The following is a 115,343-nucleotide window of genomic DNA, read 5'->3' on the forward strand; positions in this document are numbered from 1 at the left end:
CAGTAAAAATCGGCTAAGCTTTTCATTTCACCATAATATTCTATTCTTCTTTTTCTTCTGCGTCAGGCGGTGGCCAGGCACCGATCAATTTGCGCGCAAATACAACCTGGCCGGCATGATAACTATTGTGATTGATCAGAACCATCAGCAAATCCGCCGAAGTTCTTTTTCTTCCATCGAGACCCTCTTCCAATGAATCTTTTGATGCTTGCTGCGTTGCTCGACCCAAGCTTTTCAAAAACTGGGTTACAGCGTCTGTGTATTCTTTTTCATTCGAAGGAAATGGAGAGCTCGGCCATGATTCGGATAGGTCCTCAGGGCTTTCTGTTTTTTCTTCGTGCATCTCTGCAAGTATAAAATCCTGCCAATAATTCATGTGAAATAAAAGTTCCCACACTGAATGCGGACTGCCCTCAGGCTTTTCTCCCGCCATCTCCCAGCTGAGGCCATTAAACAGCATATCCGTCTGATAGTGGGCGTACTTTCCTTGCAATCCATTCTGTAAATACCGAGTGATCATCATTCATTCCTCCTTCTCCTATTATTAATAAAGATTCAACGAAAAAGTACAAAACCCTTTCTGAAAAAGGTAGAATTGATAAAAACCATCCAGGCATTCCTAAAACTGAAAGATTGTCCAATTCGAACGACAAAGGCGGGGTCTCATGCGAGGATTTTTTTACACCTGTAAACTCGTTGCTTTTTTCCTTTTGTTGAGCAGTCTTGCACACGCTATCTATTTAAAGGAGTGGATCAATAACCGATTCATGGTCGGTCCAAATGACGGGCTGTCACAAATGCTTCCCTTTAAAACACTTCTATACCGGCATTACACCGAAGGGGAGTTTTTCTATTCGTCATTCTTTGGATTGGGCAGCGGCATATACAGTGAACTCTCCTATTATTTTTCCACTTCCATTGTCTTTATTGTGACCACTGCGTTTGTATTTCTGCTCGAATCCGCCGGCTTGATATCAGAACCCGATGAATTATTTTGGGCCCATGCCGCGGTCTTTATCCATATTTTCCGTTTAGCCGCAATACTTTTTATCACTTATCATGTTTTTCATTACTTCGGTTTCAAGCAGGTTGCCGCCTTGCTAGGCGCTGCTGTCTACGGACTTTCAAGTATGTATTTCCGGCATGCTGTCTATTGGGAATTTTTTGCTGATGCCTACTTGTGGCTGCCGCTCCTCGTGTTAGGAGTGGAAAAAGTATTCCGTGAAAATCGCGGAGGCTGCTTTCTTTTCGCCATTGCGGTTTCAATGTTCGATAATTTCTATTTTGCCTATGTGAACATTTTACTTATCTCTTTCTATACTATTATGCGTGTGTATACTCCTTTGACAGCGAATGAAACACCGCGGCAGCTCGCCCTCTGCACTCTTTTTATTTGTGGATTCATGGGGGCTGGGATAAGCGCTATATCGTTCATTCCTGCTGTGTATGCCTTCTTCAATAACCACCGGCCAGCTTATCAGCATGACATCCCTTGGTTTTCCTGGCTGGATAATGTATTGTTCACCAGCAGCTTTATTATCTTGCCTGCCGCATTCGTCGTCCTGCTATTTGTTTTCCCGCTCTTCCGCAACCGTCTGTTTCGCTTTTTTTCCTTGTTTGTTTTAGTGGGAACTGTTTTTCATTACAGTCCGAAAATCGCCAGTGTATTCAACGGCTTTTCCGCTCCTCAGAACCGTTGGGAATACTTCATTTCATTTGCGGCCGGAGGTGCAGTAGCTGCAGGATACAGTAAACTGGCGAGCATTAGAGTTCTGCACCTTCTTCCGGCCGGCATCCTCGCTTTGCTTGTTTATACAATTTTTGCGTTCGTCGATCAAACGATTGGCGTTCCACGGCCTCTGCTTTTCATTTTTCTGGGTATCGCGCTGCTGATCTATATTTTATATGGAATAGCATTACAAAAGAATTCGAAAATCGGACAAGCTCTGGCAATCGGACTGCTCCTTCTTGGGGTGCTGGCAAGTGCAATTCAACTTGGACTCGCTTTGATTACAGAAGGTGCTACGGTTCAATTTCCTTTATACCTTGCTATTATGGGGACGGTTTTGCTCACAGCCATTTTGCTTCTTCGTGCGGTCCAGAGCCAATCGCAAGAAGCTATTGCAGCATTATTCATCATTACTACCTTAATTTTTTCAGTCAATGGATTTCAGTATGTCCTATTAGTAAAGAGTGGAAACACCCAGTTCGTAACAGAACAATTCATTACCGGTTCCGATTATAACGATTCCGAAATCACAGCCTTGCTTAAAGCGATCCGCCTGCAAGAAGGAAATTCCTTTTACCGTGTGGACTGGATGGAAGGCATTCGCAACAATACACCTATGGTCCAGAATTTTAGTGGAGTGAGTGCGTATTCCAGCATATTAAATAAAGAAATTCTGCAGTTCTATTTGTATGATTTGGAAGTTGATATGGGCAGAGAAAGCGTCAGCCGCTATGCAACGCTCGGGAATCGGACAAATCTGCACAGTCTGCTAAGGGCAAATTACATCATTACAGAAAAAGAGGATCCGAACGTGCCAGCAGAATTCGAAGAACTGCTCAGCTCTGTCAATTATGCGGTTTTTGAAAATCAACTGCCCTTGCCGTTTATTAGAGGGGCTTCTAAGATTTATAGCGAAGATTCGCTTGCTGGCGAATCAACCTTGCGGCGTGAACATGCGATGCTGACGGGTGTCATTTTGGAAGATCCGGAAAATGTTTCTCCTTTGCCCCCGGCACTGCCGGAACTGCCGTTTGAAGTCCAAACTGAACAAGCCCATTTTGAACAGGAAATTTTAACCGTTACAGGCGAGTCTGGCGGACTTGATCTTTTGCTGAATACAAATCTTCCTCCTGAAAATGATTTATACGTTTCGTTTCATTTGATAAAACAATCCCCTGACGGTCTCTTCCCATTGACGGTGAATGCGTATGAGACGTCCCGAAAATCAAATCAGTCTGTCTATAAAACTTTCGTAGACGATTTAACGATCCGGATACCTGCTGACGATACTATCCGAATACGTGTGCCCAATGGCCAATACGAACTGACCGAGCTGGCTGTTTACCAAGAGAATTATCAGGTACTCGCTGCAGAAGCAGCAGAAAACCCTGGAAGCTACGGAATCGAGTGGCGCGGCAGCACCCTAGAAGCTGAATATTTAAACGATGCTGACGCAAGCTTCCTAGTGATGCCCATTCCTTATGGAATTGGCTGGCAGGCAAAAGTGAACGATGAAAAGGTTGATGTGCAGAAAGCAAATTATGCTTTTCTTGCAGTACCAGCCGTTCCTGGTAACAATCGAGTAGAACTCATCTATCGACCTCCCTACTTCTATCGTTCTCTCGCTCTTTCCATTGCCTTTTCCCTGTTGTCTATTTTGTACTTACGAAAGAGATCAGGAACTGCCGGCTGATTTGTTTATTGACCTTTTCTATAAAATTCAATTCAACTTTTACTGCATAGCTAAAAGCGGAAAAGCCCTCCACTTCAATGGAGTTCTTTTCCGCTTTTATGACATCTCCGTTTTTGTGCTTGCGTCTCTTTGGTTATAAAGTGAAATACAGCTGTCTCGCTAGATTTCATTGGTCTCGTGTAAAGTGACGCTTTCAATATAGTGAATATAGCGTCTCAGCTCTTTTGCCTGTTCTCTTGTAATGTCTCCTGCCACGTACATTCTATAAATTTCAGATCGCCCCATATCCATGACGATGACCCGCAATTCCTCTTTCTGTAATTCGTATTTTTCGTCGTATAGAGCTTCCGGTTTTTTTAAGCGGCTGATCATCTGCTTATAATCCGAGACGACTGCTTCCACGATTTCTTTCGGTTTGTATTTCCTTGCGTATTCCTCAAGTTTCACCAAAGCGGACTGCAAAGCCTGCAACTGAATTTCACGGCCCGCCTGGAATTCAATCAGACGCGTTTCTTCTTCTTTTAGATTTTGACCTCTGAAGCGCCTCCATGCCCGAATCAGCTTTCCTTGCAAATACAGCATTGTGGAGCGCGCATTATTGGCAAGAACTTCTTCCCGGCGGTCCAGGGACTTTTCAAAAGCTTCATATATTTCTCGATTCAGGTCTTTTTTCCGATAAAGCTCCTGAATGTATCTGCGTTCAAACCGCAGCGCTTTTAAGCGGACTTCCCTCATTTTGCGTTGGTATTTTTTATTGGCCTGTGCTGCTGCATCTTCTTCCGGTTGAATTTGCTGGAAGCGCAATTTGTATTCCTCCATCAATTCATAGGCAGCCGCTTCGTTTTCTTCTGTGATTTCAGATTTTATTTTTCTAATCGAGGCCAGCAAAATTCGTCTCCGTGCTTCCTCCAAATCCATCTTCAACGTATCTTCGCCATCCGCCAGCTGTCCTTTACTGAGCATCGGCAGGAAAATCGTTGCTACGATCAAGGTGAACAGAATTGTTCCAGCTGCTAAAAAAAGAATGAGGGAACGGTTTGGAAAAGCCTCTCCATTGGCCAGCAGAAACGGCAACGATAATACACCGACCATAGTTACTGTCCCACGGACTCCAGTCAAGCTGACGTATAAAGTTAATTTCAGGCTCGGCTTGGCCGCTTCTTCCATTTTGCCGAAATGGTATTCATATACAGAAAAAAAGTATGCCCAGATAAACCGGGTGCCGAGAATCATAATGCCGATAGCAAATACATAAGAAAAAATTAGCCATAGACTGGCATTCGGATTTTCCAAAACTCCGCTCATCGAAGTCGGAATATTTAAACCGAGGAGCAGGAAGACAATTCCATTTAAGATAAAAAGGATAATCGTCCAGATATTTTCAGTTACCACTTGTTCTTCTGCAATAAAAGTCTCAGTCTGTTCCCTTACCAGTGAATGCACAATTCCTGCGACTACTACAGCAATGACGCCGGACGCATGAAGAATGTCTTCTGTAATGATGAAAATCAAGAAAGGTGTCATGATTTGCAGCAAAGTATGAAAAGTTACATCATTGATGCCTTGTTTCCGCAAAATCAATCGAATGCCGATGACCAGCAAGCCTAAGGTCAGGCCAAGTAAGGCACCAGCCACAAATTTATAGGAAAAATCCAATACTGCTTCTGACAAAGAAAAATAGCCTGTAACTACGGCAGCAACAGCGTAGTTAAACGCCACAAGGCCCGATGCATCATTTATCAGCGATTCCCCTCTCACCAGACTCAACACTTTCTGGGGAATTCGGATTCGCTGTGCAATGCCATTGACCGCTACCGGATCCGTCGGCGACAAAATTGCGGCTAATGCAAAAGCCGCTGCAAGAGGAATTTCATCTATCAACCAATGAATAAAATAGCCGCCCACAACTGTTGTCAAAAGCACTAAAATGATGGCATTGCCCAGAATTGGCCCTTTCATGCGCCACAATTCTTCCCTTGGAAAACGACTGCCATCGTTGAATAACAATGGTGCTATGAACAGCAGCAAAAACCATTCGGTTTCAATATCGAAGGAAATATCCTCATAAACCAGCACCAGAATGATGCCCAACGTCACTTGAACCAATGCGGTCGGAATAAAAGGGATGTAATGGCTTACAACATTTGAAATCAGCAGGCAAATCAATAAAAGAAAAATGGTAAGCAATAAGTCCATAGCGGTTCTCCATTCTGCTTTAAGTACGAATAATTTCGATATGAGTAATTTATATATACCCAAAATAAACGGCAGCATACGCTCTTTGTCATTGTTTTCTAGAAGAACTCAGAAAAAATCACAATTCTTTTTATATACTGCGCTTTTTCCTGCAACACAATGCGGTTCATTCCGAAGATTCGGGTATACATTTTTTAACTGAACGATTGGGAGGTGCTTTGATGTTCTACTTAAGTTTGGCATTTATTATCGGTTTTATGCTTATTCATATTTTCACGAACTATATTAAGTTTCTCGACCGAAAGCGTAAAAATAGGTTAATGTCATTTGTTTCCGGCGGATCGATCGCTTATGTATTTTTACATTTAGTGCCAGAATTAACGCATTACCAGGAAGTTGCTGAAGAAGCGCAATTGACGGGATGGCTTGAGAGCTTGGACTTTGTTACTTATTTAGCTACTCTCATCGGTATTGCTTTTTTCTATGGCATCAGCCAACTAAATGATAAATCACAACAAAGAAATGAAAAAGAAAATGACCTCACGAGACCGAGCAAACCGGTATTCGCACTTGAAATTGTTTCGTTCTCTTTATACAACATGCTGATCGGATACTTGTTGATTGATTTGAGCGGTGATAATCTCGCCGATTACTTCATTTACTTTATTGTCTTTTCTTTTCACTTTATCGCCAATAATCGCGTACTGCACCTGACCCACGAAGACTTATATACAAACATTGGACGTTGGGTATTGGCTGCTGCAGTGTTGGCAGGCTGGCTGCTCTATAATTTCACTGAGACTAGTGAGCTGAATATTGCTTTCTTTTCCGCATTCCTCACGGGAGGCGTCATCTTAAATATTTTAAATGATGAACTGCCCGTTGAAAAAAACAGCAGCTACCCTTCTTTTGTTGCGGGTCTAGTCATGATTACTGTATTGCTGCAAATTATTCTGTAAAGAATTGTACAAGAATTTAATTCAAGACCTCAACAGATGCCCAACTGCCTTTTACAATTCCTGTTGGCGCCTCCCTTTATGTTTATTTTTCAGGTGAAAGTGGTACAAAAGATATATAATTTATTCTGAAATTTCCGATATTAATTAGAGGTATCACTTGAGTTGGTAGAGAAATAATTGAGAACAGACAAATTGCTGGAATGGGGGAATTTTTGATGAAAATTATTGTAGCTGGTGGAGACGGATTTTGCGGCTGGCCTACCGCCTTGTACTTATCTCAAAAAGGTCATGACATTTCAATTATCGACAGCATGGTCAGAAGGCATATTGATGAAGAACTGGGTTCGAATTCAATTACACCGATTGCCAGTCTCGAAGAGCGAGTAGCCAAATGGCAGGAACTGACCGGCAAAAAAATACCTACATATGAGGGCGATCTGCAGGATTTCGACTTCTTGAAAAGCGTTCTTGAAAAAGAACAGCCTGAGGCATTTGTCCATTTCGCAGAGCAGCGATCTGCCCCGTATTCCATGATTGACCGAGAGCATGCAGTTTATACACAGGTCAATAATGTGGTCGGAACACTTAATGTGCTCTATGGCATAAAAGATATTGTTCCGGATTGCCATTTGATCAAACTTGGAACCATGGGCGAATATGGAACTCCTAATATACCGATTGAAGAAGGTTATTTGGATATCGAACATAAAGGCCGGAAAGACCGGTTGCCATTTCCTAAGCAGCCTGGGTCGTACTATCATCTTTCCAAAGTTCACGACAGCCACAATATCATGTTTGCTTGCAGGATTTGGGGAATTCGGGCAACCGATTTGAATCAAGGCGTAGTGTACGGCCTTTCAACAAAAGAAACTGAACTGGATCCGATCCTGGCCAATCGCTTGGATTATGATTCTGTATTCGGAACTGCGTTGAATCGTTTTATTATCCAGTCTGCAATTGGGCATGACTTGACTGTTTATGGAAAAGGCGGTCAGACACGCGGCTTCTTGAATATCGAAGACACTGTGCGGTGCATTGAAATTGCGGCTGAACATCCTGCCGATGCCGGGGAGTTTCGGGTGTTCAATCAGTTTACCGAAGAGTTTTCGGTATTAGAACTGGCCCAAATGGTTCAAAAAGTAGCTGCAGAAGAGGGATTCACTGCGGCACTTACCCACTTGGAAAATCCTCGAGTGGAAAAGGAAGAACATTTCTATGAGGCAGTCAACACAAGTTTACTGGACCTTGGATTAAAGCCGCATCTATTGACGGACGATGTCATCCGTGAAATTTTAAAAACAGTTATCAAACACAAAGATCGTGTCATCAAAGAAAACGTTCTGCCAACCGTTACATGGAAGTAATCAGCGGTTGACACAGTGAACTTTAACGTTGGGAGCTGTTTCTATGAAGATCATGATCGTCACTGAGACTTTTTTGCCTTCTACCGACGGCATCGTTACAAGACTGACAGCCTGTATTCGCTGGCTTCACCAGGATGGGCACGAAATTCAAATCATTGCCCCAGACCTTGGAGTAAAAGAGTTTGACGGAGCCATCGTAAGGGGCGTACCCGCTTATGCGTTTCCTTTTTACCGCTCCAAAAAATTTGCTTTTCCGAATCGCATTGTCAAAAAATATATGGCAGAATTTGATCCGGATATCGTTCATGTCGTGAATCCAGCTGTTGTCGGATATTCCGGTGTTAATTATGCTAAAAACTTGGATATTCCCTTAATTGCCTCTTACCACACCAACATCCCTCAATATATGGCCTATTACAAGCTTGGTAAATTGGACTGGCTGATGTGGTGGTTCATGAAAAAGATGCACAACAAAGCGGATCTTAATCTATGCACATCCCATACAGTTTTGGAAGAGTTGAAGGACAAAGGTTTTGAACGGATGCAGGTCTGGAAGCGAGGAGTTGACACAGAGCGATTTAATCCTCGTCATTACACAAGGGATATGCGCTTGAAATTAGCTGGAGGGCAAGAAGATAAAATCCTTCTTCTCTATGTCGGCCGTTTGTCTGCTGAAAAAGAAATCGAAAAAATACGGGATGTCTTAACAGTTTCAGACCGGTACTGTCTTGCCATTGTCGGAGACGGACCTCACCGAAAAGAGCTTGAAAATCACTTTAGCGGTACACGGACAGTGTTTACCGGTTTCATTCATGGCGATGAACTTGCTTCGGCTTTTGCTTCAGCAGATGCATTTGTCTTCCCCTCCACTACCGAAACTCTAGGCTTGGTTATCATGGAAGCGATGGCTTCCGGGTTGCCGGTAGTAGCAGCAGAAAGTGGACCCACTAAGGAACAGGTTACAGATCGAAGAAACGGTCTGCTCTACGATTCAACAGATCCGGAGAGTTTTAAAAAAATCATCCGTCTGCTGGAAGACTCAAGTTTTCGCAACCAATTGGCCAAGCAGGCTGTTGCTGATGTAGCTGAATTGGGCTGGGCTGCCGCCGCTGAACAAATCCGGGATCTATACAGCCAGATTGTTGAAGCAAAAGCAGTCAATCCCTACCAGGCTGCGGAATAAGAAAAACCGGAATTCCCGGAGAACAGAGGGATGCTATGGAGAACAGCGAAAAGCGTCGGACTCCTATCCAAACCCTTCAATTTACAGTAATCGGCATCTCCAACGCTGCTGTTGACATTGGCTCGCTTAATTTGCTGCTGCTGTTACATCCGACTAACCACGGTGTTACTTTAACGCTTTTTAACACCTTTGCTTATGGTTTGGCAGTAAGCAACAGTTATATTTGGAATTCCATGATTACGTTTCGCCATGCGGCCAAAGGCAGCACGAAACAGCGCTTAGGCTTTTTTCTGCAGGGGTTGTTCAGTCTGCTGATCAATAATATCGTTTTCCTTGCTTTTAATTTACTGTTTCAATCCATAGGCATGCCTGTCTGGATTCGCCATAACCTGTCAAAAGGCTTGGCTATGTTCGCTTCTTTTTCAGCCAGTTTTTTTATGATCAAATATCTGGTTTTTAAAGATCGGCCACAAAAAAAGCAGCCCCTATAATACTTTTAGAAAACCCGCTTATCGGTTTCATGCCGATAAGCGGGTTTTCTTTTTTTGTCGTAACAGCAATGCTCGCTATTCTGTTCTAGCATCACTTCCAAAGGTATTGTTCTAAAACTCAAGAGCAAAATAGTTTTAAAAAAGAGCTTCGCCTATCTAGTTAAAATGACATAACCGTAGTAATCTATAAGTAGCAGATGCTTTAGCTTTTACAATGCTTAAACTAACAGCAAGCAATATTTATCTGATGTATATAGAAAATATTCAGGATTCACTAAACACAAGGAGTGATACTAGTGAACCCCAGTCCAAAGTCCATTTTTCTACTTTTAGCTGCAGCCGTTCTTTTGCTTACTGGATGCACCATCGACAATGTTACAGTCGCTGAAGAACAGCCCCTTGCCCTCTACGAAGATCGAAAACTTCCTGTTGCTACATCTCCTTTGGAATTGACCATGACCCATTCAGCGTCAGTGTCTGCTGTTGGAGACATTTTGATCCATGATCGTGTATATAGAGATGCGCAAGTTTCAACTGGCTACGATTTTGATCCCATGTTAAAAAACGTAATGCCATTTTTGGAAAGTGCAGATATCACTATCGCTAATTCCGAAAGCCTAATTGGCGGAAGCGAAATCGGCCTCTCTTCCTATCCAAACTTCAACAGCCCTTATGAAGTAGGCGATGCGCTGAAAAATGCGGGTGTAGATGTGGTGTCATTAGCAAATAATCATACGTTGGACCGAGGCCTGATAGCCGTAGAAAATGCCATACGCTACTGGAACCGGATAGAAATGGTCCATACCGGCTCTTATTTATCTGCCGAAGATCGTGCAGAAGTAACTTTAATGACCCGGAATGGGATCACCTTTTCTTTTTTGTCCTATACGTACGGAACAAACGGTATACAAACACCGGCCGGAAAAGACTACTTGGTTAACCGCATCGATCCTTTACTTATTCAGCAGGATTTAAAGCGTGCCAAAGAATTATCCGACGTGGTCGTATTGAGCCTCCATTTCGGAGAAGAATACAAAAAGATGCCGAACGCAGAACAGATTGAACTTGCCCGTTTTTCTGCTGAGAATGGCGCTGATATCATCTTAGGCCATCACCCCCATGTGCTGCAGCCGCCTGAATGGATTGAGACGGCAGATGGCCGTAAAGCATTCGTCATTTATTCACTTGGAAATTTCCTTTCCGGACAAAACGAATTGGATCGCCAAATTGGCGCAATCCTTCATTTGGATATCGAAAAAGAGGTGACAGCCGATTCGAGTACCATAACCCTAAAGAATCCAGCTTTTACAACAACATTTGTTAACAGTTCGAATAACGCAGAGTACCGCGTAAATTTACTGAAGGACATAGATTCTGCTTTAAATGCTGCCACTAAAGCACACCTCTCTACTTGGATAAGTGATCTCCAGTTCATCGAGTAAAATGTTCCAGCAGGAAAGGTTTAGCCCCCTCTTCTATTCGGGTAATTGATATTATCCTTAAAGAAGGTGAAGGTGGAATGAATATGCGAATCTCCTGCATGGGCAGCCTGCTTATTTCAATCATTCTCTCGATTGTCTTAACGATTCTGTTGAATCTGTTGTTTTTCTAGATAATAAGACACACCCGCTATACTAAGCAGCTAGCAGGTGTGTCTTATTCAATCCCGTCGAATTTCTTCCGCCAACTCCCTAAGTCCTTCTTGGAAAACGTGTTCGTTTCCTGCAAGTTGCTTCACTGTTGCACTTGGCATGTTTTCCATGTATTTTTCCAGATGGCTGAAAGGCACGATTTCATCTTTGATGCTATGAAAAAGGACAACCTCTGGCAAAAGCGAGTTTCGGGAAACAAAATCATCCGCCAACGCAAAATCCTCTTTTTCCCAATCTGCATCAATGCCCCAAAAAGGTGCCGCAATCGTGATGACTTTGGCAAACGACTTTCCCAGCTCTTCTTCTGATAGGAACTTCAATAAAGCCGAACCTCCAATGGAATGACCAACCAATACGGCTCCATCTTCCAAAGAAGCAACCTCTTTTTTCAATACTTTTTTCCATTCTGCATATTGTGGATTTTTCGGATCCGGCATTTTTGGAGCAATCACCTGGTAAGCATTTCCTAATTCATCTTGCAGGTACTGCTGCAATCCCGTACTACCCTGATTTTCCTCTTGAGGACCGGCACTGTGAATGAACAACACTTGCTGCATTGCAGCCGCCTCCTTTTAATCTATCCTAAGTCTGTTTGCTGAAGCCAGAAACAGAATATCGATAAAAACATTTTCACTTACTATTTCTCCGTTATTTTGATTTTCAAACATACTCTTTCTGTGACAATGCTGATAAACTATTCGTAACTGAGCTGATCGACAACAAAGAAGGCTGGGTTTACACATTAACTTGTCTTAAGGCCTACCTGGAATGTGGAGCTAATATAAGTACAGCACTCGTCAAGTAAGAGGAGGGAATCTAATGGAGAAAAAAACAAATGGCATTGAGCCAGATTTCCCCAAAAACATCGGCAAGCCTGCACAACGTGCACTATTGTCTGCGGGCTACCACCAGCTCCAGGATCTGACGTCAGCCACTGAAAAGGAGTTGCTTGACTTGCATGGTTTCGGACCAAAAGCGTTGGGAATTCTGCGAAAGGCTCTTGCTGAGCAAGGATTGCATTTTAAAGTTTAGGAACCGCCTCCCCAAATCAGCTTCAGGGAGGCTTTTATGATTAGCCCGAACAATCTGTCCAGAAAAAAAGGAGTGCATTTCTCTAAAATCGCATCCTGCTATCTACAACATAGGACCTATGGAAATTTTCGAAATTTCTTTTTATTCCTGATTCATTTATACTGAGAATACAGTAAGGTTTTTTCAATTCCGTTTGTGAAATTTTAAAAGTGATAAACACTGGGAGGAGAGATTGGAATGTCCCGCCAGTCCTATCGGAAAGAAAAAAATCAATTGGTTTATACGCAGCAGCATCTCGCTAATGAACGTACTTATCTGGCGTGGATCCGTACTGTCATTTCAATTGTCGGAGTCGGCTTTCTGGCAACCAGTCTCCATTTTACGATGGGCGTTACCCGCAATCCATTTGTGGATGTCTTTACTGTTGCACTTGGTATTTTTGCCTGTATTTTTGGGCTTACTGTCATTTTTTCGGCAACACAAAACTACAAAAAGAAGAGACAGCAAATTATAAATGAAACATTTACTCCATCCAATATGCACATCACATTAATTTCCTCGATGCTGGCAGTCATGATCATCATGGTCATCATTTACTTTTTTATGATTATGTAATGCTCCCATCCCTCAATAGATTTACTACAAAGGAGTACACGCTATGGATCCGTTAGATATTCTTGAAAACTTACATAATGTAAAACCTGCTTTTCAACCGATCATCAGTGCGGTCAAGCATAACGTCATCGGCTATGAAGTTTTGGGACGCTTCCGCTCCGAAGGTGATTGGATCAGTTTGGGCGATTTTTTTCATGACAACGATGTTCCTGATGAATACAAAGTCGAAGTCGATCAGCATTTGCTGAAACTGGCCATACGCCAAATGCTTGATTCAGGTAATGGCGGCCTACTGTTCATTAATCGTAATGCCAAGCAATTGCTGATCAACAGCGGAGAAGATTTTTTGGAAACCTTGAAGATCTTTTCGGAACAAGGTTTCTCTATGAACCGGATTGTCTTGGAAATTACTGAACACGACTTTGATGAAGATTTCGATGTTCTGCAGCATTTGCTGCTCTACTATAAAACTTATGGCCTTCAGATAGCCGTAGATCATGTAGGTGCAAAAAGCTCCAATATTGATCGCATTCGCCAACTTCGGCCTCATATTTTAAAAATAGATACCAGTTTTGTTCGAAATGCCAATCCTGAGGTATTTCAGGATGTCATCCAAACCGTTTCCGTGCTGGCAAGAAGGATTGGTGCTAAGCTTTCCTATGAAAATATTGAAGACAATTACCAATTGTATTTTGCTTGGAAGCATGGGGGCCATTATTATCAAGGGTATTACTTGGCAAAACCCGGATTCGAGCTGCCGCTAGATGATTGTATTCCGATTGATGTGGGCGAAAAAATCAACATCTTTGTTCAACGTGAAAAATTAAGGGTAGAGGCCCGTTTTGCTTTTACAGCCGCTCGGGAAGAAAAAGTGAAGAAATTGATTTCCAAATGGCATGGTCCTGAGACAGCTGACCAATTTATCGAAGCTGTGGCTGAGTCGTTTTCGGACGAGAGTTTCCGCTTATATATTTGCAATAGCGATGGGCAGCAAGTCTCCTCCAACTTCAGAAAACATGGCAGCCATTGGGTGATAGAATCGGATCAAATTGGTTCTCATTGGGCATTCCGTCCCTTTTTCCTTGAAAACACCATGCAAATGAAAACTTGGCATAAAGGGATTTTATCAGATAGCTATTCAGACATCGAAACAGGTGAAATGATCCGTACATTCAGCTATCCATTATCAGAGGATTGTTACTTGTTTATCGATATCAGCGGTGATTTTATTTCTGAAACGGATTACCTTCTGTTCCAGTAAACGCTGCCCCATTCAAGGTTTAGCTAGAGTTGAGTCATTATGAAAAATTGCTCAGCAGTTTGTTAACTTTTAAGAAAGAAGGAGAAAAGATATGGCACAGTCTTTACAGAATTCACTGGAGCTGCAAATATTTTTTGACACTAATAGTAAAGATTTTGAAGAAAGCCTGTTGAATGAGGCGGTTAATGTTAAAGACAAGATCGAAGAAATTCTATCAATCGGCAACATCGATTTAGTGACAAATGCACACAAGCTTGTCATTTATATTATTGACGGACAAGAGAAAGAATTGAAGCTGTTTGCGAAGCAAGAAGGAATGGCATGGGCCACACATTCTATTGAACTTACATTTAAACTTGAATGGGTACAGGCCATTCGCCGTACATTTTGGAAATACCTCGAAAAGTTCTGTGAATCCGTTTCACGGGATAAAGCCATGAATTTTTTTCGCTTGGAGAAAGAAGTCAACACACGGATCGATTTATTTTTAAATGCTTTTTTTCTCAGCTACTCTACATATAAGGATTCCTTGCTCAAGGCGCATCAGCAATTGGTGGAAAATCTTTCGGTCCCTATTATTCCAATCAATAACTCTGTCTGTATTTTGCCATTGATTGGTGCTGTCGATGATCAAAGGTCTTCTATTATTGAAGAGAAAGTATTGACCGAAATTGGCAATACCCATATACAGACGCTAATTATTGACTTATCGGGAATCGCCTCCATGGAGCCCGAAGTCATCCAGCATTTAATGAAAATCAGTGAAGGTACAGCCTTAATGGGATGCAGCACAGTCATTACAGGTTTGCGCGCAGAAGTCGTCCGCCAGATGATTCACTCCAACATGCATTTTGATGAAAAAACAAAAACTTTGGGTACGTTGCAGCAAGCATTGAAAGAATACTTAAAGTACTAACCCGCCGTAGACGAACGGCACGAAAAAATTTTTATCACCACAAAAAAACCACTTCTTTTGAAAGCGATGCTCTCAAAAGAAGTGGTTTTTATTAGACCGGATTTTTCATGAAGTTATCATCTTTCCTGAAATTCCCCATGACTTCCATGGTTTCACTGATGCTGACAAAAGCATTCGGGTCGATGTTTTTTATTAGAGGACGGACAAATGCCAGCTCGTGGCGGCTGATTACGCTATATAAAACTTTTACTTTGGCAGCTGAATAAGCACCTTCGCCATCCACCACGGTAATACCACGGTAGAGTTTATCAAGCAATTCATTTTTGACTGCATCGCCTTGATTGGTTACCACCATCAAGCTAAGTTTAATGTGACGCGTATGGACCCGGTCAATTACCAATCCACTGATATAGATGGAAGCCATCGTATACATCGCCAATTCCCATGAAAAGATAAAACCGGATACAAAGACTACCGCACTGTTGAGCGCAAATACAAGTGCCCCCAACGGAATATCCCGTTTCCTAGACAACAAAAGGCCAATGACATCAAATCCTCCGGTCGAACTATAAAAGCGGATGATGATGCCGATTGCCGCTCCTGAAATCACTCCACCAAACACCGAAGAAAGAAGCGCGTCTTCCGTCAACTTGACGACGGGAATATACAGCATCGAAATCGATGTAACGACGACAGAAAAAAGGCTATTGGCAATGAAGGTCTTGCCCAGTTTCATCCAGCCGAGAATAAGAATCGGGATATTGAGGATAATCATCCAAAGCCCCGCATTCAAAGGGGTCACCAATCCGAGCATCATCGCAATACCGGTCACTCCGCCCGCCAATACTTCGTGGGGCAATAAAAACATATTAAACGCAAATCCCAAAACAATCGAAGAAACAAAAACAAGAATTAATCTCGTCCATTTATTCATAACCAAACTCCAATCTTAAGGCTAACCCTTAATCACTTATTTTGTTCAAGCCACAAAAAAAGGCCGTGCAGATGCACGTCACCTTAAGAGCATTTATTTTTGTGTAATTTTACTTTTAATAATAACTACAGGAAAAAGATAAATTGTTCTTTTTATAGTGAACCAATGTTTCATATTATAGTGGCTTGAGGCAAGAAAAAGCAAGTGTTTCTTCTTAAGTTCACAGCGTGTTCGCAAATAGAAAAAGAGACCCGGAATCGTTATTTCCGGAATCTCCTGGTCCTCATTCTTCTTCCAAACGGCGAATTGCTTCTTCTAGCTCTTCTTTTTCTTCCCCTGTAATTTCCGGATATTGCGGATCGATCTGCTGCAGCGTTTTGAGCATTACTTCCGATACAATGTAACGTGAGTACCATTCGTCATCAGCAGGAAGCGCATACCACGGTGCATATTCTGTTGATGTGTTATTTAGTATATCTTCAAAGATTTCTTGGTAGCCATCCCAATGCTGGCGCTCTTTTACGTCATTAAAGGAAAATTCCCAGTTTTTCTCCGGATTTTTCATTCGTTCAAGCAACCGGCTGCGCTGTTCATCAAACGACATATTGAAAAAAAACTTCACTATTGGAAACCCGTTTTCCGCCATATAGCGTTCAAAATCATTGATTTGGCGATAACGTACATTCCAAATATCGCCGTTGATCAATTCATCTGGAAGGGGTGTCTCTCCAAGTAAGTCGTGGACTCGAGGGGCAATCACTTCTTCATAATAAGAGCGATTCAAAATTCCGATTTGTCCTCTGGCAGGCAGACCTTCCTTGAATCGCCATAAATAATCATGAGCAAGATCCGTTTCAGATGGTTTCTTAAACGAAGTCACCTTGAGTCCCTGTGCTGTTAAATTCGAGAAGATGTACGTGATGGCTTCATCTTTTCCGGCTGCATCCATGGCCTGCAATACGACGATAATCCCTTTCTCTTCTTGAGCATGCAGCTTCATATGCAGCTCTTTCAGCTTTTTGACGCTTTCAGGAATCAATGTGTCTTTCAGTTCTTGTTCACTGTATTTGTCATTCTCGGTCGAGGGATAATTGGAAAGTTTTATTTTTTCATTTTTCTTAACTAAGTATTTGTCGGTATCCATGTTCATCCTCCTTCGTACATTTCAACAACGTAAATCGCGTGTTCTACTCTTTTACATACCCAGCAAGAGCGAAAACCTAACAGGCTAATGAAAAACCGCGATTCCCGTGAGATCGCGGTTTTTCAGCAAGCTATTTCGTTTCATCTTCAACTGAAATTTGCCAATCGATTCCGAATTTGTCGGTTAAGTTGCCGTACAGTGGACTCCAGAAAGTTTTTTGCAGCTCCATGATGACTTTGCCGCCTTCAGAAAGCTTATTGAAAATGCCTCTCGCTTCTTCAATGTCATCGTACAGCACAGTTATTGAGACATTATTGCCTTTTTGAAACGGCATCCCCATTCCTGGAGGAACATCCGAAATCATCAAGGTATTGCCGTTATTAAAATTGATTTGCGCGTTCATCACCATATCTTTCGCTTCTTCCGGCATTTCTCCTCCACCCATATCAGGTGCTTCCCCATAAGTCGCTATTCCAACTAGATCACCACCCAGCACATCGGTGTAAAAATGCGTCGCTTCCTGGCCATTCCCATCAAAATTCAAATACGGAAACATTTTTGTAATCATCATTGCCCTTCTTTCCGGTAATGTATTTTCATTTACCTTGCTGAAGTTCTGTCAGATAGGCCTCCAGTCGGTCATAAGTTTGAGCCATTCCTTCAACAGCCTGCATATCAATTACTTTCTGGAGCTCCTCCTCAGAATCGAATTTCGTTGAGGAAACGACTTTACAGCCTGTTCCTTCGGATGAAAATTCTGTCGTAATCAGCATTGTGGGCATCTCCTCGACTTCATTTTCATCCTCATCGGAAAAAGAATCCGTGTATACAAGGCGATCGGGTGGATCAACTTCATGGTAAATAGATTTCCCCCAGGATTCCTGACCTTCAGGCGAACGCATGCAATAATGCCAAACTCCGTTGGGTTTTACTTCCATTCTTTTTACAGACGTATCCCAGCCGGTTGGGCCCCACCAATGCACAATATGTTCGGGTTCTGTGTACGTTGAAAAGACCAGCTCTTTAGGCGCGTCAAACGACCGTTCCATGAACAGTTCCAAACCCTCAACTTTCGAAGTGATTTTATTCGCAGACATCATACATCCTCTCCACTCTTTATAAAATGCAACCGGCTAGAAGCTAGAAACAAATGCTGTTTTCTCCTTTCCATTTAATAATTCCGCTTTTCTAGAACTTTATGATGATTCGTGAAGAATCGCCTTTTGCCAATATATCGAACCCTTTATTTACTTCATCCAAGGTGATGAAGTCTGTAATCAATTTATCTACAGGAAGGCGGTCTTCTTGAAACAGATTCATGTAACGTGGAATATCCCGGCTTGGGACGCAGCTTCCCAGATACGAGCCTTTGATTGTTCGTTCTTCGGCAGTCAACGATAAGTAGGGAAATGAAAATTGGTGTTCCGGATGTGGCAAGCCGGTAGTAACTGTGGTTCCACCGCGCTTGGTAATGCCATAAGCAACCTCCATTGCGGGCACAACACCTGCAGTTTCAAAAGCATAATCCAGGCCGCCGTCTGTCGCTTTGCGAATCTGCTCCACCACGTCCGAATCTTTGGAATTGAAAACATCCGTAGCCCCTAATTCCTTCGCCTGCTTCAATTTGTTTTCATTGATATCCACTGCCACGATACGGCTGGCACCAGCCGCAATGGCGCCGAGCAAAGCACTAAGGCCCACTCCGCCAAGTCCTACAATTGCAACCGTACTGCCGAGTTTGATTCCGGCCGTATTAACGACAGCCCCAACCCCTGTGATAACTGCACAGCCAAACAGTGCTGCTTTTTCAAAAGGGATGTCTTTATTCACTTTGACGACTGAATTTCTGGAGACCACGGCGTAATCTGAAAAAGCGGAGACTCCTACATGATGATTGACGGTTTCCGTTTCTGTATGAAGACGATTTCCGCCACCCAGTAAGGTACCAGCCGTATTAGAGGCAGCTCCCGGTTCGCATAGAGCTGGACGCCCTTCCCGGCACGGACCGCATTGTCCGCAGCTTGGAACAAACACACAGGCGATGTGGTCGCCCGGCTCCAAATCGGTCACCCCTTCGCCCACTTCCATGATTATGCCGGCAGCCTCATGACCCAGAGCCATAGGTAAAGGCCGCGGCCGGCTGCCATTCATTACCGATAAATCGGAATGGCATAGACTCGCTGCTTTTATCTGGATCAATACTTCCCCTTTTTCCGGCGAATCCAACTCCAATGTTTCAACTTGAATCGGCTGGCTTTCTTCGTAAGGAGTTGCAGCCCCAATTTCACGTAATACCGCTGATCTCACTTGCATATTCCCACCCTCTCCTCAAATCAAATTTTCAAAACTCAATGCAATTTGATGCCTATAAATTTCACATCCGTCATTTCTTCAATGGCATAGGTAACGCCTTCTTTTCCAGTGCCGCTGCTTTTCACCCCGCCATAAGGTATGTGATCATAACGACGGACCGATACTTCGTTAATCCAGACACCTCCTGTTTCAAGTGCATCCGCCATCCGCATGGCCCGGTTGATATCAGCTGTGAAAACACCTGCCTGCAAGCCGAAATCTGAATTATTGGCATGATCCACTGCTTCTTCTTCCGTAGTGAACGGCATGACACTGACTATAGGCGCAAACACCTCCGCACAAACCACCTTCATGTCAGGTGTCACATCACTGATAATTGTAGGCTCCATTAAAGTTCCCTGACGATTTCCGCCAGCTGATAAAGTTGCACCTTGTTCGATTGCTTCTTTGACCCACGACTCTGCCCGTTTGGCTGCTTCCTGTGTAATCATTGGTCCCATATCGGTTGCTTCGTCGAGTGGATCACCTGTTTTAAGCGCTTTCACTTTCGCAGTCAGCTTTTCAAGAAAAGCTTGATAGACCGTTTCCTGGACGTAAATCCGCTGAGCGGAAACACAGGCTTGGCCAGCATACGTAAAGCCGCCGATTACAATGGCATTGACTGCAACATCCAGATCAGCGTCTTCAAAGATGATATTCGGTGCGTTAGAGCCTAACTCCAATGTAACTTTTTTCCGTTTAGCCATCTCTTGTATTTTCCATCCCACAGCGCTGCTGCCGGTAAACGTTACCCGTTTAACTTTGGGATGGGTCACCAAGGTTTCCACCAGTTCTTGTCCAGGACCCATAACAATGTTGAACACCCCTTTTGGCAATCCGGCTTTCTCAAAAATTCGGTAAAGAAGGACCGGTGTAAGCGGCGTCTTCTCCGCCGGCTTTAAAACGACGGTGTTGCCTGCTGCAATCGCCGGAGCAATTTTATGAAGAACCAGGTTCAAGGGGAAATTAAAAGGTGTGATGGCTGCCACCACGCCAAGAGAAACACGTTTTGACATGCCGATTTGATTTTCTCCACCGATGGCGCTGTCCAATGGAATCAATTCTCCATAGATCGATTTGGCGCCTTCTGAAGCAAACCGCAATACTTGGACTGCCCGCGCAACTTCTACACGGCTTTCCTTTATTGGCTTACCCGCTTCCAAAGACAATAGATGTGCAAATTCATCAGCTTCAATTTCCAGCAGGTCGGCTGTTTTCCGTAAAATTTCAGCACGCTTATGCGCCGGCATCTTCTTCATGGTTTTTGTATAGACACGATGTGCACTGGCCACTGCTTCTGCTGCATCTTCCGGTGTCGCACATGAAATTTTGCCAATGACTTCATTTGTGAAGGGATTGTGCACTTCAATTTCATCGCGACCTTCTTTAGATAGCTCTTTGCCATCAATAATAGAAACGAAATGGTATTTTCCGATTTCAATCATTCCAGGTGCTCCTCCTTTTTTCGATTTAGAAACCCGTTCTCCCTAAAATTCTTTGCATTCTTTTAAAGCTTCATTACTTAATATAGTATGCCCTTTTGAATAATTGTCAATATTCTGTCAATAACAAACTAAAAAGGACAGTAAAAAAACCTTTCTTCGGCTGCCCAAAGAAAGGTTCTTCTGTACGATTGGTTGAAAAGTTAGTCAAGCTGCTTCAAAATTGGCGAGACGCCATCGTCTGTCATCAAAAAACCATGGCAGTCCAACAGCACTTTCTTTAATGAAGCGGAAACACGCGGTGCATCATAAGCGCAAACCGAAATTGCTTTTGTTTGTGGAATAAGCTTGTTTATTGCGCTTTCATATTCCTGGATATCATTGGTGATTTTCAGTTCATCTCGCCATTCGATATGGCCCCACGTACGAAAGTTCAATTCTTCTTCCATAAAAGGTGTTACCAAATCGGAGAAATAAGCCAGAATAGTTGGTGGATGGAAGTTTCCGTTCCGCCAGTAAAATGTAAAATTATTTACATAATGGATATTTTGCAGCCGGTCTTCTGAAACCAGTTCTTTCACACGCTGCAGAATTTTTGGATAAAGACGCTCGCTCTCAACAAAAAGAACTTGATCGCCCTTCTCGATGCCCGAAACGATATACGCAACAGCGTTATCAATATAGCGATCCATTTCGCTCACATAATAACAGATATGGGCACCTTTAGTTGTCTCTAAAATTTCTTGAATGTCCATGATTTCTTTTTCCAAATCATTTATCCCCTTTAACCAGAAAGTTGTTCGCCATTCAAAATGTCTTTTTCACTTTATCTACTATACACAAAAATCCGGTTAAAAGATAATGCAAAGCTTCCTTATCCCTTCGACAGCGTAACTGCCGCTTCACCTCATGACACTGCCGCCTGAAATTTTAACCGACTCGCCCACAATATTCCCGGCAGCATCCGTCAGTAAAAATGCGATTGTATTTGCCACTTCCTTAGCTGTCGATAAACGGCCTGAAGGAATATCCTGTTCGGCTTTCACCAATTCTTCTTCGAAACTGGTATGGTTTCTTTGTGCTTTGTTTCGAAGGCTGTTTCTTGCCATTTCCGTATCTACATAACCCGGACATACTGCGTTGACCCGGATACCATGCTCAATAGCTTCCACTGCCATCGACTGTGTCCACCCAACAACCGCAAACTTGCTTGCAGAGTAAGCCGTATTGCCATAGGTTCCACGCAAACCTGACAAAGAAGCCAAATTAACAATATCACCTTCTTCGTGTTCCAGCATTTTTCGGTATACTTCTTGAGTCAGCAGGAAGGTAGACATGAAATTGAGGTTCATCATTTCATTAATGAACGACTCATCAAGCTCCTCGACCAACTTGCCTCCTGAAACTCCGGCCGAATTTACTAATCCGTTAATAAAACCCAGTTTACTTTCAGCACGTTCAATTAACCGATTTCGATCATCTGCTTTTGTCAGATCCGCTTCTTGCACACAGAGTCTGTCTGCTGGTAGCTGGTCAAGCAGCTCTGCCTTTAATTTTTCCAACTTCTTCTTATTGCGCCCGGTAATGGTGATTCGCGCTCCCATATCAGCCAGGATACGAGCGGTCTCAATACCGATACCTCCCGTAGCACCGGTGATCAGGACGTGCTTATGCGCTAATGCCTCTTTTGAAAAAACAGTCATTTCAACGGCCTCCTTTTAAATATGCCTACTCTTTTCCCTTTTGATCCTGCTGGATAAACCTTGCTTGCCCTATCTTTCTATCAGAAGAATTTTGTACAGGTCCCGGATATGGCAGACATGCAAATCGATGCTTTTCCTGTATATAATACAAGTAGTCAGTTCAACATGAGCAAGGGGTGGCAGTGTATGGAAAAATCAATTCGACAATTGACTTCAGATGATCTTCATCATTTAGAAAAAATGGAAACTGGCATAGAAGATGATTATATTCTCCGAGTATACAATCGGATATCCACTGGAACCAGCCGTATGTATGGCTTATTCCTCGATGAGCGTCTTGCCAGCGTCGGCGGCTACACAATTTTTGCTAAACAATACATTATGCTCGGCAGAATGCGCAGTGACCTTCGCTTCCGTGGAAACAATTTGTCCACCCAATTGATGGCCTATATCATGGAGCAGGCTTTCAGGCTGCCTGCTATTCAATGGATTGGTGCGAATACACAGCAGGAAAATGCATCCGCAAGGCGCGTTATGGACAAACTGGGTCTTGAAGAAGTATCTACCCTCTACAGCGCTATCACATCTGATGCTTCTTTGCTCCAAACCGGCGGCGCCATTTGGCAGGAAGTGACTGAACTGTCCCATAAAAAGAGATGGCTCGATCGGCTGTATATCAAAACCGGATCCGTTTTTCCTTATGAATGCTATTACACTTTTCCAGCTTCTGAACAATTATTCGCCGAAGGCAAGCTGGCACAATGGGCATTTTTCGAAAATGCAGAACAAGACCGTGTGTTGATTACGAAAAAAGATTATAAACGTGATTATTATTTGCATGCCGTCTACCCATGGGATGATCTCATGGAACAGCCTGGACTATGGGAAACCATTTCCATGGCACAGCACCGATTAAGTGAAAAAGTGAAAACCGATGCCTTGCTGTGGATGGACTTGAGCCCTGAACAGGTACGGGAATTACCCGCCCACCATTCTTTTGACCTGCCTTCACCATGGCTGTTATATGGCACTTGCCGTGAGAAGCGCAAACAGATTAATGAATTCTCCAGTTAACTCAAAAAAGCAAGTCAACTTCTTATCCATCTGGTAGAAGTTGACTCGCTTTTCCTTTTATTTGAGAAACGAAATTAGACGCCTTCCGTCAATTCTTTTTCCCGATCGATTCTTTGCTGCTTCACTTTCAACTGCTCCATTTCATCTTTTGTCAAAAATTGAACTTTATAGCCTACCATCGCCATGACGATGCCAATAATTGGTACGGTATAATTAAGCACCGCATACGGAGCATACGCAAATGGATGAACCGCCAAAGTCGCCAGAATAAAGACACCGCAAGTATTCCAGGGAATAAAAGGAGAAGTCAGCGTACCACCATCTTCAAGGGCACGTGACAAGTTTTTAGAATGCAGCCCTTTATCCTGATAAGCTGTTGCGTACATGCGTCCGGGCAGCAGAATTGAAATGTATTGTTCAGATGCCGTAGCATTCGTGAAAAATGCTGATGCAATAGTCGCCACAATCAGACTGCCCGCAGATTTTGCTACTTTGAGAATCTGTTGGACGATAGCCTTCAACATGCCAGTGTGTTCCAATATTCCGCCAAAAACCATGGCGAAAATGGTCAAAGACACAGTGAACATCATCGAAGCGATTCCACCTCGGTTAAACAATTCATCGACCATTTCGTTGTTGGAAGCAATTGCAAATCCATCGTGAAGCGTATTAACTGCTTCCCCAACATTGCCGCCTTGCACAAAAATCTGACATATGAAGCCAAGAAAGACACCAACTACCAATGCAGGCAGAGCGGGTATTTTCAACGCTACTAATACGACAATGATGGCAGGTACCAAAAGCAGCCAAGGTGAAATAACAAAATTGCTGTTCAACGCCGTCAAAATTCCCTCGATATTCCCTTCATCAACTGCCGCTCCGCTAAATTGGCGGCCAAGAAAGAAATACACAACCAACGCGATGATCAATCCTGGAATGGTGGTATACATCATGTGCTTGATATGTTCGAATAAATTTGTACCGGTAATGCCGGCCGCCAGGTTTGTAGTATCTGACAATGGAGACATCTTATCCCCAAAATAGGAGCCGGAAATAACCGCTCCCGCTACCATGGCAGCAGGGATGCCCATGCTCAAACCGATTCCCATGCCAGCTACACCGATTGTCCCCATTGTTGACCAGGAGCTGCCGATGGCGAGCGCGACGATTCCGCAAATCAGACAGATTGTCATTAAAAATAAGGATGGCGTAATGATTTGTAAGCCGTAATAGATCATTGTTGCAATGATGCCGCCGCCAATCCAGGAAGCAATGATCATGCCGACAACAATGATGATCACAATGGCCGGAAGAGCAAGGCGGATTCCTCTATACGCCCCTTCTTCAATCGTCTCCCATTTATAGCCGAGACGCCAAGCAATAATTCCCGCAACTACTGCACCGAGTGCCAAAGGTACATGCGGACTGCCTTCAAAGACAATGATAGTGACAGCCATGGCTACAATCATGACGAGAAATGGAATAAGTGCTAATAGAAAAGGCGTTTCGATCTCTTGCTGCTTCGTTTTCATTCTATGTAACCCCTTACTTTTATGTATTACTTACATATTACAGCAAAACTTAAAATAATCTATCAATTTTTAATACGACGATTTTACGGGGAATACGACTGTTGATCCATATCCGATAGAGCTGCAGGCAAACTAAAACAGCCCTCTCTGAAGAGGGCTGCCACTATATTGCCATAAGCAGCTTTTTCACTTTAGGATTTTTTATTTAATGCCAAATAAATTTCAGCTTCGAAAAACTTTCGGCGGTGGTCCGCTGATTTTCTTCTAGACAATTTGCCATTTTCAAAAACCCGACTGCATAAGTAAAATGGCGCTTCTTCATTTTCCACAACTTGCCATGTTCCGTGAAGAGCCTGCTGACTGCCGAAGTCCATAATGAAATTCTGTCCGACAGGCAGCACCGGATATTTACATCCGACTTTAACTGATGCCGTTTTTTCCGGTCCTTTTGTAAATCGGTCCATACTCAACCCCCCCCTATAATGACTATTCAACAATAAAATTAGCCTATATTTAAGTCTTTTCTATTAAATACCCGAATTCCAGAAAGTTTCAAACTCAAGCAGTCTAGCAGTGTTCGACACAATACCGACAAGTCCCCAGGTTTCTTGCAGTCAGATAAGTGGTATTTAAAAAGAACAGCGTCGTTTTGCAGCAAAAGAAAAATAGTCCACACATATGTGTTCATTTAAATTGATTGGCAAAGCGGCATATTTTGTGCGGAGGTGCATCATGAAATTCCTGGAGTATTGGATTTACCTGGTACTATCCATTTCTAAAATATATCTGTTCAGCGTGTATGCCGGAACAGAATTTCAGTTCAGCTTTTTTATCCTCAATCTCGCTTCAATCATTGTTTTATCCAGTTGGACACTGTTATTGAGCTACAACAAACGGCGATGGATTCTATTGACTTTGCTGTTTTTGCATAGCACCTTACTGATTTCGGACCTATGGTATTATCGCTATTTTAACGACTTGCTATCCATCACCCTACTTTCTGACGTAACGCAGATGAGTGACGTCGGCGGTGGATTCTTGACTTTGATCGAAACGAAAGATTTCCTCTTTTTCGCCGATCTGTTGATTTTCTCCTTCGTCCTGTTTGCCACCCGAAAAAATCAGGAGGCAGTAGCCCGAAAAACAAAAAGGCTCGTTGCCGGAGCCGGATTCGCTCTTGGCGTTCTGATTGTAGCAGTCCCATTACTCGTCAGCTATGCTAATGAAGAGAAATGGCTGGTCGATGAGCCGATCGCGAATATGCGCGAGTATTACCAGCTCGGATTTTGGGGTTATCACGGTTTAGACTTTGCCCAGGGCGTCGGCTCCTTTTTTAAAGACGACAGCGCAACTGCTGAAGAAGTATCACGGATTCAGCAGTTGGACCCTGATACACCATCAGCTGTATCGGATTCTGAAAAACCGAATATCATTATGGTTCAATTAGAATCATTTCAAACTTCCGTAATTGAACAGCAGGTAAACGGACAGGAACTGACTCCTCATTTGAATGCATTGAAAGAAGAAGCCTTGTTCTTTCCGTCTTTTTATCATCAAACTCATGAAGGCCGGACTTCAGACGCTGAATTCATTACATTAACCTCCCTGCAGCCATTGAAATCAGGATCTGTTTACACGCAATATGCCGATAATGAATTCGAGGGATTGCCTGAGTTGTTGAGAAATGCCGGCTATGACACAGCAGCGATGCATGCTTTCGAAAAGGATTTCTGGAATCGGGATGGTTTCTATGAGAATATCGGCTTTAATCATTTTTTCAGTCAAACAGATTTTCCGGATAACCAAGATATCGGCATGGCTTTGAACGATGAAGATTTTCTGACCACTTCCATTGAACTGGCCGGACAGCTGAGAGAACCTTATTTTGCTTTTCTGGTTGCCTTGTCGAGTCATACACCTTATGAGATTCCTAAGGAATTGGAACAGCTGGATCTGACTGGTTACGAAGATCCATTGCTGAAAGGCTATTACGAAACCATCCATTATGTTGATGGAGCAGTCGGCGTGATGATTGAAGAATTGAAACAGAAAGACATGTGGGATGACTCCCTTATCATTTTCTATGGAGATCATGATAGCGGACTGACACAGGCCGACAGCGAAATGGCACAGGAACTGGGAACTGAAACTGAAGTGCAGTTGTTTGAACTTGATCAACAGGTTCCGCTCTTTATAAAGGAACCCAATATGGAAAAAGGCAGTATTGTTGAAAGCGTAGGTGGGCAAATTGACATCGCTCCGACCATTTTGGATATAGTGAATGTCAATCGTCCATTCATGCTTGGCCAATCCTTGTTAGATAAAAACAGTAACTTGACCGTGTTTCGTGATGGCGCCTTCCGTTTTGAAGAATTGTATTTTAAACCTGATTTAACTCTGCCTGGCGACAGCGGCACTTGCTTTGAAGTTGATACCGGTGAAGAAGTTGCCATTGAACAATGTGGTTCATATATTGAAACAGCAGCTGAACAGCTCCGGGTATCGGATCTCGTCATCCAGAAGAATGCCCTTCGTGAAATGAACAATTCCGAAAAATAACAATTACCCTCTTCGCGAAAAAGTGAAGAGGGTTTTGTATAAGTACCGAGTTGATTCGATGTCTTTTATTTGATTTCCTCTATATGATGAAGTTATAAGAAACTGCAACTTCACAGCAAAGGATGATAGCAATGAGCGGACTGAAAAAAATCATACTGTTGCTCGCCCTTCTCGTCTTATTGAGTGCCTGCAATGCCAATTCACAGGACAGTGGGGCAAACGCGGGCCAATTGAACGACGGCAATCCGGCACCTTCTTTTGAATTGATGGATTTGGAAGGAAACCAGCATAATCTCGCCGATTATGCCGGCCAAAAAGTTTATGTGAAATTTTGGGCATCCTGGTGTTCAATTTGTCTGTCTGGCATGGAAGAGCTGAATACTTTGGCTGCTGAAGAGACCGACTTTAAAGTATTGACCATTGTGTCACCCAGCTCCAATGCTGAAAAAAGCACCAAGTCATTCACTAAATGGTTTTCGGGTTTCCCTAAGGCTGAAAACATCACTGTATTATTGGATGAAGGCGGCACCTTCTTTGAAGAATACGGCATCATCGGCTATCCAACTTCCGTCTATATCGGATCGGATGGAACACTTGTCAAAAGCCTCACTGGGCATGTCAGCAATGAAGCAATCAAAGACAGTTTTGACGCTATAAAATGATAATGAGCTTGTAGATAAAAGAATAATCACTTTTCTGAGAGAATAAAAATACAGGCAGCTAGGTAGCGCATCCTTCGCTCCAGACGGACGCTTTCCGCGGGCTCGCGCCGAACTAACTCGGACTGGCGCCCGAGTGGATTTCGGCACTTCGCTGTCCCGCAGGAGTCGCCGTCTTGCGCTCCGGATTCCGAAAAAGCTGTGATATCCTGTGTCTTGCTCCATCGTTTTCTACAGGGAAGCAGTTTTTAAAACCAGTTCCCTCTACAAGAAGGATTCCCAATCAGACTGGCCACGAAGACTCCTGTTGGAAACAGCGCAGCGACGAAAGCTGAAGACCCTGCAGGAAAGGCATTGACTGAAGCCGAGTCCACGGAAAGCGAAGTAGCCAGACCGTTTGGATTATATCTCCTATTCATTTTGATATGACTTTGTCTACAGTCTGATGATAATCTGTGTTTCTCGACGCCAAGGGGCGACGGGAAACACCTTTTTTATTGATGGAATGCATGTTTCAGCACTTTTGGTGCTTTATGGTCGGTCGTTGGGATTTGTGGTCGTTCGCAGAGTTTTGAAAGCGTTCAACAAGAACCCACCACGCCCCTCATTTCAACATAAATAGAAAACAAACCGCAGACGAATAGCATCATCGTTTGCCGCTTGTTTTATTAGGAACCTATACGGTTAAACCTTCGTTATATCTTTAAAGATTTTAATTATAGAAGGTGGATGTTTTCATGTATACGTACAGCTCATTCGAAGATTCCGGTACGTTCATCTTGCTGCGGCCCATCCTTTTTCTGCTGCTTGCTGTCGCTTTTCTTTTGTTCCTGGCGATACTGATTTCTAGGATCAGAAACAGTATGCTTAATGCCTTCGCCGTCGTCAGTCTATCTGTTGTGACAGTGTTTGTGGCGCTGCAGGTGGGTTATTACCACGCCATAATTGTCGATGAGATCGGATTAGGCGGAGATCCTGTCTCCTTCTATCTGTTCTTTACCATTGCTGCTTTCAGCCTGATGAACCCTATCCTTTACCTTCTCACTAGTCAAAAGCGAAATATAGTTCAATAAACCAGCCCTTACAATAAATAAAATCCGATGCCCATGATCAAGTATGCAGCAAGCAAAGTCAAGCCTTCAAACCAGTTCGATTCCCCGTCGTTCATAACATTGATCGCCAGGAAGACGGCCGTAATCATGGCCACCAGTTCGGAAACGGTGAAGACCAGAGGCATCTGCTGCGGCATGAAAAGCGAAATCAGCACCAGGATTGGCGCAACGAACATGGCAATTTGCAATGTAGAACCAATCGCAATCTCAACAGCAACATCCATTTTGTTCTTCATCGCCATAATGAGCGCGGAAGCATGCTCTGCCGCATTACCAACTATTGCAACGATGATAACCCCGATAAACAACTCGGACCAGCCAAATTGCTCTCCGACTTCTTCAAAGGTGTGGACCAGGTTTTCTGAGACGTACGCCACCACTAAAGTCGCAGCGAGCAGGATGATGAGTGCTTTCTTCTTCGGCCATTCCGGCTCTTCATGTTCAGTATCCTGCGCCACATCCGCGTGGCTGTAAACACCGCGGTGTGTGACCAGCTTGAAGAACAGTCCCGCTAAGTACAAAAGGATCAGGATGATTGAGATTCCGACACTCAATTGGATGGTCTCGGTTTCATTCATGGTCATCGAAAAAATTTCAGGTATGACAAACGCTACGACGACCGCAAAGATTAATAGCCCTGAATTATGTGTGGCATCATGGACATTGAACATTTGCCGTTTGAATTTGATGCCGCCAAGGAAAAATGATAATCCTCCCACCAGCAGCAAATTTCCTAATACCGAGCCGGTCAAAGACGCCAATACCACGCCAATTAATCCTGCCTGCAACGCGAAAATGGAGATGATCAATTCCACGGCATTTCCGAAAGTTGCATTCAGCAGGCCTCCAATACGAGGTCCGCTGACAATAGCCAGACTTTCTGTGGATCTTCCCATGAAGCTTGATAATGCCACTACGCTTACCGAACAAATAAAGAACATGGCGATGCTCGGCCAATCCATAAAAGAGCCAATCACTGTTAAAGGCACGCCCACTGCCACCAAAATCCCAAATATTCGATTCATAAAATCCCTTCTTTGCTTTTGATAATAATGGATACCCATTTTTTAAAATTCCCTAAACCTAAAAAAAACACGCGTTGCCGATGAAGGCAGCACGCGTTTTCAAATCATATCTTCAGGAAATCTTCATTCATAAATGCAGGATTTGGGTAACAGTAAAATCCTTCGCCTGTTTCCCTTCCCAGCTTTCCTTTATCCAGGTATTCCGTCTTCAGCATATGTGCCAATTCCACAAACTTGGGCTTTCCACTAGATTCTGCTTTACCCTGAACGATATTGTAAGCTGTATTGATTCCGACGACATCCAAAATAGCGAAAGGCCCTAGAGGTGCTCCGGTTGCAATCATCCAGGTCTTATCAATCGTTTGGATATCTGCGACTTCTTTTACAAGCAGCAATTCAGCGGCTTCTAGAAAAGGCACTAACAATGAATTCAGAATATAACCTGGCTGCTCTTTATATAAAGGCAAGGCGACCATTCCAATGGCTTCGGCAAACTCGATCATGTCATTAAAAACGCTGTCAGCAGTTCCCGGATGCTTCATAATTTCTGCTGTATTGTTGATGCGGATCGTATTGGCAAAATGCAATGCCAGGAATTTTTCCGGACGGCCTGTCGCTTCTGCAAACTGGCTTGGCAGCAGAGTTGATGAATTGGTGGCAAACACTGTTTTTTCAGGAGCGGCTTTGCCCAGTTCCGTATAGAAAGCTGTTTTGATATCAGCCACCTCAGGAATTGCTTCAATTACCAAATCGGCATCGGCTACCGCTTCTGCCAAATCGGTATGAAAGGTCAAACGGTCATACGCAGCGTCCACTTCCGCTTCGCTGGAACCGAAATCATTGCGGTAGTTTTTCATCAGCTTGGCCAGCCTTCTTTTCGAACTTTCAACGGCGGCTTCATTGATATCATAAATCGTCACATCGAATCCTTTGAATGCTGTCTGGTAAGCAATTTGGCTCCCCAAGACGCCACTCCCTGCCACTGTGATTTTTTTATAATCCATTATTCTCCTCCTCAGCAATTCTTTGTATACCGAGTAAAGAAAATCTTTGTGTAAACCTCGGCAAGGAAGCTTCCTTCAAAATCGCCTCTGTTCTTAATCGTAGTGTTCCAATGCATAATAACGTTATTTCGAAAAAAAAGGAATTTTCGTTCGTATCTTTTTATATAATGGTTCCAACAATTTTCGCAATGCATGGACAGGCGGCACTGGGCTCCTGCTATGCCATTGAATCCACTCTAATGCGATCAGACTCAATATCAGCCAAATCGAACCGGCGATGTAACCTGCCAGAACATCACTGGGAAAATGAGCACCCAAGTAGATTCGGCTAATGCCGATCATCATAATCAAAATACTCAAAACAACCGCTGTCAGTCCTTTAATCCAGCTTCGTTGATGCGCCCGGATAACCAAGTAAATTATAAACCCATAAAAAATCAGTGATCCCATGGAATGTCCACTGGGGAAACTGTAGCCGATTGCATCAATTTCTTCGTTAATGCTTGGGCGTTCTCTGAGGTACAGATGCTTCAGCAGCAACGTCAGTAAAGAGCCGCCACCCACTGCAATAATAAAAAACAAAATGCCCCATTTATCTTTCATTCTGAATCCCAGTACTGCTAAAACAAGAATTGACAAAGTGGTCAAAAACCATACTGAACCCATTTCAGTAAAGATGAACATGATGCTGTCCATCGTTTTTCCGGCTCCTGCTTCCATCAAGGTGATGATGAAACTATCAAATAGACCAAATTCCTGTCCCATCACTTCTTCCGCCAATTCAGTAAACAGCACAATAAACAGCGCTGCTATGCCAAGTCCGCCAAGCAACAGCAAGAAAGCCAGACCAGCCATTTTTTCGTTTTTCTCCATCTTATCGCTCCCACCTATTACAGATAATATTCCTTTACCCTTTTCTGACTGGGGATATGTAAAATCAACATCGCAGATTCAACTATTTGTTCGAAATGCTGTCTCATGGTATTTTTATCAGAAGAAGTAAATTATCTCAGGAGTTGATTGTTTGGAACAGTTAACCGGAAAAACAGCTATTATCACAGGAGCCAATAGCGGCATCGGGCTGGAAGCTGCTAAAGTGTTTGCTGATCGCGGTGCTAAGATTATTATGGCCGTAAGAGATACTGCAAAAGGCGAGGCTGCCCGCGATTTGATTCTTAGCACCAAGCAGGAAGCTTTCATTACCGTGATGAAACTGGATTTAGCAGATCTGGCGAACGTCCGGAAATTTGCAGAGAGCTTTAAGGACAAATACGATTCACTGGACTTGCTGATCAATAATGCCGGCGTCATGACGCCGCCTTATTCCAAAACAAAAGATGGATTCGAGTTGCAATTTGGCAGCAACCATCTTGGCCATTTTGCATTGACCGGTCTTTTGCTGCCGTTGCTGAAGAAAACACCAGGTTCACGTGTGGTTTCCCTCAGCAGTCTTGCCCATAAAGGAGCGGCCATCAATTTTGATAATCTCGACGGAACAAAAGGCTATAAGCCAATGAAGTTCTACAGCCAGAGCAAGCTCGCGAATCTGCTGTTTGCCCAGGAACTGGACAAGCGTTTTAAGGAGAACGGACTGCAGTCACTGAGTTTGGCTTGCCATCCGGGGATTTCCGCAACCAATCTGTTTAAGTTTGGAAAACGGGATGCCCCTGAATTCTTGAAATCATTGATGCACAACTTTCTCCAGCCGCCTGATATGGGTGCTTTGCCGACCATCTACGCGGCCACTGAACCGCAGCTGAAAGGCGGCGAATATATCGGCCCCGACGGCAAAGGCCAGCGCAAAGGCTATCCGGCGTTGGATACACCTCACGCATCCGCTGGAGATAAAGCCGTATCGCAAAAGCTCTGGGCAGTTTCAGAAAAACTGACTGGAGTAACATTTGATTTTAGTTAAGAACATCCTTAACATGCGAAAAGCCACTTTCATTTTTTAGATGAAAGTGGCTTTTCCTGTTGAGGTTGTATAATCAAAATTTGTACATGACATGACTTCATTTTGGCAGCATCACTGGATTATACTTTTTTAGAAACTCCTCGATTACTACCCGGTGGCTCCCCACCATCTTATCCGGCAAATCATGAACTGAAAAAAAGTTGAAACTCAAGGATTCTTTTTGATCAACGACTAAATTGCCGTGGTATTTAGTCGAATAATAGGCGGTCGTCACTACATAAAATTCATCGCCATTTTCAGCTATTACAAAATGATTGGGTCCGGAGTAGACATTGATCAGGTGCACTTCTTCAATGACTAACCCCGTCTCCTCAAAAACTTCCCGTTTGGCTGTATCTTCTGTCGATTCGCCAAGTTCCATCAGCCCTCCCGGAAGGCCCCACAGGTTTTTCGGAAATTTCCGCTCTTCCAGCAGCAAACGGCCAAACTCATCGACAATCACTACCACGGCACCGACTAATATTAATGGCCGGTGACCGACGACTGCCCGCAATTCTTCTACATAACCCATCTATTCAAAACTCCTCGTCTTTTTTAAATAATGCAGTTCCAAATTTTAACCCCGCATCTTCTTCTTGAATCCCCATACTGCAATACCGAATATAACCATTGTGTAAGCGGCCACCCACAGCATAGGTGCAGCAATAACTGCATAATCGCCGGCAAAAGCAGCCCGTGAAGCATCAACGGCGTGCGCGAACGGCAGCAAGTAAGCAACCTTCTCAAAAGTTCCGCCGATCATATCAAGTTCAAACCAGGTGCCGCTCAACCAAGTGGTGATGTTGACAAAAATTGCAAACATCGCTCCGACTTGCCGGTCAGTAAAAAAGGTGCCAAAAAACAAACCGAAACCGATATAAAGCAGCGAAATGACAAGCACTACCGCACAGCCAAGAATTGCATCAACCGTGACCGGCATTCCCAACAATACCGCAGTGCCATAGCACGCAGCTATTTGAAGGACCGCTACCGGCAGCAGCGGAACGGCATAACCAATCAAGTAATCAGTCGCCGTCATTGGTGATGCAAAAATTCTCATAAGAAATGAACTGCTTTTATCTCGGCCGATGAGCATGCCCGAAAATAAAGTGATGAAGGAAAAACTGAATACAATGATAGCAGGTGCTAACTGATCGAGTGTAAAAAGATCAAACGGCATATTTTCAGCCATCATGGAAAACAGCCACAACATCAAAAGCGGCAGAATCATTCCGAAGAGCAAGGTCATCGGATCACGTAAAATTTCTTTGCGGTTACGCTGTGCGAATGTCAAAGCTCTCATCAACTTTCCTCCTCTGCCGTCAGCTGAAGAAAAATGTCCTGCAACTTAGCTTGTCCGGTCTGCTCTCTTAATTCGTCCAGTGTCCCAAGCGCGTGCAGCCTGCCTTTATGCATAATGCCAATTCGATCGGCCAGCGCTTCCACTTCTTCCAAATAATGCGTTGTTAAAATAATGGTGATTTGCCCTTTCAACCCGCGCAAAATCTCCCACAAATCCAATCGTGCCCGGACATCCAACCCTACTGTCGGCTCATCCAAAAAAATAATTTCAGGACCGGAAATCAAGGCCATCGCAATGCTTAACCGGCGCTCCAGTCCTCCAGATAAGGTACGTCCTTTGGCTTTTGAACGATCGGCCAAACCGAACTTATCCATAAGTTCGGTGGCTTTTTGTTCAGCTTCTTTCTTATCGCTGCCATAAATCTTGGCGATAAACTCCAGGTTTTCTTTTACGGAAAGATTGCGGGCAACTGCTGTTTCCTGCGGAGAAATGTTCAGTTTCTTTTTTACTGCCTGTGGTTCCTTAACGATGCTGTTGCCCAGCATGACAGCATCACCACTCGTGGGTTCCATCAGACAGCTCAATAATTTGATAGTCGTGGTTTTACCTGCCCCATTTTCGCCAAGCAACGCAAAAAATTCACCTTGTCCAATCGTCAGCGAAAGATGATCTACGGCTACACGATCCTCGAATGTTTTGGTTAACTCCTTAATTTTAATATCCATGGATTCCCATCGCCTCCTTTTCTTCATTTTAACGATAAGTGCTTACAATGAATAATAAAGCGATAATCTCATTAACGTCATTTCAAAAAAGTTTAAAAAATATTCATAATATTGTGGTAATTATTTGTCATTAGTAATATAATTTAACCATAAACAATGAACTGGAATTGCATGCGGCCGCATAAAAGAGTTCATTTATAGATTAGCTGGATTTGTCTGTGCCTTTTTAAGTTGTTAGGTCTTACACAAATCTATCAATCAAAAGGAGAAAAAGAAGATGAAAAAGCTGATAATGATCTTGTTTGCTGTTGTTCTTGTATTCGGTTTTGCCTCAACATCCATGGCAAGCGGCGGTAAAGATGATAGCCATACAACAAAAACGGTAACCTTTGAAAAAGGCGTCACGACCATCGTTACTACAACAGTTGATGTGAGCCATGACAAAAAAGTAGAAGTGAAGAAACATACGGATACCTCCGTTGTTAAGAAATCCAAAAAAGATGTTTCCACAAAAGTGGATGTGGTAATGACCAAAGAAAAACATCCAAAAAACCATAAATTATATCGAGATGTAAAAACTGCAACCACTTACAAAATAGTGAAAGTCACGAAATGGGACGAAGTAACAAAAACAACAAAAATCAAAACAACGACGACTCCTGTCAAAATCATCAAAACGACTGTCAATACATTGAAACACCGAGGAGCCCCAGGCAGCAACGGTAAAGTAATCAGTGATGAGACTAAAGTCGATACAGAGAAAAAATATGGTGAGCCGAAAGTGGATGTAAAGACTAAAAAAGAAGTCACCAAAGAAAATATCAAAACCTCTAAAACTAAAAAAGTCATTGATGTAAAAGTGACCTACAGTGACTGGAAAAAATATCATTGATAATAACTAGCATGAAAAAGCTGCATCAGACAACTGATGCGGCTTTTTTTGTCTGTAAAGGTTTTCAAATAAAGCAAAGAACCGATAAAATAAGAGAAAGCAACTCCAGTCTGACTGGAAACATGAAGGAAGTGATTGTTTGCTTACAGGAAAAACAGCCATCATCACAGGCGGCAATAGCGGCATCGGGTTTGAAACAGCGAAAGGGCTTTTGGCGATGGGCGCAAAAATTATCTTAGCCGTGCGCAATACCGAAAAAGGGGAGATGGCGCGGGCCGCTTTATTGGAACTTTATGCAACGGAACAAATTGAAATCATGCAATTGGATCTGGCGGATTTGCAAAGCATTCAATCTTTTGCGGAAAAGTTCCAAAATTCCTCCGATCAGCTCGACTTATTGATTAACAACGCCGGCATCATGGCGCCCCCTTATGCCAAAACAAAAGATGGCTTTGAAATGCAGTTCGGCAGCAATCACCTTGGTCATTTTGCGTTGACCGGCCTGCTCTTGCCTGTATTGGCGAAGACCCAAAATTCACGTGTCATAACCGTCAGCAGCCGCGCACACAGCCGGGGAACGATTGACTTCGACAACCTCGATGGCTCAAAAGGCTACCAGGCGAAAAAATTTTATAACCAAAGCAAATTGGCTAATCTGTATTTCGCATTAGAGCTGGACAAGCGCTTGAAAGAACACAAGCTCCAAACAATCAGTGTAGCTTGCCACCCTGGCGTTTCTGCCACCAATATTCTGAAGCTTGGCCGTTGGGAAATCCCTTTCCTTTTCAAGAATATCGCCAACCTTTTCCTTCAGCCGCCCAGTATGGGTGCATTGTCAACGATTTATGCTGCCACGGAACCGGAATTGATTGGCGGAGAATATATCGGCCCTCTCGGACAGTTTCAGCGTAAAGGCTATCCGGCAAAGGGAGTGCCTCATTTCAATGCAACAGATCAGGAAGTCTCCCGCAAGCTTTGGGAGCTGTCGGAAAAGCTGACGGCTGTTGCCCATCCTTTCGATGCACTCAAGTGATGAAGCATTACCGCTGGTTTTTAATGGCTATTAAGGCACCCAATCCAATCACCCTCCGCTCTGCAAGAAATTTAGAGCCCCAGACATATTGTCTGAACTTAAGGGAATACTGAAAGAATAAGTCACCCTATTAGATCAACCCAACTTTCACTTTAATGGAGGAATTTAACTCATGAGCATCAAACGCATCGTTGTTGGCGGCATAGAACTGGAATGGAATTTGGAAACTGGTGAAGTACTTTTTGAAGGCGGAGATGTCGTGCTCTTTTGGACAAGCGCCATGGAGACTTTTTTTGACACCATCAGAGAAATTTCCGGCACCGAAGCGACTCAACTCGTATTGGAAACGACAGGATTCCGCCAAGGCGTCATTGTTGGCGAAGGCTTTAAAGACATGAAGCAAATCGACACTTCAAATATCGTGGAATGGATTTCCAATACATACGCTCCTGCCGGCTGGGGCAAAGTCGAAATTGTCGAAATGGATATTGACAAAAATACCTTTACAATGCAAATCCAAAATGACTGGGAATACAAAATGAATCTGTTGAAAAATAAAAATACCGAAGGCATATTCGTCCCTTCCCACTACGCCGGGGTGTTGACCGGTATATTCGGCATCAATTTCTGGTACAAGACTCTCCAGTATCAAAGAGAAGGCAATCCGTACAGCCTTGTAGAATATTTTCCTTCTGACGTCACTGTCCAGCAAAACATCCGCGAGCTATCCAGAAAACAGGAAGATGATCAAATCCGCAAATTGGAAGCTTTAGTCGATGAACACACCAAGTCTCTTCAGAGTTTAGTAAAAGAACTTTCTTCTCCTATCATTCCTGTGCTTGAAGGCATTATTGTGGTTCCGATGATTGGCAGTTATGACGAACAGCGCACAGAGGACTTGATCTTTAAAACTTTGAGCGAGCTTCCTAAGCATAAAGCCAATTACTTATTGGTGGACTTGACCGGCCTGAATCAGCATATAACGGAGCACACGGCTTCTTTGATTGACAAGCTTGGTGCTTCAGCCAGACTTCTGGGAACAGAAGTCATTTTGGTCGGCATCTCGCCTGAACTGGCGATCATGATTGCACAATCGCAAAACGGTCTGAAGACTTTCGAATCGCTGCAAAGCCTTCAACACGGAATCTACTATGCACTTGGACGAAGCGGACGGAAAATCGTTTAAGAGGCCTAATAGACGGTCTGGTGAATACCTCCTCTTCCTAGAGACATTTCCTTCTGAAAAGAATATACTAGTTTCTGTCTGTTTTATTTTTGCGGATAGGATAGCCATTGGATGGATCAATGGTTAATGGAGGAGATCATTTGAACGCAAAAGCTTTTTCATTGGCATTATTTTCTGTATTGATATGGGGCTCTTCTTTCGCGGCTATTCGAGTTGGTCTTCAAGGCGGCTATGATGCAGGACAGAACGTACTCGTCAGATTCCTGATCGCTTCAGCACTTTTCTTAATTTACGCTCTATGGCCGGGAACGAAATTCCGCCTTCCTCAAAAACGTGACATCATTCGCCTTCTTTTACTGGGATGGATTGGCATCAGTGTCTATCACATTTTCGTTACCTTCGGCATGGAGACGATTTCTGCCGGTACTGCCGGTATGCTGGTCGGTTCCGGCCCGATCTTTACAGCACTGATTGCTGCATTTGTCTTAAAAGAACGGTTGACCGGTATGGGATGGATCGGCCTTGGCATCGGTTTTGTCGGAATTCTTTTCATCGCTTTTGGATCTGCCGGAGCATCTCTGACACTGACAAATGGTGCTCTGCTCGTATTAATTGCGGCGTTTGCGTCAGCTATTTTCTTTGTTTTTCAAAAGCCGCTGCTTACCCGTTACTCAGCGATTGAATTGACTGCTTATTTTACATGGGCCGGCACCTTACCGTTTCTCATCTTCTCGCCTGGCTTGTTAACTGCGGTGCAAGGAGCCACTTTAGAAGCGCATTTGGCTACACTGTATGTCGGGGTCTTTCCAGCCGCGATTGCTTATGTGACATGGGCAACCGCCTTGTCTCTGGCCAATGCCAGCTCTGTCTCAAGTTTAATTTACCTCGAACCGGCAGTGGCGATAGTCGTTGCCTGGATATGGCTGCATGAACTGCCGACTCCGTTGTCGCTCATTGGCGGCGCCATCGCCATTGCTGGGGTCATGATTGTCAATTTAATGGGCAGAAAACAACGTGTGCTTTCCGGAAAGACCGTGGAATCCACGTAGCCAAATAAAACAGCGCATCCCGGGTTAATTCCTGGAATGCGCTGTTTTATTGTCTGTTATTCCTCTATCCGGAACCAACCTGGTGCATTCGTAACCATATTCCACAAGTTTTCAGGAATATCCAACTGTTCTTTTTTGCTCAGATGAATTGCCTGGAAGATCTCTTCATCACGGCTCTTTCTGACTTTCTCCAGCCAGTCGGGATCCATGATCAAGGCATGACCAAGTGAGACCAGTGGAGTGACTTCCAATGCTTCCTTCACTTGTTGCAATGTCTGCAGTCCACCGACACCAATGACAGGTACCCGGCTGCCGATATGCTCTTGGATCAGTTGCACTCGTGACCGATTATCTTCTTCACGGATCGATCCACCAAAAAATCTACCGACCGACGCGTGGATATAATCGATGCCCTGGTCTGCAATAGCGGTCAAAAACTGCAACGTATCTTCCATCGTAATGCCCGGTTCTTCGCGTTCTTCTGGACTGATCCGGTAACCGACCACAAATGGCTTATCTGCATGCTTAGCGACTGCTTCCTGGATCGATTCGATGACCGCGAGCGGAAAAGCCATGCGAGCCTTAACATCACCTCCCCACTTATCTGTCCGGACATTGGAATGCGGAGAGAAAAATTGCTGAATCAAATACGTATTGGCCCCGTGGATTTCCACACCGTCAAAACCAGCTTCAATGGCACGCCTCGTTGCTTCCCCGAACGCCGATATGGTAGCGTCAATTTCTTCTGGTGTCATTTCACGCGGTGTTGCCGCATTAGGACGAGGTGCCGAAACTGCACTTGGAGAAACCGGCTGTTCACCTTTCAATAACTCTTCGTTTGACATGCGTCCTGCATGATAAAGCTGCAGAATCGCTTTTGCACCGCCTTCTTGAATGGACGATGCCAGCCGGGTCAAGCTGCGGGTCCGTTCATCGCTGTCTGCACCAAATGGATTGGCAAATCCTACACCGAGTGGTTCTACGTGCGCACAGGCCGTAATGACGGCTCCCAACCCACTTTCAGCACGCCGCTTGTAATACATCAATTCGTCATCAGTGACATCACCATTCACGTCTGAAGATGAAGTCGTCATGGGTGCCATCAGGATCCGGTTCTTAATGGTCAAGCCGGATGTGAAAGTAAACGGTTCGAATATATTTTGTGTCGTAATGGCCATATAAATTCCTCCTTGACTATTTCTTTACCCCAATGGAGGTGCCAGCAAGCCTGACGCCTCCGTCATTATTCATCGTAACCGATGTCCGGCACAGCATGAGGCACAAATGCTTGGCCGCGGGGAAATTTCAGTCTTTTGACTGACATAAAAAACCGCCCTCCAGTTATTGAAGGGCGGTTGATTTGTTTCTCTAATCATTTGACAATACTGTAATAGACTCTTGAAGTGAGGCGGTAAATTAGCCAGTAAATCCCCGCAAATGCAATGACCACTGCAACAAATGATAGCAGCCAGGTGACTTCATTCGTGACACCGAATATCAGCAGCAGCTTCCGGACAATCGGATAAGCAAAGATGACGTGTATAGTGGCGATGACAATCGGCAGCAGGAACATCCAGATAATTTGTGAGCGTGTGGATTCCCGAATCATTTCCTTATCCAGACCAACCTTTTGCATGATCTGGAATTTTTCCCGGTCATCAAAACCTTCAGATACCTGTTTAAAGTAGGTGATCAACACTGTGCCAATAGTGAACAGCAGACCAAGGAATATACCCAGGAACAAGAAGCCGCCGTTCATGCTGTACCATTCCTCGCGCTGAAGAAGCCGGGAATCGTAAAGACTGCCCCTGCTCGCTTCCCAGCCATATTCGCTGTTCAACTGCTTCGCCAAAGCTTCCTTCTGCTCTTCAGTCCCCGATGTATCCCATCCGAGTTCAGCATCGATAGCTAAGTAATTCGTATGCGGAAACTGTTCTTTAAAATTCTCTTGGATTTCTAGTAGATGGGAGATGTTTGGCACTACGATTGCCATAGATTCTGTTAAATCCAGATCTTTATTGAATTCATTCTCAATTTCAGCCACCCGGTAGGTCTTTTCGCCGACTGTCAGTTCACTTTCTTGATAGGTGTCTGTGGAATGATAGTATAGCGCTGCATCGTCTTCTAAAGTATAAGATTTACCCGTCATCCGATTAAAATCCTCAAGCGGCAAGATCATCAGCATGATTGATTTATCCGGTTCTGCAAGATTTTCATCAAAGACGAATTCACTTCCTTGAAGACTGCCGAATAAGGTTTCATAGCGATAACTCTCGCTTTCAACCACTTCCAGATTTGCAGCTTCCACTGTATTTTGAACGCTGTCCTGAAGCTCGAAAAAACGTGTGTTCATTTCATCGACATTAGCAGGATCACCGAAAAGCGTCATATTATTTTCGTAAGGATAGCGGTTCTCCAAAGTCTCTTCTGACCCGACAAAAATCGTCATCGTCGTTGACACCGAAATAATGACCATGGAGGCTAAAATGCTGATATTTGCGAGGCCTACCGCATTCTGTTTCATGCGGTACAACATGCCCGAAATGGAAATAAAAGCGCCCGGCCGGTAATAAACCCTTTTATTTCGCTTCAATGCTTTCAATATGAAAATTGATCCCGAGACGAACAGCAGATAGGTGCCGATGATGACCAGCAGCACAGCCAGGAAGAATCTCGTTATGGCGGCGAGCGGATCCGGAATTGTCACAGAAATTCCATAGCCCCAGGCAAGAAAAACAAGGGACAGGATAAATAGGAGAATCGAGCCTTTGGGTTCTTTTTCACCTTCCTGTTTTCCTTTCAACAATTTTATCGGATTGGCGAAAGTGAACTGGCTGACGTTGGAGAGAAACATCAAGCTGAAGATGCCGATAAATAAAGTGACGGTTGCCAACATTGTCAATCCGGATGTCGAATAAGAAATCGCCGATGGCAGTCTCAACATATAATTCAAAAGCATGAAGAACAGCCGCCCAAATACCAAGCCACCCACCAATCCTGCAGCGATGCTTAAAAAACTGGTAAATAGAGTTTCGAAAAACAAGATTTTTGCGACATGTTTTTTCTCCAACCCTAAAATACCGTAAAGGCCGATTTCCTTTTTTCTTCTTTTAATAAGAAAGCTATTGGTGTAGAGGATGAAAATAACTGAAAATATTCCGATCACTACTGTTCCAATCATAAACAGCGTGGCCAGTGAACTGGAACGTTCCTGTACGAATTTATTGGTCAACAGGGACGCCATCAAATAAAACATCATGATGATCGTAGTCGAAGACAATAAATAGGGGATATACAATTGTTTATTCGATTTGATATTGCGCAGCGCCAGTGTAGAGAAAAAACGGTTATTCATCCTGCTCACCCCGGCTGGACAGTACTTTCAATGACTTCGAAATGCGATCCATGAATTGTTCCGCAGGTGCATCGCCGCGGTAAATTTCGTGGTAAACTGCTCCGTCGCGAATAAACAAGATCCGGTCTGAAAAACTGGCGGCCCGTGCACTGTGTGTCACCATAAGGATCGTCTGGCCGGCATCATTGATGCCTTTAAGAATTTCCATCAAGTTTTGGGAAGCCTTTGAATCAAGTGCACCAGTCGGTTCATCCGCCAGAATGATTTTGGGCTGTGTAATCAATGCTCGTGCCACAGCAACACGCTGTTTCTGTCCGCCAGATACTTCATAAGGATATTTATCGATATGCGAGTCAATCCCCAGATTTCGCACAATCGGCGCTAGCCGTGCTTCCATTTCATCAATTGGCGTTTTCGAAAGCACCAGTGGCAACAAAATATTATCGCGAATCGAAAAGTTGTCTAATAGATTGAAATCTTGAAAAACAAACCCAAGTGTATTTCTGCGAAAAGCCGAAATTTCCTTGTCCTTGATTTTTGATAATGGATGGCCATCCAAAAAAACTTCTCCAGATGTCGCATCGTCCAACGTGGAGATGATATTTAACAAAGTCGTTTTTCCTGAGCCTGATTCCCCCATGATAGAGACGAATTCGCCTTTCTCGACTGAAAAATTGACGGTCGTTAGCGCTTCTGTCTGCTGATTTGAAAACCTTGCCGTATATACTTTCTTCAAATTCCTGATTTCTAATAAGGTCATTTCCAACCCCTCCTTGCTTATAAGCATACGGCAGGATAAACAAGACTGCCTGTACCTATTCTTACAATCAGATAGGCAATCTTACGGTATCGTAAGATTGCCAAAGAAATACGGAAAGTGTGACGTGAACCGCCTTCAACCGTCTAGTATCAATCAAAGACGTTTAATTCTTCACGTACCAAATTGATGGCGACACGGGTTCCCTCGCCTGGCTGCGAATCGATCGCCAGCTGATGGCCAAGGCGCTGGCAAATTTTCTTGCTGAGAAACAAGCCGAGACCCGTGGATTTCTCGTGAAGGCGGCCATTCATGCCAGAATAGCCTTTATTGAAAATTTTCGGCAGGTCTTCGGAACGTATGCCAATGCCGGTGTCTTCGATGACCATAGTTTCAGGGTTCTCTGAATCCTGATAAATGGAAATCGTGCCTGCTGGCGTATATTTCAGGCTGTTCGACAAAATCTGCTCCAGCAGGTTCTGCAGCCATTTGCCGTCGGACAGCACCTGCATATCAAGAGGCTGATAATCGAGCTTAATGCCTTTGTAGATAAACAGAATGGAATATTTCTTGATTACTTTTTTGATAAGTTCGTCCACATCGACCATAGACAAATCCAACTCCGCACCAGGTTCTTCAAGCTTGATGTAATTGAGAGCCATATGCGTATAATCCTCGAGCCTCACCAATTCCTGAGAAACCTGTTTTGCTTCTTTTGCCTGAGAACTTTGGGTCAGCAGGCTGATAGCGGAAATCGGCGTCTTGATTTGATGCAGCCACAGAGTAAAGTAATCCAACTGATCGGTTTGCCGCTCAGCATGGAAATTCTCCGATTCCCGCAGCTGTTCGAGCAATGCTTTCATTTTTTCTATGTACAGCTGGTCAGCGGGATCGGCAGTTTGCTGAACCTCTTCCAGGTTTGATGCATTCACCAGCTGCAAGTTATTGATCAGCTTGTAGCGCTTAGCATAATAAAAGTAATGAATAAGCAAATAAATCAATAGCAAGAATGCCGATATTTGCAGACTGTAGAAAAATAAAGTCAGCGGCAATCTGTTCAGTACGTATACCGTGCCAAAAATGACAACTATGCCCAGAAACACAATCAACTGCGGCCGAACAGACAACAGAAAACTTTTCAGCAGAGCGCCGGTGGATTCCTTATGCATGAGCAGCCTCCTTATTCAATGCATAGCCAACGTTCTTCTTTGTCATGATAAAATCTGCCAGTCCGGCTTTCGCCAGTTTCTTGCGCAGCCTTGCAATATTGACAGCTAAGGTATTGTCGTCAATGAACGACTCGTCTTCCCATAACTTGACCATTATTTCTTCCCTCGTCACGTAGTCGCCTTTTTGAAGAAACAGAAGTTCCATAATTCTCAGCTCCGTACGCGTCAAATCGACTTCCTGATCGTCTGTATACATTTTCGATTCGCCCGGTTTTAACAGCGCCCGGTTAAAACTCAGAAAATTATCCGATTCTTTAAAGTCATAAGTTCTTCTGAGAAGAGCCTGTGTTTTTGCGACTGCGACGGTCAAATCGAAGGGCTTGGGAATAAAATCGTCCGCCCCCATTTGAATAGCCATGACGATGTCCATATTTTCATTGCGTGAGGAAATGAAAATGATTGGCACCTGTGAAACTTTGCGGATTTCCTGGCACCAGTAGTAACCATTGAAGGACGGCAACTGAATATCCAGCAACACCAATTGAGGTACTTTGGTTTTGAATTCTTCCAGCACAAGACTAAAATCATCGACTAAAAAAGCTTCGTAATTCCACTTTTCCAGCTCTTCTTTCAATACGCCAGCAATCGTTAAGTCGTCTTCCACGATCATGATTTTGAACATGTGATCATTCCAATCTTAATAATGTGTAGTGTACGGATAAGATCATCAATCGATCCTAAAGTGGCTGAATTCAGTAAATTCAGCTTACTAAAGAAATCTGCCCTTCTTCTATCTCTTCCCAGTTTAGCGAAATTTCTTCCAGTCCACCATCAAAAACAAACCACCTCTGATTGTGGGTACAGTCACACAATCAGAGGTGGTTAACTAAAGTGGATTTATTTTTGGGCTTTCATGTATTCATGATAACCTTGCTTGAAAAACCCGTACCACTCGTCAATTTCATCCTGTGGCGCCGCACTCAAAGCTTCCAGTACTTCTTTTCCGAACTCCAGAAATGCCGTACCGTTGGCAGTGATGATTTGTCCGCTCCGGACAGCCTGCTGTTGGAGATAACCGGTTTCATTGCTGTAGCGGTCACCCGCTGTTCCCTTTAAGTCTTCGAGGTAATTACTGGTGTGCTCAATGTAATTGAACAGTCCATTACAGCCCAAGAACACAGTAGCATCGCATATCGCCCCTACTACTGCTTTTTTCTCCAAAGCTCTATCAACCAACTCCATGACCCGTTTACTTTCTTCTTTTCGCCAGGAGTTTCCGCCAATTAAAATTAAGGCGGCAAAGTCCGCTGGTGCGTCATCCAATCCGTAATCCGGCAGCATCGTAAAACCGCCGATCGATTTGATCGGCTCTTTCGTCAAAGACACCGTCTTCACATCGAATTTCTGTCCCTGTCCTTCCGGCTCTTCATTCAGTGCAGCGGCTAAAGAGGCAGCTTCCCAATCTGCATAATCGTCCAATAGCACAAACAAAACCTTTTGGTTGTCCATCTCCCAATCTCCTTTCGTTTGAACATTCACTTTTTTCTTAGTTGGATTATAGCACATAGAAAATGTTCCACAGTCACCGAATTCCATAAACAGCAAAGACATGTTCGAAGGCTTGAGAGGGTATACTGAAAGTAAATCCTAATGAAAAAGAGGAGATTCCATCATGAACAAAAAAGAACTAACCCATGCCGGATGGCATTTGGATAACAGCTACTCTCGTCTACCGGAATTGTTTTACAGAAAAATCACCGTCAATCCGGTGCGTTCACCAAAATTGGTGATTTTCAATGAAGCATTGGCAGAAACTCTCGGTTTGGATTCAAAAGAATTGAAAAGCGAAAATGGAATGGCCATTCTTGCCGGAAATCGGGGTCCTGAAGGCAGTGTGCCGATAGCCCAAGCTTATGCCGGACATCAATTCGGAAACTTCACGATGCTTGGCGACGGCCGTGCATTATTAATTGGAGAACAGATGACTCCCGCTGGGAAACTTCTGGATATCCAATTGAAAGGATCGGGCAGAACTCCGTACTCCCGCGGTGGCGATGGACGGGCAGCTTTAAGGCCAATGCTCCGCGAATACCTCATTAGTGAAGCGATGCACGGACTTGGCATTCCAACTACCCGCAGCCTCGCTGTTGTTGAAACCGGTGAAATGGTCCGCCGTGAAACACCGCTTCCGGGAGCTGTTATGACGCGCGTTGCTGACAGTCACCTGCGCGTCGGCACCTTCCAATATGCGGCTAGATTCGGTACGAAAGAAGATTTAAAGGCATTGGCAGACTATGCATTGGAGCGCCATTTCCCTTATGTTCAAGATGTACCGAACCGCTACTTGGCACTGTTTCAGGAAGTCATTAAGCGGCAAGCTGCGTTGATTGCCAAATGGCAGTTAGCCGGATTTATCCACGGCGTCATGAACACCGACAATATGGCAATCAGCGGTGAAACGATCGATTACGGTCCCTGCGCTTTCATGGACAACTTTGATCCAAAAACTGTCTTTAGTTCGATTGATGTTCAAGGACGCTACGCTTATGGCAACCAGCCGATGATCGCCGGTTGGAACTTGGCACGCTTTGCAGAAAGCCTGCTTCCTTTGCTGCATGATACGCCAGAAGAAGCGGTCAGCATGGCACAGGAAGAGCTGACCAAATACATTGAGCAGTTCCAGGATCATTGGCTTGCCGGGATGCGCAGAAAACTCGGTCTCTTTAATGAAGAAGCAGAGGATGCTGCTTTGGTGGAAGAACTGCTAAACCTGATGCACAAACACGATGCCGATTACACCAACACGTTCCGCTCACTGACTTTCAATAAGCTGCAAGGCAGCGAATTAGTTGAAGCTCGGGAATTTAAAGACTGGCATAAATCGTGGCAGGTACGCCTTGAACGGCAGGAAAACACGCCTGAAGCTAGCCATCAATTGATGCGTGACAGCAATCCAGCTGTCATTCCCCGCAACCATCGCGTAGAAGAAGCTTTGATTGCTGCTGAATTTCAAGGAGATTACACCGTCCTTCACCGTCTTCTGGCGGTTCTTGCCAATCCGTATGCCCATTCGTCCGAACAAGAAGCATATACTGAACCACCGGAACCAACGAATGGACCGTACCAGACTTTCTGCGGGACATGATGTCATCTCAATAAGTAAAAAATTTCTTTTTGTAGTTTCCGCTTTATATTGTTACAATATTCAGTGAAAGAGTTTCTTTAAAGTAAATTTTTTAAGACGAAGTGATTGCCTATCAAAAAATTTATCTAAGGAGCTGGGACGATGAATCAGGAACAAATGGAATTTGTCAAAAATGGAAAAGGTTTTATTGCTGCGCTAGACCAAAGCGGTGGCAGCACCCCGAAAGCATTGGCGCTTTATGGTGTATCGGAAGACCAATACTCAACAGAAGAAGAGATGTATGACCTGATCCACGAAATGCGGACTCGCGTCATGACAGCTCCTTCTTTCAATTCCGATTCGATCATCGGTGCGATCCTATTCGAACAGACGATGGACCGCAAAGTGGAAGGCCAATACACACCGGATTATTTATGGCAGCAAAAAGGCGTCGTGCCCTTCTTGAAAGTCGACAAAGGGCTCGCCGATGAAGAAAACGGCGTTCAAGTCATGAAGCTCATTTCCGATTTGGATGATGTGCTGAAACGTGCCAACGAACGGAATATATTCGGAACGAAAATGCGTTCCGTTATTAAAGAAGCCAATCCTGAAGGAATCAAGAAAGTGGTGGAGCAGCAATTTGAAATTGGCAAACAGATTCTTGCAGCTGGTCTGGTTCCAATTCTTGAACCTGAAGTCGATATCAACAGTACAGACAAAGAACAATCCGAAAAAATTCTTAAAGAAGAAATGTTGAAGCACCTGGATCAGTTGAGTGAAGACCAGAACGTCATGATTAAAATCACTATTCCGACAGTCGATAATTACTACAAGGAATTGATCGACCACCCGCGTGTGCTTCGTGTGGTTGCCCTGTCAGGCGGTTACAAACGAGATGATGCCAATAAAAAATTGGCTGCTAATGAAGGGCTGATTGCCAGCTTCTCCCGTGCCTTATCCGAAGGCGTCAGCGCCAGCCAGTCGAACGAGGAATTCAATGAGATGCTGGAAAACTCCATTAAGGGCATTTACGAAGCTTCCATTACGTAAACCAATTAAAATACGCCCCGCTGCCGATTCAGGCTGCGGGGCATATTTTTTAAATAAAAACAGTCTTAGTAGCGGCTCTCCGGGATTTTCCGGAACCATTCAAATTCACTGATATGGAGTTCACGCAATTGATATTTCATAATTTTCCCGGAAGCGTTTCTTGGCAGAGATTCGGCAATCATAAATTTACGCGGAATTTTATAACCGGGTAGCTGCTCCAAGAAATAATCCATCAGTTGTTCTTCGTCAATGGTTTCTCCTTTTTTCGGCACAATGATCACGCCGACAATTTCGCCCCATTCCTCTTCCGGCAAGCCGACAGTCGCAGCTTCTTCAACTTGGGGATGATTATTGATGACTTGCTCCACTTCGATGGAATAGATGTTTTCTCCGGCTGAGATGATGCGATCTGCCTTCCGATCCACCAGAGATATAAATCCATCTTCATCGATTGTCGCAAGATCCCCTGTCAGAAGCCATCCGTTTTGGAAAGCTTCTTCGGTTTCTTCCGGTTTATTGTAATATTCTTTCATGACCGTAGCGCCCTTTATGACAAACTCGCCGATGGTTCCGGGATCGACATCAAGAAATTCATCATTCACCACCCGTACCTCTGTAAAGTACATCGGCTTGCCGCCTGACCCGATTTTGTATTCATGTTGTTCCGGCAATAAAAAGACACCACCCGGTCCGCCTTCAGTCAACAGGCACAGATTATAGAACTGCTGGTGTCCGAAAAAATCCATCGCTTTTTTAACAAGCTCAGGATCTATCGGGTCCGCTCCGTACATACATTTGGTTACAGAAGATAAATCAGCTCCCGTCCCATTCGGCAGCTGCAGCAAGCCGCTGTACATATCCGGCAGTCCAAAGAAAACTGTTACCTGGAATTCGTTAATCAGCTGAACCGCTTTTTCCGGATGGAAATCGCGCAGGATGATATTGGATGTTCCAAGTAAAATACCGGTCACCAAATACAGGTTTAATTGAGCAGAGTGAAAGAGTGGCACGGCATGAAGAAGACGGTCACTAGAGCTGATTCCGACACCAAATACAAATGAGGTGCTGACAGTGGCAATCCGCTGATGATCAAATAATGCGCCTTTTGGTTTTCCAGTAGTGCCGGAAGTATAAAGTATTTCCGCATCGTCCGTACTCAGCACTTCTATTGATGGCTCCAATGCATTTTCACTCAGCACGCGATCCCAGCTAAGATAATCGTCGTTAGCAGGTGCAGGATGAACAATTACTTGTTTGAGCGAAGCAGTCTGTTTTTCCCCTTCAGCAACGACGCGTTCAAATTCTGCATCGCAAAAGATGAATGTGCTTTCGGATTGGCCGAAAATATAGCCACTTTCATCAGGAGTCAATCGGTAGTTCACTGGAACAACCACACCTCCGGCTTTCAGCACTGCAAAAAAAGCCAGCACATAATGATCCGAGTTTTTCATGAACAGTGAAACCTTTTCACCTTTCTCCAGTCCTGTTGCCATCAATCCATTCGCCAACCGGTTAACTTCTTCGTTCAATTCCTGGTAAGAATAAGTTCGTCCTTCGCAAGTAATCGCCATCTTATCTGGAAAACGTTTTGCATTTTGTTTGAGTGATGCGGTGATATTCATTTCATCTCCTCCTTCTCTGATCAATCGTTTGTCCTGATAATCCACCCTCCTGTCACAGAAATCCCAATTGCTTCGGAAGCCGTTAGAAATTTCCATAATTCCTTAAATAGTATATTTAACTTTACCGTATTCAGAAAATATAGTCAATTCTGTTTGTAAGCAATTCTAGTTAGAAAAAGCCAAAAAAGAGCCGCGCCTATTGTCATAAATCGGCACGGTTCTTTTCTGCTGTCTCTATGTATTCGTTAATCCTTTTACCGAGTTACAGCAAGTGCTTCCAATTTCATTCATCAATTTCAGGCTGTGGGACATTCACCCCAGCAACTTGCCCAAGCAATTCCACTCCTTTGACGATCTCTTCTTCACTGGCATAGCTGAAAGACAAGCGAAGATATTCGAGTCCTTTTTGCTGTTCAAGGAAAAAGTATTTGCCAGGAACGAAAGAAACCCCTGTGGCCAATGCTTCAGGGAGCAATTTCGAAGTGTCTACACCTGGGATTTTAACCCAAACGAAATAGCCCCCTTTAGGTACAAACCATGAAACTGCAGGAGGTAAGAATTCTTCCAGAGCAGCCAGCATGGTGCGGCATTTGGATTCATAGACAGCGGTTAAGCCATCCAAGTGTTCATCAAAATCAATGGCTTCGAGAAAGGATGCCATCGTTGCCTGATCGAATGGGTGATGCAAGTCTTTCTTGAACCAATTCAACGGATCGATGATCTGTTTATCCGCTACTACCCAGCCGATTCGCATACCAGGGGCAACCACTTTGGATAATGATCCAGCATAGAGCACTCGGTTGTTCGTATCCGTTGCCTTTAGTAAGCGCGGGTTTTCCTGAAAGCCTAATTCTCCGTAAGCGTCGTCTTCTAAAATGAGGAAATCGTATTGTTCTGCCAGTTCCAGCACCCGCTCCCTGCGCTCAGGCGACAGCGTTGTCCCAGTCGGATTCTGATAGGTTGGAATGGTGTACAACAAACGCGGCAGCGGCTGCCCTTTTTCTTTGCGATTCGCCAGCATGTCTGCAAACAACTCTGTCTGCAGCCCATTTTCGTCAATTGGAATGGTCATGTAATGCTCCGTGTAGTTCTGGAAAATTTCTAAAGCTTCCATATAAGTTGGCGATTCAATGGCAACTACCGCTTCATCGTCCAGTAAGACGCGTGCAATCAAATCAATTGCTTGGCAGGCTCCGGAAGTCACCAATAACTCTTCATCCCCCGCTTCAACTCCCCGCTGTGCCATCCGATTCCGAAGAAATTCCTTTAGCTGAGGAATTCGTGGACTGCCGAGATAGTGGAGAGGCAAATCCCGTTCTTCATCCAGCAGACGAGCCACCGCCAATTTAATTTCTTTAGAAGGAACTACTGATGGATCCGGGTAACCGGAACTGAGGCGCAGGCATCCCGGCGGCAAAGTGGAGAGCCACTGGCCAGGCGGATCATTCTTAAAAGCCATTTCAGTATCTTTTGAAAAATGGAAGTCTGTTTTCATGTATGTTGTTCCCCTTTCATCTAACTGATGGAATAATTTGAAATCTCTTATTTCTTATTCTACAGTTTACAACCAGCATTGTGTAGGCTGTCGCCAAAATAGGTACCTTATCCCAATCACTTTCTGACGGACTGTGTAACTTTTCAGCCACTCTAACGTTCTTATGGTTAAGTGATTCACTTATTTTTGAATTCATTAGGAGGAACATCCATGAGAAATAATTTTTGGCTCAACGCCTTTTTAATCCTGATGACCGTCTTGATTTTGGCAGCATGCGGAACCCAGCAGGAAGACGAAACAGAAAACACTCCTGAAGATCCCGCGACCGAAGAACCCGAAACAAACGATGAAACGACAGGAGGCAGTACAGAAGGAGAAATGGAACCTGACATTCAGCAAATCAGTGACGAGACTTATCGCTACACCTTGGAGAATCAGACCGGAGAACCTCAAACATTCGAGTTCACAAGCAGCCAGCGCTACGACTTTTCCTTGGCAAATGAAAATGGCGAAGAGGTTTTCCTTTTTTCAGCGGTCAGCACCTATCTGCAGGCTTTAGGTGAAGAAAACCTCGATCAAGGAGACCAGTTGAGCTACGAGTTTGAAGTGCCCCCGCTCGATCTTGAACCGGGCACCTATGAACTGACTGCTTGGCTGACGCCACGACAAGGTGAAACCTACAAAGTGACAACAGAACATGTCGTCGAATAGCAAAGTAGCGGAGAAATAGGAAAAGACCATCACAATTGATGGTCTTTTCATATTCTCTTTAAGTTAAGTTTGATCACCGCTATTCTATTCACTACAACTCAGACGATTAAATCATTTTCCGCTTTCATCCTGATGGCATCCTGCAATAACTTTTGGAGGACAGCTGCAAAGACCGCGACCACCAGCGAAGCAAAAATAACGACAATTCCAATCAATATGCCTGGAGCATCATCAGCTTTTGTCAATAAATACAAAAATGGCAACTTAATAATGTACACAATGATGATGGTTATCGCGCAATATTTTATTGTCTTCAAGGCTTTTACCGAGAGATCTGAAAAGGCTTGGTTTCGGTCGATATAGCTTAGAAGCTTCAAGGTCTGATACAACGCGATGAAAAAGGGAACCATCGCTATATACATGCCAACCAGTAAAGGATATTGCAGTTTTTCCAGTTCAGGCAGAGCCCAGTAAGGAGAATTCGGATCAAACCGGGATAAACCATAAATACATCCGGCCAGTGCCGGCAATCCCATAAGAATAATGACAGTCTTTAAGAAAAGAGTAGAACTTCGGCTCATAAAAAGCACCTCACTTATTTATTGTTGTCTTCATAATAACTTCTATTTTATCGAATTACAATAAATAAATGTTGATTAAAGGCATTAAATTATTGCGAGATGTCCTAACCACCCTTTTTCACAATTAAAAAAGCATTTCCGCCCCCTAATTGGATGGACGAAAATGCTTTTAAGTCATTTTTAATTCTTAGAAAATTTGATGGCCAATTCTTACTGTTTTTTGCCTTTGCTGGTTTCAACAGGCACTTGAACACGTACCGCATCGTAGATTGAGTTAGCCAACAATCGATACGAATGCTCCGTGTGGGCACGGAAAGCCAAGTCATTGGCAAATAGTGTATACGTAGTCTCACTGTTATCTACTGTAATTGCCATTGTTTGGCCGCGGGCTTTTTCATGTTGCGGCCACCAGCCGGCAATGTAGAAATCATCGCTGTCCTGGAAGCTCGCCAATACTTCGGCACCTTCAGGAACACTTGAAATCCAAGAACCGGTCGTTACATATAAGTTTTCCTGCTGTTCATAACCAGCAGTCAACAGATTTTCAGCTACTGTGGCTTTTACAAGACCTTCATGTCGAGCTCCCGTATTGCCGATTGCAAAGCCTGGAAGCAATCCGCTTTCACTGACCGCCTTCAATGCAGGTGCCCCGATGCCGACATACGTTTTACCGCTCACTTGCTGAGCGTTAAATGTGTTGGTATCGCTGACAATGACATCCGCATTCGCCGGATCAACCAATTCAAAGCCAAGCTGACGCAATGAGAAATTCAATTGCGCAGAACCGGTTGCTGCAACACGTGGCTGCTCCAAAACTTCAACAGCGGCATTCTTCCCGTTGCCAAAAGACTGGGCTTCAAAATAATAATCGTCTGCATACGGACGCAAATCATTTGTGGCAACTACATAATCGCCAGCTTCCGCTTTCCCGATGCTCTCTGTCAGTACTTCCACCTTCTTGCCTTCAGCAAGCAAGGCATTAACGACACGAACTGCGTCATTGGTCGAGTTTTCCAGAATTTGTTTAGGCGGATTTCCTTGAATATTGCTTGTTGGAATGACTACTTCAGATACTTCCTTGGTCTTGCCATCAAACAGGCCTTCCTCACGAACTTCCACAAGGTCGAACCCTCTCAAATCCGAAAAGTTGACGACGATCGGGTCGTACATTGCATCCCAATCCGATACATCGTCTCCTTTATACAACATGGCGTTTGCCAAGCCGCGTTTTGCCTGATGCATCGGTACGATGAAGGTTCCTTTCGGATACGTTACACCGTCAATAGCTGTCGGCTTGGTTGTCTTCTCGACTTCCACACCGTTGCGGATCAAGTACTCCGCCATGTTATAAGCTTCCAACACATTTTTTTGCGTTTTGGAATCTGCCGGAATGACGTAATAATCCGGGAAGAAGTTTTCATTGCCGTCACGGATGCGGCCAATCGACTCTCCTTTTGCGTTGACCAAATGCTCATCAACAGCCCGGTTATCTTCTCCATTGACTCCACGTTTGAAAATCTCCAACTGTTCTTTGTACAATTCATCTTTGTTGTCGTGCACATATTTTGCTGCACCCAATCCGCTGCCCACTAAGGCGTTGTATGAATCCTGACTGAGCGTTGGCACTTCGATTGTGTGGCCAAGCGCTCCATGAAGCATGCCATACATTGCTGTGTATGCCGGCGTCATGTCATCCCAACCAGATCCATATCCTTCTTTGGCAATAAAATAAGAAGTCAGATTTGAGTTGGCAATTCCCGCATTGCCCAAAGCGTGTGCTTGTTCCATCATATTGCCGATCAACAAATCATATTCGAAATTCGGGTTATGCGGCGGTGTCGCTGGTTCAATCAAAAACCCTTCGACATAGCCATGAAAATCAATGAAAGATAAAGGTGTCCATTGTGCCACCACTTCATTCACTTGCTGCGTTTCCAACTGCGTCTGGTAAGCATTATCCCGGTTCAAGTCAAAGCCTTCACCATTTGCACGTGTATTGGCCGCTCTGCCATCCGGGTTGCTCGTGAACATGTATAAGAAAATTGCATCGTCCAAGACATCGTCCACGTCTAGGGTTTCAGCAACTTCTGTCGTACCGTCTGTATTCTTGAAGGTAATTTCTTCTTCGAGTGCAAACTTCTCAAGCAGTTCAACTTGAACATCCACACCTTCCACTTCATCCGGGTGGATATTGTTGAACCAGATCGGAACCTGATAATCTTCCATGGAGCCACTTTCAAGCTTTTCAATTAGGCTTTCCGGATCATCCAAAGCAGTCGGCAGTGTTTCGTTTAGATATGTATCCACTGCCTCTTCATCTCTTGCAAGAATGACAAAATGAATATCGCGTCCTTGAGAGGTTTCTCCCACTTTCTGATATTCAAGATACCGATCGTTTTCCTCGTCTGCTTCAGCAGCTTCGAAAATTTCATCGATCGCCGGTTTTAGTTCATCGTAGACTTTAAATTCGTCGTAGACATTCCACTCAACGGTTGCAGCTGCTTTAGCGCCGCTCGCTGAATCGATCATGGCCAATTCGTAGTCGCCAATGAATTGCTGATATTGTGTGCGGATCGTACGGTTTGATAAATCTCCAGTTCCATAAGGCAATCCGAATTCCAATGTTGCTTTGATTTCCGTTGTGCCTTCTACAAATGCTGGTCCTTCAACAACGGTAATAAAAGGGGCGCCATCGTAATTAGTGCCTGACGTCCAGGTTTTCCATTCGGATAAGGGTTTCCCACCAAATTGAAACTGGATGTTAGTTAAATCTACGCCTTCTCCTAAATCAGCAGTAATTTCTACGGTACGTGCTTCCGTCATCGAAAATACGGTTTGACTGAGCTCCAATTCCGTTGCCTGATCTGTCTCAACAGCAGCTATCGATGGAACCAATAATGACAACATCAAGACGACTGCTGCCAAACTCGAATACACCTTTTTCATTCATTCACCCATCCTTTCAAATTTTAGTTGTGCTTTCACTTCCCAATATAACAGAATATTTCGTTTACCGAAGGGCTCATTCTCCTATTTTTAAAAGTCAGTACTTTCTTCCAATTTTCCAGTCGATTTTCCCTGCAAAATATAGGGTAATAGTCACTCGAATAAAAACAGAAAACGGGACATTTCAGTCTAGCCATAAAAAAGCACGAACTTTTGAAAAACAAAAGTTCGTGCAGGACGGGATAATTTATTTGCTTTTTAAAGAAGCAATATACTCTTTCACGACTTCGTACACATATTCTTGATTCGCGGCTGCAGTGTCTGCATTATACGCACCATCGTTGGTTTTATTGTTCGAAAGGATTCGGATTGCTAAAAAGGGTACGTCATACGCTTTTGATATCATCGCTGCAGATGCCGATTCCATTTCTTCCACTGACGTACCGAAGTTGTCATGGAACCAATTGATGCGGTCCACTTCATTATTCCAGACGTCCGCTGAACCGATTGTCCCTTCGACGACTTTGCCTTTCGTGTAACTATCCTTCACGGCGTTCGCAGCAGCCAGAAGTTCAGCATCGCCTTCGTAATAACGAGCTTTTTCAGCATTTGGGTCTTCCCCTGCGCTTCCTTCAGAAGCCATGACGTCCATCGGCTTCCATTCTGTTGCTTCAATTCCTTCACCTTCTGCGCGGTCTCCCGTTTTCATCGAACCGATATTCACCGTTCTTTCGCCAAGAACAATATCGAACACATTCAATTTCGGATCATGTCCGCCTGATGTTCCCTGATTGATGATGGCTGCAGGGTTGTATTTTTCAATAGCGATCGCCGTAGCAGCTGCTGTATTTTCCATGCCTTTGCCTGTTTTTGAAACAATGACCGGATATCCTTCCACGGTTCCGACGTGAAAAATATATGTCGATCCTGATTCTTCTATCTCAACATCTTCCAGGCGAGCAGCAAAGTTTTCGGCTTCAATCGGCATCGGCCCCTGGATTAGGATTGGGCGTTTTGTTTCTTCAGTCTTTTCTTTTTCTTCTGTCGCTTTAGCTTCACCTGCTGAACTGCATCCAGCCAGCACCGCCAATAACAACATGACCATAATGGATAATAAAATACGCTTGCTGGATCCTGTCTTCGTTTGCATCTTTTTCATGTGAATTTCCTCCTTGATGTTTGCTCAACGGCAATGGAGCGAAAGAAAAAGCCCCTAAAACGGCACAAAGGTTTCTACCTTTCTGACATTTGGGAGCCAAAGTATAAAATGAATGAGGAGAGCTGATACACACGCCAAGCATTCAAAAACTGCTGGCTGAAAAACGACTAACCAGAAACTTTGGCTCGTAGTCCGGTTCTTTGCTGGGAACCTGGTAGAAACACTCGGACCGTATTACCGAGTTTATACGAGCGATATGTTGTTTGTCTGTCACTTGGCAACTATAGCAAACGCAATACTGCAGGTCAATAAAAAAACGAACATTAAACCTTAAGTAATGGTTGAATGTTCGTTTAAATAGGATATAAAGTTTAGTTTTACACTTCAGTAAGCATAATCTTCTTCTTTTTCCTTATTCGTTTCTTTCACTTTCTTATCCAGTTGCTCATATATATCTTTACGGATGGCGTCTTTCCGTTCTTTTTCCTGTCTGAAGTATTGAGTGAGGGTTTCATGTCTGATGTTTGCCAATTTGTTGTACTGATCGACCGCCTCATCGTCTTTGAATTTCCCAAACTCCGTCAGCTTATACTGCAGGCTATGCATTTTATTGTTTTCAGCCAGGGATTTACCGTAGATTTCATTATTGTATCTCAATAAGTCTCCGGCAATATCGTTGCTTTGCTGGAGGATTTCCAAATACCGGTCATTTCCCCATTCCAGCCATTCCCAGTACAGGCGACTGTACTCCTGTTTGAGATACTCATTCAAATCACTTTCTGAGTAGACGGACTTATATTGTCCATTCCCAGCTTTCGCTACAGCTTCCAGCTGAGCCTGGCCTTCATTATCGACATCAAAGCCGATAATGTTCACTTCGGCCCGGATATCGGACCCAGTCAATGAAGCGGCAGCAGAAACTGGATCGCCGCCACAAGTTTCAACGCCGTCGCTGACCACATAGATTACATTACGGACATTCTCGCCTTTTTGTTCCTTTAAATCTTGTTCAGCAGCTTCAATAGCCCCTGCTAAAGGTGTCCAACCTGATGGAGCAAACTGGTCCAAGGATTTGCTGAAGGCCTGCTCATCATAGGCACCCAGATTATAGACTACATCATTGCTGTTGCAGGACATTTCCTTGTCCGTATTTGTGCCGGTCCCTTCATGTCCGTAAACCCGAAGCATGACGTTGGCCCCCTCCGGCAAGTCCGCGGCATATGTCTGCACCGCATTTTTGGCCAGTTCCATCTTTTCACCGCCCGATACTTGCCCTGCCATGCTTCCACTTGAATCGAGCAGAATTGCGACATTGACCGTTTCCTCTTCAGGCAAGTTGATGCTGTCTTCCGGAGTGGAAGAATCCATGGTGATTACGGGATCAATGGCCTCAAACTTCTCTGCAGCTTCTTCAATATCCGCGGCCACCAGGGATACTGCAAAGGAATAAGCTTCCTCTCCCGACATCCCTTCAGGTGCTGCTTCCAGTTCTTCCTGCAGCTCTTCTTTTTGCTGATCCGTCATTTGTTGAATATTGTATTTGCCCTTCTCTTTCACAATCTCTTCTACATTATGTACAGCCGCTACCGGTTTCTCAGGTTCTGCCGCCTTTTTTTCTGCAACCGTTTCTTCTTCAGCTGGTTGCTCTTGCTCGGCCTCCGGCACTTTTGCTGCATCAGCATCTTCATTATCGGAACATCCCGTAAGTATCGCGGCGGATAAAAAGCTAGCCAACATGAATCCATTCAATTTCTTCATAAAGCATTTCACTCCATTCGTCTTTCTTTTATTAGTTTACGCCTCTTTCCATAAAGAGGTTTCGTTTTTACAGTAACTTGGAATAAATAAATAGCCATACCCTCCATCCAGTTCAATGGTCGGGTATGGCTTATATAGCGTTAATCTGTCTCACAAATATCTTTTAGGTTTTTCATGGTCTGTTCGGCTGAATTGTCCATCAGCTTTTTCACGATCAGCTTATTGGCGACTTTCCCCAACACGCTGCCCGGCAATTCATATTCCATTTCAAACTTGACCTCTGTCCCGGTTCCTTCAGTATTATAAGTCCAAGACTGCTTTGAATTGACGGCTCCGCTGATGTGGCCATCCCAAAAGCAACTATTGCCTTCGCGGGATTTTTCTATAACTTCCAGCGAAATGGGCAGTTGCATCCCCAGCAAAGCATATTTCATGTCCATGGTTGTCCCGGCTTCGCCTTCCCCTTTTAAATTCTCCGGTTCTGAAAGACCCGCATACCATTGGTACCAATAAACAGGATTTGTCGCATAATTAAAAACTTCCGTAACCGGCCGATCGATCACGATACTCTTTCGAATAGTCCACATGCTTTTCTCCTCCTCAGTATACGGATTATCACCTTTTGGGCCATGTCCGCTGTTTTCCAGGGATGCACTCAATTTCTGTTTGCTTTATGTAGGTTCATCTTATTCCCCTTTCAGAATATTGTAAAAGAAAGGTACTTGTGCCGACCGAAACTATTGCTTTCAAGGATTGGTATTTCACCAACCAGCTTCGTGGAATTAACTGCTTTCCCGTATTTGCAATAGAGCTGTTTTTCATTCGGCTTAAAAAAGCCCTCCAGCGCATCCGCTGGCAACTGAAGCCGCCGATGCGCAGAGAGCATATATCATTCCTGGCGCTTCTTCACCGGAATCCAGATTTCACTATAGATCTTTTGCAAATCCGACATATCGCCATTGAAGGAAATTTCGGGTCCCTCGATCAGTTCGTAGTTTGATGAAGGCAGCCAGTCCGAAAAAATCTTCCCCCAGGTGTCCTGCAGCTGTTGTGGAAACGGGCCTTCCATACTGAAAATCGCCCAGCTTCCCGCCGGCACTTCGACGACATCAAAGGCTTCAAAATTGGCCTCTAAAGTCGTAATCGATCCGACCAGATGATCCAGCTGGCCTTTCTCCTCTAAGCGCCCATCATCAAAGTTAAGCGATGCATTGACTACGGTCTGGACGTCCGTATTACGCCATTGCTGCAGTTGCCCGCGCTGTTCGGCAGTGATGGACTGCGCCATCTTCATGATTTCCGGATTGGGCCCTTCGAAAACGATGGGCACGCGTTTTTTGATTCCCACCAATTTAAAGGCGTCTTTTTCTGCGATGCGGTATTCCATATCCATTCCTCCTTGAATCGTCAATTGGAAAGTCAGGCGTGGAAATGCTTTAAAGCGATCGCTGTTTTTCACTTCCGATGGACTCATGCCAGACCACTCACGGAACGCCCGGCTGAAGCCGTCTGCCGAGTCATAGCCGTATTTGACGGCTACATCCAACACTCTTTGTTCCCGCTGCAGATCGATAGCAGCCTGTGACAATCGCCGGCTGCGGATATAGCTGCTCAATCCCATGCCAGACAAATACGAAAACATTTTCCGGAAATGAAATTCCGACACGCCGGCAATTGCCGCTATTTTACTGAAATCGATTTCTCCATCCAGGTGGTCTTCGATATAGCGCAACGCTTCATTCATATCCTTCAGCATATCCATGCATAACCCTCCTTTCTCTTTCAATTCTAAGCGGAATAAAACCGGCGCATCCGATTTTTACTGTACGGAAATCGTCGTCTCACTCAGGTTCCGTATATTTTTTCACAGCCTGAGATCATTTCAGGAATTTCACACTATTTCCAATAACTCATCTGCTTCGAGACGATTTTCATGAACTCATCAAAAGAAGACGAGTACCGGTTCCAATGATGGTACCATTTCCGGATAGTATCCAATAGCCAGTACGGCATCGGTTTGCCATCGATGAGCGGATAATATTCTTCGTAGGCTTTTTTCAAATGCTCCCATCTAAAATCATTGCCCAGTTTTATATATTCCGAGACATCCAGAAGCTTCGCCCGCCCGTCTTGCAACAAAATATTCTTCAAATGGATATCCCGTGGATTTAACCCGATTTGCCGAATATAATTCCTGGCCTCTTCTACATCTTCCATCACCTGTTCCGGAACATGTACTCCCTGCAGCAGACAATCGAACAGGGTTAGGCCTTCTTCATACTTAATCACCAGCAATCGGTCAGTTAGACCATAACAGCTGGAGAAGTATTGGGACGAACCGATCTGTGCATAAACCTTCGCTTCCGCTTCGAGCTTTTCTTCTTTTCCTCTCGCATAAAGCTTAAAAGCATATTCCGGAGAATCCAAAAATTGAAACACCGCTGCGTCTGTCCCGACCCCGATGCAGCGAAACCCATCGGCTATTCCTTCTATGCTGACCGGTTCATTGTCCGGATTGGCTATAATGTCAACAGCTGATAGTAACTCTGCTATCTCTTGCCATGATCGCTTCATAACAACTCTCCTTCATTACTTACTAGTAGTTTGTATTTGACGAACTTTTCCGCGAGAAGATCCTCAATGACTAAAATATTGACAGATGCTCGAATATCCTCTATTGTTAACTACGCGATGAGCTCGTTTGCGTAAGACGGACAAGCACTCCTTTTGGAAACACGTTGTGGAGCGTGGCTTGATACGCCGCAAACTATCGAAAACATCTTGCCCTCGGGCAAGGTGTTTTTTCTGTTTATGTTCAAACTTCCAGACGTTTGCTTCAAGGCACATATACGGTTCTACTACACTTATAATTTGGCAAAATCCACTGTTCCCTCTCGTTTACTGTTTTTATTCCAATCAATTCGAATAAAACCGGCTTGTTTTATGCTTTTTGTAAATTTGTTTGCGGTATTTTGGATTTATTTGCAGAATCTTCACGTTTGTTTGTGGAATCCGTTGGTTTGTTTGCGGAATTTCGAGTTTATTTGCGGAATCCTCGGGTTTGTTTGCGGAATTTCGAGTTTACTTGCGCAACAGCAAATTTCAGACGCTCCTAATCCATCTGTCGCTTTTCTCAATACAAAAGACCCTGCCGCCAAGCAAACCGCTTGATGGCAGGGTCTTTCAATTTCACAATTCGTATACGCGTGCTTCGAACGGCAGCAATTGCTTCGGATCCTGCTGTTGGTAATTGCTCAACAGGCAGTTTGCCGATTCAGGTTCGTCCCAATAACAAGCGTATTCGGTCAAATTGGTGATGACCAATAAGGTTTTTTCCTCATTTGTACGGGTGTAAGCATAAATCGATTCGTGACCGACGTCCTGCAACTCGTAGTTTCCATATACAAGGACTTCTTGCTGCTTTCGGAGCCAAATCATTCTGCGGTAAAACCACAGAACCGAATGTGGATCGCGCAGCTGCGCGGCGACATTGATCTCTTCGTAGTTCGGATTGACCCGGAGCCACGGCTCGCCATCTGAAAATCCGGCGTTCGGGCTGGCGTCCCATTGCATCGGTGTCCTGGAATTGTCACGGCTCTGTGCTTTGATGATTGTCATGACAGCATCATGCTCCATTCCTTCCGAACGGTTGAAATGGTAAAGGTTATGCGTTTGGACATCGTTGTAATGTGACAACTCTTCAAATGGCGCATTGGTCATGCCGATTTCCTGTCCCTGATAGATGAACGGTGTACCTTGCATGAAAAAATACATGCAGGCAATCGCCGTAGCACTTTCACGCCAGTACTCCTGATCATTCCCCCAAGAGGAAACGATGCGCGGTTTGTCGTGGTTTTCGATGAACAACGCGTTCCAGCCCTGGCCCTCCACAGCTTTTTGCCATTTGGTCAGCACTTCTTTCAGCCTTGGCACATCGATGCCCGTAGTTGAATCAGTAGCCCATAAGCCCATGCTCTCAAACTGGAACACCATATTGAATTTGCCGTCATCCTCTGAAATCCATTCCCCAATATCATCAGCTTGGACACCATTCGCTTCGCCGACCGTCATGATATCGTGCTTAGCGAATGTCTCATCTCGCAGTTCTGCGAGCAGCGGCTGGATTCCTTTGACGTTCATCATCTTCTCCCAAGCCGGTACATACAAATTCTGTTCCGGATCTTCGATGTCGCTCAATTCTTTCTTGATATGGCTGATGGCATCCACCCGGAACCCATCGATTCCTTTGTCCAGCCACCAATTGACCATGTCATATAAAGACTGCCTTACCTCTGGATTCTCCCAGTTTAGGTCCGGCTGTTTTTTGGAGAATAAATGCAAATAATATTGTTTGGTTTCCTGATCGTATTCCCAGGCATTGCCGCCAAAAATACTTTCCCAGTTGGTCGGTTCATCGCTCCAGATGTACCAATCGCGTTTGTCGTTATCGCGTGAAGCACGTGATTCCATGAACCACGGATGCTCATCGCTTGTATGATTGATGACCAGATCGATGATCAGCTTCATTCCCCGCGAATGCACTTCTTCAAGCAGACGGTCAAAATCCGCCATTGTCCCGAACTCTTCCATAATTTCCTGATAATCGCTTATATCGTAGCCGTTGTCGTCATTAGGTGATTTATACATCGGGCAAATCCAGATGACATCAATCCCAAGGTCTTTCAAATAATCCAGCTTGCTGGTCACGCCGTTGATATCGCCAACACCGTCACTGTTCGAGTCCATAAAACTCCTTGGATACACTTGATACGCAACTGCTTCTTTCCACCATTTCTTGTTCATAACTGATCCCTCACAAAGACCTTGGCCAGTCTCCCACTCAATCAATCGGCCTTAACCTCTGATTTGTTCCGAAGATGCCCGAGCGCCTATTTCAACTTTTAATCTATTATTCCCATCATCCAGCAACATTTTTCTAGAAAAATTAATTTCAAGTTGATAGTGTAGCAGAAATCGCAAAAAAATACCAAGGCAGCAGACCAAAAATTTTGTGGAGTTTTGTTGGCGCGACACCTTCTTTCATTTGAATTTCTTTCTATATAACCGCTGTCATAATAAAAAAACCTTATTTGTGAAGTTTTTTCACATTAAATGAATGATGTCGCTTTCATTTATTAATAAAGAATAATTACGACCTCTGGCCCTTTCTTTTGAGGCTATCTACTATTTTCAAGTAATGCTTATATAATAGTACTCTATTGATTTTCTAACGGAATTTGATTTCCTTCTTATTTATCCGAGTCAGCTTTTTGAATGGATGGGTACACATCTTTATCATAAAGAATAACTTTTTTGCAACTCGACAAAATCATTAACTTTAAGAAATTCGGGAATACACTAGTAGAAGAAATGGAAAGGATGATCATCGATGAAAAACAAATTAGCAGCCGCATTGCTCGCTATTTTCTTAGGCGACTTTGGCGCACACAAATTCTATCTGGGGCGACCAGGCATGGGGATTCTGTATCTACTATTCTTTTGGACGGGGATTCCGGCAGTCATTGGCATAATTGAAGGAATTCTGTATTTGCTGCAATCTGATGAAGACTTTCAGAGAAAGCATGGCAGAGGCTGATTGCATCCAATATTCCTATAGTTTTGAGGAGGCACTAGATTTTGCAACTTGAACCGATTCCTGACCATCTGCAGAATGATTTAAAAATTTTATTCGTCGGTTTCAATCCGAGCATTCGCTCTTCTGAAACCGGTTTTCATTATGCCAATCCGAATAACCGGTTCTGGAAAATCCTTTACGAAGCTGGATTGACGCCGCGGAAATATCGGCCTGATGAAAATAGCGAACTGCTTGTGCTTGGGTTTGGCCTGACGAATATCGTTGCACGGCCAACCAAGGAAGCTGCGGAGATTTCCAAAGAGGAATATGCCGAAGGCGCCAAGCTATTGGAGCAGAAAATTAGGCAGTTCCGGCCAAAAGCTGTCTGTTTTGTCGGCAAAGGCGTCTACCAGCAATTCAGCAAAAGAAAATCCGTTCCGTGGGGCGTTCAGAAAGAACCGGTCATTCCGGGCATCGTTGAATATGTCGCTCCGTCATCCAGCGGATTGGTGCGCATAAAACTGGCCGACATTGTGGAAATTTACAGCGGATTGAACGACTACAAATAGAAAATACCGGCTTCTCGTCAAGAGAGACCGGTATTTTTATTCTCCATTTTCTGCAGCAGTGCCGTGATTTTCCTGACTGTATTGACATTGCGCACGGTAACACGCTGGTACAGTGCGGATCCTATGATCTTAATCATACCGCTTTTTGTGACTTTGTCTCTGTCCACTGACCAAAGAATGGCTCCTGGGACATAGCGGACCCGGTCGATATCCGGCTTGATCACCAATTGGTCCAACACGGTTTCCCCGTCGACATCCTCCCATAAAAACAACGCATCGCTTTTCATCTGCTGATCATTTGACCAGTTTTCCGGAATAGCCCGCGCGATTCCCTGAAACTCCTCTGAATTGTAAATCAGCACATTGCTCTGTAAGCCAAAATGACTGTAGATTGCCTCTTCCAAAATCGGTGCCAACTGGTCTGTTGAAAAGTTATTATCAACAAAAACGATGTTCCCGGAATTGATATAAGTAGTGACCGAAGACATTCCCGCCTCTTCAAATGCCTGCTTCAGCTTTTTCATGTCCACTTTGTTTTTGCCGCCTACATTGATGCCTCGAAGCAATGCCACATAGATCATCGCAGCCATCTCCTTCATCTTAAGCTGACTTTATTCCCATTCCTTACCGGTAAATCCTGCATCTTTCAGGATCCTTGCAAACGCCCGCTCCTGAACCGACGCTTTCAGCTCCTTGACCAGCCGTTCCAGTTCTGTAGAAAACTGTTCGTAATCCACTTTTGCCAGAACCAATTTCAATAGACAACATACAGAAAACACAGTAGCTCCGCTCAAGCTTCCTTTTTTCATGCCCAGCATCTCTTCTACAGCACCAAGCTCCACCGGATTCGGAAGATGAAACCGGTACAGCACTTCCTCATGCGCAGATTTATTGCGGTACGGGAAAACGATGCGCAAGATGGCATCCAACTCACTTGCCTTCAAACGGATCAAGCCATATTCTTCACTGTACTCCTCAGCAAAATCCTGGGCAATGCGCTCGCGCAGCTGTTCATCAATCACCGAATAGAAGTTGGTAATTTGGCCAAGTGACAGGAAATTGACCAGCACCCAAAGCGGCACGTTCTTATGCTTATCATAAAATTCCCGAATGGCCGGATATCTGACTTTATCGCGTTTCTTATGGCTTTTAATCAGGTTGGCAAGCGTCGAAATAATGCGATCGCGTTCATGATGATGTTGACTGTCGGGACTGTAATTTCCCGGCTCTAAAAAGCTTGCCGTTTCCCTGAACTTTTCAGAAAAGCGGTACGCTACTTTCGACTTGATGTTCTTCTCGAACTTCAGCAGCTCGTTCAACAACAGCAGCCTGAGCTTTCGGTCAAAACGGTGAAGCGCGTACAGGTGGCTGAACTCCACACCTTCCTGGTAACGTTCAAGGCCGTATGGATTGCGTATTTCATCGTTTTCCAGGAAAGGCTCCTTATAGCCGTCAATCAATGCATAATAATTTTCACGCGACAAAATTCGTTTTGCCGCAGCTTTATCCGGCACCTGTAAGCCACGCGCTTCAAGTATTTCCAGCTGTTCGGCGTGGGAGGCGAAATCCTTCACATGTCTCATCCTTTTCGTATTCTTCTTATCTTCAACTGTAAGCGATATGGCTCCATTAATAAACCACTTACTTACTCAAAATATAACAAGCAGGATGTTTTCCCCTTTAACCATCGACTTTACTAAATGCCCTTATTATCCTCTTCATAAAAGCAACTTCTTTCCGTCCTAAGTATCCCGTCTTCATTCTTCTTGTGAACTAGGAAACCCTCGTTTTTTGTTACTAACACTTATCAACGGGTATTGAGAAATAAAGAGTGTTTGTCCAGGAAGAATTTGGCTTTACGGAGAGGATGGCGGTGAAATACAAATTAAGGAGTGAGTGGGTTGAAGAAGTTATCAATGCTGATGGTTTTGATGATGACGCTTGGATTGGCGATTCCTGTTCAAGGAGCTTCCGATTTGCCGGAGTCCCATGAGTTTTATGATGAAATCATCTACCTGGTGGATCGTGAAGTGCTGAGAGGCTACCCGGATGGCACGATGCGTCCCGATATAGGAGTGACACGTGCAGAAGCGGCGATTATGATCGGCCGCTTGAAAGAATTCAATGATACGCCTCGTGACACTGGTTTTTCAGACGTTCCCTCCTCTCACAAAGCAAGCGGTTATATTGCAGCAGCAAAAGACGCTCAATTGATTGAAGGTTATCCAGATGGCACCTTCCGTCCGGAGCATACGATTACAAGAGCCGAAATGGCATTTATTCTGTCGCGGCTGTTTATCGTTCCGTTCCGGGCAGATGCAAGTTTCACGGACATTTCACCGAATATGCAAGTGTATGAGCCGGTTCAGAAAATACTGGCAGCCAACATCACCATTGGCTATCCCGATAAGACTTTCCGGCCAAATGTAAACGTGACCCGTGGCCAGTTCTCTGCATTTTTAGCTCGCGGGCTTGAACCGAAATTCAAGAACGATGCCACAATCGAGCAGTCTTATCTGAGAGATAAGACGAAAACATATGTCTACGATACAGAATATGGAATTGAGCGCCACACCTATAATTATGTACCTTCGCGCAATGGCTTGGAAATGGGCTATATTTGGAGCATCTACCGTGGAGATGGATCGTTATTGACAGATTCAGTAGAATTCGAGACCCATGGGCACTATACATTCGGTTTGCCCTATTCTGAATCATATACTGAATTGGAGTATCCGGTAGAAATTGGACAGGCATGGTATACCGACACGCAGTATGCCGCTCCACGTGAAATCACCAATATTGGCACAACTGTCGAAACACCCTATCAAACTTTTACAAATGCAGTGGAAGTGACAGTAGCAGCCAATCCGGAATTCATGGAAGAAGGCCATATCTATTATATGGTTGAAGGCTTCGGTGAAGTTAAATCCGTCAAACTGGAAGGCACTGTAACCAAACAATTGACTGCTGTTGAATAAAATCTAGATTTATAGAAAAGCCGGTTGCCTAAGGGGCAGCCGGCTTTTTTTGTCTGAAGGCGTTTAAATCAGCAAAGAAATAAAGCGTTATCAAAAAAGACACACAATTGACACTTACATCAAAAATAATGGACTTGGTATAGTAACAAACAGACTTCAAAAAGTATGTGATTTAACGTCATAAAAGTCGAGACTCATCAATTTGAAAGGAAGAAAATTATGCATCAAGAAAAAAGATTGCCGCGCAACGGAAAAGAAGGCTTTCTCTACGGGAGCCTCATTTCTACTATGACTGTACTATTTATGAGTTCTTTCAGCGCCATTTATTTTGCAGGAGGATTTAATGCCGACGTCGCCTGGGGCATTCTCAAAATGATTCCGATTATGTGGATCATCGTGATGATTATCGAACCGGTTATTTTCGGTCGGCTGGCAGAAGCTCTAACCGATAAACTTACCCATGCATCGGATAGTTTCAATTCCAAAATTCTCTTTCGAATTTTGTTCACCGTACTCGGAATGTCAGCTGCGATGACCTTGATCGGCGATATTGTCAGCAACGGATTCCACTCAGCGCTCTTCAGCAACTGGCTTGCAAACTGGCCGCGCAATTTCGTTATTGTGCTGATTGCTGAAAGTCTGGTCATCCAGCCAATCGCCCGGTTGGTCATGGTGAAGCTGCATGAAGCGCAAGACAAAAAAGCCGGGATTGTACCGGAAGCAGAAGCTGGATTAAAAACGGAAGTGCTTTAAATTACTTGCTGAAAAAGAGGGCTGATACTTCAGTCATGAACAAGAAACACCAACCTTCAAGTTCCGTTTTAGGATTTCCCTTTAACTGAAACACGGTTAATTTAAAAGCCCATAAATTGTTTCCGCTGAATTTTTTGAAAAAGTATAGATGGTATTCGTATCCTCTAGATTCATTATCGTTCCCTGTTCTTCGCTGATCCATAGATAGTATGATTCTTCACCGAATTCAACTTTATATTCAGGGTCTACCATATCGACTATACCGGGCTCTTTTTGAGCTTTTTTGAAAGCTTTTACAAAATCATCAACAGCGTCAGAGTCTGTAAATGAAATTAATGAATCTCCTTTAACAACCGAAAAGCTTTCCATTCCATATACATCTACTTTTTCTATGATTGCTGATGAACATCCGCCAACTAAAAACAAAGTTATCAATAAAAACAGTTGAAACCATTTTTTCAATGAAATCCCCCCTCATAATCAGTTAGACACATTGAAACAAATAAAGTTACGCAAACCTCCCCAATTAGGGATCGATCACGTCTTTTAAAGAGGCACACTTCCACTCGTTTTAGAATGCCTGTTTAAATCATTAGTAATTTAATTGATGTAGACTGAACTAAAAAAGCTTGCTGACAATAATTGTCAGCGAGCTTTCGTTATGTCAGCTTCATAATTAGTTAAAATCCACAGTATCGTTTATTTCTTTCTCATCTTTTTCTGTTTCGTTATTAGTTAATTTCTTGACGAAAGTTTTGATTGATTTTGTAGTGTTTCCTGAATCCCAGTACTCTGCTGAATCCGCATCGACCTTAATCAGCACTACATTCGGATCGTCATAGCTGGTATCCAGCATTTTATCGAATATCGGATTCCAATATTCCTTTTTCTTTGCTTCATCTTCTATGAATTCAGCCGTTCCGCTGATGGAAACATAGGATTTCCCGGCATACGCCAAATTGACATTCGGGTTGCTGGCAATTTCCTGGTACTTTTCCGTATCTTTCATCGTAAGGAACCATAACTCTCCGTCAAACTCCACTTCCTGGGTCTGCATCGGACGGGAAATGATTTTATTGTCTGTGGAAATGGTCGTGAACATGGCTACTTTGATATCCTTAATCAACTCATTGACCGTTTTAATTGCTTCTTGATTGTTTGTTGTATTGTTTACCATAACTATTATTTCCTCCTATATAAGTGGGTCTAAGTAATTTTTCTATGCTTAATATAATTCCCTTTTTTTGGCTCTTTAAACGTTATTTCTATTTTGTAATCTGATCTCCACTCAGGGTTTTTCTTCTATATATTTTCATACTCATTAATTTATAAATATACTTCTTAGCTTATAAGAATGATAAATTTTATATTTCTAACCTTATTATCTTTTCATTCAGTCTCTTTGCAAAACCAGAAATAACTTAAAGCTATTTAACAATAATTTAAATTTACCTTGTAAATTGATTATTCAATCATGTATAGTCTATACAAGAATGAATAACGGAGGCCAGTCGATAATGAATACTTTATTTCTGCTTCCCAATACCGATGAAGAAATCATAGAAACTTATGATGAAGATATTATTGTCACCACCCGAGAAGGACGCATTATCAAAGTTTCCCCACGCAGTGGAGAGCAGTATGGCGTCACACCCGAAGAACTGCTTGGAAAATCTGTCTATGATTTGGAAGCGGCGGGTATCTTTTCTCCTGCTATCACCCCACTGGTGCTGAAGAAAAAGAAAAAAGTTGTTTTGCGCCAGAACACGCCATCCGGAAGAAAAGTCCTGATCACAGGTATACCGCTGTTTAACGATAATGGCGATGTAGAATTTGTTGTCAGTTATTCTTACGACATGTCACAGCTGATGGTCATGAAGGAATACTTGGAGAACCTGGAAACGGAAATGTCCAAAGTGAAAGGCGAGCTTGCTCATTTGCGTAATCAGCAGCTTCACGTTGAAGGATGCATCATGGAAAGTCCATCATCAATCCGCGCACTCCAAACGGCCATCAAAATGGCGCAGCTGGAAGTGCCGGTCGTTATCCAAGGAGAATCCGGGACGGGTAAAACCGCCTTGGCTAAGCTCATCCATTCCCGAAGCAGCCGAAGCGCTGAAGCTTTCATCGAAATCCACTGCAGCGCCATACCCGAATCGGTATTCGAAATCAGCTTTACAGGCTTGGATAATGAAGGATACATGAGTTTGGCCGCTGGAGGCACGTTGGTGCTCAATGAAGTTGATCAACTGTCTTCCGCATCACAAGCGGCTCTGTTCAAGATTCTAAAGCAGTCTCATACTGCCCGCGTCATTGCGATCACCCATACTTCAATTGAAGAGGCTGTCACTTCCGGTCATTTCAGGGAAGACCTGTTTTATTTAGTGCATTTAGCGTCAATCGAGCTAAAGCCATTGAGAGAACGACCGGACGATTTAGGTCAATCCATCAGCCGTTTTTTAGAAGAGTTGAATGACAACTATCACAAACAAAAAACCATTTCCGACGACTTGTACTTCCATTTGCTGCAGCTGCCCTGGAAAGGCAATTTCCGCGAGTTGCGCAATGTACTGGAACGCAGCTTTATCGAAAGCGAATCGCCGCTTATTACACTCGACGACTTGCCCATCACCTATCAACCAGATTCGGATGAACGCATCGGCCTTGAACTTGAAGGCCAGACGCTTCCGCATATTTTGGAGTCCGTCGAGAAGAAAGTGCTGTTGAATGCGCAAAAGCGCTACCGGACAACAACTGAGATGGCCAATGTCCTGGGCATCAGCCAGCCATCGGTCGTCCGTAAACTGAAGAAGTACACAAGTACATTACCTGGGGGGAAAATTACATGACCATGATTCAAAGCAAGAAAAAAGCCATCGAACCGGCAGATACGTGGAAGTTTTTGATTCCATCTATTATCGGTGCTTTATTATTCCTATGCCCGATCTCCTATAATGGCGAAGTGACCATCGGAGTCGGCATCCTGGCTTCATTCTTGCTGAGCACGTTCGGCGAAGTGATTCCTGCATTCATTGTTATTCTGCTCGGCTTCTCAGCAATCGCCAGCTTAGCAGCGACTGCCATCAAACCAGCTTTCGTCCGGAACTCGCCTTTTCTTCGTGCTACATTCATCAACGGCCCGTTCGGTCTGATTGTCCGCGTGCTCGCTTTTGCATTCGGCATCATGGCTTTTTACGAAATTGGACCTGAAGCGATTGCCTCACGGAATACGGGCGGTGTTGTTCTTTATGACTTGGCACCTGTCTTGCTGACTTGGTTCTTGTTCGCCGGTATCCTGCTGCCTTTATTGGTGGAATTTGGGTTAATGGAGTTTGTCGGTACCTTGGTCAATAAAATCATGCGACCGGTCTTCACGTTGCCCGGCCGTTCCTCGATTGATGCCATGGCCTCTTGGATGGGCGCCGCGCCTGTAGGAGTACTTGTAACCATGAAGCAATACGACGAAGGTTATTACACTCAACGTGAAGCTTCCGTCATCGCTACGACCTTCTCGATTGCGTCTGTCGCTTTCAGTTTGGTCGTCGCAAATGTTGTCGGCATCGGCCATTTGTTTTTGCCGTTTTACCTGGCTGTATCGGTCGCTTGTTTGGTAGCAGCCGTCATTATGCCGCGTATTCCACCGCTGTCCCGAAAAACGGATGAGTACTACGCACCGGTCGGCAAACAAATCGATGATGCCATCCCTGAAGGCGTATCCGTGTTCAAATGGGGCTACGACGAAGCCCGCCGTAAAGCAGCCGGTGCTGCCAGTCCGAAAAGATTGGCACAGATTGGAATTGAAACTGTACTGGATATCTGGCTCGCGTTGATTCCACTTGTTATGGCTCTTGGCACAGTAGCATTGATTGTGGCGGAGTATACGCCGCTTTTCCAAATCATCTCCTACCCGCTGATTCCCGTACTGACTTTAATGGGCTTGCCGGAAGCAGCTGCAGCAGCACCAACTTTTCTTGTTGGATTCGCAGACATGTTCCTGCCGGCAGTTCTAGGCAGCGGCATCGAAAGCGAGTTGACCCGTTTCGTATTAGCCGGTGTTTCCTTAACGCAAATTATCTATATGTCCGAAATCGGAATTTTGATCCTGCGTTCGAACATTCCGGTGAAATTCTGGGAGCTGGCGGTGATTTTCGTTTTGCGCACCATCATCACTTTGCCAATTCTTGTGTTGTTTGGTCATCTATTTGTATAAAAAAGCTCCATTCCCAGGAAGTTAAACCTGGGAGTGGAGCTTTTTGTTTCTGAATGCTTACTAGTATGAAGGCGAGTCCTGCAAAATACAAAATAAAATTTCATGGCAGATTAAGAGAATATAGCATCCTTTCTTTTGACTCTATATGTTCATCAACTAATGGTTGTAATGCTTGTCCTTAAAATCATATCAAGATGATTCGAACTCTGTCATAATGAAAAGATATATGTAGTTAAGTGAAACTCATACATGTTAGGATAGATGATTTTTCATCACTTTAGACTCAAAACTGAGGAGGCATCCGAATGAACAATCCTAATCGTTTCGGAAGACCGAAACCTAATTTTAAAAGCTCCATCCGCACCCTTCCAGGTTTTCAATCGAATAACTTATGGAAGAAAGTTCTGGTGACGCCGGTTTACTTGCTGATTGCTGTGATTTTATTGGCAGGACTCTTTGGCGGCGGCATTAGCAGCATCATCAATCTAGTTGTCTTTGCTGCAGTTATTATCGCTGTTGTCGCTCTATTTAAAGGCAGCTTGCCGCGCTTTAAAATTCCGAACCGGAAAGTTGCGGTTGTCATCCTTGTAGCCGCCCTCGCCTTAAGCTTTTTATGAACGGGTCCGGAACCATTGTTTAAGATTCACTATTAAAAGCCGCATGTCGACATGCGGCTTTTTGTTTTGCACTCACTTAGCCCAGTGATGGAAGAAGAAATAGGACACAATGAGCACAATCACGATGGCGGCAAGGACGAGCATGGGCACAAAACCAAAGGTAGCTTCCATTTGAACTCCTCCTCCTCTTACCCTTATCATACTCCGATTTGATTAAAAACAAAACAAAGAATACTGATTATTTCGTTAATTTAGTTTATTGACAAGCTTACTCGAGCTGTTCAAATGTATGTTGTACTGTACGAGCCAAAATCTCGATGCCAGTAAGCAGGCTATCCCTGTTAAAGGTCATCGCTGGATGGTGAAGGCCCGGTGCCAAATCACAGCCTAGCCCTAGCATTGTCGCTTTTACCGACGGACGCTTCAATGTATAGTAATGAAAATCTTCCCCGCCAGGTGTGACAATCGGCGGCACGAGAAATTCTTCTCCTACTGTTTCTTCGATGGCTTTTGCCATGAATGACACGGCTGTATCATCCACTTCCGCAGCTGCAATCTCTGCCGTTGTTTCGTATGTAATGCCGACTCCCGCCAGTTCCGCAACCGACTCGATCGCGTTTGAGACGTGTGCAAATAGAACATCCATCGCTTCGTTGGTTTGCGCACGGACATCGATGCTGAAAACGGCCGTTCCTGGAATGATATTGGCCGATTCTCCGCCCGCTTGGAACATCGTCATTTTTGCCGAATGCGGAATCATCGGATTGACATGGATAGAGCGAATAGCGTGCACCAGCTGCGCCATCACTTCAATCGCATTCTGCCCCTCATGAGGACGGGCTCCGTGTGCATCAGTTCCTTGAATGTTTCCCCGGATCATTTTTGCTGATCCGTGCAGGATAGCTGCCGACGCATAGCCATTGCCGAATTCCTGAATTGGCCGGAGATGGACTCCGTACAGATAGTCAATATCATCTACTACGCCTTTATCGACGAACGACAAGGCGCCAGTCCCTTTTTCTTCTGCTGGCTGAAAAATCACTTTCAAGGATCCTTTTTTCGGAATTCCCATTTTTTTTAAGACCAGTAAAGTTCCGACTGCCAACGTCATATGCGCATCGTGGCCGCAAGAATGATTGGCTTTATACTCCCCGTCCACTTCCTGCCACAAGGCATCGATGTCGGCGCGCAAGCCCACGCATGGCCGACCACTTCCAACAGTAACGACAAGACCTGTTGAATCTTCAAATGCCTCTACTTGAAATCCTTCCGCTTCTAAAAACTCTTTCAAGTAACGGGTGGTTTCAACTTCCTGCCAACTGATTTCGGGATGAGTGTGTAAATGTTCAAAGACCTTTTCCACCACCGGTTTTACTTCGTGCATCATCGCTTTCATCTTATCCAGCCCCCTTTATAATGAGTATTCACTGCTTTCTCGATGGCATCACACTCGTGTTGATGCCATTTAAAATTATCATACGATTCAGATATATTCAATGCAGTGGGTCGGTTAAGTTAGTCATCAATTTTACTTGAGGAAGTTAAGTATAGAAACAATTGCAGAAATTTTAAGTAAAGAAAGTTAAAATGGCTTTTGTTAACTAATCATATATTCATCTTCATACAAAATTTTTTAGAGGCTCTCGTCTTTTTGTATAGAGCAGAATGCTTTTTATAAATTATCCACGTAAAAAGCGATAACGAGAATATAAAGCAGGTTGTCATACTATTACCAACCATGCTTTCCGTTTCGTTGTTGTATAAATCGACAATTAAATGCGTAAAAGAACCGAAAAAAACAATGGTATATAAGATCGGAATGTATTTTCGGGGTTTAACTGAATGTGTAGCCTGCCCTTTTTGAAACATTATGATCTCCTTTACATCATAAAAAACCAGCCTATCAATAAGACTATTTTTCCTGAAAGAAATTTTATAATTAAACGTATGGTTATTTAATAGCTTGCTGGATTAAGTTGAAGATAAAAAACCATTAACAGGCTAAACAATGCGATAAGGCACAATAGGATAAAAACTGCTTTTCTTACAATCTCGCTTGTAAAATACAGATTCAACAATACAAAATAAACTACACTGCTGATTAAAATAAAGAGTAGAAATTCAGTCACTTCTTCGATTTTATGAGTGAAAATTGAAAGCAGCAATCCTAAAAAAAGAAAAGCACCATATGTATTCAGCACGAACCTTAAAGAAATTTCTCTGAATTTACCAGAGTTCTTCTTTAGTAATGATTCCGAATGGGAGTCCATTCCGCTACCTCTCCTCTTACCGTATTTAAATACTTTACGTACAGAAGGATGAGATAGTTTCAAAAGCCATACCTGCTCTCTTTATCCTATTCCAAACCCAAAACGATAGACAACAAATAAAGTAGAATTTAAAAAACATGAGTCCGGTAAAATACCGAACTCATGTGCAGCAAATTTATTAATATTTCAGCCTAAATTTTTGGGGTCAGTTCATTTAAGAGCTTTATAAATCATCGAGTTGTAGTAGTTGTGTGGTCGTGCTTTTCAGGGAATACATTGCGGTCGAGGTACTTGTGGAAGAACCATTCTCCTGCCCCAATTACCAACGCAGAGATGATCGCAGCTTGCATCAGGTCCTGGGTGTCAGCAAACAAGGCTTCGCCCATCAGCCATATCACCAAGAAGGCCGTTACAATATCGCCCACTGTCGCAATGGCATTGCGTTTTGTGTGATCGGAGTTGTTATCGTTTGCCCGGTTATGGTTCGAACGGTCTCCGGTTTTACGGAAAATCAATAGATCCCCCAATACATAGGCCACTAATGTCAAAACCAAGCTGATCAATAGCGTATCACCGAACTCTACATCATAAATCCCTGTCAGGATAATCAAAAGAACAGCGGCAATCATAACAAATTTGATAATAAGAGCTTTTACATGATTCAAGATATTCTCCTCCTTTGTTTAATTTTTAGGTTCAAATTACATATACCCAACTGTTTTCAAAGCTAACCCTCTCCCATAATTTTTTTGTTATATCGAAGAGTGAATTTTTTTGAAAAGTATAATTCCAAAAATGAAAAGGGAGAAAATATGCCGTTCTCAGCCTCTTCTCTCCCCCTCTATTCAATCTATTTATGATAATTATTAATATATTGACTTATCTAGTATCCTTCATAAAATTGGCTTTCCCCATATTTTCTGATAGTAAAAGATCGACAGCAGGACTAAGCATTCGGAAACCGGAATGGCGAGCCACGCCCCGGTCACACCAAAAGCAATCGGAAGAATACTAAGCAAAATCAACAGCAAGAGTATTTCCCTGGAGGCAGTAATCCAAATTGCCATCCGGATTTTCCCAGTTGATTGATAGTAGGTCATCATGACAAAATTGATGCCCATGAATAAGTAGGCGATGAAAAACAAACGGATACCTGGAATGGCCAGATCGATGACCGATTCCGGAAAATCGCCAAACAGACTGACGATAGAAGCAGAAAATAATTGTCCTATTAGGAAAAAGACACCTCCCGCAATAAGCACCGTACTGATTGCTAATTGCAAAGTCTTCTTCATTTTTTCTTTATCTTCCGAACCGCTGTAATAACTGACGAGCGGTTGAATGGCAGAACCCATCCCCAAGAATGCCAAAAGCATGACGCTGTGCACATAATTTAGAACCGCAAATGCAGAAACGCCATTTGTACCAGCCAAGCGTTCAAATACTACGTTATGTGAAACGGTGAAAACAGAAATTCCCACTTCAGATAAAAAGCTAGGAAACCCAATTATTACGATTAAAAATAGAAGCTTTCGATCAAATTTAAAGCGAACAAATCGCAAGTTATTCGTTTTCTTTAAAAAATGAGTGGCTAATATCAAGGTCCCAACAAACGCTGCAATAAGGGTCGCCGCAGCCGCTCCCTTCACCCCGAAATTGAACATAAACAGAAACATGAAATTCAAGGCGATGTTCAATACGGCTGTAACAATCAAGGCAACCATCGACAAGTTTGGACTGCCATCATTCCTGACCATAATACTGAGCGTGTTTTCAATCGTGTAAATAAACCCAAATAATAAGATCAAATATAAATAATTAGCGACATATGGATAAGTATCGGCATTCGCACCGAGCAGATAAGCAAGCTCGGTGCGGAACGGAAACGCGACAAGTCCGATAAGAAGTGTAACGATAAAAATCGTAGCAATGGCATGCGAAAATACGGTGTGTGCCTCATCTGTCCGCTTTGCGCCCATCAATGAAGAAAAACGCGTAGCCGCCCCGACACCAATCCATAATGACACGGCGACAAAAAGCGTGTAAACAGGTGAGGCAATTCCGATTCCCCCAAGCGCAACCGATCCCAAGCGATTTCCGACCATAATTCCATCAGCCACGATATTAACGGCCATAAGCAGCATTCCAATTGTTGAGGGAATCAAGTATCGAGCAAATGATTTTCCAACTGATTCTGTATCTAAACGATTGATTGTAGATTGTTTTTCCATAATGCATAATCCTTTCTTCTCCCACTAAAACTTTAAAACTATTTTAGTTTATTAAGTTTTCTAACCTTATAAGAAATACTGGCCGATTAGCAGCCAGCAGGTTTTTTCTCTATTCTTCTTTTATTAAGCCATATAAAAGCAATTCAGTGATTGATTCCATCGCTTCTTTTACCGAAATGCTGTGATCGGAAAAGAACTTTTGGTCGAGCGTAATATTAATTGCATCTATAATCAGTTTCATCAATAAATCAATATTTTGTTTTTTGACGAGCCCACTTTCCATTCCTTTCTCGAGGAGATTTTTCAATTCATCCCACTGGTGCAATTCCCGGTCAACGCGTTCCCATTGTTTAAAATAATAACGTTTCAGCTGTTCCAGTATGCGTAAATCAAAGAATTCATTGTATTGAGGCATGATGCTGATCGTTTGTTGAATCTTCTCTTTTAAACTAAGCATCTCATCTTCGGAAATTTGGCGAGAACGTTTTTCCAGTTCTTCCAAGGTTAAATCAATAATGGATTCCAGTATTTCCAGCTTGGATGAAAAATTTTCATAAAGCGTCCGTTTACTGATTCCCAATCGCTTGGCCAAATCATCCATCGTAAATTTGATTCCATTTGTCCGGGTCTCTTCTATAAAAGCTTGTATGATTCGTGATTTCACTAAAATCCACCTCCTAAAAACCAATAATACATTAATAGTTTTATTAGTTCAACTCTAAGTTCTTTTACTATTTAATTTAAACTGATTTAAAATTTGGAAAATAGTGGTTCATTATGTCACAACGTGATATAGTCATGTTGTGACATATAGAAAAGAGGGACTACTTTGGATCTTCAAAAAATGCTAAAAAAATATGTGCCTATGACTGAAACAGCTTTCTATATTCTATTGTCTTTGAATGAGCCTCGCCATGGCTATGGGATTGTTAAGCATGTAGAGGAAATTACAGCCGGTCGCCTCCGCCTTGGTTCAGGTACAGTTTATGGCACTTTGACTAAAATGCAGAAAGATGGAGTTATTGTTGTTTTTGCCGATGAACATCGGAAGACACTCTATGAGATCACCGATATTGGAAAACAATTAATAAACGAAGAAATAAAAAGAATTAAAGAGTTATATAAAAACGCAGCAGTTTATGAGGAGGACTTTAAACGATGAAAATGTTCAGACCTTTCTGGAGTTTCGATATTCTTAAAACGGAGCAATGGCTTGCAGAAATGGCGCATAGCGGATTTTTTGTTTTCGGATTAAACCGTTGGACCCGCTGCTTCCATTTTAATAAATCAGATGACGGAACTCAGGTCTACCGGATTTCTTATGACAAGCTGAAATCCCCTATACTGCCAAAAACCCTTCAAATCGAGGGATGGAAAACGGCTGTTTCCACCGGGAAATGGCAAATTATTGCAAACAGCCAGCCCGAACAGACACTTAGAAATTCACCAAGCAGAGACGCCATCGTCAAACGGAACCGAACAATCATGTATATCTTTTACGGACTCTTGTTTTATGTGGCTGGTATGCTTTTGGCAAACATTTCAACACTGATTTCTTCCTGGCTGCAGGATGATTCAATCGCTATCGAAGAAAGTCCATATTGGATACTAACATTCCTGTTCTTGGGTTCAGCATTGGGATTCACTGCATTAGCTGTCTATTCAATTTGTAAAATAACAAAAACGAACCGGCTGCTTGAAGATGACCCAACAAATGAAATAGACGATTCAAGCGAGGGTTTTTCAAAACAGGATATTACAGATTTAAAACGCTCTGGTCGTTGGGTAACTAAATTGAGATTGAGCTGGATGTATTCACCTGATAAACTTGAGAACTGGCTGGAATCCATGGAGCTGCGTGGGTTTAATTTGCACCATATTAATAATTTCGGCACTATCTTTCATTTCACCAAAGGCAAGCCTCGACGTATTGTCTATCGGGTTGATTGCCAGAGCAATCCATCTGCAAGTTATTTTTCTATTCACCGCGACTCAGGCTGGACCAGCCGTTTCACTTCTTTATCGAATCTTGAAAAATGGACAATTTGGAGTCAGGAATATGCAAAAGAGCAAGAACGTCCCCAGCTTTACAGCGATGATCCAACACGACTCAGGAAAGCTAGGAAACTTGCTTTAACTTATACTGCTCTATTCTTGCCATTTATTCTTATTTATATAGTTAATCTCAGCAACAGCTTGAACACTCAAAACGGAACGGGTGAATGGCTGTCTTGGGGAACAGCAATCTTCCTGTTATGTATTGGGGTTTTCGGATCTTTCCTGGTGCGGATCTGGACTTATTACATGCGATTAAGAAAACAGATTACAGCATAATCAACTTAAAGCCACAGATTAAAAGGCACTGTTCCCAGTGCTTTTTTACATGACCAATACATGCGATAAAAAAGAGCAAAGGACTCTAAACATTTCGCTCCAATGATTTAAATACAGTCAAAAGAAATATATTAATTCTTAAATCAATATTTATTTATTGTAATTCGATAAATATTGATTTATAATTGAGTTAATCTTAAATAAACGAGGTGCTAAAAAAATGAAGCGGGAAACATTGTTTTTAAAAATTGTTCTTTTTCTTATGGCTCTTCCTGTAGTGGCAGTATGCATCTTTGTAGTGCCTCCGCTTTCGCAGTTCGTCGGCGATATCTTGCCGAAATGGGCATTTTTGCAATACGTCTTTTTGATTTCTTTGTACGGTACGGCGATTGCCTATTTTGTAGCATTGTACCAGGCGATGAAGCTTTTGGGCTATATCGACCGGAACATCGCTTTTTCGGATAAATCCGTTAAAGCCCTTAAGAACATCAAATACTGCGCCTTCACCATCACTGCGCTGTACTTATTGTGTCTGCCGATCATTTTGTACACTGCTCAGGTCGACGATGCACCCGGTCTTGGCGGTCTTGGATTGGTCATTACATTCGGCTCTATAGTTATTGCTGTCTTTGCAGCAGTTCTGCAAAAATTATTGGAAAATGCGATTGAAATAAAATCAGAAAATGATCTGACGGTCTGAGGTGAATGATATGGCAATTATAATCAATATTGATGTGATGCTGGCTAAACGGAAAATGAGTGTGACCGAACTGTCGGAGCGGGTCGGCATCACGATGGCCAACCTGTCCATCCTGAAAAATGGCAAAGCAAAAGCTGTTCGCTTATCGACTTTGGAGGCTATCTGCAAAGCCCTGGACTGTCAGCCTGGAGACGTTCTGGAATACCGGCCCGAAGAGGATGAACCCTCTTTATAAGCAAGGGTTTATATTATTTGATTCAGCCAATGAACTTCGAGTGAGGTGTTTTTTATGAAAACCGCACAGGCTTCATTAATTTTTCTAAAGGCAGTACTTGTTTTGCTTGCTCTACTGGCTTTTGCTTTCTGCCTATTCACCATTCCCGGAATGGCCAGCAGAGATGCAGCTGCCCATCCAGAAACCGCTTATCTGCAATACCCTTTCCTGCTGTCTGCCTATCTGTTGTTCGGCCTCTTTTTCACTGCCTTGTACCAAACTTTTAAACTGCTGAGTTTTATCAGCCGTAATCAGGAATTTTCAATTCAATCAGTTCGCGCTTTAAAAATGATTAAGTACTGTGCCTTGATCACTGCTGGCATTTTTGTTGCCGGATTGTTATTCTTGATTTTTTTTATTGGCGGTGACATCGCTGGCCTGTTCACAATGAGCACGATCTTAATTATTGCTTCAAGTGCTGTTTCCGCTTTTGCAGCAGTTCTGGAAAAGCTCACAGCCAAGGCAATCCGCATGAAAGCTGAAAACGAGTTGACGGTCTGAAATGGGTAGCATAGGCAAAAAACCACTCACAAAAATCTTGTGAGTGGTTTTTTCTGTTTACTAGATGAAAAATGGAATGAATATACTGGCCAGCAGCAAGATCAAGGCGCCGCCAAGACGGGAAGAAATTTGCGCGAATGGCATCAATTCCATTCTCCGTGCTGCGGACAATACAGCTACGTCTCCAGTTCCACCCATATTCGCCATGCAAAGACCGGCTGTAATTGCCGCTTCGATCGGGTAAAAGCCCATGAACTTTCCGACAATCCCTGAACCGATGACTGCTCCTACTACGACTGCAAGGACAATGAGAACATATTCAATGCTCAGCGCATTCAAGACAGCTGCCAAATCTGTATAAGCAACCCCAATACCGATCAGAAGTGCATTGGTCCAGTTTCTTGCAACAAATTCATACCACTGGCTTGCACCCTCTACAATGATTTCAGGCATGACATTTGCCACTTTCAAGCCTGCTACAAGAATGATCATAATTGCGTATGGATGCAATGGGATCAAGTCACCCAGCAGATTCCCTAACATGTAGAACGATACCGCGGCCAAAACACCAATGCCCATTTTAGCCAGATTGTATTCCGGCGCTTCTTTTTTCTCGTAATGAAAACCTCTGATCAATTGTCCGTTGCCTGTCAAACTCGGATATTTCTTGCCGATAATATTTAATACACTGGCCAAAATGATGGCAAATACATTACCCAATGCCAGTGCAGGCACTAGAATCGATAAATAATAACCTGGCTCATTTCCAAGCATTTCAGAGTAGACTTGGGACATCGGCACTGCACCGGCTCCCATTCCCCCGCCCATAATCGGCATGGCAATGACCAAAACCGCATCCTGAATACTGAACCCAAGCACCATGCCGATCAATGCAGCAAGGACTACCGCTCCTGCAACCGCCGCAAGCAATGGCAGCGCATAGCGGACGCCCGCTTTTACCAGAACTTTTGATTCCATCCCTAAAATACTGCCTGTAATCAAAGCGGCGATATAGAAGTTCAGAAAGTCCCCGTCTTTCATGAATTCCGTGATTAATGTTGATGTCGTTTCAGGCATCAATCCGCTGTAGACCATATAGGCTGAACCAAATATGGCCACAATTGCACCGCCTCCTAAAAATGTGCGGACAATCGGTGTATGGTCTCCAATCCATCCAAGCAATTCGCCAAGCACCATGATAATCAGCAATGCACCGATCATGCCTGCTGGCAGATTATCTGTATACATTGCATAGATGGCAATTGCAGCAAAAATCCCGAACCATAGAATCGGGATATTGAAAATCGAAAATGTCCCTAAGTTTTTTCTCATCGGTATGTCTTCCGGCACGCGTCTTTTTGTTTTGTCCATCTTTGTCAACTCCATCTCTTTTTCCAGCTGGCGCATCCAGCCCATCAGCTTTATCTGTTTTGTGATTGAATTTCCAAAAGATAGGAAAGCGCTTTCAATCGATTACTACTTATCTTAAGTAAATAGTCAGAAAACAGATAGCTTGTGAAATTATTGAACTTATTGTAATTAAAAAAAGCAGCCGGATTGGCTGCTTTCATAAATAAGGACGGATGTGATGCTCATTCGTTTTGATAACTCGGTAGCGATAAATCGGTCTGCCGATTCCGTAGATGAGATTTTCTTCAAGGTAATTGATTTCCGTCAAGAACTTCAAATACTTTCTTACCGATACGCGTGAAATGCTGCTCATTTCCGCTAATTGTTCCGTCGAAAAAGCATTTGTCCCTGTCTGCCCAATTACTTCGATGACTTTTTTTAAAGTCGTCTTCGTCAGCCCTTTCGGTATTGTTCCAGAACTTGAAAGCTCTTGCTGTACTTCGTTTCTTTTCCGCAGCATCCGGTCAAGCTCCTTCTGGTCCACTTTGTTTTTATGATCCAGCCCATACCGCTGGTTTTGGTATTGCTGCAGCGCTTCCTGGAAACGGTTGAATTCAAACGGTTTGATCAAGTAATCGACAGCACCAAGCCTCAATGCCTGCTGGATCTGGCTGATTTTAGAAGCTGCGGTAATGAGGATGACATCCAAGTCCTTTTTCTCCTCACGAAGCTGGCTCAGAAAATCGAGGCCGTTCATCCCAGGCATGTGAATATCAAGCAGCAGTAAATCCACCTTTTCCCTACTTAAAAGCTCGAGTGCTTCTAGGGTATCTGCAGCATGGCCGATCACTGCAAAACCTTCTACGCGCTCAACATATTGTCGATTAAGGAGCGCCACCATCGGATCATCTTCTACAATCATCACATTAATCAAGTATTTCCACCTCCTGCTTCATAAGGAACGACGATGGAAAATACGGCTCCATCCGTTCCTGACATGACTTCTATAGAACCTTCCAATTTCTCCACACTGTTTTTAGCGAGAAAAAGGCCGTACCCCCGGTCTTTTCCTTTTTTAGAAGAAACACCTTTCGAAAAAATCGTTTCCTGCATATCTGGAGAAATGCCCGGTCCTGAATCCGCTATGGTCATCTCCAACAATTCATCCACGTAGGAAAACTCGGCAAAAACAGACTTCCGCTCACTATCCATCGCACTATCAATCGCATTGTCGATGACATTGCCAAGGATGGTAATAAGCTCATGGGCAATAGCCGGATCCCTCGCCTGGGGAATCTCTGTTTCACAGCTGATGGTCAGTTCGACACGGGCTTCTCGCGCATAGCTGATCTTCCCGATAATAAAACCTGAAAGCATTGGATCTTTGATGTGCTGCGTAACAGTCCCGACTTCATGGGCCTGATGATCAGTCAATTTGGTGATAAACTGCTTGACCTGTCCATACTCCTCAAGCTTTATCATGCCAAGCAAGACATGCAGCTGATTCATAAATTCATGGGATTGTGCACGCAGCGTATCTGCATAAAGCTGAATGCCCGTCAGCTGCTCAGCCAATTCGTTGACTTCCGTTTTGTCCCGGAATGTTGCGATTGCTCCGATGACTTGATCATTCACTACAAGCGGCACCCGATTTGAAATCACAGAAACGCCATTAAAATTCTGTTCTTCGTCCAAATCCGCCTGTTTGTGATCCAACATCGCACCTGGCAAGAACTCACTGATGTCCATACCGACCGGTTCCTTGTCCAACAACCCAGCTTTTTGAAAAATCCGTCTCGCTGATTTGTTGACCAGCACAATCTTCGAATCCGCATCAATGGCAATGATTCCTTCGTGGACAGACTGCAGCATCTGGTTCCGCTCTTCGTGAATGCGTGCGATTGCATACGGTTCTAAACCAAACAAACTTTTCTTGATATACCTGGCCAGCCAGAATGCGCCCAGAATGCCAATCACTAAGCCAATGACAGACCCCATCAAGATTTTGAATTGGCTTTGTTGAATCGAAGATTGGACTTTATCCAGTGAAATACCGACTGCTACCGCACCGATCTGGCTTTGCTCATTATCGAGGATAGGAGAAAACGAACGCAGGGATTCCCCAAGCGTCCCTTCTGACCTGGAAGTGTAGTATTCTCCTAACAGCACTTGTTGTTCATCGCCGCCGACAAAAGGTTTTCCGATCTGTTCAGCAATTGGATGTGATTTCCGGATTCCTTCCATGTCCATAACGACAATAAAGAGTACATCCGTCGCTTCCTGTATGGTCATCGCATACTCCTGAATGTCTTCTTCTGGAGTTTGGGATGTCAAACCATCTCGCACAACTTGCGACTCTGCAACAATCCGTGAAATGGTCGCCGCTTTTTCTTCCAATTGACTTTCTATGTTTTCACTCGTCGTATCTGTGATCAGGAGGATGGTGATCGACAGCGATACCAGCACCACCAGACAGATGAAGAAGATAATGATGGAACTCAGTTTAAATCTCGGTACATTCATTCCTTGCCGCTCCATTCCTGTTATCGCTCGCTGGCGCAGCTTTTACGGATGACAATCTTCCGTCAAAGCTGCGCCAAACCCTTCTGCTATTCTACTATATATGTGGAGTGAAAGAAGCGGCTTTTTAAACTGAACAAAAGAAAAACCACTGCTAGGAAGTTCTTCCCAACAACGGTTTTCATATCCTTCAACCCAGCTTCTGCCCGCAATTCGGACAGAACTTGGAGCCTTCATTTTTCTGACCGCAGTTCGGACAGAATTTAGGTGCCGTCTGATCTCCTGCATCGTTCTGTGCAGCTGGAGCGCCGGAATCTACGCTGGATGCCTCCTGTTGTTTGCCGGTATCCGTTTGCTTCTGGCCGTCCATCATTTCTTTGGCAATGTTCATGCCCATCATCATGCCAGCCATGTCGGAAGCCGTATTGGATCCGGATGATTTGCCCATGGCGTCAGCCACTGAAATCTGCTGATATTTCCCTACATCGCCGACCATGCCATGTGATGCGCTTTTATTGATCATGTCCTGAATTTCCTTCGGATAATTAAAGCTCATGACCTGGAAGCCGGTGACTTTCATGCCGTTGTCCATAAGTTGCATGTTCAAGTCATCTTGTATGCCTTGGCCGATTTCATGCGCATTGGCCTGCAGGTTGAACATGTCCTTGCCTTCCTTGGTGATCCACCTCATGAGGAGCTGATCCAGAATCGCGGTGATGCGAATTTTGACATCGTCCACCAGGTAGCTGCTCCGGACTCCTGCAATCTTGTCGATCAAACCAACGTAGTCGCTGACCTTAAACTGGAAAGTGCCGTTCGCCCGAATCGGCATGCCGCCAGGCAGCTGCGGTGCAGGAATATTAATCGGGTTTTGCGTCCCCCATTTGACCGTAAACTCTTTGGTGTTGACGAACAATACCTCGACGCGCATGCCGCTATTGAAGCCGAAACGAAACCCTTTCAATGTCGACAAGAACGGTACAATTTCCGATTCGATATCGTACTCGCCTTCGTCTTCAAAGATTCCCTCTATCTTGCCGTTGTTGATGAAAATAGCATCTTGGCCAGGACGGATAATGAGTCGGCTGCCTTTTTTGACTTCGTTATTAGTCCATTTCCAAAAAATCATGTCATCTCTGAATTCTTCCCACTCCACTACATCTGAAAATTGACTGCTGAAAAAACCCATTCTGTTGTTTCCCTCCTTCGGTTCGATCCAGTTCTAAAACTTGCGTCCCCCGCCACTGAACGAACGGCCGCCGCCAGTCATTCCGCCACCGCCAAAACCGCCACCGCCGCTGCTTTTCTTCGGAACTTTCCGGCGTGATACGGTTTTGTTTCGAAATTGATCGAGCTTGCCGGTCACTTTTGTGTTGTTGCCGTCAAAATAAGTGGTGGCAGTTGTGGTCACACGCCCACCTGAATTGTAGATCATGGAGCCGACAATAGCGCCGCCGAGCAAGAGCGCAAGCGTGAGCTGGAACCAGGTTTTAAAGAAAATATTTTCGGGATTGACGCCGGGACGGAATTCCATGTAGCGGCTTGAAGTGGTCACCGTTTCACGAAAAGCACCTGCGTAGTCCCCTCGCTGCATCTCTGGAATGATCCGGTCCAGCACCAGATTGACGCGCTGATTGTCCAATGTTGTTTCCGCTGTACCGAATCCCGCCAGATAGACATCACGCGTAGCAATGTTCATCGACAGCAGCACGGCATTTTCCTGTCCGTTTTCGTTGGCCCAAGTGTCATAGAAATCGCTCATCGCATCCTGGATGTAAAGCGATTGTTCATCTGCAGTGGTCCAAAACAAAAAATCCGTTCCGTGTTTGCGGCTATGCTCCGCTGCGACAGCTTCCAACTCCTCAATTTCAGCTTCGCTTAGCAGGTTGGCGTTATCGTAAATGCGCTGATCTACAGCTGCCGATGCCTTAAGCCCCCCGAACCCACTGAAAACCACCAGGAGACAAAACGCCAGCAGCCATTTGGCTTGAAAATCCTTCACCAAAGAACACCTCCGACCGCAAACGAAATTACTTTCATTACTGCAAAAGCAGAGGCGGCAATGCCGGTGAACCAGGCAGCGACTTTGAATCCGCTGATCGGCGGCTTGCCGACCACTTTCCCGGTTTGCCCGTTCATCGCAAAAGTATGTTCTTTATTGTCAAAATCATAATAGACCATCCACACCGGAAATAAGGTGTAGTAGACGTTTTTTTTATTTGCTTGAATCTGTTTATTCGTATAGCTGACGGTTGAGTAGCCAGAAATAGTGCTCCCTATGTATGTATCAATATAGGGCACTATCTTCGATTCGACCCGTGAAAAAAGGGTTTCATCGTCATAATCGTATTTTTCTGCGAGAAATCCTGCCAAGTAAGGCATTTTGAAATCCTTGAGCTCCTGGTAATCATACGGCTCCAGTCTGTCCATCAGTTCATCGTCCATTTTCTCCGACGCATCAGCAGGCACTTTCAGGTAGCTTAGATCTATTTCCCGTCGAACATCATAGAAATCAGTCTCCGTGTAGATTGTATCGCCCCTCGTATAATTGCGTACTCTTGTCGCAAGCGCTGCGACATTTGCGGTGCCGTCAATGTCATACAGCCAAAACGGCACATACATGCCGGTCATCTTTTTGATCCGGTCACCGCTTGTAAAGCCTCTCGGCGTCAACCGGCCGTTCTTCGTCCATTTCCAAAAAGCCGCCACGGCCTCGTCCTTGCTGATGGTGAAAGGAATCACTTTGGCTGGAGCCAAGTCTCCCGTCAACCGGTCTGCCAGCAAAACCGGCGCCCCGCAAAAGCTGCAATGGGTAGCTGTGGTTTCAGCTTCCGTGAGAATGACAGCTCCGCAATTTTCACAATGGTATTCCTTCGCTTCATCCGGATCGAATTTTCGCAGGATATTGTTTTCCGGGAAGGTTTCAATCTCATCCTGTCTGCCGCAGCTCGGACAGGACAAGTGGCCGGTCTCACTGTTGAAAGACATGTCCGATCCGCAGTTTGGACATTTATACTGAATGACCATTCCATCTGCCTCCCTTCACATTAAAGGAAACTGTCCGTACGGCAGCCATCATTCATTTTTGCCCAATTGGCTTTTAAGTTCTTCCAATTCATCGTCTACGTTAATGCCGGCTTTCAAGGATTCCAGCTCGTCGTCAACAGAAGAATCGCTGTCGTATTTTGATGCAAGGTCCTTGATGTCAGTTCCCGAGCCTTTATTCAGTTCCGACATGGCAATTGCCTCGTCAAGTTCCTGATTGATTTTCTGTTCCATTTTATCGAAGGCGGAAATCCGCTCTCCTGCTCCGTCCACTGATGAGGCAAAATCGTTCATGCGTTTTTGGGTTTTTGCAACAGAGGTCTTGCCTTTCAGCTCAGAGCGGCGGGATTCCAATTCGCCGATATCCGACTCCAGCTTGTCATGCATTTGACGCATCTGTTGGGTATTCGCCGCCGCAAGTTCGACAGCCGTCTGCTTGTCTGTCACTTTCTCGGAAAGCTCTGCCTTGCGTTGAAGGAACTTCCGCGCATCGTCTTCATTTCCGGCTTCCAATGCTTTTACTGCATAGCGCTGCATGTCGCCGATTTCCTTCTCCAATTCTTCGAGCTCCCGGCGCTCCCGTTTCTCAGCCGCCATGATCGCCGCTGTCTCCGATTTCACTTTCCCAAGGTCGCTGTTCAAATCTCGCAAATACTGATCGATCATTTTTTCCGGATCTTCTGCCTTGTCCAGTAAAGCGTTGATATTGCTTGTCATAATGTCTTTGAACCGTTTTAAAATTTCCATCATCATTCTCCTCTTTTGGGTTTTTGGGGAACTGCTGTGCAGTTCCTTTCTGTTAATGAAAGATTACCCTTTACCTGTTGAGTTTAAGCCTGCATCCAGCCAAACTTGTTCCGGCTGAAGTGCAAAAGATGAAAAGATTTCTCCATATCAGTATATCGCATTGGCAGCTTTAGGTAATCTTTGGAAAGAAAAGATTCAGATAATAGGCTCTTCCATTTTTATAACAGCTGACTGTAAAATAAAAAAAGCCGGCAGGCACCCTAGCGAACTCAGCTGCAGTTCGTCGATGCGCTTCCGGCTTTGATTGGTATAATGATTTTTCTTTAACGGATGGCTGTTGGATCGTTTTGCTGCTCCCAGGCAGGCAACATTTTCGACAGGGCTTTGTCTTCCTTATAACCCAAAACGTATTCTGCCTGCATGATGGTGTGGATTTCACGCGTCCCTTCGTAGATGACCGGCGCCTTGGAATTCCGCAAGTAACGGCTGACCGGGTATTCGTCCGAATAGCCGTAGGCGCCGTGGATCTGGAACGCGTCGTCCGCTGCCTGATTGGCAAAATCGCAGGCCTGCCATTTCGCTAATGAAGTTTCGCGGGTGTTGCGTTTGCCTTGGTTTTTCAATTCACCCGCCCGGTAGACGAGCAGGCGGCTCATTTGGAATCCCGCTTCCATCTTTGCAATCATTTGCTGAACCAGCTGGTGCCTGCCGATTTCCTTGCCAAATGTGTGTCGTTCATGGCAATAGCTGACGCTTGCTTCGAGGCAAGCCATAATCTGTCCGACTGCTCCGGCAGCAACGGTGAAACGGCCGTTATCAAGTGCCGCCATGGCGATTTTGAAGCCCTCGCCTTCCTGCCCCAGCAAATTCTCCTGCGGAACTTTGACATCCTCGAAAAACAGTTCACCGGTATTGCCTGCGCGAATGCCGTGCTTGCCTTTGATGGCTTTGGAAGAAAAGCCCGGCCATGCGCGTTCCACAATAAAAGCAGAAATCGCCCCATGTTTTTTGGATTGCTCACCTGTATAGGCGAAAACCAGGAAATGATCTGCCACATCACACAGGGAGATCCAGGTCTTCTGTCCATTCATTACGTAATGATCTCCTTGTTTTATGGCCGTCGTCTTCAGCGCAGCCACATCAGACCCAGCACCCGGCTCCGTCAATCCAAAAGCTCCAATCTTTTCACCTTTTGCCTGCGGAATCAAATACTTTTGTTTTTGTTCTTCTGTCCCCCATTGGAGAATGGTTAAGCTGTTCAATCCGGTATGGACCGAAACCGCCGTACGAAAAGCCGTATCTCCCCGTTCCAGTTCTTCGCAGACAATTGCCAAGGAATTATAATCCATGCCGCTGCCGCCGTACTCTTCCGGAATGCAAACACCCATCAGTCCAAGTTCCGCCAGCTTATTGTAAATCTCCGGATCCGACTGGCCGGCACGGTCCCATTCCTCGATGAATGGCATGATTTCCTTGTCAACAAAACTCCGTGTCGTGCTGCGCAGCATCTCTTGTTCTTCTGTGAATGAAAAATCCATTGTAAATCGCCCCTTTTATAAAGTAGTAGTTTGCTGTGTGAAATATTCCCCTAAAATCTCATCATTGTGTTCTCCGGGATTCGGCGGATGCCGCTTGATTTTGACGGGTGTCCGTGACAATTTCAGTGGACTGCCGATCATTTTGATTTTTCCGGCTGTCGGGTGCTCGTGTTCGATGAACATATCGCGTGCCTGAAGCTGCGGATCATTGGCAACTTCCTCCATTGTCTGAATCGGTCCGGCTGGAATCTTATGTTCTCTGCAGAGCCCCTGCCAATGGGCTGTCTTCTCTGTCAAAAGAACCTCCTGAAGTAGCGGAACCAGTCTTTCCCGGTTCTCCACACGTTTTGGGTTGGTCCGGTAACGTTCATCCTCAGCATAGTCCGGTTTCCCTAAAACTGAACACAACGCCTTGAATTGATGATCATTTCCGACAGCAATGACCATTTCCCCGTCAGCTGTCCCGAATGTCTGATAAGGGACGATATTGGCATGTGCATTTCCTAAAGCTGTCGGTACTTTTTCATCCATCAAATAATTGCTCGCGATGTTCACCAATGCACTGACCGCTGTATCATAGAGTGAAATATCCAACTTTTGCCCTTTGCCGGAGTTTACGCGTTCGAGCAAAGCCGCCTGGATGCCGATGCAGGCATATAATCCGGTCAACACATCCACAATCGCAACGCCTGATTTTTGTGGCCCGGACTCTTTCGTGCCCGTGATGCTCATCAGCCCGCTCATTGCCTGGATTATAAAATCATAGCCTGGCACATCACGGTCCGGCCCGGTTTCCCCAAACCCGGTAATGGAACAAAAGACAAGGCGAGGATTGAGCTGTGATAAAGTTTCATAACCCAGTCCGAAGCGTTCCATCGTACCGGTCTTAAAATTGCTGACCACTACATCGCTTTCCGCGGCAAGCTTTTTAATGATAGCCGCACCTTCCTCTGTTTTTAGATCGACGGTAATCGCCTTTTTATTGCGGTTGGCGCTCAAGTAATAGGCGCTGACATCCTGCTCAAAAGGCGGCCCCCATTTCCGGGTTTCATCACTGCCGCCGGGCGATTCCACTTTGATGACTTCCGCTCCCAAGTCTCCAAGAATCATCGTGCAATAAGGACCTGCAAGAACACGTGATAAATCAAGTATTCTAATGCCTTCCAATGCTCCTGTCATTTTTCACATCTCCTTTCTGTACAATTCCCATACAAAAAAGCCAGTCCAAAAAGACAACAGCAAAACTGCTTGTCTGAATGAACTGGCTTTTATCTACGCATGAAATTTCCGGAAAGAAATTTTGGCAGACTAGGCAGTATGGGTGTTTTCATTTCCCTTTAAAAAACTGATCATGCGGAAGAGACGCTGTAACGTTCTGGCATGATTCTTACTGTTACTTTAATACAGATTCTATGGTTTGTAAATACAGTTAACTTTTTATTTTAACTATTCTTTCAATGATACATTTTCTTTATAAGCTTCGTACTGCTTATAAAGATCCTTCAAAGCAGACGCCAATGCATTTCCAGCCTTGCCCAAGTAATGGGCTTTAATATCGGCCAATGGCTTCTCGATGCCATCCTGCAGGCTATGCCCTCTTAGCAATTGATGCACAAACTCCTGTCCGTGGACAGTTGCCAGTGTACAGCTTGCCGTAACGATGACACTGTATTTCTTATCAATTTCTGCTGTGATGGTCAATGTTTCATACATATTTTGCGCAGCCATTCCAGCTGGCAGCCTCGCATGCCCCGCGATAAAAATGGTTTTCATAAATAACTCAATCTCCTTTCAATTGTTTGGGAATTGTTTGAGTGCCTGGCACCCAAACAATTCCCCATCCCATTTCTCCGAATAAAAGCATTATATATGTAAAGTTGTGTGCGTGCCAGGCACGCACACAATTCAAAAAACACAAAAAGCATCGCCATTACCTGCAAAGGTAATGGCGACGCTTTTTTCCATGCACGTTTACTTATCTGTCCGTTTATTTGAAACATCTTTAGAATATTCTTTGGCATCTTGCATCTCATCTTTACCGTCATCATAGTCAGTAGCTTTGTTATCCTTATCAAAAACTTCCTTTGTTTTCTGGACGGCTTTATCGATTGCAGATTCTGGAGCGCCACTTGCTTGTTCCCCTGGTGACCGTCCTGCTGTGCCTTTTCTTGTCATTGCTGATTCCTCCTAATTTAAATGTGTTACTGGTAGTTTACCCCCTGTAGCCGATGCTAATCCTATATACATCTCTTTACTGGCAAATCTACCAGCCGCCTGATGGCGACAAAACCCGCTCCAGCCAATTAAGCAAGAATGGGTTTTATGCTTTCTTTATTCTTCTTCCAATTCATGAAATACTGCGTTCTTAATAATTTCATGAGTTCTCTCAACTAAATCAACTTCCACCACTTCAAACTCAATGCGCTTCGATTCTGCTACTTCCCTCTTCCCACAAACTCACACAAAATTTCCAACGTTCAATTCTCTGCCACCAAAAATTGATATTCAATTTATATTCGCCCTTTATGATGAATCGGAACTGTTGTTAAATGAGAGGAGAAAGAAACATGAATAAATTTCTGAACCCGATCACCGATTGGGTATCAACAAAAAAGGGCATGTGGATCACCATCGTCGCCTGGCTTGTCCTGATGATTACACTCAGCACGGGACCCACACTCAATGATTACAAAGTGGCAAATTTTCAGTCCTTGCCCAATAATGCGCAGTCGATTATTGCGGACCAGAAACTGAAAGAATATTTCCCCGATGACCAAGGTACGCCAGGCATCCTTGTTTTCCATAACCGTACCGGCGACGTTAATCCCGAGACCGTGCAGAAAATCTTAACAGGTATTTTGGATGCTGATATTGGAGGCGTTGACTCCGTTGTCGACATCAGCCAATTACCCCCTTCTGCTTTAGAAGGATTTTATTCTGAAGACCATACGGCCATGATCATTCCGATGACACTTAAAGCCGGGCTTGGCAGCACCGACTTTGCTGAAATTAATGATAAAATATCGGAAATCGGCAATGACATTGCGAAAGAAGCCGGCAATATGGAATTTTATGTGACCGGCCCTGCAGGCATTGCAGGCGATACGGTCAAATTGTTTGAACAGGCGGATTTCGTCCTGCTGATTGCGACTGTCCTGATTATTTTGGTACTGCTGATTGTCATCTACCGCTCCCCTTTGCTTGCATTCATTCCGCTGCTCGCAACCGGCATTGTCTATCAAGTGGTCAATCAAACGCTAGCTTTTATGGGTGCAGGCGGCCTGGAACTGACCAGCCAAACCACGTCAATCATGAGCATTCTTCTGTTTGCAGCAGTCATCGACTATTCACTGTTCGTGTTCTCCCGCTTTCGTGAAGAACTCAACCATTACGACAGCAAATACGAAGCCATGAAATACGCCATGCGTGCAACCGGCGAACCGGTATTCTTCGCTGGCGGTACGGTGCTTGCGGCGATGCTCATCCTGTTCTTTGCAGACTTCCGTGATTACGCAAACTTCGCTCCGATCTTTGGAACTGCGGTTTTTGTCATCATGATTGCTTCCATTACACTGATTCCGGCGTTATTCAACTTATTCGGCCGCAAAGCATTCTGGCCCAAAGTTCCTAAATACGGCGATGCTGCCGAAGTGAAACATGGTATCTGGGGACCAATTGCAAGATTTGTCGTCAATAAACCGTTGATCTCTGGTGGACTTGTTGCCATTTTGATGGTTGTGTCAGCATTAAATATAGTAAACCTCGAGTTCGAATTTGAAACGGTGAAGTCATTCCCCGAAGACATGCCGTCTCGTATGGGCTATGAAGTTGTCGAGCAAAAATTCGATAAAGGGGAAATTGCTCCTTCTACATTGCTTGTTGTCAGTAATGAGCCAATTGATGAACTAACGGCTGCCGCTCTTTCAGAAGAGTTGACCACTTATAAAGAAATCGCTTCTGCCCGGATATCCGGGCAAACAGAAAACGGAGAAGCACTGAGATACTCTCTGGCATTGTCGATCAATCCGTATTCGACGGAAGGTCTTGATTTCATGGAACAGTTGCGAAATGAAGGCGACGCTTTGCTGGATAATGCCTCTATAGAAGGCGATCTGCATTTCGGCGGCATTACGCCGAAACTCGTTGACGAACGAAACGTCAATAATGCCGATATCTATAAAATTGTCGTTCTTGAAACTTTGCTGATTTTGGTGTTGCTGTTTGCGCTGACGCGTTCCTGGAAAATGCCGATTTATATGATGGCGACGATTTTATTCTCCTACCTGTCGGCACTTGGCCTCGGAATTTTCCTGGTTGATGTGTTATTCGGCTTTGACGCCATCAGTACGCGTGTGCCGGTCTATTCGTTTATCTTCCTGGTAGCGCTTGGCATTGACTACAACATCATTTTGGTGTCGCGCTTTATCGAGGAGCGGAAGTTGCGGAAAGTGAAAGATGCGCTTGAAGTCGCCATCAGCCATACCGGCGGCGTGATTTCCTCGGCCGGAATCATCCTGGCAGCGACATTCGCAGCTTTAACCACCATGCCGATTGCTGACTTGTTCATTTTCGGCTTTATGGTTTCGATTGGCATCCTGATTGATACTTTCCTGGTGCGCGGCCTGCTGCTTCCAGCGCTTATTCTGTTTTTTGAAAAAGACCGATAAACCCTGCATAATGAAAAGAGTTGCAAGTCCAGCCATCCTTTTGCCGACTTGCTGTTTAAGGGGGAAGAACTCAGATGAAAGTACTCGTCGTGGACGATGACAGCTATATTCAGCAATTAGTAGCCATACACCTCGGCAAAGCAAGCTATACCGTTTTTAAGGCAGATGACGCCGAACAAGCTTTGCGTTTGCTCGAAGATCAGCATGTCGACCTTGCCATCGTGGATGTGATGATGCCGGGGATGGACGGGTTTGAACTGACGCGTATTCTGACTCAGGATCTCGGCATCCCGGTGATCCTGCTGACGGCCAAAAGCCAATTGGAAGATAAGGAAAAAGGGTTTTTATCCGGGACCGAAGACTATATAGTTAAACCTTTTGAACCAAAAGAGCTGCTATTCCGTGTGGCCGTCGTGCTGCGCCGCTCAGAACGCGCTGTCCAGGAACACTTGCAGGCTGGCAATCTGTCGATCAACCGCCGCAATTTTGAGCTTGCAATCGGCAATGAAACCGTCATTCTGCCGTTGAAGGAATTTGAAATACTGTCATTGTTGGTATCGCGTGCCAATCTTGCCACGCCGCGTGGACTGCTGATGGACTATGTATGGGGAGAAGATCATGAAGGCAGCGAAATGACTTTGAACACCCACATCAACCGGATTCGCGACCGCTTGAAGCGCTACGGGGCCACTGTTGAAATCCATACATTGCGCGGTATTGGCTACAAGCTTGAGGCATTGAAATGAAAACTTTGTATCGGCAATTTACTGTCGCGACGCTATTCATTCTGGCCATCAGCATTCTAATCGGCTTTACCATCGCCAATATTTTTTATTTGACGGTGACAAAAGAAGAAACGATCGAACAGAACGTGGCCATCGCTGAAGAAATTATTCAGACGGTCCAAAACATTCCTTATTCTGCTGAGAGCTTCACTAGCTATATGCAAGCTGTTGCGGAACTGGGCTATCAGATTGCGCTTGTCGACAGTTCAAGTGAAATGCAGTTCTTTGGTGAACCGTTTGATGACACGACGCTCCCGGAACAGGCAAAGCGCGTAGTGGCGGAAAATGAAACCTACACCGGCTTGGACAACTTCACAGGCGAAATCTTCATGATCGGTCATTTCACCAATAAACTGCACAACACAGTAGGCGTGCCGTTTGAACGGGACGGCGAACGTTATGGCCTGTTCATCCGCCCCGATACCAAGCTCGTGTCGACCGACATCCATTCCGTGCTGATTGGATTTGTCGCAGCCATTGCACTTGTCAGCATCGTCGGCATGATCTTTATGGCCCGTCAATTGACACGTCCGATTGTCCAGCTGACGGAAGCCACCAAACACATTGCACGTGAAAACTACAGCTTTCCACTCGATATCCGGCGCAATGATGAAATCGGCCAGCTTTCTGAAAGTTTTAACTTGATGCAGACACAGCTACAGCATAATGATCTGGCGCGCAAATCGTTCATCAGCAACGTATCCCATGATTTCCAGTCGCCGTTGATGAACATCCAGGGCTATGCGGACCTACTGAAGTCACCCGCCCTTAGTGATGAGGACCGCTTCGCTTACACCTCTATCATCGACCAAGAAGCCAAGCGCCTGTCTAGTCTGACACGCCAGCTGCTGATCTTGACTTCACTCGATCAAGGCGCTTATCCGATGAAAGTAAAGGATTTTCAACTAGACGAACAATTGAAAGAAGTTATACGGAAATACCGCTGGCGGCTTGAAGAAGAGGATATCCATTTATCTTATCAACTCAGCCCTACCCGTTTCCGCGGCGACGCTGAGCTGCTCGACAATGTCTGGGACAATCTGCTGACTAACGCCATTAAATACAATAAACCCGGAGGCAGCATCGAAATCAGCCTGCAAGCAAACGACAGCGATGTCCTCTTGACGTTTAAAGACACGGGCCAGGGCATTCCGGAAGAAGCCATCCCGCAGCTGTTCGACCGCTTTTTCCGCGTCGATGCGGCGCGAAAAAAAGACAGTACCGGTCTTGGCTTGTCGATTGTGCATCAAATCGTCACTTTGCACCACGGCACCATTCGGGTCAATAGTACGCTAGGTTCAGAAAGCGAATTTGTCTTGACCTTCCCGCATCCCGATCTGAAACAATCATAAGTTGGAGGTTTTACCATGGAAAAAACTTGGAGTCTGCGTTTAATACGTTTTTCGGCCGTTTTCGGCCTGTTCGGAACTTTTCTCGGTTCGCAAATGGCGGGGGAAATGGATTACAGCCTCCGTCCGATTCATGCCCATATCCTGCTGGTCGGCTGGTTGTCGGTGTTTTCCTGGGGCATCTTTTACCGCGTCTATACGATCCAATACAAAAAACTGGTCGCTGTCCATAGCGTACTCGCGATGGTTGGTGCCGTTACCCTTACTGGCGGCATGTGGCTCTATAACTTAAACCCGTTTAATTGGAATGAAACCTTCGTGATGATTTTATTCATCGTCGGCGGCAGTTTGCTGCTGCTGGCATTCCTGCTGTTTTTGATCATTACGTTCGTAACAGAAAAAGAATAAAAACAGGAAATCCACTGGAGAAAAGTGCTGCTTTTTCTTCAGTGGATTTTTTTAGATAATCTGCTTTTAAATTTATTGCGGACTAAAAATTAACTTCATTAATCAAAAATCGCCTTTCCATCTTCCATGCTGATGGGCAGCGAAGAATGTTCATGAGTAATGCGCCACGAACCCTCTATTTTTTCCAGTACAAACGTGAAGCGATTTCTCATCTTCCGAAGTTCCTTACCCTTTTCATCAAAAGCCGCATAGCTCATGGAGCCGTATATATACGCAAGTTCCGCATTTTCTTTTATCACTTTATCGTGCAGCTCTGCACGAAGCAGTTCCCCTTCCCCTAACCCTCCAAACCAATCTTCCACTAAAGTCTTCCACTGCTCAATCCCATTATATTGCCATTCTTGCCAGCAGTCGAAAACATGAACATCCGGCGCATAGCCTGAAAGAAACTTTTCTACATTCTTTTCGTAAACGGCATCCCTGTAATTAGTAAGAACATCTTGTACATCCGTGAACATATGACTCCTCCTTTAAGATAGATTTCTATTGGGTGTCTTTCGCCACGATTCACAAAGTATCCTTTATTTTCAATTCCCGCTTGATCCTTATTGTTTAAAAGCAATCAGTATACTATTGCTCATTATAATATCAGTATTCACTAATTAGCTTTATTTCATATTTGTGATCAGTACGTATTAATTAATTCCTCTACCTAATAGGTATATAATCAATCAAAAAAGCCGTTCAAAAGCGGCTATGCCACTTTCAAACAGCTTTCTTGTATTGATAATCTTTTTAAGTAAAAGATCAAACTTGCGGTTTCACGAGCAGCGCGAGATAAACGGCCATCGCATTATGGAATTTCCGGATATCTATTCCTGTATTTTCTGTAAACCGATCCAATCGGTATTGGAGGCTGTTGCGGTGAAGGTGAAGTTCTTTTGCTGTTTCCGATATGTTCAAATTGCATTTTGTAAACACTTCTATCATTCTCAAGGTTTCTTCATCATCTGCATATCCTTGCAAAACCATTTCGCGGATGCTCAAATACTGCCCTTTTTCGGTTTGATCGATCAGCAGATAAGGTACCGTCTCACTAAAATTCGCTACCTGCTTTTTGGAATAGGAAAAAATCGATTTTGCTGCTTTAATCATGAATGAATAATAGTCAGTTACATTTTCCGTCTCTTCCTTGAAAGGACCCACAAGAAAATTGATCTTTATATACAAGTCACTCATCAACACATCGATGATTTCTTCGTAATAAATACTGTCTTGCAGCGAATTCGCGTGTTCTATGAGAATGCCTTCATGCCGGTTCTCCCAAAGAATCGGGACTTTCTCTGGAAACAATTCATGGATCGCGTCTTTGAATAACACCGGACTGATTTGATTTTTTTTAATCGAAAAGTAGACAAAACGATACGGACGAGTGGTTTCCACATTTTCCGTTTCGCTCGAGCTATTCGAATCAATCGCTTTCCTCCATTTTTGCTCCGCCTCAGTTAGGGGTGGAAACTCACTGTCATACGGCGTCAGAAATGCAGTCAACACGGATATATCTCTTGGTGTCAGTTGGCTTTTATAAATTCCGATAATTTCATTTTCCTCAGTCATGAACCATTTATAACTACTATCCAAGTCATGGATGCCTTCTTCATATATGATCAATGAAGGATAAATTTTTCTCAGATTATCAATCATAAAAAACACTTCTTTCTCCAAAAAAAGATTAGCTGGCCTGGTTTTTTGTTCACTTACGAAAAAGTATAGATCGTCTCCGATTTGAATTCCTCGTCAGCTTTCAAGATTGCGGACGGGAAATGTGGATGATTCATCGAATCCGGCGGACTTTGTGTTTCAAGGCAAAGGCCCAAGTAATTTTGCGCCTCCGTGCCTCTTACCGAATAAGCGCCTCCCATGGCATTCCCCGTATACAAAACCACTGCAGGTTCAGTCGTTTGAATCACCAGTTTCCGGCCACTTTCTGAATCCGTCAATTCGATGGCTGGCCCATCTGTTTCAGTTAATAAAAACGGATGGTCGTAACCGTTTCCGGCCAACTTTGTTTGTGGGTGGTCCGCTGTTGTCGCTTCTTTGATGCTTCTGCCGTTTCGGAAGTCGAATAAGGGTTCTTCGGCAACCGGGGCAAGCTTTCCTGTTGGCAGTAATTCTTCGTCCAATTCCAAGTAGTGATTGCTTTTCATCGTCAATTCATGATCCAGGATTGTCCGTTTCAAATTCCCGCTCAAATTGAAATAAGAATGGTTAGTGACATTCAATAAGGTCGTTTTGTCTGATTTACCTGAATAGGAAATGACAAGCTGATTGCTGTCATTCTTTAACGTGTAGCGTACAGTCATGGATAAAGTGCCAGGAAAACCTTCTTCCCCGTCTCCACTGACATACGTAAATTCGACTATCGCTTCGTTGTCATTTTCAATCACTTTTGAATCCCACAGAACCGAATGCAAGCCGCCAGGGCCACCGTGGAGATTATGGCCATTGGAGTTCCTATCCAGTTGATAGTCTTCTCCATCAAGGGTAAAGCTTCCTTCTTTTATCCGTCCCGAAAAACGCCCGATCATGGCGCCGAAAAAATTCGGGTCGCTTTCATATTCCTCAAGCGTGTCAAAACCGAGTACGACATTCTCCAGCTTGCCGTCGCGATCCGGCGCTATTATTTCAGTGATGACGCATCCGTAATCAATGCAGGACATTTGAAAACCTCGGTCATTTTTCAATGTATACAAAGTAATTGGCTGATTGTTCTTATGATCGAATAACTTTTTGCTGATTTTCATTTTTCATCCACCCTTTCAATTTAGACAAAATAGCAAGACCGTCTCAGATTCATTCTTTTTATTTTACCTCAAATATATCCACCAGCATCAGCGTAATCGCACCGATCAACGTGGCATCGTCTCCTAATTTAGATACCTCCACTGCTGTTTGGCTTGCCGCAGGAGTCAGGGCAGAAGATTTGATGGTTTCACGGACGGCAGGCAAAATGAATTTCTCCGCTTTTGAAACTCCGCCTCCCAAGACAATTTTTTTCGGATTTACAATATGGATGAGATTGGTCAACCCAACACCCATCGCTTTTCCGGATTCTTTGAGGATGGCGGCAAATTCTTCATTTCCGGCTACAGCATGATCAAAGATTTTTTCAGCAGTGAGGTCATTTTCAAGTCCTTGTTTTGCTGCCTTCCTTGCGATGGCTGGGCCGGTGACAAACGTCTGCAGGCAGCCCCGGTTCCCGCATTCGCAAATCTCTCCGTGCAAATCAATGGTCATATGGCCGATCTCCCCTGCAATATCAGAAGAGCCGTGATAAAGTTTCCCCTCAATGATGAGACCTGCTCCAACCCCTCTGCCGATATTCACTGCCAGCATGCTTTCCAATTCCCCGTGATTCCCAAACCAATACTCGCCCAATGCCATAGCGCGTGCATCGTTCTCCACTTTCACTTCAAGGCCAAATGCCTTTTCGAGTTCTTCTTTGATGGGAATATTGGATAAGCCGAGATTCGGCGCATTCAACGAAATGCCGGTAGCCACTTCGACTACGCCGTGCATGGCAACGCCAATGCCAATGATTTTGTCTTCTGCTTCGGAGATGCTTTCCAGACAAGCAGCAATGCAGGTTTTTAACGCAGCGATAAATTGCTGGTTATCGATCGGCAGCTGCAGTTTCTTTTCAGACCTTTTCAGCACTGTACCGGCGAGATCTGCCACGATGCATTCAATGCTTTCCGGTCCCGCATCCACCCCGATGATGAAAAAAGCCTGATTGTTAATAATCAGCATCGTCGGTTTCCGTCCACCTAAAGACTGCCCGAAATCACTTTCTTCTACTATCTTCTGGTCAATTAATTCTTTTACATTGCTGCTGACCGTAGGCGGCGTCAAATTTGTTTCCCTTGCAATCTGCGCTCTTGATATCGGCCCATCTTTTCTTATTTTATTGAGGATGATCGATTTATTCATTGATTTCATCCATTGAAAGCTGCCTTGCCGCATACGAATCCTCCATTTCTGTCTTACTTGCTTATTTGTAACTGCTTTCATTCTTGTTATTGAATAGTTTACCAAAATACTCTATACTCATGTTAATTAAATTAATTTATAAAGTATTGGAGGAAAATCATGATCCAATCTCAATTGACTCAAACATTCAACGACATCTTCAACACGGATGAAAAGCCGCGCTTTTTCTTTGCACCGGGACGCATTAACTTAATCGGTGAGCATACCGATTACAATGGCGGTCATGTGTTTCCTGCAGCCATTTCCTTTGGAACCTATGCGGCTGCCCGCCAGCGTTCGGATCAGCAACTGCGGTTCTACTCGATGAACTTCCCGGAAAAAGGAATCATCGAATGCGACCTAGCCGATTTGTCCTTTAACCCGGATCATGATTGGGCCAACTTTCCAAAAGGCATGATCCATTATTTTATTAAAAACGGCTTTTCCATTTCTCATGGCATGGATATTCTATTTTACGGAAATATTCCTAACGGCGCTGGGCTGTCCTCTTCCGCTTCTATCGAAATGGCTACGGGCGTTGTTCTTGAAAACCTGTTTGATTTAGAAATCGACCGGTTGAAGATGATTCAGTTGGGGCAAAACGTAGAAAATCAGTATATCGGCGTTAACAGTGGGATTATGGATCAATTCGCTATCGGCAAAGGAAAAAAAGACTTTGCCATGCTGCTCGATTGCCAAACGCTGAAATTCAGCTATGCGCCAGTTGAACTGATGGACCATGAAATTGTTATCATCAATTCCAACAAACAACGGACACTCGCTGCTTCAAAATACAATGAGCGCCGCGCCCAGTGTGAAGAAGCGCTGTCCGACCTGCGCACGGAACTGGAGATCACCAGCTTGGGCGAATTGACAGCAGAAGCATTCGAACAGTCCAAGCACTTGATTGAAAATGATGTCAACCGCAAACGGGCAAAGCATGCCGTCTATGAAAATGAAAGAACCTTACGGGCCCTAAAAGAACTGGAACAAGGCAATATCCAGGCGTTCGGAAAATTAATGAACGAGTCCCATGTTTCTCTTCGGGATGACTATGAAGTCACCGGCGCAGAGCTTGATAAGATTGCAGAAACAGCTTGGGAACAGCCGGGTGTTATCGGTGCTCGGATGACTGGGGCCGGTTTCGGTGGATGTGCCATTGCAATCGTTCAACAAAATCACATCGAAAGTTTCAAAGACCAGCTAACAGCAAGCTATACCGAGGAGTTTGATTTTGCCCCTTCATTTTATGAGGCAAAAATTTCGGATGGCGCCAAAGAACTTGTAGAGGAGTTTTGAACATGAGTGTTTTAGTTCTGGGCGGAGCCGGCTACATCGGTTCACACGCAGTTTATCAGTTAATCGACCAAGGAATGGACGTAGTTGTTGTGGATAACTTGGAAACGGGACATCAAAAAGCCATCCACCCAAAAGCTGTTTTTTATGAAGGCGATATAAGAAATGCTGACTTTCTCAACTCGGTATTCGAAAAAGAAGCCATTGAAGAAGTTCTCCACTTTGCCGCTAATTCCTTAGTCGGTGAATCGATGGAAAACCCACTCAAGTATTTTGACAACAATGTCTACGGCACGCAAGTACTGCTGCAGGCTATGGTCGCACATGACGTGAAAAAAATCGTCTTCTCCTCCACCGCAGCAACTTATGGCGAGCCGGAGTCCGTGCCGATTACCGAAACAATGCCGACCCACCCGACCAGCACATACGGTGAAACCAAACTGACCATGGAAAAAATGATGAAGTGGACAGAAGCGGCCCATGACTTGAAATTCGTGTCCTTGCGCTATTTCAACGTAGCCGGGGCAAGAGAAACGGCTGAAATCGGCGAAGATCACCGTCCTGAATCCCATCTCGTTCCGCTCATTTTGCAGACAGCACTCGGGCAGCGAAATGAAATCACGATTTTTGGAAATGATTATGACACGGAAGACGGAACGTGCATCCGCGACTATGTCCACATCGAAGATTTGATCCGCGCTCACCTGTTGGCACTTGATTATTTGAGAGCAGGCGGTGAAAGTGAGGTCTTCAACCTGGGGAGCAGCCAGGGCTTTTCAGTGAATGAAATGATCTCTGCTGCCCGAGCTGTAACAGGAAAAGAAATCCCGATCAAAACAGGTCCCCGCAGAGCAGGCGACCCAAGCATCCTGATTGCCAGTTCCGACAAAGCAAGACAAGTATTAGGCTGGAATCCTGCCTATACGTCTGTCACAAAAATCATTGAAGATGCGTGGAGATGGCATTCGACTCATCCAACTGGCTATGAAAAGGAAGTGCATAGATGATTTACCAAAACCTTGCCGGACTGATCCAAAAAGCCATTGAAACGGACTTGATTGAAACAGCTGATATCGATTACGTCCGCAACCAGGTCATGCATCTCTTACAATTGGAGTCGTTTCCTGAAGAACCAATAGAAGCAGCCGTCGATACCATTCCGAACCTCTTAGAAAATATGATTGCTTATGCAATCGAACAAGGTGTCATCTTGGATATTTTTGATGACAAGGAAATGCTGTCGGCCAATATCATGAATTGCTTTGTCGCAAGGCCTTCTGTCATCAACGCTCAGTTTATTGAAAAATATGCACAGTCGCCTATAGCCGCAACGGATTACTTTTATGAGTTAAGCAAAAACAGCAACTACATCCAAATGAACCGGATCCAGAAAAACATTTCTTATAAAACAGACACTCCATATGGACAGATGGACATCACCATCAATCTGTCAAAACCGGAAAAAGATCCGGAACAGATCAAACGGGAACGCGAAATAAAACAAACGCTCAGTTACCCGAAATGCTTGCTATGCAAAGAAAATGAAGGATATGCAGGGCGAATCGGCTACCCCGCACGGGCGAACCACCGAGTCATCAAGATTCCATTGACCGGAGAAAATTGGTATCTGCAGTATTCGCCGTATGTCTATTACAACGAACACAGCATTTTGCTTTCTGAAGAACATCGTGACATGAAGATCGACCGGGATGGATTTGAACGGCTGCTTACGTTTACAGAGCTGTTCCCTCATTACTTTATCGGTTCGAACGCCGACTTGCCGATTGTGGGCGGATCTATTTTAAGCCATGATCATTACCAAGCCGGACGCTATGAGTTTGCGATGACCCGAGCGGAGGATGCTTTTGCCTTTAGCTTGGATGCCTATCCGGATATCGCTGCATCGGTTGTAGAATGGCCGATGTCTGTCATCCGCCTGAAAGGAAAGGAAATCGGCAGCCTGGTGACAGCTGCTGATGACATTTTGCAGACTTGGAGAAATTACTCCGATGAGGCAGCGGCTGTCCTTGCCTTTACAGGTGGCATCCCTCACAACACAGTTACGCCTATTGCGAGAAAGCGCAGCGGGTTGTTTGAAATCGACCTTGTGCTTCGAAACAACCGCACGACGAACGAATTTCCGTCTGGAATTTTCCATCCGCATGAAGATGTCCACCACATCAAAAAAGAAAACATCGGTTTGATTGAAGTGATGGGGCTTGCCGTCTTGCCGCCCCGTTTAAAAGAAGAGCTGGCTGAAATTCAAGAGTTTTTACTTGGCAATGCGAATGACGTGGCTCCCCATCACCTCGAATGGGCTGAACAATTAAAAGCACAATCCGGCACTCTTTCGCTGCCGGAAGACGCAGAAACACTCCTGCAAAAAGAGCTGGGGAAAAAATTCGTACGGGTGCTTGAAGATGCAGGCGTCTTAAAAGAACGCGAGGCATTCGAGCGATTTATCAAGGTATTAAATAGCTAAATAGTAGTACATTGCGCATGGCCAAGAGAAAAATTTCTCAAAGAGCTAAAACTTACCAGGCATTGTTGATTCAACAGGCACTTGGCAAATGTGCACGAAGACGCCTATGATCTTTGTGCACACTTGCCATTACTAAAATTTCCACGGCATTGTATGCTTTTAACTAGTTAATGAAAGCACTTACACACATTGGAGGGACTCAAATGGCAGGCTTAAATTTAGTGAATATCAGAAAAGAATACGATAAAGGTGTAGTTTCGGTACAGGATTTCAATTTGGAAATTCGCGACAAAGAGTTTCTGGTTCTGGTTGGTCCTTCGGGATGCGGTAAGTCCACGACGCTTCGGATGATTGCGGGCCTTGAAGATATTACGGAAGGCGATCTGTTTATCGGTGACCGCAGAGTCAACGACGTATCGCCAAAAGACCGCGATATCGCGATGGTGTTCCAAAACTATGCGCTCTATCCGCATATGAGTGTTTATGACAACATGGCTTTCAGTTTGAAATTACGGAAGATGAAAAAAGATGATATCAAAGCACGTGTGGCGAATGCCTCTAAGATTTTGGGTCTTGATGAATATTTGAACCGTAAACCTAAAGCATTGTCAGGCGGACAACGTCAACGTGTTGCTCTTGGCCGCGCTATCGTCCGCGATGCTGAAGTATTCCTGATGGATGAGCCTTTGTCCAACTTGGATGCCAAGCTGCGTGTACAGATGCGTACGGAAATCCAAAAGCTGCATCGCCGTCTTCAGACGACGACTGTTTATGTAACACACGATCAAACTGAAGCGATGACAATGGCTACTCGCTTGGTCGTTATGAAAGACGGCTTTATCCAGCAAGTCGGGTCACCGAAAGAAGTTTATGACAAACCGGATAACATGTTTGTCGGCGGATTTATCGGTTCTCCTTCCATGAACTTCCTGCGCGGAAAAATTGTCGACAACGCGTTTGTGATGGAAGGCGTGAAAGTCCAAGTGCCAGATGGCAAACTTTCAATGCTTCGTGACCAAGGGTATGTAGGTAAAGAAATCGTTCTCGGCATCCGTCCAGAAGACATCCATGATGAGCCGTTGTTCCTTGAGCACTCTCCCAACACCAAGCTGAAGGCTTATGTGGAAGTTGCGGAATTGATGGGATCTGAAATCGTACTTTATTCAAAAGTAAATGACCAAGACTTTGTTGCCCGTGTTGATGCCCGCTTTAATGTAGAAGCCGGCCAAACGATCGATATGGCATTCGATATGAACAAAGCTCATTTCTTCGATATCGACTCAGAGCTGCGCATCAAATAAGGTTTTCAAAAAATTTTATAGCTTCATCCTTAACAAGCCAAAATCCGGACGACAACTCGTCCGGATTTTTTGTTTGTGTACTAGTGGTTTCGCCTGCTTTTTGTAGATAATTAGATAGAAATCGGGTTCAATTCAATCCACCTCGCAACCCGCTGTCCGCTCGCATTTTCAAGTGCATTTTTGAAAATTTCGTGTGAACGACCGCAAATCTCGCTGAACGACTGTAAATTTATTTGAACGACTGCAAATTCAGCTGAGCGATCGCAAATTCGTTTGAACGACCGCAAATTTAGCTAAGCGCTTATAAACTTGCCGTGTATGTATGAGAAGACAGATAAAAGCCTCCTCGATTGCGTTTCCATGAGGCAAAAGAAGAGATGAAGATTATTTCTGCAGCTAAGGGATCGTATTCACTTTACATTTTGACTATACTTAAGCTACTACGATCTTCATTCAATACAAGAGGAGGCTACACCATGACCCCAAAAAATGAATTAATTTCCGAACAGCGTGAAGAACTACTCGATACTTTGAAAGCACGGTTCGAGAAGAACATCGATCGCCACGAATGGATGCAATGGGACAAGATTCAAGAAAAGCTGGAGGCAAGTCCTGACAAACTGTGGTCGCTACAGGAAATGGAACGGACCGGCGGAGAACCGGATGTATTGGAGTTTGATGAAGCCAAAAATGAATACGTCTTCTATGATTGTTCCGCAGAAAGCCCCAGTGGACGCAGAAGCGTTTGTTATGACCAGAAAGCATTGGATTCGCGCAAGAAAAACAAACCTGAAAACAGTGCCATGGCAATGGCAAACGAAATGGGCATCGAACTGTTGAGCGAAGAACAATACCGCACACTGCAGCAGCACGGTACATTTGACGTTAAAACCTCCAGCTGGGTGAAAACTCCTGAAGACATCAGAGAACGAGGCGGTGCGCTGTTCTGCGACTCCCGCTATGGCCATGTCTTCCTGTATCATAACGGAGCAGATTCGTACTACGCGGCTCGAGGGTTCCGTGGATTATTGAGAGTATAAAAATCGGCTGATTACCTAATTGATAAAAAAACAAAAGGCATTGTCGGCAACCCAAAGGGTTCGGCAATGCCTGTTTAATCAAAAAGTGGAAATCAAAAGCCTTACCTGACTTTCTCCTCCTGCAACCTTTCATCCAACCAGTCAATCACTTCGTCATAGATTTTGTATTTGGATGGCTCATTGAATATTTCGTGCATTAAAGAAGCATAGATCTTCAAAGTTTTATCTCTCGAACTAATCTCTCCGTAAAAATCCCGCGAATCTTTTTCAGCAACCAATCCATCTTCATTGCCATGCAGCACCAGCACCGGATCTACGAAACTTCCGGCATGTTCTTTCAGCCAGGCAATTCCTGGAGCAAATTCATTGATAAGGCCAACAGAAATTCTCTTTTCAACCATCGGATCTTCTCCGTAAGCTTTGACGACTTCCGGATCACTGCACACCCCTTCTCCAAGCTTATTATCCAAATAGGTGTCTGCCGGCAAATCCATTGGCAGCGGACCAAAAAGTTCGTTATTGTAGCGGGTCAACGCACCTGACAATACGATGCCAGCCGCTTGTCCCGGATATTTCGTTCCGAATGCTGCAGCCGTGAAGCCGCCCATGCTGTGGCCAATCAAAAAGACCGGTTGCCCCGCGTTCTCTTCTTTCGCCAAATCCATAATGGTTTTCAAATCATCCGGCATTTCACTGAAATCCTTGAAAAAAGTCCGCTCGCCTTCTGATCGTGCATGGCCACGCTGTTCATAGCGATAAACCGTAAAATCGTACTTTAATAAGGTTTCGGCCAGCGCATCGTAGCGCCCTAAATGCTCGGCCAGGCCGTGGGCAATCACCACTACGGCTTTTTGCTTTTCGGCCTGGTCTTTGCGGGTGAATAACTGCGTTCCATCAAAAGATCGGATCATTTTTTCTTCGCTCATCAAACATCCTCCATTCTATTCCATTGCTACTGGTAGTATTCTCCATCAATCGAAAATCCACCTTCTCAATCAAATAAAATGTAAAAAAAGAGATGCTCCCAGAAAATCGGCAGAACCGGTTCCAGTGCATCTCTTTTTTTATTTCACCGCTTCAGCCGGATTCGCCTGGTAATTGTAATCTGCCGGATCGACTGGTGTAAATTCGCTTGGTGTGTAGAACCTCAGCAAATCGCTATTAACTACCTGATCCGACAGCTGCAATTCATAGCTGCCATGCTCCTGCAGTTTTTGTGCTTGCTCCATCTGTTCTTCTTCGATCGGCAGACCCGTTTCCGGATTATAGAAAACGTCGCCGATTGAGTAGATTTCCGGGCTCGCGTAATCGCCGTTTCGGAAAGTCACCAGTTCTTCGTGCTCTTCAGACAATAAATCGGTTCCAAAGTGAATATAATTTTGGGTCTCGACTCCAAGCAAATGCAACACCGTCGGCAACAGGTCAATCTGACCGCCATAGGTATGGTTGATGCCGCCTTCCATGCCTGGGACATGAATGAATAACGGCACACGCTGCAACTTGGTGTTTTCAACCGGTGTAATTTCTTTTGACAGTAATTGTTCCATCGCTTTGTTGTGGTTATCGGAAATACCGTAATGGTCGCCGTACATGACGATCATGGTATTGTCGGCCAAGCCGGATTCCTCCAACTGCGTAAAGAACTGCTCGATCGCTTCATCTGCATAACGGGCTGTCTGGAAATAATCATCGACACTCGAATCGCCGGTTGTGGCTTTTTCGATGGTCGTCAGCTCCTGGTCCATTTTATAAGGGAAATGGTGTGCCACGGTAATGAACTTCGTATAGAAAGGTTCCGGCAGTGATTCCAACATCGGTGCCGACTTTTCGAAGAACGGTTTGTCCATAATGCCGTATTCCGCCATATCGCCTTCTTCAAGGCCCTGATAGGACTCGATATCAAAGAAACGATCGTATCCAAACGATTTATAGATTTCAGAACGGTTCCAGAAGGTTCCGTTGTTGCCATGGAATACTGCTGAAGTATAGCCTTTATCCTTCAAAATAGCCGGTGCTGCCTGGTACGTGTTTTGGCCTTTTGTTATGAAAGCCGCACCTTTTGGCAAACCGAACAAGGAATTATCAAGCATGAACTCCGCATCCGCAGTTTTGCCTTGTGCCGTCTGATGGAAAAAATTATCGAAGTACTGTGTATTTTGATCATTGATCATGGAATTCAAAAACGGTGTAACTTCTTCTCCGTTCAATTCGTAATTCATCAAGAAAGTCTGGAATGATTCCAGATGCAAGTAAACGACATTCATGCCTTCTGCTGCACCGAAATACTCTTCACTCGGCGTCGCGTAATTGGATTTGGTATAGTTCAATACCTCTGTACCGTCATCGCTGTCAGCCAATACCCGTTGAGAAGAAGCTTTCAAACTCTCAACTGTGTCGTAGAGCGCGTAGTTGTACATGCCCAAATACTTGACGATGTAGTTCCGGTCAAAACCGCGGGTCAATAGTTCTGGACGATCCGCTTCTGCCAAAGCCAGATTAAAGAAGGAAATGGCCAAAGCAACCGTGACGACTGGAAGGACCGCTTTCGTCTTGAAATTCCGCTTGTCTTTTTTGGTGCGTGTGGCAACCATTACCGCTACCAGTACCAGCACATCCACAAAGAACAGAAAATCGGTCGGCTGGATCAGCGTTGCTACACTGCCGCCTAAATCGCCAAAATTCTGTGTTTGGAATAAAGTCGGCAAAGTGATGAAGTCACTAAAAAATCGGTAGTACACTAAATTCGCATACAGCAGAACCGACATGCCTATGTAAATCACCAAAAGCGATACATATTTCCGCGTTCCTTTAAAGAACAGCGACAAACTCAACAACAACAATGCGGAACCGAGCGGATTGAGGATCAACAGAAACTCCTGGAGCGCTCCGTCGACGTTCAATTTAAATTGCGTCTTTTGCGAAATATACGTCTTCATCCACAGCATGACTACTGCCAGAACAAAGAATGGAATAAACTTATTAATCTTTTCATTTTTCATTGGATTGATCTTTTTCATATTGCACCTTCTCATAATTGGTCTTCACGAGGATTAAGGGTCAGGGGGTTTTTAAGATTAAGTCATAAAACTTAAGTAAATTTATTGTAAAAAGAATGACAAAATCTATTCTACTCCAATAGCCCAAAAAATGACAGTTTAAGATTTTTTCAGATTATTTAAGGATCAAGTTCGCGTTTTCGCGCCACTTTACAACTTCTCGCGCTTCAATCTGTTTTTCAAGCTTGGCATCCCAGCCGCCAGTCATCCCATTCCAGACTCGGGCATAAAAAATATCCTGCTGCCGGTCGTATAACTGAAATTCGATGCAGGGAATAAACTCCGTATCCTGTTCGATGCAGCTGGTAATGCCCGTTACGATGACTTGAAAGCCACCTTCTTCAGAAAAAGCGATTTCTTTAGAGAGAAGCTGCTGCATCGGGGCTTTGTTCAAGCTCCCTTTTACCGGATAGCGATACAATGGAAGCTTGTCTTGCGCTTCGGGATACGCGTGATCTGCAGCGAAACGGTAGTCGTCATGGACAGCACTATAGGCGATTACAGTCGTTTCGCCTTCCATTTCTTCTTCAAAAATGCCTTTGTCCAAGTAGTCATAGCCCTTGGCCGTCAACTTATAGCCCAGCTTTTGAAGCTGAATCAACCCCGTGCGCTGCATCTTTTCAATCAAGTCACTGATGAACAGCTCTTCTACAAACAGCATGTCGGATAAAGTTGCGGCCCGGCGGATATCGGCTTCCTGAAAAGCAAGGAGCAGCATCTTCATTAAAATGTCCATCTTTAACCGTTTGACCCGGTCAAAACCGACATCGTACAAAACAATCGGCAGCTTCCACACTTGGTCGTTAACGATGGCCACATCGGGATTTTCCGTCAACTTCAATCGCAGCTCTTCTATCAGCTTGTCCACACCTCTACCCCCTGCTCTTCTCTAAGGTCTTCAACCCGTTTTTCTTTTTTACAACTTCCAATACGTGCTTGTACATCGTTCGTGTTTCCAGCTGTTTGGCGCGCTTCGTAAACATCTCAGAACTGCCGACCATCACCAGCAATTCCTTGGCGCGTGACAACGCCACGTTCAATCGCCGGTAATCTTTCGCAAAACCGATATCGCCGTGCTTGTTATGGTTATTGCGCACCATGCTCAGAATAATGATGTCCCGTTCGCTTCCCTGGAACCGGTCAACCGTTCCTGTGCGGACAGCCAAATGCGGCAAGCGCATTTCCTGGTCGATCATCCGCTGAAGCCGCTTGACCTGTTCGCCGTAAAAGCTGATGACGCCGATGCTCTTCTGCTGGTCTTGCGGAATTCTTCCCGCCTGCTTGGCAGAACCTGCAGCTTCATTCAGTTCAAGCAATAAATCACGGATTTCCTGCAGCTCCGCTGCATTGTACAAACTCTTTCCGCCATTCATCCGCTCTTCAAAATTCGCTGCTTCGTTCGGCAGATCCAGCCACATAAGGTGATTGCTGCGCGCCACTGTAGTTGATTCGAGCAGATGGTCACGCTCCCGGTCCGAGTCCAAGATGCCGCATTGCAATTGGTCATTTTCCAGCCGGTAAAACGGCGCAATGGTTTCCATGATATCCTCGTGCATGCGGTATTGAATCGCGAGCATCGTTTTGTTCGCTGCCGGCAAGTTTTTATAAAGACGTTCAAACAACGACTCTTCCAGCAGTTTTTCCAGCTCTTTCTTTTCTTCAAAGCCATTGTCTTCATCAATCATTTTCTGCAGCGTTTCTTCCAGCGTGTCGTTGCCAAGAAGCGGCGGCAATTGATGATGATCGCCGACTAAAATGATTTTCTTGCCTTTCAGCATCGGCAGCAACAGCTCAGGAGGTGTCGCTTTGGATACTTCGTCAATGATGACCACATCAAACTCAGGATAGTTTTCGATGAAATCTTTGCGCGCCGAAGCGACGCAAGTCGTGCCGATGACATTGGCATGCTTAATATACATTTTCCGGATTTCATCCAGATCGTGTTCATTTGCCTGCGCTAATAGATCCAGCCATTTTTTCTGTACCGATTGAAGCAAAGGCAGATTCTTCATTTCCTGTTTAAGCGATTCTTTTGTGAAGGAAAGGCTGGCAAGTTCTTTGCCTGCCCGTTCGTATTCCAGCTCGGGGTTTGATGCAAGCACTTCTTTTAAGGACGCCATTTGTTCTTTCCGGTTCCTTATTTCTGATTGGATTTTTTCGATTTCCCCATCCACTTTGATAATTTGGGCTTCATTGTTTTCCAGTAGAGCTTTCTTTTCTACGTGTTCTGCCTGAAGGTCTTTTATTCGTTTCTCCGTCTGTTCATAAAAGACTTTTTCTTTTTGCAGTTCGGCAAGCTCCGCTTTCTTTTCGTGAATTGCCGCTTCTATATCAGCAGGAAGGTCGCCCGCATTTGGCAGTTGACGGTAGCGCTGTTCAAGCGGCGCCATTTCTTCCTGCTGTTTTTCCTGCTTCTCCAGCCATTTCTCATCCCATACACGGTATTGCTCCTGCTGTTTCACGAGCTGTTCGCATAACCCGTTTTTCAATTGCTGGAAAGCCCGTTTCGACTCTTCCGCATATACTTCGACCGACTTGAGCTTGGCACCTCTGCTCCACAAGTTGTTTTGCCGTCTGTACAACCCGGTTAACGCCTTTTTCAAAATAGCCGGATCGTTGCGCTGCTCGCTTTTCAGCAAGTTCCGCAACTTCTCCAAATAACTGTCGATTTCGGCAGAGGTATAGGCTTCTGTCTTGGCCAATGCCTGCTGCTTCAAATCGGTAAACGAAATCCCCGTGGGTGCCAGCATTTTCTCGATATAGGAAATTGCTGCAGTGACGAGCCGGTTGTATTCATTGAGCTTGCCCCATTCTTCCATGTTTTCGCGGTTGGCTTCCAGCCGATTGATCAAATAAGTGATGGAAGGGATTTCTTCGATCCTGTGCTCTTTCAGCACCTCCATCAGCCCGTCGATTTTCTTGATAGTGTCCATATTATTGACGGCGGCTTTCTTCTGTTCAATAATTTCCGCCATCTGATCGCGTCTCTCTACGATCGCCGCCAGGTCCTGCCGTTTCTCAGCCAAATCCTGCTCAAGCCGGCTGCGCCCAAGCCCGCGCTGCAGCAATTGAATACGCTGTTGGATCTGTTGCTGTTGTTCCTGGAACGATGCTTGGTCTTTGCTTTCAATAAAAGCCAGATTTTTTTGGATAGAATCCTCAAGCGTCTGCACCGTTTGTTCCATTTCCCAGCTGTCACGGACAGCCTTGTCCCT

General features: G+C 44.3%; 105 protein-coding genes and 1 riboswitch (1 of these 106 only partly in view). Of the genes, 43 read left to right on the forward strand and 62 right to left on the reverse strand.

The annotated features are described in order from the left end of the window. Positions 1–40: 40 nt before the first annotated feature. Positions 41–520: a DinB family protein gene (locus FQV26_RS12660; protein WP_186759902.1), complete on the reverse strand. Its 480-nt coding sequence runs from the start codon at positions 518–520 to the stop codon at positions 41–43. 145 nt (positions 521–665) lie between these two features. On the opposite strand from FQV26_RS12660, the gene FQV26_RS12665 reads away from it, so the two are divergent. Next, a complete protein-coding gene (locus tag FQV26_RS12665; protein WP_146557909.1) occupies positions 666–3,422 on the forward strand; it encodes a YfhO family protein in 2,757 nt (918 codons plus the stop codon). Between the two features lie 159 nt (positions 3,423–3,581). Here the strand turns inward: FQV26_RS12665 and FQV26_RS12670 are convergent, their stop codons facing one another. After that, positions 3,582–5,618, reverse strand: coding sequence for a Na+/H+ antiporter (locus tag FQV26_RS12670; protein ID WP_146557910.1), 2,037 nt, complete (start codon positions 5,616–5,618; stop codon positions 3,582–3,584). A 221-nt stretch (positions 5,619–5,839) separates the two neighbouring features. On the opposite strand from FQV26_RS12670, the gene FQV26_RS12675 reads away from it, so the two are divergent. The 5 genes from FQV26_RS12675 (at position 5,840) to FQV26_RS12695 (ending at position 11,057) form a co-directional block, all read left to right on the forward strand. Beyond that, positions 5,840–6,577 (forward strand): hypothetical protein, encoded by a 738-nt coding sequence (locus tag FQV26_RS12675; RefSeq protein WP_146557911.1) that lies wholly within the window; start codon positions 5,840–5,842, stop codon positions 6,575–6,577. Positions 6,578–6,792: 215 nt separating this feature from the next. Continuing rightward, positions 6,793–7,941: an NAD-dependent epimerase/dehydratase family protein gene (locus FQV26_RS12680; protein WP_146557912.1), complete on the forward strand. Its 1,149-nt coding sequence runs from the start codon at positions 6,793–6,795 to the stop codon at positions 7,939–7,941. Between the two features lie 43 nt (positions 7,942–7,984). Continuing rightward, entirely contained in the window at positions 7,985–9,124 is a 1,140-nt protein-coding gene (locus FQV26_RS12685) for a glycosyltransferase family 4 protein (protein WP_146557913.1), read from the forward strand. Positions 9,125–9,159: 35 nt separating this feature from the next. Continuing rightward, positions 9,160–9,615 (forward strand): GtrA family protein, encoded by a 456-nt coding sequence (locus FQV26_RS12690; protein ID WP_146557914.1) that lies wholly within the window; start codon positions 9,160–9,162, stop codon positions 9,613–9,615. 296 nt (positions 9,616–9,911) lie between these two features. Then, positions 9,912–11,057 (forward strand): CapA family protein, encoded by a 1,146-nt coding sequence (locus FQV26_RS12695; protein WP_146557915.1) that lies wholly within the window; start codon positions 9,912–9,914, stop codon positions 11,055–11,057. A 218-nt stretch (positions 11,058–11,275) separates the two neighbouring features. Here the strand turns inward: FQV26_RS12695 and FQV26_RS12700 are convergent, their stop codons facing one another. Further along, positions 11,276–11,824 carry an alpha/beta hydrolase gene (locus FQV26_RS12700; RefSeq protein ID WP_146557916.1) on the reverse strand — a complete coding sequence of 183 codons (549 nt, stop codon included), beginning with the start codon at positions 11,822–11,824 and terminating at the stop codon, positions 11,276–11,278. A gap of 262 nt (positions 11,825–12,086) precedes the next feature. Here FQV26_RS12700 and FQV26_RS12705 point away from each other — a divergent pair, with 262 nt between their 5' ends. The 4 genes from FQV26_RS12705 (at position 12,087) to FQV26_RS12720 (ending at position 15,091) form a co-directional block, all read left to right on the forward strand. After that, positions 12,087–12,299: a helix-hairpin-helix domain-containing protein gene (locus FQV26_RS12705; protein ID WP_146557917.1), complete on the forward strand. Its 213-nt coding sequence runs from the start codon at positions 12,087–12,089 to the stop codon at positions 12,297–12,299. Positions 12,300–12,536: 237 nt separating this feature from the next. Beyond that, on the forward strand, positions 12,537–12,914 hold the full coding sequence (locus FQV26_RS12710) for a YidH family protein (RefSeq protein WP_146557918.1): 378 nt from the start codon (positions 12,537–12,539) through the stop codon (positions 12,912–12,914). Positions 12,915–12,957: 43 nt separating this feature from the next. Next, positions 12,958–14,175: an EAL domain-containing protein gene (locus FQV26_RS12715; RefSeq protein WP_146557919.1), complete on the forward strand. Its 1,218-nt coding sequence runs from the start codon at positions 12,958–12,960 to the stop codon at positions 14,173–14,175. A 91-nt stretch (positions 14,176–14,266) separates the two neighbouring features. Further along, positions 14,267–15,091 (forward strand): STAS domain-containing protein, encoded by an 825-nt coding sequence (locus tag FQV26_RS12720; RefSeq protein WP_146557920.1) that lies wholly within the window; start codon positions 14,267–14,269, stop codon positions 15,089–15,091. 91 nt (positions 15,092–15,182) lie between these two features. Here FQV26_RS12720 and FQV26_RS12725 read toward each other — a convergent pair whose 3' ends face one another. The 8 genes from FQV26_RS12725 to FQV26_RS12760 form a co-directional block, all read right to left on the reverse strand. Next, entirely contained in the window at positions 15,183–16,025 is an 843-nt protein-coding gene (locus tag FQV26_RS12725) for a YitT family protein (RefSeq protein ID WP_146557921.1), read from the reverse strand. A gap of 283 nt (positions 16,026–16,308) precedes the next feature. Beyond that, positions 16,309–17,169: a PPK2 family polyphosphate kinase gene (locus FQV26_RS12730; protein ID WP_146557922.1), complete on the reverse strand. Its 861-nt coding sequence runs from the start codon at positions 17,167–17,169 to the stop codon at positions 16,309–16,311. Between the two features lie 130 nt (positions 17,170–17,299). Continuing rightward, positions 17,300–17,737 carry a VOC family protein gene (locus FQV26_RS12735; protein WP_146557923.1) on the reverse strand — a complete coding sequence of 146 codons (438 nt, stop codon included), beginning with the start codon at positions 17,735–17,737 and terminating at the stop codon, positions 17,300–17,302. Positions 17,738–17,765: 28 nt separating this feature from the next. Continuing rightward, complete coding sequence (locus tag FQV26_RS12740; protein WP_186759913.1) at positions 17,766–18,266, reverse strand: SRPBCC domain-containing protein; 501 nt, start codon at positions 18,264–18,266, stop codon at positions 17,766–17,768. A 91-nt stretch (positions 18,267–18,357) separates the two neighbouring features. Then, positions 18,358–19,482, reverse strand: a complete 1,125-nt coding sequence (locus FQV26_RS12745) for a zinc-dependent alcohol dehydrogenase family protein (protein ID WP_146557925.1) — start codon at positions 19,480–19,482, stop codon at positions 18,358–18,360. Positions 19,483–19,517: 35 nt separating this feature from the next. Then, entirely contained in the window at positions 19,518–20,966 is a 1,449-nt protein-coding gene (locus FQV26_RS12750) for an aldehyde dehydrogenase family protein (RefSeq protein ID WP_146557926.1), read from the reverse strand. Between the two features lie 200 nt (positions 20,967–21,166). Next, positions 21,167–21,733 carry an MEDS domain-containing protein gene (locus FQV26_RS12755; RefSeq protein WP_261384336.1) on the reverse strand — a complete coding sequence of 189 codons (567 nt, stop codon included), beginning with the start codon at positions 21,731–21,733 and terminating at the stop codon, positions 21,167–21,169. Positions 21,734–21,865: 132 nt separating this feature from the next. Then, positions 21,866–22,666: an SDR family NAD(P)-dependent oxidoreductase gene (locus tag FQV26_RS12760; RefSeq protein WP_146557927.1), complete on the reverse strand. Its 801-nt coding sequence runs from the start codon at positions 22,664–22,666 to the stop codon at positions 21,866–21,868. A gap of 186 nt (positions 22,667–22,852) precedes the next feature. On the opposite strand from FQV26_RS12760, the gene FQV26_RS12765 reads away from it, so the two are divergent. Further along, entirely contained in the window at positions 22,853–23,740 is an 888-nt protein-coding gene (locus FQV26_RS12765) for a GNAT family N-acetyltransferase (RefSeq protein WP_146557928.1), read from the forward strand. Between the two features lie 74 nt (positions 23,741–23,814). Here the strand turns inward: FQV26_RS12765 and nhaC are convergent, their stop codons facing one another. Further along, the gene (nhaC, locus tag FQV26_RS12770; RefSeq protein ID WP_146557929.1) at positions 23,815–25,272 is read right to left on the reverse strand and encodes a Na+/H+ antiporter NhaC; all 1,458 of its coding nucleotides are present in this window, start codon (positions 25,270–25,272) and stop codon (positions 23,815–23,817) included. Positions 25,273–25,463: 191 nt separating this feature from the next. Further along, positions 25,464–25,736: a hypothetical protein gene (locus FQV26_RS12775; RefSeq protein ID WP_146557930.1), complete on the reverse strand. Its 273-nt coding sequence runs from the start codon at positions 25,734–25,736 to the stop codon at positions 25,464–25,466. Between the two features lie 268 nt (positions 25,737–26,004). On the opposite strand from FQV26_RS12775, the gene FQV26_RS12780 reads away from it, so the two are divergent. From FQV26_RS12780 to FQV26_RS12790, 3 genes are all read left to right on the forward strand, one after another. Then, positions 26,005–27,831 carry an LTA synthase family protein gene (locus FQV26_RS12780; protein WP_146557931.1) on the forward strand — a complete coding sequence of 609 codons (1,827 nt, stop codon included), beginning with the start codon at positions 26,005–26,007 and terminating at the stop codon, positions 27,829–27,831. 131 nt (positions 27,832–27,962) lie between these two features. Further along, on the forward strand, positions 27,963–28,493 hold the full coding sequence (locus FQV26_RS12785) for a TlpA family protein disulfide reductase (RefSeq protein WP_146557932.1): 531 nt from the start codon (positions 27,963–27,965) through the stop codon (positions 28,491–28,493). A gap of 734 nt (positions 28,494–29,227) precedes the next feature. Next, positions 29,228–29,563 carry a hypothetical protein gene (locus FQV26_RS12790; protein ID WP_146557933.1) on the forward strand — a complete coding sequence of 112 codons (336 nt, stop codon included), beginning with the start codon at positions 29,228–29,230 and terminating at the stop codon, positions 29,561–29,563. Between the two features lie 8 nt (positions 29,564–29,571). Here FQV26_RS12790 and cax read toward each other — a convergent pair whose 3' ends face one another. The 3 genes from cax to FQV26_RS12805 form a co-directional block, all read right to left on the reverse strand. Beyond that, positions 29,572–30,627 carry a calcium/proton exchanger gene (cax, locus tag FQV26_RS12795; RefSeq protein WP_146557934.1) on the reverse strand — a complete coding sequence of 352 codons (1,056 nt, stop codon included), beginning with the start codon at positions 30,625–30,627 and terminating at the stop codon, positions 29,572–29,574. A gap of 104 nt (positions 30,628–30,731) precedes the next feature. Continuing rightward, a complete protein-coding gene (locus FQV26_RS12800) occupies positions 30,732–31,631 on the reverse strand; it encodes a 3-hydroxyacyl-CoA dehydrogenase (protein WP_146557935.1) in 900 nt (299 codons plus the stop codon). 123 nt (positions 31,632–31,754) lie between these two features. Beyond that, on the reverse strand, positions 31,755–32,504 hold the full coding sequence (locus FQV26_RS12805; protein WP_146557936.1) for a phosphatase PAP2 family protein: 750 nt from the start codon (positions 32,502–32,504) through the stop codon (positions 31,755–31,757). Positions 32,505–32,655: 151 nt separating this feature from the next. Between FQV26_RS12805 and FQV26_RS12810 the strand changes: the two genes are divergently transcribed. Next, on the forward strand, positions 32,656–33,546 hold the full coding sequence (locus FQV26_RS12810) for an oxidoreductase (protein ID WP_146557937.1): 891 nt from the start codon (positions 32,656–32,658) through the stop codon (positions 33,544–33,546). Between the two features lie 97 nt (positions 33,547–33,643). Here the strand turns inward: FQV26_RS12810 and FQV26_RS12815 are convergent, their stop codons facing one another. Genes FQV26_RS12815 through FQV26_RS12825 form a run of 3 tightly spaced genes read right to left on the reverse strand, consistent with a single transcriptional unit; the run spans position 33,644 to position 35,613 of the window. Further along, positions 33,644–34,117: an NUDIX hydrolase gene (locus tag FQV26_RS12815; protein WP_146557938.1), complete on the reverse strand. Its 474-nt coding sequence runs from the start codon at positions 34,115–34,117 to the stop codon at positions 33,644–33,646. A 45-nt stretch (positions 34,118–34,162) separates the two neighbouring features. Beyond that, positions 34,163–34,888 carry an ABC transporter permease gene (locus FQV26_RS12820; protein WP_146557939.1) on the reverse strand — a complete coding sequence of 242 codons (726 nt, stop codon included), beginning with the start codon at positions 34,886–34,888 and terminating at the stop codon, positions 34,163–34,165. Next, entirely contained in the window at positions 34,888–35,613 is a 726-nt protein-coding gene (locus FQV26_RS12825; protein ID WP_146557940.1) for an ABC transporter ATP-binding protein, read from the reverse strand. Before FQV26_RS12825 ends, FQV26_RS12820 begins: the two co-directional genes overlap by 1 nt. Before the next feature lie 277 nt (positions 35,614–35,890). Here FQV26_RS12825 and FQV26_RS12830 point away from each other — a divergent pair, with 277 nt between their 5' ends. The 4 genes from FQV26_RS12830 to FQV26_RS12845 all read left to right on the forward strand — a co-directional run bounded on the left by FQV26_RS12830 (position 35,891) and on the right by FQV26_RS12845 (position 39,773). Further along, positions 35,891–36,505, forward strand: coding sequence for a hypothetical protein (locus FQV26_RS12830; RefSeq protein ID WP_146557941.1), 615 nt, complete (start codon positions 35,891–35,893; stop codon positions 36,503–36,505). 139 nt (positions 36,506–36,644) lie between these two features. After that, entirely contained in the window at positions 36,645–37,538 is an 894-nt protein-coding gene (locus FQV26_RS12835; protein ID WP_146557942.1) for an oxidoreductase, read from the forward strand. A gap of 172 nt (positions 37,539–37,710) precedes the next feature. Beyond that, positions 37,711–38,724: an STAS domain-containing protein gene (locus FQV26_RS12840; protein WP_146557943.1), complete on the forward strand. Its 1,014-nt coding sequence runs from the start codon at positions 37,711–37,713 to the stop codon at positions 38,722–38,724. Positions 38,725–38,864: 140 nt separating this feature from the next. Continuing rightward, positions 38,865–39,773: a DMT family transporter gene (locus tag FQV26_RS12845; protein WP_146557944.1), complete on the forward strand. Its 909-nt coding sequence runs from the start codon at positions 38,865–38,867 to the stop codon at positions 39,771–39,773. 56 nt (positions 39,774–39,829) lie between these two features. On the opposite strand, the gene FQV26_RS12850 is transcribed toward FQV26_RS12845, so the two are convergent. From FQV26_RS12850 to FQV26_RS12875, 6 genes are all read right to left on the reverse strand, one after another. Then, positions 39,830–40,951 (reverse strand): NADH-dependent flavin oxidoreductase, encoded by a 1,122-nt coding sequence (locus tag FQV26_RS12850; protein ID WP_146557945.1) that lies wholly within the window; start codon positions 40,949–40,951, stop codon positions 39,830–39,832. Between the two features lie 194 nt (positions 40,952–41,145). Further along, positions 41,146–43,128, reverse strand: coding sequence for an FtsX-like permease family protein (locus FQV26_RS12855; protein ID WP_146557946.1), 1,983 nt, complete (start codon positions 43,126–43,128; stop codon positions 41,146–41,148). After that, positions 43,121–43,888 carry an ABC transporter ATP-binding protein gene (locus FQV26_RS12860; protein ID WP_146557947.1) on the reverse strand — a complete coding sequence of 256 codons (768 nt, stop codon included), beginning with the start codon at positions 43,886–43,888 and terminating at the stop codon, positions 43,121–43,123. The genes FQV26_RS12855 and FQV26_RS12860 overlap by 8 nt, the downstream gene beginning before the upstream one ends. 149 nt (positions 43,889–44,037) lie before the next feature. Continuing rightward, positions 44,038–45,054 carry a sensor histidine kinase gene (locus tag FQV26_RS12865; RefSeq protein ID WP_186759916.1) on the reverse strand — a complete coding sequence of 339 codons (1,017 nt, stop codon included), beginning with the start codon at positions 45,052–45,054 and terminating at the stop codon, positions 44,038–44,040. Then, positions 45,047–45,736: a response regulator transcription factor gene (locus tag FQV26_RS12870; RefSeq protein WP_146557948.1), complete on the reverse strand. Its 690-nt coding sequence runs from the start codon at positions 45,734–45,736 to the stop codon at positions 45,047–45,049. The genes FQV26_RS12865 and FQV26_RS12870 overlap by 8 nt, the downstream gene beginning before the upstream one ends. Positions 45,737–45,951: 215 nt before the next feature. Then, positions 45,952–46,563 carry a type 1 glutamine amidotransferase family protein gene (locus FQV26_RS12875; RefSeq protein WP_146557949.1) on the reverse strand — a complete coding sequence of 204 codons (612 nt, stop codon included), beginning with the start codon at positions 46,561–46,563 and terminating at the stop codon, positions 45,952–45,954. 163 nt (positions 46,564–46,726) lie between these two features. Here FQV26_RS12875 and FQV26_RS12880 point away from each other — a divergent pair, with 163 nt between their 5' ends. Then, positions 46,727–48,199: a protein adenylyltransferase SelO gene (locus FQV26_RS12880; RefSeq protein WP_146557950.1), complete on the forward strand. Its 1,473-nt coding sequence runs from the start codon at positions 46,727–46,729 to the stop codon at positions 48,197–48,199. A gap of 141 nt (positions 48,200–48,340) precedes the next feature. After that, a complete protein-coding gene (locus FQV26_RS12885) occupies positions 48,341–49,228 on the forward strand; it encodes a fructose bisphosphate aldolase (RefSeq protein WP_146557951.1) in 888 nt (295 codons plus the stop codon). Positions 49,229–49,293: 65 nt separating this feature from the next. On the opposite strand, the gene FQV26_RS12890 is transcribed toward FQV26_RS12885, so the two are convergent. Both FQV26_RS12890 and FQV26_RS12895 read right to left on the reverse strand, forming a co-directional pair. Beyond that, a complete protein-coding gene (locus tag FQV26_RS12890; protein WP_146557952.1) occupies positions 49,294–50,850 on the reverse strand; it encodes a class I adenylate-forming enzyme family protein in 1,557 nt (518 codons plus the stop codon). Positions 50,851–51,133: 283 nt separating this feature from the next. Then, positions 51,134–52,345 (reverse strand): aminotransferase-like domain-containing protein, encoded by a 1,212-nt coding sequence (locus FQV26_RS12895; protein ID WP_146557953.1) that lies wholly within the window; start codon positions 52,343–52,345, stop codon positions 51,134–51,136. A 210-nt stretch (positions 52,346–52,555) separates the two neighbouring features. On the opposite strand from FQV26_RS12895, the gene FQV26_RS12900 reads away from it, so the two are divergent. Next, positions 52,556–53,056, forward strand: a complete 501-nt coding sequence (locus FQV26_RS12900) for a BsuPI-related putative proteinase inhibitor (protein WP_146557954.1) — start codon at positions 52,556–52,558, stop codon at positions 53,054–53,056. A gap of 98 nt (positions 53,057–53,154) precedes the next feature. Here FQV26_RS12900 and FQV26_RS12905 read toward each other — a convergent pair whose 3' ends face one another. The 8 genes from FQV26_RS12905 to FQV26_RS12940 form a co-directional block, all read right to left on the reverse strand. Continuing rightward, positions 53,155–53,637 carry a DUF2975 domain-containing protein gene (locus FQV26_RS12905; protein WP_146557955.1) on the reverse strand — a complete coding sequence of 161 codons (483 nt, stop codon included), beginning with the start codon at positions 53,635–53,637 and terminating at the stop codon, positions 53,155–53,157. Positions 53,638–53,847: 210 nt separating this feature from the next. Further along, positions 53,848–56,583, reverse strand: coding sequence for a M14 family metallopeptidase (locus FQV26_RS12910; protein ID WP_146557956.1), 2,736 nt, complete (start codon positions 56,581–56,583; stop codon positions 53,848–53,850). Between the two features lie 247 nt (positions 56,584–56,830). Continuing rightward, positions 56,831–57,733 (reverse strand): 5'-methylthioadenosine/S-adenosylhomocysteine nucleosidase, encoded by a 903-nt coding sequence (locus FQV26_RS12915; RefSeq protein ID WP_261384351.1) that lies wholly within the window; start codon positions 57,731–57,733, stop codon positions 56,831–56,833. Between the two features lie 177 nt (positions 57,734–57,910). Continuing rightward, positions 57,911–58,013: riboswitch (purine riboswitch) on the reverse strand. Positions 58,014–58,126: 113 nt separating this feature from the next. Continuing rightward, positions 58,127–59,500, reverse strand: coding sequence for a vWA domain-containing protein (locus tag FQV26_RS12920; RefSeq protein ID WP_146557958.1), 1,374 nt, complete (start codon positions 59,498–59,500; stop codon positions 58,127–58,129). 140 nt (positions 59,501–59,640) lie between these two features. Beyond that, positions 59,641–60,087, reverse strand: coding sequence for an SRPBCC family protein (locus tag FQV26_RS12925; RefSeq protein ID WP_146557959.1), 447 nt, complete (start codon positions 60,085–60,087; stop codon positions 59,641–59,643). Positions 60,088–60,389: 302 nt separating this feature from the next. Next, a complete protein-coding gene (locus tag FQV26_RS12930) occupies positions 60,390–61,262 on the reverse strand; it encodes an AraC family transcriptional regulator (protein ID WP_146557960.1) in 873 nt (290 codons plus the stop codon). A gap of 134 nt (positions 61,263–61,396) precedes the next feature. Next, entirely contained in the window at positions 61,397–62,074 is a 678-nt protein-coding gene (locus FQV26_RS12935) for a protein kinase family protein (RefSeq protein ID WP_146557961.1), read from the reverse strand. A gap of 615 nt (positions 62,075–62,689) precedes the next feature. Beyond that, complete coding sequence (locus tag FQV26_RS12940; protein ID WP_146557962.1) at positions 62,690–64,303, reverse strand: glycoside hydrolase family 13 protein; 1,614 nt, start codon at positions 64,301–64,303, stop codon at positions 62,690–62,692. A 586-nt stretch (positions 64,304–64,889) separates the two neighbouring features. On the opposite strand from FQV26_RS12940, the gene FQV26_RS12945 reads away from it, so the two are divergent. Further along, on the forward strand, positions 64,890–65,096 hold the full coding sequence (locus tag FQV26_RS12945; RefSeq protein WP_146557963.1) for a TM2 domain-containing protein: 207 nt from the start codon (positions 64,890–64,892) through the stop codon (positions 65,094–65,096). 41 nt (positions 65,097–65,137) lie between these two features. Beyond that, positions 65,138–65,644 carry a G/U mismatch-specific DNA glycosylase gene (mug, locus tag FQV26_RS12950; protein WP_146557964.1) on the forward strand — a complete coding sequence of 169 codons (507 nt, stop codon included), beginning with the start codon at positions 65,138–65,140 and terminating at the stop codon, positions 65,642–65,644. 17 nt (positions 65,645–65,661) lie between these two features. On the opposite strand, the gene FQV26_RS12955 is transcribed toward mug, so the two are convergent. After that, positions 65,662–66,225 carry a DUF1697 domain-containing protein gene (locus tag FQV26_RS12955; RefSeq protein WP_146557965.1) on the reverse strand — a complete coding sequence of 188 codons (564 nt, stop codon included), beginning with the start codon at positions 66,223–66,225 and terminating at the stop codon, positions 65,662–65,664. Positions 66,226–66,255: 30 nt separating this feature from the next. Further along, entirely contained in the window at positions 66,256–67,227 is a 972-nt protein-coding gene (locus FQV26_RS12960) for an Abi family protein (protein ID WP_146557966.1), read from the reverse strand. Between the two features lie 309 nt (positions 67,228–67,536). Here FQV26_RS12960 and FQV26_RS12965 point away from each other — a divergent pair, with 309 nt between their 5' ends. Together FQV26_RS12965 and FQV26_RS12970 are read left to right on the forward strand one after the other, a co-directional pair. Then, on the forward strand, positions 67,537–68,625 hold the full coding sequence (locus tag FQV26_RS12965; RefSeq protein ID WP_261384337.1) for an S-layer homology domain-containing protein: 1,089 nt from the start codon (positions 67,537–67,539) through the stop codon (positions 68,623–68,625). 219 nt (positions 68,626–68,844) lie between these two features. After that, a complete protein-coding gene (locus tag FQV26_RS12970) occupies positions 68,845–69,378 on the forward strand; it encodes a DUF2798 domain-containing protein (RefSeq protein WP_146557968.1) in 534 nt (177 codons plus the stop codon). Between the two features lie 96 nt (positions 69,379–69,474). Here the strand turns inward: FQV26_RS12970 and FQV26_RS12975 are convergent, their stop codons facing one another. After that, a complete protein-coding gene (locus tag FQV26_RS12975) occupies positions 69,475–69,840 on the reverse strand; it encodes a YhfM domain-containing protein (RefSeq protein ID WP_146557969.1) in 366 nt (121 codons plus the stop codon). Between the two features lie 214 nt (positions 69,841–70,054). Continuing rightward, complete coding sequence (locus tag FQV26_RS12980) at positions 70,055–70,555, reverse strand: pyridoxamine 5'-phosphate oxidase family protein (RefSeq protein WP_146557970.1); 501 nt, start codon at positions 70,553–70,555, stop codon at positions 70,055–70,057. A gap of 340 nt (positions 70,556–70,895) precedes the next feature. Between FQV26_RS12980 and FQV26_RS12985 the strand changes: the two genes are divergently transcribed. The 3 genes from FQV26_RS12985 to FQV26_RS12995 all read left to right on the forward strand — a co-directional run bounded on the left by FQV26_RS12985 (position 70,896) and on the right by FQV26_RS12995 (position 74,205). After that, positions 70,896–72,227, forward strand: coding sequence for a sigma 54-interacting transcriptional regulator (locus FQV26_RS12985; RefSeq protein ID WP_146557971.1), 1,332 nt, complete (start codon positions 70,896–70,898; stop codon positions 72,225–72,227). Then, a complete protein-coding gene (locus tag FQV26_RS12990) occupies positions 72,224–73,588 on the forward strand; it encodes a YjiH family protein (RefSeq protein ID WP_146557972.1) in 1,365 nt (454 codons plus the stop codon). Before FQV26_RS12985 ends, FQV26_RS12990 begins: the two co-directional genes overlap by 4 nt. Before the next feature lie 305 nt (positions 73,589–73,893). Further along, positions 73,894–74,205: a hypothetical protein gene (locus FQV26_RS12995; protein WP_146557973.1), complete on the forward strand. Its 312-nt coding sequence runs from the start codon at positions 73,894–73,896 to the stop codon at positions 74,203–74,205. A 268-nt stretch (positions 74,206–74,473) separates the two neighbouring features. Here the strand turns inward: FQV26_RS12995 and FQV26_RS13000 are convergent, their stop codons facing one another. From FQV26_RS13000 to FQV26_RS13020, 4 genes are all read right to left on the reverse strand, one after another. Beyond that, entirely contained in the window at positions 74,474–75,601 is a 1,128-nt protein-coding gene (locus tag FQV26_RS13000; RefSeq protein ID WP_146557974.1) for a M20 peptidase aminoacylase family protein, read from the reverse strand. A 1,104-nt stretch (positions 75,602–76,705) separates the two neighbouring features. Further along, positions 76,706–77,140, reverse strand: a complete 435-nt coding sequence (locus FQV26_RS13010; RefSeq protein ID WP_146557975.1) for a YndM family protein — start codon at positions 77,138–77,140, stop codon at positions 76,706–76,708. 228 nt (positions 77,141–77,368) lie between these two features. After that, positions 77,369–78,706, reverse strand: coding sequence for an MATE family efflux transporter (locus FQV26_RS13015; protein WP_146557976.1), 1,338 nt, complete (start codon positions 78,704–78,706; stop codon positions 77,369–77,371). A 109-nt stretch (positions 78,707–78,815) separates the two neighbouring features. Continuing rightward, positions 78,816–79,370 carry a TetR/AcrR family transcriptional regulator gene (locus tag FQV26_RS13020; protein ID WP_146557977.1) on the reverse strand — a complete coding sequence of 185 codons (555 nt, stop codon included), beginning with the start codon at positions 79,368–79,370 and terminating at the stop codon, positions 78,816–78,818. A gap of 165 nt (positions 79,371–79,535) precedes the next feature. On the opposite strand from FQV26_RS13020, the gene FQV26_RS13025 reads away from it, so the two are divergent. The 5 genes from FQV26_RS13025 (at position 79,536) to FQV26_RS13045 (ending at position 82,515) form a co-directional block, all read left to right on the forward strand. Continuing rightward, positions 79,536–79,868 (forward strand): PadR family transcriptional regulator, encoded by a 333-nt coding sequence (locus FQV26_RS13025; RefSeq protein WP_186759926.1) that lies wholly within the window; start codon positions 79,536–79,538, stop codon positions 79,866–79,868. Continuing rightward, complete coding sequence (locus tag FQV26_RS13030; protein ID WP_146557978.1) at positions 79,865–81,040, forward strand: DUF2812 domain-containing protein; 1,176 nt, start codon at positions 79,865–79,867, stop codon at positions 81,038–81,040. Before FQV26_RS13025 ends, FQV26_RS13030 begins: the two co-directional genes overlap by 4 nt. Positions 81,041–81,260: 220 nt before the next feature. Beyond that, positions 81,261–81,740, forward strand: coding sequence for a DUF2975 domain-containing protein (locus tag FQV26_RS13035; RefSeq protein WP_146557979.1), 480 nt, complete (start codon positions 81,261–81,263; stop codon positions 81,738–81,740). Between the two features lie 10 nt (positions 81,741–81,750). Continuing rightward, the gene (locus tag FQV26_RS13040) at positions 81,751–81,975 is read left to right on the forward strand and encodes a helix-turn-helix domain-containing protein (RefSeq protein ID WP_146557980.1); all 225 of its coding nucleotides are present in this window, start codon (positions 81,751–81,753) and stop codon (positions 81,973–81,975) included. Positions 81,976–82,029: 54 nt separating this feature from the next. After that, entirely contained in the window at positions 82,030–82,515 is a 486-nt protein-coding gene (locus tag FQV26_RS13045) for a DUF2975 domain-containing protein (protein ID WP_146557981.1), read from the forward strand. 60 nt (positions 82,516–82,575) lie between these two features. On the opposite strand, the gene FQV26_RS13050 is transcribed toward FQV26_RS13045, so the two are convergent. From FQV26_RS13050 to FQV26_RS13100, 11 genes are all read right to left on the reverse strand, one after another. After that, complete coding sequence (locus tag FQV26_RS13050; protein WP_146557982.1) at positions 82,576–83,886, reverse strand: 2-hydroxycarboxylate transporter family protein; 1,311 nt, start codon at positions 83,884–83,886, stop codon at positions 82,576–82,578. 196 nt (positions 83,887–84,082) lie between these two features. Continuing rightward, a complete protein-coding gene (locus FQV26_RS13055; protein WP_315898444.1) occupies positions 84,083–84,790 on the reverse strand; it encodes a response regulator in 708 nt (235 codons plus the stop codon). A gap of 5 nt (positions 84,791–84,795) precedes the next feature. Then, positions 84,796–86,388: a DcuS/MalK family sensor histidine kinase gene (gene dcuS, locus FQV26_RS13060; RefSeq protein ID WP_146557984.1), complete on the reverse strand. Its 1,593-nt coding sequence runs from the start codon at positions 86,386–86,388 to the stop codon at positions 84,796–84,798. 187 nt (positions 86,389–86,575) lie between these two features. Then, complete coding sequence (locus FQV26_RS13065; protein WP_146557985.1) at positions 86,576–87,574, reverse strand: SPFH domain-containing protein; 999 nt, start codon at positions 87,572–87,574, stop codon at positions 86,576–86,578. A gap of 33 nt (positions 87,575–87,607) precedes the next feature. Further along, a complete protein-coding gene (locus tag FQV26_RS13070) occupies positions 87,608–88,387 on the reverse strand; it encodes a TPM domain-containing protein (RefSeq protein WP_146557986.1) in 780 nt (259 codons plus the stop codon). Next, positions 88,384–89,412: a TFIIB-type zinc ribbon-containing protein gene (locus FQV26_RS13075; protein WP_146557987.1), complete on the reverse strand. Its 1,029-nt coding sequence runs from the start codon at positions 89,410–89,412 to the stop codon at positions 88,384–88,386. Before FQV26_RS13075 ends, FQV26_RS13070 begins: the two co-directional genes overlap by 4 nt. A 48-nt stretch (positions 89,413–89,460) precedes the next feature. Next, on the reverse strand, positions 89,461–90,177 hold the full coding sequence (locus FQV26_RS13080; protein WP_146557988.1) for a PspA/IM30 family protein: 717 nt from the start codon (positions 90,175–90,177) through the stop codon (positions 89,461–89,463). Between the two features lie 323 nt (positions 90,178–90,500). Continuing rightward, positions 90,501–91,715, reverse strand: coding sequence for an acyl-CoA dehydrogenase family protein (locus tag FQV26_RS13085; protein ID WP_146557989.1), 1,215 nt, complete (start codon positions 91,713–91,715; stop codon positions 90,501–90,503). A 15-nt stretch (positions 91,716–91,730) separates the two neighbouring features. After that, the gene (locus tag FQV26_RS13090; protein ID WP_146557990.1) at positions 91,731–92,894 is read right to left on the reverse strand and encodes a CaiB/BaiF CoA transferase family protein; all 1,164 of its coding nucleotides are present in this window, start codon (positions 92,892–92,894) and stop codon (positions 91,731–91,733) included. A gap of 267 nt (positions 92,895–93,161) precedes the next feature. Then, positions 93,162–93,488, reverse strand: a complete 327-nt coding sequence (locus FQV26_RS13095) for a DUF3870 domain-containing protein (RefSeq protein WP_146557991.1) — start codon at positions 93,486–93,488, stop codon at positions 93,162–93,164. A 198-nt stretch (positions 93,489–93,686) separates the two neighbouring features. Further along, positions 93,687–93,890 carry a hypothetical protein gene (locus FQV26_RS13100; RefSeq protein WP_146557992.1) on the reverse strand — a complete coding sequence of 68 codons (204 nt, stop codon included), beginning with the start codon at positions 93,888–93,890 and terminating at the stop codon, positions 93,687–93,689. A gap of 392 nt (positions 93,891–94,282) precedes the next feature. Here FQV26_RS13100 and FQV26_RS13105 point away from each other — a divergent pair, with 392 nt between their 5' ends. The 4 genes from FQV26_RS13105 to FQV26_RS13120 all read left to right on the forward strand — a co-directional run bounded on the left by FQV26_RS13105 (position 94,283) and on the right by FQV26_RS13120 (position 98,924). After that, positions 94,283–96,382 (forward strand): MMPL family transporter, encoded by a 2,100-nt coding sequence (locus FQV26_RS13105; protein ID WP_146557993.1) that lies wholly within the window; start codon positions 94,283–94,285, stop codon positions 96,380–96,382. 74 nt (positions 96,383–96,456) lie between these two features. Further along, positions 96,457–97,128, forward strand: coding sequence for a response regulator transcription factor (locus FQV26_RS13110; RefSeq protein ID WP_146557994.1), 672 nt, complete (start codon positions 96,457–96,459; stop codon positions 97,126–97,128). Then, positions 97,125–98,519: a HAMP domain-containing sensor histidine kinase gene (locus tag FQV26_RS13115; protein WP_146557995.1), complete on the forward strand. Its 1,395-nt coding sequence runs from the start codon at positions 97,125–97,127 to the stop codon at positions 98,517–98,519. The genes FQV26_RS13110 and FQV26_RS13115 overlap by 4 nt, the downstream gene beginning before the upstream one ends. A gap of 15 nt (positions 98,520–98,534) precedes the next feature. Then, positions 98,535–98,924: a hypothetical protein gene (locus tag FQV26_RS13120; protein WP_146557996.1), complete on the forward strand. Its 390-nt coding sequence runs from the start codon at positions 98,535–98,537 to the stop codon at positions 98,922–98,924. 98 nt (positions 98,925–99,022) lie between these two features. Here FQV26_RS13120 and FQV26_RS13125 read toward each other — a convergent pair whose 3' ends face one another. From FQV26_RS13125 to FQV26_RS13140, 4 genes are all read right to left on the reverse strand, one after another. Continuing rightward, positions 99,023–99,442, reverse strand: a complete 420-nt coding sequence (locus FQV26_RS13125) for a YybH family protein (protein ID WP_146557997.1) — start codon at positions 99,440–99,442, stop codon at positions 99,023–99,025. A gap of 289 nt (positions 99,443–99,731) precedes the next feature. Next, positions 99,732–100,628: a PucR family transcriptional regulator gene (locus FQV26_RS13130; RefSeq protein ID WP_146557998.1), complete on the reverse strand. Its 897-nt coding sequence runs from the start codon at positions 100,626–100,628 to the stop codon at positions 99,732–99,734. A gap of 53 nt (positions 100,629–100,681) precedes the next feature. Further along, positions 100,682–101,728, reverse strand: a complete 1,047-nt coding sequence (locus FQV26_RS13135) for an aldose epimerase family protein (RefSeq protein ID WP_146557999.1) — start codon at positions 101,726–101,728, stop codon at positions 100,682–100,684. A 58-nt stretch (positions 101,729–101,786) separates the two neighbouring features. Beyond that, positions 101,787–102,947: an ROK family transcriptional regulator gene (locus FQV26_RS13140; protein ID WP_146558000.1), complete on the reverse strand. Its 1,161-nt coding sequence runs from the start codon at positions 102,945–102,947 to the stop codon at positions 101,787–101,789. Positions 102,948–103,073: 126 nt separating this feature from the next. On the opposite strand from FQV26_RS13140, the gene FQV26_RS13145 reads away from it, so the two are divergent. The 5 genes from FQV26_RS13145 to FQV26_RS13165 all read left to right on the forward strand — a co-directional run bounded on the left by FQV26_RS13145 (position 103,074) and on the right by FQV26_RS13165 (position 109,072). Further along, positions 103,074–104,252, forward strand: a complete 1,179-nt coding sequence (locus FQV26_RS13145) for a galactokinase (protein ID WP_146558001.1) — start codon at positions 103,074–103,076, stop codon at positions 104,250–104,252. Positions 104,253–104,254: 2 nt separating this feature from the next. Then, positions 104,255–105,256, forward strand: a complete 1,002-nt coding sequence (galE, locus tag FQV26_RS13150) for a UDP-glucose 4-epimerase GalE (protein ID WP_146558002.1) — start codon at positions 104,255–104,257, stop codon at positions 105,254–105,256. Further along, the gene (gene galT, locus FQV26_RS13155) at positions 105,253–106,731 is read left to right on the forward strand and encodes a UDP-glucose--hexose-1-phosphate uridylyltransferase (RefSeq protein ID WP_146558003.1); all 1,479 of its coding nucleotides are present in this window, start codon (positions 105,253–105,255) and stop codon (positions 106,729–106,731) included. Before galE ends, galT begins: the two co-directional genes overlap by 4 nt. A 203-nt stretch (positions 106,732–106,934) precedes the next feature. Then, on the forward strand, positions 106,935–108,032 hold the full coding sequence (locus FQV26_RS13160) for an ABC transporter ATP-binding protein (RefSeq protein WP_146558004.1): 1,098 nt from the start codon (positions 106,935–106,937) through the stop codon (positions 108,030–108,032). A 476-nt stretch (positions 108,033–108,508) separates the two neighbouring features. Then, positions 108,509–109,072, forward strand: coding sequence for a DUF4256 domain-containing protein (locus FQV26_RS13165; RefSeq protein WP_146558005.1), 564 nt, complete (start codon positions 108,509–108,511; stop codon positions 109,070–109,072). A gap of 101 nt (positions 109,073–109,173) precedes the next feature. On the opposite strand, the gene FQV26_RS13170 is transcribed toward FQV26_RS13165, so the two are convergent. From FQV26_RS13170 to FQV26_RS13185, 4 genes are all read right to left on the reverse strand, one after another. Further along, positions 109,174–109,998, reverse strand: coding sequence for an alpha/beta hydrolase (locus tag FQV26_RS13170; RefSeq protein ID WP_146558006.1), 825 nt, complete (start codon positions 109,996–109,998; stop codon positions 109,174–109,176). Positions 109,999–110,136: 138 nt separating this feature from the next. Then, a complete protein-coding gene (gene ltaS, locus FQV26_RS13175; RefSeq protein WP_146558007.1) occupies positions 110,137–112,089 on the reverse strand; it encodes a lipoteichoic acid synthase in 1,953 nt (650 codons plus the stop codon). Between the two features lie 154 nt (positions 112,090–112,243). Further along, positions 112,244–112,996 (reverse strand): hypothetical protein, encoded by a 753-nt coding sequence (locus FQV26_RS13180; RefSeq protein ID WP_146558008.1) that lies wholly within the window; start codon positions 112,994–112,996, stop codon positions 112,244–112,246. Positions 112,997–113,000: 4 nt separating this feature from the next. Continuing rightward, positions 113,001–115,343: the 3' portion of an AAA domain-containing protein gene (locus FQV26_RS13185; protein ID WP_146558009.1), read on the reverse strand. The gene runs 1,428 nt beyond the window's last position; the window shows 2,343 of its 3,771 coding nt (coding positions 1,429–3,771); its start codon lies beyond the right edge, outside the window — the gene reads right to left on this strand; it ends in the stop codon at positions 113,001–113,003.

Origin of the sequence: Planococcus sp. CPCC 101016, assembly GCF_007859295.1 — a bacterium.
In the GTDB taxonomy this organism is placed as follows: domain Bacteria; phylum Bacillota; class Bacilli; order Bacillales_A; family Planococcaceae; genus Planococcus.

What these genes read in the sequence shown, in the direction of transcription:
- FQV26_RS13170 (WP_146558006.1), bottom strand. Translation starts at nt 109,998, where the DNA reads ATGAGCGAAGAAAAAATGATCCGATCTTTTGATGGAACGCAGTTATTC.
- FQV26_RS12940 (WP_146557962.1), bottom strand. Translation starts at nt 64,303, where the DNA reads ATGAACAAGAAATGGTGGAAAGAAGCAGTTGCGTATCAAGTGTATCCA.
- FQV26_RS12990 (WP_146557972.1), top strand. Translation starts at nt 72,224, where the DNA reads ATGACCATGATTCAAAGCAAGAAAAAAGCCATCGAACCGGCAGATACG.
- FQV26_RS13035 (WP_146557979.1), top strand. Translation starts at nt 81,261, where the DNA reads ATGAAGCGGGAAACATTGTTTTTAAAAATTGTTCTTTTTCTTATGGCT.
- FQV26_RS12745 (WP_146557925.1), bottom strand. Translation starts at nt 19,482, where the DNA reads ATGCAAGTGAGATCAGCGGTATTACGTGAAATTGGGGCTGCAACTCCT.
- FQV26_RS12840 (WP_146557943.1), top strand. Translation starts at nt 37,711, where the DNA reads ATGAGCATCAAACGCATCGTTGTTGGCGGCATAGAACTGGAATGGAAT.
- FQV26_RS12850 (WP_146557945.1), bottom strand. Translation starts at nt 40,951, where the DNA reads ATGGCCATTACGACACAAAATATATTCGAACCGTTTACTTTCACATCC.
- FQV26_RS13065 (WP_146557985.1), bottom strand. Translation starts at nt 87,574, where the DNA reads ATGGGTTTTTTCAGCAGTCAATTTTCAGATGTAGTGGAGTGGGAAGAA.
- dcuS (WP_146557984.1), bottom strand. Translation starts at nt 86,388, where the DNA reads ATGAATGTACCGAGATTTAAACTGAGTTCCATCATTATCTTCTTCATC.
- FQV26_RS12725 (WP_146557921.1), bottom strand. Translation starts at nt 16,025, where the DNA reads ATGAATAAATGGACGAGATTAATTCTTGTTTTTGTTTCTTCGATTGTT.
- FQV26_RS13140 (WP_146558000.1), bottom strand. Translation starts at nt 102,947, where the DNA reads ATGCGGCAAGGCAGCTTTCAATGGATGAAATCAATGAATAAATCGATC.
- FQV26_RS12710 (WP_146557918.1), top strand. Translation starts at nt 12,537, where the DNA reads ATGTCCCGCCAGTCCTATCGGAAAGAAAAAAATCAATTGGTTTATACG.
- FQV26_RS13130 (WP_146557998.1), bottom strand. Translation starts at nt 100,628, where the DNA reads ATGATTGATAATCTGAGAAAAATTTATCCTTCATTGATCATATATGAA.
- FQV26_RS13125 (WP_146557997.1), bottom strand. Translation starts at nt 99,442, where the DNA reads ATGTTCACGGATGTACAAGATGTTCTTACTAATTACAGGGATGCCGTT.
- FQV26_RS12700 (WP_146557916.1), bottom strand. Translation starts at nt 11,824, where the DNA reads ATGCAGCAAGTGTTGTTCATTCACAGTGCCGGTCCTCAAGAGGAAAAT.
- FQV26_RS13015 (WP_146557976.1), bottom strand. Translation starts at nt 78,706, where the DNA reads ATGGAAAAACAATCTACAATCAATCGTTTAGATACAGAATCAGTTGGA.
- FQV26_RS12985 (WP_146557971.1), top strand. Translation starts at nt 70,896, where the DNA reads ATGAATACTTTATTTCTGCTTCCCAATACCGATGAAGAAATCATAGAA.
- FQV26_RS12995 (WP_146557973.1), top strand. Translation starts at nt 73,894, where the DNA reads ATGAACAATCCTAATCGTTTCGGAAGACCGAAACCTAATTTTAAAAGC.
- FQV26_RS13040 (WP_146557980.1), top strand. Translation starts at nt 81,751, where the DNA reads ATGGCAATTATAATCAATATTGATGTGATGCTGGCTAAACGGAAAATG.
- FQV26_RS12675 (WP_146557911.1), top strand. Translation starts at nt 5,840, where the DNA reads ATGTTCTACTTAAGTTTGGCATTTATTATCGGTTTTATGCTTATTCAT.
- FQV26_RS12945 (WP_146557963.1), top strand. Translation starts at nt 64,890, where the DNA reads ATGAAAAACAAATTAGCAGCCGCATTGCTCGCTATTTTCTTAGGCGAC.
- FQV26_RS12780 (WP_146557931.1), top strand. Translation starts at nt 26,005, where the DNA reads ATGAAATTCCTGGAGTATTGGATTTACCTGGTACTATCCATTTCTAAA.
- FQV26_RS12955 (WP_146557965.1), bottom strand. Translation starts at nt 66,225, where the DNA reads ATGATCTATGTGGCATTGCTTCGAGGCATCAATGTAGGCGGCAAAAAC.
- FQV26_RS12660 (WP_186759902.1), bottom strand. Translation starts at nt 520, where the DNA reads ATGATCACTCGGTATTTACAGAATGGATTGCAAGGAAAGTACGCCCAC.
- FQV26_RS12720 (WP_146557920.1), top strand. Translation starts at nt 14,267, where the DNA reads ATGGCACAGTCTTTACAGAATTCACTGGAGCTGCAAATATTTTTTGAC.
- FQV26_RS12935 (WP_146557961.1), bottom strand. Translation starts at nt 62,074, where the DNA reads ATGAAGCGATCATGGCAAGAGATAGCAGAGTTACTATCAGCTGTTGAC.
- FQV26_RS12690 (WP_146557914.1), top strand. Translation starts at nt 9,160, where the DNA reads ATGGAGAACAGCGAAAAGCGTCGGACTCCTATCCAAACCCTTCAATTT.
- FQV26_RS12895 (WP_146557953.1), bottom strand. Translation starts at nt 52,345, where the DNA reads ATGAAAACAGACTTCCATTTTTCAAAAGATACTGAAATGGCTTTTAAG.
- FQV26_RS12930 (WP_146557960.1), bottom strand. Translation starts at nt 61,262, where the DNA reads ATGGATATGCTGAAGGATATGAATGAAGCGTTGCGCTATATCGAAGAC.
- FQV26_RS12685 (WP_146557913.1), top strand. Translation starts at nt 7,985, where the DNA reads ATGAAGATCATGATCGTCACTGAGACTTTTTTGCCTTCTACCGACGGC.
- FQV26_RS12790 (WP_146557933.1), top strand. Translation starts at nt 29,228, where the DNA reads ATGTATACGTACAGCTCATTCGAAGATTCCGGTACGTTCATCTTGCTG.
- FQV26_RS13165 (WP_146558005.1), top strand. Translation starts at nt 108,509, where the DNA reads ATGACCCCAAAAAATGAATTAATTTCCGAACAGCGTGAAGAACTACTC.
- FQV26_RS12865 (WP_186759916.1), bottom strand. Translation starts at nt 45,054, where the DNA reads ATGCATAAGGAATCCACCGGCGCTCTGCTGAAAAGTTTTCTGTTGTCT.
- FQV26_RS13085 (WP_146557989.1), bottom strand. Translation starts at nt 91,715, where the DNA reads ATGGATTTTTCATTCACAGAAGAACAAGAGATGCTGCGCAGCACGACA.
- FQV26_RS12800 (WP_146557935.1), bottom strand. Translation starts at nt 31,631, where the DNA reads ATGGATTATAAAAAAATCACAGTGGCAGGGAGTGGCGTCTTGGGGAGC.
- FQV26_RS12760 (WP_146557927.1), bottom strand. Translation starts at nt 22,666, where the DNA reads ATGACTGTTTTTTCAAAAGAGGCATTAGCGCATAAGCACGTCCTGATC.
- FQV26_RS12860 (WP_146557947.1), bottom strand. Translation starts at nt 43,888, where the DNA reads ATGACCTTATTAGAAATCAGGAATTTGAAGAAAGTATATACGGCAAGG.
- FQV26_RS12820 (WP_146557939.1), bottom strand. Translation starts at nt 34,888, where the DNA reads ATGAGAGCTTTGACATTCGCACAGCGTAACCGCAAAGAAATTTTACGT.
- FQV26_RS12740 (WP_186759913.1), bottom strand. Translation starts at nt 18,266, where the DNA reads ATGTCTGCGAATAAAATCACTTCGAAAGTTGAGGGTTTGGAACTGTTC.
- FQV26_RS12905 (WP_146557955.1), bottom strand. Translation starts at nt 53,637, where the DNA reads ATGAGCCGAAGTTCTACTCTTTTCTTAAAGACTGTCATTATTCTTATG.
- FQV26_RS12750 (WP_146557926.1), bottom strand. Translation starts at nt 20,966, where the DNA reads ATGATTGAAATCGGAAAATACCATTTCGTTTCTATTATTGATGGCAAA.
- FQV26_RS13075 (WP_146557987.1), bottom strand. Translation starts at nt 89,412, where the DNA reads ATGGTCATTCAGTATAAATGTCCAAACTGCGGATCGGACATGTCTTTC.
- FQV26_RS13135 (WP_146557999.1), bottom strand. Translation starts at nt 101,728, where the DNA reads ATGAAAATCAGCAAAAAGTTATTCGATCATAAGAACAATCAGCCAATT.
- FQV26_RS12775 (WP_146557930.1), bottom strand. Translation starts at nt 25,736, where the DNA reads ATGGACCGATTTACAAAAGGACCGGAAAAAACGGCATCAGTTAAAGTC.
- FQV26_RS12825 (WP_146557940.1), bottom strand. Translation starts at nt 35,613, where the DNA reads ATGGATATTAAAATTAAGGAGTTAACCAAAACATTCGAGGATCGTGTA.
- FQV26_RS13160 (WP_146558004.1), top strand. Translation starts at nt 106,935, where the DNA reads ATGGCAGGCTTAAATTTAGTGAATATCAGAAAAGAATACGATAAAGGT.
- FQV26_RS12670 (WP_146557910.1), bottom strand. Translation starts at nt 5,618, where the DNA reads ATGGACTTATTGCTTACCATTTTTCTTTTATTGATTTGCCTGCTGATT.
- FQV26_RS13080 (WP_146557988.1), bottom strand. Translation starts at nt 90,177, where the DNA reads ATGGAAATTTTAAAACGGTTCAAAGACATTATGACAAGCAATATCAAC.
- FQV26_RS12880 (WP_146557950.1), top strand. Translation starts at nt 46,727, where the DNA reads ATGAACAAAAAAGAACTAACCCATGCCGGATGGCATTTGGATAACAGC.
- FQV26_RS13030 (WP_146557978.1), top strand. Translation starts at nt 79,865, where the DNA reads ATGAAAATGTTCAGACCTTTCTGGAGTTTCGATATTCTTAAAACGGAG.
- FQV26_RS12885 (WP_146557951.1), top strand. Translation starts at nt 48,341, where the DNA reads ATGAATCAGGAACAAATGGAATTTGTCAAAAATGGAAAAGGTTTTATT.
- FQV26_RS12815 (WP_146557938.1), bottom strand. Translation starts at nt 34,117, where the DNA reads ATGGGTTATGTAGAAGAATTGCGGGCAGTCGTCGGTCACCGGCCATTA.
- FQV26_RS13115 (WP_146557995.1), top strand. Translation starts at nt 97,125, where the DNA reads ATGAAAACTTTGTATCGGCAATTTACTGTCGCGACGCTATTCATTCTG.
- FQV26_RS13000 (WP_146557974.1), bottom strand. Translation starts at nt 75,601, where the DNA reads ATGAAAGCGATGATGCACGAAGTAAAACCGGTGGTGGAAAAGGTCTTT.
- FQV26_RS12665 (WP_146557909.1), top strand. Translation starts at nt 666, where the DNA reads ATGCGAGGATTTTTTTACACCTGTAAACTCGTTGCTTTTTTCCTTTTG.
- FQV26_RS12960 (WP_146557966.1), bottom strand. Translation starts at nt 67,227, where the DNA reads ATGAGACATGTGAAGGATTTCGCCTCCCACGCCGAACAGCTGGAAATA.
- galE (WP_146558002.1), top strand. Translation starts at nt 104,255, where the DNA reads ATGAGTGTTTTAGTTCTGGGCGGAGCCGGCTACATCGGTTCACACGCA.
- FQV26_RS12870 (WP_146557948.1), bottom strand. Translation starts at nt 45,736, where the DNA reads ATGTTCAAAATCATGATCGTGGAAGACGACTTAACGATTGCTGGCGTA.
- FQV26_RS12915 (WP_261384351.1), bottom strand. Translation starts at nt 57,733, where the DNA reads ATGCAAACGAAGACAGGATCCAGCAAGCGTATTTTATTATCCATTATG.
- FQV26_RS12890 (WP_146557952.1), bottom strand. Translation starts at nt 50,850, where the DNA reads ATGAATATCACCGCATCACTCAAACAAAATGCAAAACGTTTTCCAGAT.
- FQV26_RS13095 (WP_146557991.1), bottom strand. Translation starts at nt 93,488, where the DNA reads ATGAAAACCATTTTTATCGCGGGGCATGCGAGGCTGCCAGCTGGAATG.
- FQV26_RS12680 (WP_146557912.1), top strand. Translation starts at nt 6,793, where the DNA reads ATGAAAATTATTGTAGCTGGTGGAGACGGATTTTGCGGCTGGCCTACC.
- FQV26_RS12730 (WP_146557922.1), bottom strand. Translation starts at nt 17,169, where the DNA reads ATGGATACCGACAAATACTTAGTTAAGAAAAATGAAAAAATAAAACTT.
- ltaS (WP_146558007.1), bottom strand. Translation starts at nt 112,089, where the DNA reads ATGAAAAAGATCAATCCAATGAAAAATGAAAAGATTAATAAGTTTATT.
- FQV26_RS12705 (WP_146557917.1), top strand. Translation starts at nt 12,087, where the DNA reads ATGGAGAAAAAAACAAATGGCATTGAGCCAGATTTCCCCAAAAACATC.
- galT (WP_146558003.1), top strand. Translation starts at nt 105,253, where the DNA reads ATGATTTACCAAAACCTTGCCGGACTGATCCAAAAAGCCATTGAAACG.
- FQV26_RS13120 (WP_146557996.1), top strand. Translation starts at nt 98,535, where the DNA reads ATGGAAAAAACTTGGAGTCTGCGTTTAATACGTTTTTCGGCCGTTTTC.
- FQV26_RS12735 (WP_146557923.1), bottom strand. Translation starts at nt 17,737, where the DNA reads ATGATTACAAAAATGTTTCCGTATTTGAATTTTGATGGGAATGGCCAG.
- FQV26_RS12970 (WP_146557968.1), top strand. Translation starts at nt 68,845, where the DNA reads ATGCATCAAGAAAAAAGATTGCCGCGCAACGGAAAAGAAGGCTTTCTC.
- FQV26_RS12900 (WP_146557954.1), top strand. Translation starts at nt 52,556, where the DNA reads ATGAGAAATAATTTTTGGCTCAACGCCTTTTTAATCCTGATGACCGTC.
- FQV26_RS13105 (WP_146557993.1), top strand. Translation starts at nt 94,283, where the DNA reads ATGAATAAATTTCTGAACCCGATCACCGATTGGGTATCAACAAAAAAG.
- FQV26_RS12785 (WP_146557932.1), top strand. Translation starts at nt 27,963, where the DNA reads ATGAGCGGACTGAAAAAAATCATACTGTTGCTCGCCCTTCTCGTCTTA.
- FQV26_RS12910 (WP_146557956.1), bottom strand. Translation starts at nt 56,583, where the DNA reads ATGAAAAAGGTGTATTCGAGTTTGGCAGCAGTCGTCTTGATGTTGTCA.
- FQV26_RS13100 (WP_146557992.1), bottom strand. Translation starts at nt 93,890, where the DNA reads ATGACAAGAAAAGGCACAGCAGGACGGTCACCAGGGGAACAAGCAAGT.
- FQV26_RS13110 (WP_146557994.1), top strand. Translation starts at nt 96,457, where the DNA reads ATGAAAGTACTCGTCGTGGACGATGACAGCTATATTCAGCAATTAGTA.
- FQV26_RS12920 (WP_146557958.1), bottom strand. Translation starts at nt 59,500, where the DNA reads ATGAAGAAATTGAATGGATTCATGTTGGCTAGCTTTTTATCCGCCGCG.
- cax (WP_146557934.1), bottom strand. Translation starts at nt 30,627, where the DNA reads ATGAATCGAATATTTGGGATTTTGGTGGCAGTGGGCGTGCCTTTAACA.
- FQV26_RS12765 (WP_146557928.1), top strand. Translation starts at nt 22,853, where the DNA reads ATGGAAAAATCAATTCGACAATTGACTTCAGATGATCTTCATCATTTA.
- FQV26_RS12980 (WP_146557970.1), bottom strand. Translation starts at nt 70,555, where the DNA reads ATGGTAAACAATACAACAAACAATCAAGAAGCAATTAAAACGGTCAAT.
- FQV26_RS12855 (WP_146557946.1), bottom strand. Translation starts at nt 43,128, where the DNA reads ATGAATAACCGTTTTTTCTCTACACTGGCGCTGCGCAATATCAAATCG.
- FQV26_RS12925 (WP_146557959.1), bottom strand. Translation starts at nt 60,087, where the DNA reads ATGTGGACTATTCGAAAGAGTATCGTGATCGATCGGCCGGTTACGGAA.
- FQV26_RS12830 (WP_146557941.1), top strand. Translation starts at nt 35,891, where the DNA reads ATGAAAAAGCTGATAATGATCTTGTTTGCTGTTGTTCTTGTATTCGGT.
- FQV26_RS13090 (WP_146557990.1), bottom strand. Translation starts at nt 92,894, where the DNA reads ATGACAGGAGCATTGGAAGGCATTAGAATACTTGATTTATCACGTGTT.
- FQV26_RS12875 (WP_146557949.1), bottom strand. Translation starts at nt 46,563, where the DNA reads ATGGACAACCAAAAGGTTTTGTTTGTGCTATTGGACGATTATGCAGAT.
- FQV26_RS12805 (WP_146557936.1), bottom strand. Translation starts at nt 32,504, where the DNA reads ATGGAGAAAAACGAAAAAATGGCTGGTCTGGCTTTCTTGCTGTTGCTT.
- FQV26_RS13050 (WP_146557982.1), bottom strand. Translation starts at nt 83,886, where the DNA reads ATGGACAAAACAAAAAGACGCGTGCCGGAAGACATACCGATGAGAAAA.
- nhaC (WP_146557929.1), bottom strand. Translation starts at nt 25,272, where the DNA reads ATGAAAACGAAGCAGCAAGAGATCGAAACGCCTTTTCTATTAGCACTT.
- FQV26_RS12715 (WP_146557919.1), top strand. Translation starts at nt 12,958, where the DNA reads ATGGATCCGTTAGATATTCTTGAAAACTTACATAATGTAAAACCTGCT.
- FQV26_RS13145 (WP_146558001.1), top strand. Translation starts at nt 103,074, where the DNA reads ATGATCCAATCTCAATTGACTCAAACATTCAACGACATCTTCAACACG.
- FQV26_RS13045 (WP_146557981.1), top strand. Translation starts at nt 82,030, where the DNA reads ATGAAAACCGCACAGGCTTCATTAATTTTTCTAAAGGCAGTACTTGTT.